Origin of the sequence: Actinomadura verrucosospora (assembly GCF_039540335.1) — a bacterium.
GTDB lineage: Bacteria > Actinomycetota > Actinomycetes > Streptosporangiales > Streptosporangiaceae > Spirillospora > Spirillospora verrucosospora.
The window spans coordinates 1-92429 of the sequence record NZ_BAABEV010000038.1 but is presented as its reverse complement, the minus strand read 5'-3'; the positions used below and the strand labels follow the sequence as shown (position 1 = coordinate 92429).

Genomic DNA, 92429 nt, shown 5'->3' with positions numbered 1-92429 from the left:
GACGCAGACCGCGTCGTTGTGGATGCGGACGGGCAGGCCGTGGACCACGGCCGCCCGGCGGGCGGCGGCCCGGCCCGCGGCGGCGGGCGCGGCGGCCGACAGCACGGCCGCCGGGATCCCCACCGCGTCCGGGACCGGCCGGTCGTCCCCGAACAGCGCCCACTCGGGGACGTGCGCCGCCGCGGACGGGGCCAGCGTCGCCGCGTAGTTGACGGCCACGAAGAAGCCGGTGCCGAGCGCGGCCACCGCGGTCAGCGCGCCGGTGGTCGCGAGCAGCCGCGCCGACCAGGACGGATGGAGCCGTGACGGCGCCTTCGCCAGCGCGGCGCTCAGCGTCAGCATGATGGCGAGGGGCAGGAAGGTGAACCAGTTCACCCGCCGGCCTCCGGAGGGTCGAGGAACTCGCGCAGCTTGCGCGCCTCCTCGGCGCTGAGCGACCGCGCGAACCGGTTCAGCACGTTCCCCGGGTCGCTGGCGTGCCGCAGGTGGTCGCGCATGCGCCCCGCCACCAGCTCGGACTCGTCGACGGCGAGCCGGTACCGGTAGTGCCGGCCCGCCCGGGCGCGCGTGACCAGCTTCTTGTCGTGCAGCCGGTGCAGGATGGTGTTCACCGTCGTGTAGGCGGGATCACCGTCCAGCCGCTCCACCAGCTCGGCGGTGCTGGCCGCCCCGCCGAGCCCGGCCAGCGCGGCGAGCACCTCCGCCTCCAGACGTCCGAGCGGCCTGCGCGTCACCGTCCTCAGCCCTCCTTACGCAGCACGTCCGGCTCAAGATAGACGAGCCGGGCGATCGGGACCGCCGCGCGGATGCGGGCCTCGGCGTCGTTGATCGCGTCGGCGACCTCCCGCGCGTCGTCCCGCAGATCCACGGCGATCTTCGCGGCCACGAGCAGCTCGTCCGGCCCGAGGTGCATGGTGCGCATGTGGATCACCGCGGGGACGTCGCTGCCCTCCACGATCGCCCGCCTGATCAGCCGCAGGTGCTCCGGCGTCGCGGACTCCCCGACGAGCAGGCTCTTGACCTCCGTGGCCAGCACGATCGCGATGGCCGCGAGCAGCACGCCGATCGCGGCGGTGCCGATCCCGTCCCAGACGCCGTCGCCGGTGACCAGGGTCAGGCCGACGCCCGCGAGGGCGAACACCAGCCCGACCAGCGCGCCGGTGTCCTCCAGCAGGATCACCGGCAGCTCCGGCGACTTGGACCGGCGGACGAACTGCACCCAGCCCGCCCGTCCGCGGCTGCGGTTCGACTCCCGGACGGCGGTGCGCAGCGCCGCCCCCTCCAGCGCGATCGCCACCAGCAGGACGGCGATCGGCACCCACTGCCACTCCTCGATCGGGTGCGGATCGCTGATCTTGTGCCATGCCTCGTACAGCGCGAACAGCCCGCCCAGGCTGAACAGGACGATCGCCACCAGGAACGCGTAGATGTAGCGCTCGCGCCCGTATCCGAACGGGTGCTCCTCGGTCGCGTCCCGCTGCGCGCGCTTCCCGCCGATCAGCAGCAGCGCCTGGTTGCTGGAGTCGGCCACCGAGTGGATCGCCTCCGCCAGCATGGACGACGAGCCCGTCAGCGCGAACGCCACGAACTTGGTGACCGCGATCCCGAGGTTCGCGGCCAGCGCGGTGATGACGGCCCTGGTACTGCCTTCGGCGCTCACGAACTCCCCTGTCGTGCGGTCTGCAACCACACTTGTAGCAGAAAGGCGGAGGCCCGGGAGAACCGGTCCCCCGATTTGCGATCATTGACGGCGGCAGGGGGGAGTCCTGCCGTACGCCGCGGTGTCCGGCAGGATCCGGGTGGACGAGACTGCGGCCGATCGGAAGGGCTGGGGGCATGGACGAGTTCGATGTCGTGGTGGTGGGGGCCGGGCCGACGGGTGAGAACCTGGCCGAGCGGGCGCACGCCGGCGGGCTCAGCGTGGCGGTCGTGGAGAGCGAACTGGTGGGCGGTGAGTGCTCGTACTGGGCCTGCATGCCCAGCAAGGCGCTGCTGCGCCCGGCCGCCGCGCTGGCGGACGCGCGGCGGCTGGCCGGCGCCCGCCAGGCGGTGACCGGGCCGCTGGACGCCGAAGCGGTCCTCAGGCGCCGGGACGAGTTCACCTCGCACTGGAAGGACGACGGCCAGGTCGAGTGGCTGGAGGGCGCCGGGCTCGTCCTGGTGCGCGGCCGCGGGCGGCTGGACGGGCCCAGGCGCGTCGCGGTGCAGACCCCGGGCGGCGGGCGGCGGGTCCTGACCGCCCGCCACGCCGTCGCGGTGTGCACCGGCACCCGCGCGGCCCTGCCCGGCCTGCCGGGCCTGGCCGAGGCGCGCCCCTGGACCAGCCGCGAGGCGACGTCCTCCGAGCGGGTGCCGCCGCGGCTGGCCGTGATCGGCGGCGGCGTGGTGGCCTGCGAGATGGCCACCGCCTGGCGGGCGCTCGGCAGCGAGGTGGTGCAGCTCGTGCGCGGGTCGCGCCTGCTGCCGCGCATGGAGCCGTTCACCGGCGAGGCCGTGGCCGAGGGCCTGCGCGCGGCCGGCGTGGACCTGCGCTTCGGAACGTCGGTCACCGGTGTCCGCCGCGACGGACCGGTGACGCTCACCCTGGACGGCGGCGACACCGTCACCGCCGACGAGGTCCTGTTCGCCACCGGCCGCACGCCCGCCACCGACGACCTCGGGCTGGACACGGTCGGGCTCACCCCGGGCCGGCCGATCCAGGTCGACTCCACCGGGCTGGCGGTCGGCGTGCCCGGCGAGTGGCTGTACGCCGCCGGGGACGTCAACGGCCGCGCGCTGCTGACCCACCAGGGCAAGTACCAGGGCCGGATCTTCGGCACGGTCATCGCCGACCGCGCCGCCGGGCGCCCCCTCGACACCGCCGCCTGGGGACGCAGCGTCGCGACCGCCGACGAGCGGGCGGTCCCGCAGGTCGTCTTCACCGACCCCGAGGTCGCGGCCGTCGGCCCCACCCTGGAGGAGGCGACGCGGGAGGGGCGCCGGGTGCGGGCGGTCGACTACGAGCTCGGCAACGTCTCCGGGGCCTCGCTGTACGCCGACGGCTACCAGGGCCGCGCCCGCGCGCTGGTCGACCTGGACAGCGAGACGCTCCTCGGCGTCACCTTCGTCGGGGCGGGGGTGGCCGAACTGCTCCACTCCGCCACCATCGCGGTCACCGCCGAGGTCCCCCTCTCCCGCCTCTGGCACGCCGTCCCCTCGTACCCCACCATCAGCGAGGTCTGGCTCCGCCTCCTGGAGACCTACCGCGGCTGACCGGCGGCGGGGGCGCTCTCGGACAGGCGGCCGTCGGTCATGGAGTACACGCGGTCGGCGGCGGCGAGCCTGGCCAGATCGTGGGTGACCATGACCGTGGCCAGCCCCCGGTCGCGGGTGAGGCGGTCGAGCAGCTCGACGACCTGCTCGCCGCGGACGTGGTCCAGGGCGCTGGTGGGCTCGTCCACGAGCAGCACCTCCGGGCCGTTCATCAGGGCGCGGGCGATGTTGACCCGCTGGCGCTCGCCGCCCGACATCTGGTGCGGCCGCTTGTGCTCCAGCCCCGCGAGGTCGACGGCGGCCAGCAGGTCGCGGGCCCGGCCGGCGGCCCGCCGCGGCGACCGGCCGGCCATGTGCGCCATCACCGTCAGCTGGTCGAGGGCCGTCAGCGAGGCCGGCAGGTTGGGCTGCTGGAAGACGATGCCGATGTGGTCGCGGCGCAGCCGGGTCCGTTCGGCGGGGCGCAGCCCGGCGGTCTCCCGGCCCGCCACGGCCACCGTCCCGGAGTCGGGGGACACGAGCGTCGCGGCCACGGCCAGCAGGCTCGACTTGCCGGATCCGGAGGGGCCGACGACCGCGGCGAACTCGCCGGGCCCGACCGCCAGGCTCACCCGGTCGAGCGCGGTCAGGGTGCGGTCGCCGTCGGGATAGGTCAGGACGACGTCGGCGAGGGCCAGGCTCATCGTGCGGCTCCCAGCGCGGTCAGCGGATCGACGGAGGTGATCTTGCGGATGGCCAGCGCGGCGCCGGCCGCGCCGAGCACGACCAGCACCGCGACGGGCAGGACGGTGGTGGCGGCCGAGACCACGAACGGGACGCCGTCCCCGATCGCGAGGCCCGCCAGCCCGCCGGCGGCGCCGCCGAGCCCGGCCCCGGCCAGCAGGACCAGCACGGCCTGGGCGAGCGCGTCACGCAGCAGGTAGCCGGTGCTCGCGCCGAGCGCCTTGAGCACGGCCACGTCGCCGCGGCGCTGGATCGTCCAGACCGTGAAGAACGCGCCGATGACCAGGGCCGAGATCGCGAAAAGGAACCCCCGCATGAGCTGCAGCGACCCGTTCTCGGAGGAGAACGACGGGATCGCGGACTTCGCGTCCCCCTGGGCGATCGTGGTGGTGCCGAGCCGCCGGTCGGCCGCGTCCAGGTCGGGACGCCCCGTCTCGCGCAGCAGCAGGACGGTCGCGGCAGGGCCGCCGCCCGACGGCTCCAGGGCGCGCCAGTCCTCGATCCCGAGCCAGGCGACCGGCGTGTGGCTGTAGGACGACGCGGCGCCCGTCCCGGCCACGGTGAGCCGGTGCCCGAGGACGTCGACCCTGGCGCCGGCCGCCAGTCCGGTGCTGTCGGCCAGTTCCGCCGACAGCACGATCTGCCCGGACGCGGGCGGGTGCGCCCGGTCGCCGGGAGCGACGCCGAAGAGCGCGGCCGGTGCTCCGCGCGCCCCGGACGGGCCGAAGGTCATCCGGCCCATCGAGACGCCGAGCGGCTCGGCCCGCACCCCCGCGACGTCCTGCCAGGCCCGCGCCGTCGCGTCGCTGATCCGGCTCCCCGCGAAGGACGTCTCCCCGCCGAACACGACATGGTCGGCGGGGAGGTCCTCGATGGCCGAGGCGCTGTCGCGCGCCAGGCCGGCCGTCAGGCCGGACAGCAGGGTCACCAGCAGCGTGATGAGCAGCACGACCGACCCCATGAGCGCGAACCGCCCCTTGGCGAACCGCAGGTCTCGCAGCGCCACGAACACGTGGGCCCCCGTTCCCGTCATCATCCGAACCGACGTTTCCCAGCGTGCGCCGCGGGCCCGTCCCGGCGCATCGTGCGGCGGGACGGGCGGAGCGCCTTCTTCCGGACACCGGGACATCAACCATTCGATCGATGCGGCCCGGGCGCCCCGTCGCCTACTGTGAGTGAGAAATGCCGAACGATCTGTTCTCGCCCGCGATGCGGTTGCTCGGCTGGGCCGTGCACGGCACCTTCCTGGTGCTGCTCGCGATCGCCCTGGTCCGCACGCTGCACGACGCGCGGGCGGGAATCGCCGCGGGCGGCCTCGCCCTCGGGGTCCTCTACGCCGCCGGGGTGGTCTGGGCCCGGCACGAACGGCGCCCTCGCCCGCTCCCGGCGCGGCTGTGGCTCGCGCTTCTCACCGCGGCCTGGGCGGGGCTGGCCCTGTCCTCCCCCGACTTCGTCTGGCTGGCCTTCCCGCTGTTCTTCCTCTACCTGCACCTGCTGCCGCTGCCCGCCGCGCTGCCCGGTGTGGCGCTGCTGACCGCCGCGGCGATCGGGGCCGTGGCCTGGCACGGCGGCGGGGTCACGCTGGCGGAGGTTCTGGGCCCGAGCGTCGGCGCCTCCGTCGCCACCCTCATGGCCCTGGCCTACCGGGCGCTCTACCGGGAGAGCGAGCAGCGCCGCCTGCTCATCGAGGACCTGGTCAGGACCCGCGAGAGGCTGCTGCGCGCGGAGGCCGACGCGGCGCGGCTCACCGAGCGCGAGCGCCTGGCCCGGGAGATCCACGACACGCTCGCCCAGGGGATGTCCAGCATCATCCTGCTGCTGCGCGCCGCCCGCCGCGACCTCGACAGCGACCGCGACGCCGCGGTGGGGCGGCTGGCGGAGGCCGAGCAGGCCGCCGCGGAGAACCTGGAGGAGGCCCGCAACTTCGTGCGCGCGCTGGCCCCGCCCGCCCTGCAGCGGTCCTCCCTGCCGGACGCGCTGCGCCGCATCACCGAGTCGGCGGACGCCCGGTCGACCGCCCGGATACGTTTCCAGGTCTCCGGGTCCCCCGCCGATCTCCCGGTCGACCACGAGGTCGCGCTGCTGCGCATCGCCCAGGGCGCTCTCGGAAACGCCGCCGGCCACTCCGGCGCCGAGAACGTCGGGGTCACCCTGACCTATCTTGACGACATGGTGGTGCTGGACGTCTTCGACGACGGCCGCGGCTTCGATCCCGCGGCGGCCGGCGGGCGCCCGCCGGAGAGCGGGGCGGGCACCGGCTACGGGCTGCGGGCGATGCGCGACCGCGCCCGGGCGCTGGGCGGCGCGCTCACCGTAGAGTCGGCTCCGCGGGAGGGGACGGCCGTGGTGGCGACCCTGCCGCTGCCCGGCGGCGGGGAGCGGCGGTGAGCGGGCCGATCCGCATCCTGCTGGTGGACGACCATCCCGTGGTGCGCTCCGGGATCCGCGCCATGCTCGCCGACCAGCCCGGCTTCGCGCTGGTCGGGGAGGCGGCGACGGGGCGGGAGGGCGTCGAGGAGGCGCGCCGGCTCCGCCCCGACGTCGTGCTGATGGACCTGCAGCTCGGCGCCGGGATGCACGGCAGCGAGGCCACCCGCGAGATCACCGCCGCGGGGGCGGGCGCGCCGCGCGTCCTCGTGCTGACCACGTTCGACACCGACTCCGACATCCTCGCCGCCATCGAGGCCGGCGCCACCGGCTACCTGCTCAAGGACGCGCCCCCCGACCGGCTGTTCACCGCGATCCGGTCGGCCGCCGCCGGGGACAGCGCGCTCGCGCCGAGCGTCGCCTCGCGCCTCCTCGGCCGGATGCGCTCGCCCACCGCGACGCCGACCGCGCGCGAGCTGGAGGTGCTGCGTCTGGTCGCCGAGGGCCTCTCGAACCGGCAGATCAGCAAGCGGCTGTTCCTCAGCGAGACCACGATCAAGACGCATCTGGTGCACCTCTACGCCAAGCTCGGCGTCGACTCCCGCACGGCCGCGGTCGCCGCCGCCTCCCGTCGCGGCCTGATCCGCCCACCCTGACCCGGCGTCGATCGGGTCCGGCCGTCCCGTCCGGGACGGCCGGACGCGAGCGGCGGCCTCCCCTACCGGACGGGCCGGTAGGTGATCGAGACCGAGCCGGACGGGAACGCGCGGGACGCCGCGCGCTCGAAGGAGACCGGAGCGTCGAAGAGCCGGCCGCCGGAGCCGGCGGCGATCGGGTCGATCACGAGGCGGAGCTCGTCCAGCAGACCGCGGGCGAGCAGGCCGCGCACCAGGGTCGGGCTGCCGGTGACGAGGAGCGTGCCGTCCAGCCCCGCCACCTCGTCGAGTCCGGGGAGCGGCTCGGAGTTCGCCCACTCCAGCGGGGCGTCCGACGAGGTGACGACGTACTTCCGGAAGGCGTTCATGCGCTCGGCCATCGCACCGTCGGCCGTCGGCCAGTAGGCGGCGTGGTCCTCGTAGGTGCGGCGGCCGACGAGGAGGGCGTCCGCCTCGTCCATGCCCGCCATCACGGCCCGGTCCACCTCGTCGTCATGGTGAGGGCCGTGCCACGTCTCCGGGCCTTCGACGACTCCGTCGAGCGTGCTGAACAACTCCGCGACGATCCTTCTCATGAGACCGCTCCTTCGAGGACGGGGTCCGGCGCCGGGGCTTCGGCGGGACCGGGGACGGGCAGGTGCCGGAGCGTCCGCGCGACGAGAACGGCCACGGCGGCCAGCAGGACCGCGCAGACCAGCGCGATCACGTGGAGTTCGGTGGTGAAGGCCGCGCGCGCCTCGGCGACGCCGGAGCCGCGCGCGACGGCGTGGGCGAGGCCTTCCCGGGCGGCGGGCGGCAGGCCGGGCGCGGCCCGGTACACGATCGTGCCGACACTGCCGAGCAGGGCGACGCCGAGGGCGGTGCCGAGCTCGTTGCCGGTCTGCGAGAGCCCGGCCGCCGACCCGGCCCGCTCGGGCGGCAGCGAGCCGAGGACGATGGCGGTGCCGACGCTGACGAGGGGGCCGCTGCCCAGGCAGGTGACGGCGAACGCGGCGGCCAGCGCCGTCGCGTCCGGCGCCGCGGCCACGCCCAGGAACCCCGCGACCGCGACGGCCATCCCGCCCGGCAGCAGCAGCCCCGGCCGGACCCGGCGGCCGAGCAGCGGCGCGGCCTGGAAGGACGCCAGCGCCGCGAGCATCCCGGGCAGCATCACCGCCCCCGTCTCCAGCGGCGACAGGCCGTCCACCAGCTGGAAGCGCTGCGCGATGAACGTCATGGCGCCGCCGGACGCCAGGGGGAAGACGGTCAGCGCCGCCATGACGACCGCGAAGACCCGGCCGCGGAACAGCGAGACGTCCAGCAGCGGGTCGGGCAGGCGCCGCTGGCGGCGGACGAACAGCGCCCCCGCGGCGATCCCGGCGGCCAGCGCGGCGGCGGGCAGCGGGCGCGGCCCGTGCGCGGCCAGCTCCTTGACCCCGTAGACGGCGGGCAGGATCGTCGCCAGCGACAGCGCGACGCTCGCCGCGTCGAGCCGTCCGGCCGAGGGGTCGCGGTGCTCGGGCAGCAGGAACGGGCCGGCCAGCAGCAGCGGGACCATCGCGGGCACGCCGAGCAGCAGCACAGAGCCCCACCAGAAGTGGTCGAGCAGCAGCCCGCCCGCCAGGGGCCCGGCGATCGCGCCGAGCGTGAAGCAGCCCGCCCACACGCCGATCGCGCTCGCCCGCTGCCGGGGATCGGCGAACATCGTCGTGATCATGCCGAGGGTGCAGGGGGTGAGCGCGGCCCCGGCGACGCCGAGCACCGCGCGCGCCGCGATCAGCGCCGCCGTGCGCGCGGCGATCGCGGCCGCGCAGGAGGCGGCCCCGAACGCGGCGGCGCCGGCCAGCAGCAGCCGGCGGCGGCCGATCCGGTCGCCGAGCGCGCCCATCGCGACCAGGAACCCGGCGACCATGAACCCGTACACGTCCATGATCCACAGCTGCTCGGTGCCGCTCGCGCCGAGGGCGACGCTCAGCTCCGGCAGCGCCATGATCATGACGAACATGTCCACCGAGACCAGCAGCGCCGGCAGGGCGAGGACGGCCAGCGCGATCCACTCGCGGCGTCCGGCGCGGGGCGGGGTCATCGGACGCTCCTCTCCTCGACGGGGACGCCCGCGGCCCGCAGGCGCCCGGCGTAGGCGCGCCCGTCGTCGTCCGGGCCGGTGACGACGGTGGCGGCGGCGACCCCGGCCAGGTCGGGCGCGAACCCCGCGGGCAGCCGCGGGCGCACGAGGATCTGCCGCTCCAGCGGCGGCCAGCCCTCGTCGCGGGCCAGCAGGGCGAGCCGGGCGGCGATCGCCGCCCCGCCGCCCTGCCCCGCGACGACCAGGCGCGCGGGCGCGGCGCCGAGTTCGGCGGCGTGGTCGGCGGCCCAGCCGAGCGCGGCCGCCGCGTCGTCCAGCGCACCGGGCCGGGCGGCGTCGAGTTCCGGAGAGAGGGCGACGGCGTGCGGGCCGAGGTCGCCCGGCGTCCCGTCGAAGTGCAGCAGCAGGCGCGTGTCGTCCGTACCGGACCAGCGCACGCCGGCCCGCAGCGGGCCGGACGCGCCGCGCAGGTGGATGTCCACCCGTTTCGTCGTGGTCATGGGTCGACCGTGGCAGCGCGGCCCCTCCGGAGGGAAAGGCCGTTCGCGCATGACGGTCGTGCATGATCGGCATCACCACCGGGGGCGCGGTGCGGCGACAATGGCCGCATGCCGGACGACACCCCGCCGCGCGTGCTCAGGCTGCCCCAGGCGCCGGACGCGATCGAGCTGCGCCATCTCCGCGCGTTCGTCGCCGTCGCCGAGGAGCTGAACTTCGGCCGCGCCGCCGCGCGCCTGTACCTGTCGCAACCCGCGCTGAGCCGCCAGATCAAGGGCCTGGAGCGGCTGGTCGGGTGCGACCTGCTGAACCGCTCGACGCACCGGGTGGAGCTGACCCTCGCCGGAGAGGCCCTGCTCGACCGCGCGAGGACCCTGCTGTCGGGCGTGGACGACGCGATCGCGACGACCCGCTCGATCGGCGGCGAGGCGTCCGGCCGCGCGGGCAGGCTGTGGCGGCCGATCGCCGACCACAACCGCGCGGGCGGCGACCTCGGTCAGATGGGCGTCGAGTACGAGACCCTGCTCGCCGAGTTCGAGCCGCCGCCGGAGGTCGCGGTCAGGCCGGTGAAGGCGGGCGGAGTCCCGGCCCTGCGGCTGGCGCCGCCGGACGCCTCACCGTCGCGCGTCCTCTACCTGCACGGGGGCGGCTTCGTGATGGGCTCGGCGTACGGGTACCGGCCCCTGGCGGGGGCGCTCGCGGTGGCGGCCGGGTGCGAGGTGGTCGTCCCGGACTACCGGCTCGCGCCGGACTTCCCCTTCCCTGCCGCCCTGGACGACGCGGCGGGCGCCTACCTCTGGCTGCTCGAAGCGGCGCCGCCGGAGCGGGTCGTGATCGCCGCCGACTCCTCGGGGGCGAGCCTGGCCCTGTCCCTGCTGCTCGCGCTGAAGGACAAGGGTCTTCCCCTGCCCGGCGGCGCCGCCCTGTTCTGCCCGTGGATCGACCTGGCGCACACCGTCCTGGAGGAGGAGCCGGCCGGCCCCCAGCTCGTGGTGACCGGCCGGATGATGCGCCAGTGCGTCGACCACTACCTCGCGGGCCGCTCCCTGGACGATCCGCTGCTGAGCCCGCTGGCCTCCCCCGGCCGCCTGAGGGGCCTGCCGCCCCTGCTGCTCCAGGCGGGCACGGGCGACCACCTGGTCGGCGACGCCCGCCGCCTGGCGGAGGAGGCGAGCGAGCAGGACGTGGACGCGCGGCTGGAGCTCTACCCGGTGGCCACCCACGGCTTCCACCTGTTCTGGACGTTCCTCCCGGAGGCGGCCCGCGCCCTGGACCAGGCGGGACGCTTCGTCCGCGACGTGACCGCCGCGTCCGCCCGGCACCGCACCGGTTCCTGAGGCAGAGGCGCCTCCGGCACGGAGGCGGGCGGGGCGCGGCGCCGCCCGCCTCCGTGACCGGCGGTCCTCACTGCTTCAGCAGGGACCTCATCTTGGCGATCTCGGCGGTCTGCGAGGAGATGATGGTCGCCGCCATCTGCTTGGCCGGGGGGAACTGCCCGGAGGACTGCTCGGCCTTGGCCATCGCCACGGCGCCCTCGTGATGCTGGATCATCATCGTGAGGAACGCCCTGTCGAACGCCGCGCCCTTGGCCGCCTCCAGTTCCTTCATGTCCTTCTCGCTCATCATGCCGTCCATGCCGTCCGTGCCGCCGTGGTGCATGCCGCCCATGCCGGTCGTGCCAGGCGAGGGGACGGGGGCGCCCCAGGCCTTCAGCCACGCGCCGAGCTGCTGGATCTCCGGTCCCTGCGCCTTCTTGATGTCGGCGGCCAGGGTCTTCACCTCCGCCGACGAGGCGCGGGTGGCGGCGAGGTCGGCCATCTCGATCGCCTGCCGGTGGTGCGGGATCATCATCTGCGCGAACATGACGTCCTGGCCGTTGTGCGGTCCGGCCTGCGCGCCGCCGGCAGGTGCCGAGTGGGCGGGCATGGAGTGGGCGGGCATCGAGTGGCCCGTCGAGCCGCCGTCGTCGCCGTCGCCGCACGCCGCCAGGGCGATCGCCAGGGCCGGGACGGTGATGAGCGCGAACGCTCGCTTCATGGTGGTGAGCCTTCCGTGTCGAGTGCTGTGATCGGTGGTCGGCGGCGGCGCCCGTTTCCGGGCGCCGCTGGACCTGTCACAGCCTCAGCACGCTCAACCTGTGCAGGGAGGGTCTCGGCGGGGGCCGTCCGACCAGGAGGATCCGCACCCGCGGCGGCCGCGACACGGCCATCGGCGGCGACCTCCGCAGGCGCAGCGCCAGGAGGGCCGCGACGAGGGCGAGTGCGAGCAGGGTCAGCATGGCCAGGCAGACCTGGCCGCCGGGGTGGTCGGGGTGGCGGTCGGAGTGATGGCCGCCGGGCCGGTCGCCCCGGGGCGGACGGTGCCCCGCCATCGCTTCGGCGGCGGGGGCGGCGTGCCCGGCGGCCATGGACGTCAGCGGAACGCCGCCCATCTCCGCCGGGCTCGCCGTGGACTGGAAGCCGTGCATCGCCAGCAGCCCGAGGAGCACGAGCAGGCCGGACGCCAGCCGGAGGACGTCCGGGCGCACGGAGCGCCTCGGCCGTCCCACCGGCCGTTCCGCGTGCGCGCCGTCCCGTGCGGGGAGGCCGCCGACGTGCGTGCTCATCTCGCGGACCAGGGTAGCGAAGGGTGATCGGCGGTCACCGGCGGGTCACCGCTTCGAGGGGTCAGGCGACACGGACCCCGCCCGCGAACGGGCGGCCGGCGATGGGGGCGATCTTGACGACGTCGCCGGTCTGCGGCGCGTGGACCATGTTGCCGTTGCCGATGTACATGCCCATGTGGTGCAGGTCGCTGTGGAAGAACACCAGGTCGCCGGGCTTGAGCTGGCTCATGCTCACGTGGGTCCCGGCGTTGTACTGGCTGCCGGTGTAGTGGCCGAGCGTGATGCCGACCTGCGCGTAGGCGTAGAGGGTCAGCCCGGAGCAGTCGAAGCCCTTGATGTTGGCGCCCTGCGCGGTGCCGTAGCTCGGGCCGGACGCGTTGCCGCCGCCCCAGGAGTAGGGCACGCCCTGCTGGGCGAGGGCGGCCCGGACGGCCGTCATGGCCTTGGCCGAGGCCCCGCCGGAGTTGAGGTTGGGGATGGAGGCGGGACCCGTGCCCGCGGTCCTGAAGGTGCCGAGCTGCTTCTCGACCTTCTTGAGCTTGATCTGGAGTTCCCGGCGCTTCTTCCTCGCCTCGCCGGTGAGCGCGCGCACCTGGGCGGCGCGCTGCTCGGCGGCCTTGCGGGACCGGTCGGCGCCCTGCATCACCTGGAGCATCTGGGTGATGCGGACGTCGTTCTGCTTGGCGAAGTAGTTGAGGGTGGCCGACTGGTCCAGGACGGCCTGCGGGTCGGACGACGAGGCGAACGTGATGGCCGGGTCCGCCGGGCCGTTCTTGTAGCTGTCCGCGGCGATCTTCGCCATGCGTTCGCGCGCTTCGTCCAGCGCCTTCTGCTGGCGCAGGGCGCTGCTCTTGGCGAGCTTCGCGGCGTGCTCGGCCTGCTTGAGGCGTTCGCGCAGGCCGTTGTACTGCTCGCTGAGCTTCTCGGCCTCGTCGGCGAGCTTCTCCTGCTGCGCGGTCAGTTGCTTGCGCGTCGGCTTCGGCTCGGCGTGGGCGGGCGCGGGCGCGAGAAGCCCGGCGGACAGCGCGAGGGCGGCCGTCCATGCCGTGACGTCGCCGAGCCGGCGGGTGCGGATCCTGCGGCGGGCTGTCGTTCGGGGGCCGGCAGCTCGTCGCTGCATGCGGTGTCCTCTCCTGTACCGCCTACCGGGTCAGCTGACGGGTTCGGGCCGGAGTCGCCCTACCGTCCCGCGGGACGGACTCACCCCTGAAGATCGGGTCCCCGGTTCCCCGGACGGAGACGTCCGCGGGATTCGGCGCGGTCGCCGGCCGTCCCCGGCGGGGACGTCGGACCGTGACCTCCTACGGAGCGTAGGAGGTTTACGGTCGGTTCGCCACCGAAGCGGCAGATTTCCCCAAATGCCACATTCCGCCTCAGCAGGCCGCGGCGAGCTCCACGACCGCCGCGGCCCCGGCCAGGAGCGGCGCGGCGACCGCCGCCACCGCGAACAGGCCCGCCGCGAGCCGGACGGCGCGCCGCGGCCTCGCCGGGGCGCCCTCCAGCCGCAGCACCCGCTCCATCAGCGCACCGGCGGCCGGCGTGCCCGCCGCGCCGAGCGCCCCCGCGCCGGCGGGCGCCGCCGAGAGCCGGCACAACGCGTCGACCAGCGGCTTCCTGCCGTGGACGCGGACCGCGGCGTCGTCCGCGGCCATCTCCAGCAGCAGCGGCAGCCGCGCCTTCGCGCGCCGGACGGTCGGCAGCCACGGCAGCATGGCGTGGACCAGGTCCAGGGCCAGCAGGAAGACATGGTGGCGCTGGCGCAGGTGCGCGCGCTCGTGCGCCAGGACGGCCCCGAGCTCCTCGGCGCTGAGCGCCCGCTGGGCCCCGGTGCTGACCACGATCGCGCGGTGCCGGGACGGCAGCGAGTACGCCACGGGCACGGGGTGGTCGAGGACGAGGACGTCCGGATGGCGGCGGTCCTCCCGGGCGACCAGCCGCAGCATCTCCCGGTGCCGCCGGCGGTGGCGCACGGCCCGGCCGAGCCTCGGCAGGCCGCGGGCGAGCACGGCGGCGCAGGCCGCGGCGAGGACGGCGGTCGCGACGGCCGCGGCGGCGGTGGCGAGACGGCCGTGATGGGGCAGGCAGTCGCGCAGCCGGGACAGCAGTCCGTGCCCCGGACCCGGCGGCGCGAGCAGCCCCGCCGCCGCGATCCCCGCCGCGGCGATGAACGTCCCCGCGAGGGCGGCCGTCCAGCAGGCGATGGCCGTCCCCGGGCCGACGGCGGAGCGCCTGAGGAGGTCCAGAACGGGCCCCGCGGCGCATCCCAGCAGGACCACCGAGACGACGAGCCCGACCACCAGCGGGATCACGGGATCACGCGTCCTCGCCGGCGGTCCGCCGCCGCAGGGCGTCCAGGAGGTGCCGGGCGTCCTCCGGCGGGACGCTCTCGGCGAACCTCGCCAGGATGGCGCCGTGGTCGGAGGCCTCGCTCAGGGCGTCCAGCATCAGCTCGACCGCGTACTCCTCCCGCGGCCGCGTGGGGCTGTAGCGGAAGGCCGTGCCCTCCTGCGTACGCCGGAGGAGGCCCTTCTGCGCCAGGCGTTCGGCCACGGTCTGCACGGTGTTGTAGGCCAGTGCCCTGTCCGCGTCCTCGTTCAGCTCGGCCAGCAGCTCACGGACCCGCAGCGGGCGGGGCGCCGCCCAGAGCACGTCCATGATGGAGCGTTCGAGCGATCCTCCGAGTGCGGACACGCGGTCACCTCCGTACCGCCCCCATTGTGCCGGACGTCTCCTGGGGGCCGGCCTCCTGGAGCGGGGTCTCTCCAGCGTGGGCGGGTTCCCGGCGGCCCGGCATCCACCAGTTGGCCCTGCCGCACAGCTCCATCACCGCGGGGACGAGGACCATCCGGACGACGGTGGCGTCGACGAGCACGGCGACGGCCATGCCGAGGCCGATCTGCTTGACCGACACGTCGGGGCCGAGCAGGGACGTCGAGAAGACGGCGATCATGATGGCGGCCGCGGCGGTGATGACCTTGGCGGTGCGCGCCAGCCCCCGGGTGACGGCCGTCCGGGTGTCGCCGGTGCGCTCGTACTCCTCCCGGATCCGCGAGATCAGGAAGACCTCGTAGTCCATGGACAGGCCGAACAGCAGCGGGAACATCATCATCGGCACCCAGGTCGTGATCGGCATGGTGGTGGGGAAGCCGAGGGCCTTCCCGAGCCAGCCCCACTGGACGACCGCGACCAGCACGCCGTAGGCCGCGCCGATCGACAGCAGGTTCATCACCGCGGCCTGCAGCGCGATCGTGACCGACCGGACCAGCGCGACCAGCAGCACGAGCGACAGCGCGACGACGACCGCGATCATCAGGGGCAGGCGGGAGCCGACCTCCTCGGCGATGTCGATCGCGCCGGCGTTCGGGCCGCCGACCTGGACGCCGGCGCCGCCGGGCGCCGCGGGCAGGACGTCGTCGCGCAGCCGGTGCACCAGGTCGGCGGTGGCCTCGTCCTGGGCGCCGCTCTTCGGGAAGGCCATGAACGTGGCCGCGCGCCCGTCCTCGCTGATCCGGGGCGGCGTGACGGAGGCGATGCCCTCGGTCCGTCCGACCGCGTCGACGACGGGGCGCAGATCGGCGTCCGGGGATCCGATCCGCGCGGCGAAGATCAAGGGCGCGCCGTAGCCGGGCCCGAAGCCCTCGGACAGGATCGTGTACGAGGTGTGGCTGCTCCGGTCGTGCGGCTGGACGCTGGCGTCGGGCAGGCTCAGCCGCATCGACAGCACGGGGGCGGCGAGCACGAGCAGGCCCGTCCCGGCGAGGACCGCCGCGACCAGCGGCCTGCGCTGCACCACGCCTGCCCAGCGTTCGGCGGGGGGACGGCGCTCGCCGGGGCGCGGGCGCGGCGCGCGGCGCGGCAGCCGCAGCGAGTCGATCCGGCGGCCGGTGAAGCCGAGGAGCGCGGGCAGCAGGGTCACCGCGGCGATCATCGTGACCAGCACGGTCACCGACGCGGCGACGGCCACGCCCGTCATCAGCCGCTGCCCCATGACGACCAGTCCGAGCAGCGCGATCACCACGGTCGTGCCGGCGAACAGCACGGCGTGCCCGGCGGTGGCGATGGCCGTGGCCGTGGCGCCTTCGGGGTCGTCCCCGTCCCGCAGGGCCTCCCGGTAGCGGGTCACGATGAACAGCGCGTAGTCGATGCCGATGCCGAGGCCGACCAGCACGGCGACGAGCACGGTGAAGTCGGGCGCGGGGACGAGGTGCCCCACCAGCTTGATCAGGGCCATTCCGCCGAGGATGGCCGTCAGCGCCGTCGCGATCGGCAGGCCCATCGCGACCAGCGACCCGAAGGAGATGAACAGGATCACCGCGGCGGTCAGCAGGCCCACGCCTTCGGCCGGGCCCTGCTGGGGCGTCTCGGCCTTCTCCGCCCGCTCGCCGCCCAGCCCGAGGAGCAGGCCGTCGCCGGAGGCGTCCTTGACCGCCTCCACCAGGGGCTTGATGTCGGTCTTCTTGGCCGCCTCCTCGGTCAGCGGGATCGTCGTCCGGGCGATGCGGCGGTCGCGCGTCACCAGGTTCGGGTCCTGGTAGGGGGAGGTCACCGGCCCGGTCACGGGCGAGGCGTCCAGGACGGCGACGACCTTCTCGATCCGCCGCCGGGCGGCGGGGTCGTCGATCCCCCGGTCCGCCTTGATCGCCAGGGTCAGGGTGTCGCCCCGCCGCTCGGGGAAGTGCCTCTCGATCAGCTTCTGCGCCTTGGCCGATCCGGAGTCTCCGCCGGAGAAGTCGTTGTCGGGCGCGGCGCCGAAGCCGAAGCCGGCGAACGCCACGGCGACCACGCCGACGAGCCAGGCCAGGAGCACCAGGCGGCGGCGCCGGTGGCAGAAGCGGGCCAGCGCCGCGAGGGCGCCGTCCGGTCGCGGGTCTGCGGAATGCTCGCTCATGGCGGCGATCGTCGCGCCGGCGGGGCGCCCGCCGCGTCTGCCGGACGACGGCGGCGTCTACGCAGTCGGGCGTACGCCGCTCCGCGGGCCGCTCCACCTGGCGGAGGAGCAGGTCGCGCGCCTGAGCGCAGGAGCGTTCGCGCACCACGACAGTAGGATTCCGGCATGGAACGCCGTACCGGGACGTTCTCCCTGCGCGCGGTGACGCACGACACGCTGCTCGCGCTCCTCGTCACCGTGATGCAGGTCCAGGGAACGCTCGGCCGCATCGCCGCCGAAGGGGCGACGCGGCCGCTCGCCGACCTGGGGAACCTCGGATACGCGCTGCTGGTCGTGAGCGGGCTGGCCGTGGCCCTGCGCCGGCGGTGGCCGGCGCCGGTCTTCGCGGTCACCGCGCTCGCCAGCCTCGTGTACTACGGGCTCGACTTCCCGGACGGGCCCGGCTGGCTCGCGCTCTTCGTCTCCCTCTACACCCTCGCGGCCTACGGCGACGGACGCCGGTCACTGGTGATCGCCGGTTCGGGGATCGGCGTGCTGGCCGCCGTATGGCTGTACACGGCGCACGACATCGAACCGCGCGCCGCCATCGGCTGGGTGTTCTTCCGCATCGGCGCGTCGGTCATGAGCGCGGCCCTCGGCGAGTCCGTCCGGTCCCGCCGGGTCATCGCGGCCGAGGCCGAGAAGCGCGCGGAACTGGCCGAACGGACCCGCGAGGAGGAGGCCCGGGCGCGCGTGGACGCGGAGCGCCTCCGGATCGCCCGCGAGGTCCACGACACCGTCGCCCACGCGGTGGCCATCATCAACGTGCAGTCCGGGGTCACCGCGCACGTGCTCGACAAGCGTCCGGAGCAGGCGCGCGAAGCGCTGCGGACCATCGAGCAGACCAGCTCGCGGGCGCTGCGGGAGATGCGCGCCGTCCTCGGCGTCCTGCGCGAGGACGGCGACGGGCGCGCACCGCAGCCCGGCCTGGAGCAGATCGGTGAGCTCACCGCGAAGGCGCGCGAGGCGGGACTCGACGTCACGCTGGAGGCGTCCCCTCCCGCGACGCCGCTGCCGAGCGCGGTGGGAGGCGCCGCCTACCGGATCCTCCAGGAGTCGGTCACCAATGTGATCCGCCATGTCGGCCCCACCCGCGTGACGGTCGCGCTGACCTCCGGGACCGACGCCCTGGAGATCCGCGTGACCGACGAGGGCCGGACCGGGAACGGCACCGCGGGCGGCGCGGCCGCCCCGGACGGCCCTGGCCACGGGATCCTGGGGATGCGCGAGCGCTGCCGGCTGCTCGGCGGCGAGCTCGACGCCGGCCCCACTCCGGGCGGCGGGTTCGAGGTGACGGCCCGGCTCCCCCTCGCCCCGACCGGGCCGCTGCGGGAGGCGGCGCCGTGAGCGCGCCGGCCACGGAGCCGATCAGGGTGCTGCTCGCCGACGACGAGGGGCTGGTGCGGTCGGGGTTCAGGCTGCTCATCGACGTCGAGGACGACATCGCCGTGGTCGCGGAGGCGACCGACGGCGCCCGGGCGGTCGAGCTGGCCCAGGCCACCCGCCCCGACGTCGTCCTCATGGACATCCGCATGCCGAGGCTGGACGGCATCCAGGCCACGGCGCGGATCACCGCGACGCGCGGGCTGGAGGACGTCCGGATCCTCATCCTCACCACCTACGACACCGAGGCCTACGTCTTCGAGGCGCTGCAGGCCGGCGCCAGCGGCTTCCTGCTCAAGGACGCCGGACCGGCGGAGCTCCTGCACGCCATCCGGGTGGTCGCCGCCGGCGAGGCCCTGCTCGCGCCGCGCATCACCAGGCGTCTCATCAGCAAGTTCACCGCGTGGCACACGGCGTCCGCGGACGCCCTGGACCGGCTCGCCCCGCTCACCGAGCGCGAGCGGGAGGTGCTGGCCCTGATCGGACGGGGGCTGAGCAACCAGGAGATCGGCGCCGAGCTGTTCATCAGCCCGGCGACCGCGCGCACCCACGTCAGCCGCACGATGACGAAGCTCGGAGCGCGCGACCGCGCCCAGCTGGTCGTCATCGCCTACCGGACGGGCCTGGTCACCCCCGACGCGTGACCGGGAGCCCCCTCGCCCGCCCTCATCTCGGCGACCGCGGTGACCTCCATCGCGGTCAGCCCGCGGGGTCGCCGAGACGGCGGACGATGCGGACGAGTGCGGCGCGCTGGCCGTCCGGGTCGTCGTCGAGGTCGGGCATCAGCATCCGCCGGAGCTGCGGGGTGGCGAACCACCAGCCGGCCAGGACGATGACGGAGTACAGCAGCTCCCGGGCCGCCAGCCGGGCGTCCAGGCGTCCCGACTCCTGCGCCCGCGCCAGCGCGGCGATCTTCCCGGCGTAGTGGGCGGTCCGCTCGGCCTCGGCCGCCACCGGCTCGCCCTCGGTGGTGTGCAGGCCCTCCCAGTGGAGCAGCCGGACGAAGTGCGGGTGCGCGCGGTGGTAGTCGAAGACCTGCCCGGCGTACTCGCCCAGGTCGGAGGCCGCCTTCGCGTCCAGCGGCACGGCCTCGGCCAGGCGCTCCAGTTCCGTGGTCAGCACGATCGCGAACATCTGCCGCTTGTTGCCGAAGTAGGAGTAGATCCGTTCCTTGTTCACCCCGGCCGTCGCGGCGATCCGGTCCATGCGGGCCGCCTCGGGCCCGTGGGCGGCGAACTCGCCGACCGCGGCGTCCAGGATGAGCCGCTTGGTCCTCGCGGTGTCCCATGCCATGCCCGGAGCCTACCGCAGATTCCAACTAGCGAGTTGGAATCTGCGGCCGGGCGTGGTTAACTCCAACTCGCAAGTTGGATTTACCGGACCACCAGGAGACGCCATGCCATCCGTCCGCACCCCCGCCCCCGCCGTCGCGGCCCCCTCGATCCACCTGCGCGCCCTGTTCACCTGGCTGGCCGTGTACCTCATGATCATGGCCACGCAGATGCTGCTGGGCCCCCTGCTCGGATCGCTCTCGCTGCCGCTCCGGACTCTCGTGGTGACCGGCGTGGTCGTGCCCACCGTCGTGTACGCGCTCGTGCCCGCGATCCTGCGCGCCTACGGCGCGCTGCGCCGCCGCGGCTCCCGCGCCTAGCGGCGTGAGGAGGACGACACCCGGCCGAGGTCGCCCGATCCGTCCGTTCCCGTGTGGGAGTATCCCCACCAGATGGGTCCATGGTCGATGGTGCGCTGGGTGCGCGCGGCGGGCTTCGCCGCCGCGTGCGCCGGGCTGGCCGCGCTCGGGCACCTGGCCGGCGGCGGCGGCTTCGACCGGGCGGCGACGCTGGCCGGGTTCCTGCTCGTGCTCGGCCCCGCGCTGGCGCTGACCGGCCGGGAGCGGACCTTCGCGTCGATCGTGCCCGCCACCGCCGCTTCGCAGGTCGTCCTGCACGTCCTGCTCATGCGCGCCGCCGGGCATCCGCTGGTGGCGGCCCGGCCGGACGCCGCCGCCATGGACGGCGGCGCGGAGCCGATGGCCCACGGCGGCGGTCCCGGTCTGGCGATGCTGCTCATGCACGCGGTGAGCGTGCTGGTCACGTCCGCCTGGCTGGAGTGGGGCGAGGCGCGGCTGTGCGCGCTCGTCCGGGTCCTGGCCGGCTGGGTCCTGCGACCGCTGGTGTTCCTGCTCGCGGTCGCGGCCGGACGATCCCCCGGCCTTCCGCGCCCCGTGCCGCGCGGCCGCTCCGATGAGCGGGCTCCGGCCCGGGACGCCCTCCGGTACGCCGTGGCCCGTCGCGGGCCTCCCGGGACGACCACCGCCCTGGGCGCCACCGCGTGAACCACTGATCTCCCACCGCTCTCAGGGCGACGCATGTCGCCGGGCCCGGCACGACGCCGCCCGGATGTCCTCCGCATCCCTCCCGAGGAGCCGCCGACGGCTCCCGCTGGAAAGAGAGCACGCCCATGAACCGTCCCCTCCTTTCGCGTGCCCTCGCGGCGGCGATGTCCGCCGCGCTGGTGGCGGCGCCGGCCGCCGCCTGCGGCGGCTCCCCCGCCGGCCCCGGCCCGGACGCTGCGTCCGCGACCGGACCGGCGCGCAGGACGTCCTATCCCCTGTCGTTCGACAACTGCGGGACCAGGGTCGCCTTCGCGCGGCCGCCGCGGCGGGTGCTGATCCTCAACGGCACCTCGGTCGGCGAGGTGGAGAGCTTCCTGATGCTCGGCCTGGAGAAGAGCGTCCTCGCCAACGCCCAGACCTACGGCGTGTCCGACGACCCGTCCATGATCGGCCGGATCCGGGCGCTGCCGACCGGCGGGCTGACGATGAACAGGAACTTCGACGTCCCCGCCGAGCAGGTGCTGAGGCTCAAGCCCGACCTCGTGGTCTCCACCTGGTCGGGAGGCTTCGACGCCAAGCGCGGATTCGCCACCCGGGAGCAGCTGGCCGCCGCGGGGATCCCGTCGCTGGTCAACCCGGTCAACTGCGCCAACGGCAAGCCGGACGCCACCGAGGCGGAGAAGCGGGCGTACCGGGCGCAGTCGATCAACTCCTCGCTGGAGTTCCTGGCGCTGCTCGGCCGGATCTTCGACGTCCAGCAGCGCGCCCTGACGGTGATCTCCGGGCTGCGGGCCCGTGTCGAGGCCGTGCGCGCGCGGACGGCCGGCCGGCCCGCCAAGAGGGTCGTCATCGCCTACCCGGGCATGTCCATGATGAACGCCAACGGCCTGCCCGCCGTGATGACCGGAGGCGTCTACGACGACGTCATCCGGGCGGCCGGAGGGGTCAACGCGTTCTCCGGGCGCGGTGAGGACGCCACCCGCACCCTCAACAAGGAGCAACTCGCCACCGCGCGGGTGGACGTCCTGGTGGTCGGGCTGTTCACCCCGGAGGAGAAGGGCGACGCCGAGGCCGCGAAGCTGTTCGCCGCCTACCCGCAGTGGAACGCCTCCAAGACCCGGACGTACACGGTCGTCTCCGACAGCGTCTACCTCGGCCCCCTCAACGCCCTGGGCGTCGAGAAGATCGCCAAGGTGATCGGCGATGCCTGACATCCTCACCCGCGAGGCTCCGGCCCGGGCGCGCGGGCCGCATCTCGTCTCCGGCGCCGGCACCGGCGTCCTGCTGGCCGCGCTCGGCGCCGCCCTGGTCGCGTCCATGGTGCTCGGCATCTCGGTGGGCTCGGTGAACCTTCCGTTCGGGACGGTGTGGAGCGTTCTGTGGGCCCACCTGTCCGGGCGCGGCGACAGCGCCGACCCGCTGCTCGGCCAGGTCGTCTGGGACATCCGCACGCCCCGCGTGCTGCTGGCGGCGCTGTCGGGCGCCGGCCTGTCCGTCGCGGGCGCGGCGCTCCAGGCCCTGGTCCGCAACCCGCTCGCCGACCCCTACGTCCTCGGCGTCTCCTCCGCGGCCTCCCTCGGGGCCGTGCTCGTGCCCGCGCTCGGCGGCACCGCCCTCGGCGGCGCGACCGGCGCGCTGGGCGTGACCGGCGCCGCCTTCGCCGCCGCCCTGCTGTCGGCGCTGCTGGTGTACGCGCTGGCGCAGCGGGCGGGGCGGCTGCTCGACTCGTGGCTGGTCCTGACCGGCGTCGCCGTCGGGTACCTGTGCACCGCCGCGACGACGTTCGTCCAGCTCCAGCTCAACCCGACCGAACTGCAGGGGATGATGTTCTGGCTGATGGGCAGCGTGGCCGGCGCCACCTGGACCGACCTCGGCCTCCCCGCCGCGCTCATCGCGGCCTGCCTGGCCTGCCTGATGCTCCGGGCCCGGCCGCTCAACGCGCTCCTGGCCGGGGAGGACGCCGCGACGGGGATGGGCGTCCCGGTCGCGGCGCTGCGCGTCACGCTGCTGCTGATCGGCTCGCTGCTCGCCGCCACGGTGGTGAGCGTCGTGGGCGGCATCGGGTTCGTCGGCCTGATGGTCCCGCACATGGCCCGGTTCGCGGTCGGCTCCGACCACCGCCGCGTCCTGCCCGTGGCGCTGCTGGGCGGTGCGGTGTTCATGGTGCTGGTGGATCTGGCCGCCCGGATCGCCGACCGTCCCAACGAGCTGCCGGTCGGGGTCTTCACCACGGGGCTCGGGGTCCCCTTCTTCCTGTTCCTGCTGCGCCGCCGCGCCACCGGAGGCACCCATGCGCCTTGATCTGGAAGGGGTGAGCGTCCGGATCGACGCCCGTCCCATCGTCACCGGCGTGTGCCTGAGCGCGGGGCCGGGCGAGTTCGTGGCGCTGGTCGGCCCGAACGGCAGCGGCAAGTCCACCCTGCTCAGGACGGTGTACCGGTCGCTGCGCCCGTCCGGGGGCGTCGTCCGTCTCGGCGGCGAGGACCTGTGGCGGATGTCGCCCCGGCGGGCCGCGCGGCGCCGTGCCGTCCTGCCGCAGCACGGCGGGGCCGGGGGCGACTTCTCCGTCGCGGAGGCCGTCGCCGTCGGCCGGACCGCCCACCAGGGGCCCCTCGACCGCGAGACCCGCGCCGACCGCGCGGCGATCACGGACGCGCTGAGGCGGGTCGGCATGGACCGGGCCGCCGACCGGCTCGTGTCGACCCTCTCCGGAGGAGAACGGCAGCGCGTGCTGCTGGCCAGGGCCCTCGCGCAGGAGGCCCCGCTGCTGATCCTGGACGAGCCCACCAACCATCTCGACGCCGGCGCGCAGTTCGCCCTGCTCGACCTGATCCGCTCACTCGGGCTCACGCTGCTGGCGGCCCTCCACGACCTGGACCACGCCGCCGCCTACGCCGACCAGGTCGTCGTCCTGCGCGACGGCGCGGTCGCCGGGCACGGTCCGCCCCTCCAGGTGCTGACACCCGAGTTCATCCAGGACGTCTTCGGAGTGCGCGCCCACATCGGCCCGCACCCCATCACGGGCCGTCCCCACATCGCCCTGGCCTCGCCCGGGCCCGTGGAGGTGAGCGACGCGGGCGCGTGACGTCACGGCCGGCGGGGTCGCAGGGCCGAGTCGGCAGGCCGGCGCGGTACCGGCCGAGGGTGGAAGGCCCGCCGCCGGAGGTCGTCTCGTCCGGCGGCGGGCCGGTCCCGGGCCCTCAGCCGACGGCGAGGGTCAGGATCGGGGCGCCGCTCGGCCGGGCCGAGCCGCCGGCGGGCTCGACCGTCACGCCGATGCGCCGGGCGCCGCCGAGTCCGGTGGCGATCACCGGGCGGTCCGACTCCGCCGGGTTCATCGTCCCGGCCGAGCGCGGAGCGGCCGGGCCGAGCCACCACATCTGGTACGTCCTGGCCGACGGCAGGGGCGGCATCCGGTTCGTGGTGACGACGGCCTTGCCGAGCGAGCGCGACGAGACGACCGTGACGGTGGCGGCGTCCGGCGTCCGGACGGTGGAGGTGCGCGCGTCCGGCGCGCTCATCACCGCGGCGACCTGCCGGTTCAGGGACTGCTCGCGTTCCGCGGACCGCTGGACCCGCCATGCCGCGCCGGCGCCCGCCAGCGCCAGCACCAGCACCAGGCAGGCCGCGGCGGCCAGCCAGACCGGCCCGCGCGCCCGGGGGGACGGCAGGCGCCGGGCGAGCGGCGGCGACTGCCGGGTCCGGGCGATCTCCGCCATGACCCGTCCGCGCAGCTCGTCCGGCGGGCGGCGCGCGGCCGCCAGCGCCAGCCGGGCCGCGGTCTCGCGGAATCCGGCGGCCTCGTCGGCGCAGGCCGCGCAGCCCCGCAGGTGGCGCTCGAACCGGCGCCGCTCGGTGTCGGCGAGGGCGTCCAGCGCGTAGGCGCCGGCGAGGCGGTGCGTGTCGAGGTCGTGGGTCATGGCTGCACTCCCAGGCAGTCACGCAACCGGATGAGTCCGTCGCGCATCCGGGTCTTGACGGCGGCGAGGCCGACGCCGAGCAGTTCGGAGACCTCGCGGTAGGTGTAGCCGCCGTAGTAGGCGAGCGTGATCGACTCACGCTGGGTCCCCGTCAGGCCCCGCATGCAGCGGCGCACCTGCTGGTGCTCCAGCCGGACCCCGACCTCCTCGGCGACCTCGTCGTACTCGCGCGCCGGCGCGCCGGCGCGCTCCTCGCGGTCCCGGTCGGCCTGGCTGGAGCGGACCCGGTCAACGGCGCGGCGGTGCGCCACGGTCAGCGCCCACGACGTCGCGCTGCCGCGTTCCGGACGGTAGTGCGAGGCCTTGCGCCACAGCTCGACCAGCACGTCCTGGGCGATCTCCTCCGCCTGCGCGGGATCGCGGACGACCCGCAGCGCCAGCCCGTAGACGGGCCCGGACAGGCGTTCGTACACGTCCCCGAACGCTTCCCGGTCGCCGCGGGCGACGCGGCCGAGCAGCTCGGCCAGGTCCGGCGGCTCCACGCCGACCGCCCCCGCCGGGCGCGGTCCGATGCCCGCTTCGCTCATCTCCACACTGATGATTCGATGCGGACGGCCTGCCGGATGGGTCCGGATCTCGAAAAAATCGCGACCCATCCACCTGCCGTCCGGCCCCGAACACCGGTCGTGACAGACGAACGAGCGACCGGGCCCCTGCGGTGGGCCGCCGCCGGGCTGAGCGGCCTGGCGGCCGCCGCGGCCGCGATGGGCGTCGCGGAGCTGACGGCCGGCGCGCTCGGACGGGTGTCGTCCTCGCCGCTGCTCGCGGTCGGCGCGGGCTTCGTCGACCTCACCCCGGGGTGGCTCAAGGACTTCGCGATCCGCCGTTTCGGCGGCGACGACAAAACGGTCCTGCTGGTCGGGCTCGGCATCGGAGTCGTCGCGGCGGCCCTGGCCATCGGGGCGCTGAGCCGGCGCCGGCTCGCGTGGGCCCTGATCGGGCTCGGCGCGTTCGGGGCCGTCGGGGCCGTCGCGGCGCTGACCCGGCCGGTCGCCGGGCCCGCCGACGCGGCGCCGTCCGCCGTCGGCGCGCTGGCGGGCATGGCCGCGCTGACCGCGCTGGTCCGCGCCGCCCGCCCCGAGGACACCGGCCCCGGAACGGAGGTGGATCGGCGGCGCGTGCTGCTGACCGGGGCCGGAGTGATCGGCGTCGCCGCGGCCGGCGGTGCTTGTGGGCGGGCACTGCTGCGCCGCGGCGACGTCACCTCCGTCCGGGCCGGCCTGCGGCTGCCGCGTCCGGCGAGCGCGGCGCGTCCGGTGCCCCCGGGCGCGCAGGTGCGGGCGGCGGGGATGACGCCGTTCCAAACGGCCGTCCGGGACTTCTACCGCGTCGACACCGCGCTCACCCTGCCCCAGGTCGACCCGCGCGACTGGACGCTGCGCATCCACGGCATGGTCGGCCGCCCCGTCGAGATGTCGTTCGACGACCTGCTGCGTGAGGCACTGATCGAACGCGACATCACCCTGGCGTGCGTATCCAACCAGGTCGGCGGCGACCTCGCGGGCAACGCGCGCTGGCTGGGCGCCCCGCTCGCGCCGCTGCTGCGCAGGGCGGGAATCCACTCCGGCGCCGACCAGATCCTGTCCCGCTCGGCCGACGGCATGACGCTGTCCACCCCGATCGAGACGATCCTCGACGGCCGGGACGCGATGCTCGCCGTCGGCATGAACGGCGAGCCGCTGCCGATCGCCCACGGCTTCCCCGCGCGCATGGTCGTCCCGGGCCTCTACGGCTATGTCTCGGCCACCAAGTGGGTGGTCGACCTCAAGGTCACGCGCTTCGCGACCGACCGCGCGTACTGGACGGAGCGCGGCTACGCCGAGAACGCGCCGGTCAAGACGTTCTCCCGGATCGACGTGCCGAGGCCGCTCGCCGCCGTGAAGGCGGGACGCGTCGCCGTCGCGGGCACCGCGTGGGCGCAGCACCGCGGCGTCGACGCCGTCGAATGGCAGGTCGACGACGGCCCCTGGCGGGAGGCGCGGCTCGCGCCCGTCCCCGGCCTGGACACATGGCGGCAGTGGGTCGCCGACTGGGACGCCGCTCCCGGCTCCCACACGCTCCGCTGCCGCGCCACCGACGGGACCGGCCGCACGCAGCCCGGGCACCGCGCCCCGCCGTCCCCGGACGGCGCCACCGGATGGCATTCGGTGGTGGTCACCGTGACCTGAGCCCGTCCGCATCCGAGCCAGTGAAAGTCACCGACGAGAAGTCACCGACAAGAGGAGTTCCCCATGTACCGCAACCGCATCGTCGCCGGCGTCCTCGCGGCGACCGCCCTCGCCACCGGCGCGGCGGCCTGCTCCGGCGACGACAAGGGCGACGCCGCCGCCGCTCCGGCCGGATCGTCCGCGCCGGCCGCCTCGCCGAGCGGCGCGCCGTCCGCCGGCGGGCCGTTCGGGCCCGCGTGCTCGGCCGTCCCGGCGTCCGGCAAGGGCAGCTTCCAGGGCATGGCCGCCGACCCCGTCGCGACCGCCGCGTCCAACAACCCGGTGCTGTCCACGCTGGTCGGCGCCGTGAAGAAGGCCGGCCTGGTGGACACGCTCAACTCGTCGAAGAACATCACCGTGTTCGCGCCCACCAACGACGCGTTCAAGAAGATTCCGAAGGAGACGCTCGACAAGGTCCTGTCGGACAAGAAGACGCTGACGGGCATCCTCACCTACCACGTGGTCGGCCAGCAGGTCGCGCCGGACGGGCTGGGGGCGGGCGACTTCAAGACGCTGAACGGCGCCATGCTCAAGAGCAGCGGCTCGGGCGACTCCTACACCGTCGGCGACGACGCCAAGGTCGTCTGCGGCAACGTCCAGACCGCCAACGCGACCGTCTACATCATCGACAGCGTCCTGATGCCGCCCAAGTGATCCCCCGGCCGCAGAGCCCCCGGGCAATGCCCGGGGGCTCTGCCATGCCAGGCGCGGGCAGCGCCTTTACAGACGGGTTTCGGTACCCGGAGCGACAGGGATATATCTCGGTCGAGATATGCGGCGCGCTCGCCGGCCGGCCCCTTTCAGGAGGCGTCCTGGCGCGCGTTGGGCACCAGCGGCGAGGGCCGCGCGCCGCCCTGACCGTCGACGATCCTGGCCAGCGCGTGCCGCAGCGTCGGGCTGATCAGCATGTGCGCGTCGAGGCCCGTGCGTTGCAGGATCCGCTGGCACACCGGGCTCGGACGGCTGAGGACCAGCCGGCCCTGCCGGGCCGTGACGGTCTTCCACACGCCCACCAGCGCCCCCAGTCCGGAGGAATCGCAGAACCTCACGTCCTGGAGGTCCAGGACGATCCGCCCCACACCCTCCGAGTGAGAAAGGACATGTTCCCGGAAGGCATCGGCCGTCAGGTAATCGATTTCACCTTCCACGCTGAAGAGAATGCAGGTGTCGCGGTTCTCGACGCGCATTCGGAGTCGGTCTTGAGAGTCGTGCCACAGCCGAAGCGACGTATCATTTCCGTCGTGCACCGCGTCCATCACCAGACTCAACCTCCCGTTGGGCCGAGGCTACCCCGGAACGCGGAGAGCATTCATGAGGCGCCGGTCACGGGCCTCCGATCATGCCGCTGAGCTGGTCGTCCTCCCGCCGAACAGGGTCCGCGGACAAGATGGAACGAATCTTTGCCTTCCGGCAACTGTCTTGTTGCGGTTAGGGTGGTGGCGAGGACAAGATCCTCGTTTGGCGGCTCAGCTGAGGAAGGAAGTGGTCCCGCCGCAGGCTGCGACGTGATGGAACTGACTCAAGGCATCGACGGCACTCGGCGCGTTCTCGACCCCGCGCTGGGGCCCGGCCCGTACCCCGCGCTCGCGGTGAATCCGAGCGGTACCGTCACGCGGCTCAACGACGCGGCGCGCCTGCTGCTCGGCATGATCCCGGGCGCCGTCCTGGACGACGCGGCACCGGCCTGGCTGGCCGAGGCCCACCACGCACTGGCCATCGATCCCCTCCCCGAGATGACCGCGGCCGAACTGTCGCACCCCGGCGCCCCTCGGCCGGTCGCGCACGGTCCGATCGGCGACCGCGCCTACGAGGCCCACGGCGTGCCCGACGAGGTCCACGACGATCCCGGCACTCCGCCGGGCCCCCCGGCCGGGACGGTCTGGTGGCTGTTCGACGTCACCGAGCACCGGCGCCTGGAACGGGAACTCGCCGACGAGCGCGAACGCACCGCCTTCCTGGCGGAGGCGTCCGGCCAGCTGCTGGCGTCGCTGAACCTGGAACGCTGCATGGAGGTGACGGTCCAGCTGGCGGCGCGGCACCTCGCCGACGCCGCGCTGGTGATCGCGCCCGCTTCCGGACGCGCCTACCCCGTCTCCTACTGCGGCCCCGACGGCCAGGTGGACCATCAGGAGCTCGTGGTGGACCCCTCGGAGGTCCCCGGCCTCGCGGAGGCGATGCAGGGCTTCCCGCCGATGCCGTCCCGCTGGCTCGACCCGATGGGCGCGCCTCCCTGGATCCTCCGCGCCGACCTCGGCGGTCTCGGCGCGATGGTGGTGACCGCGCTTCCGGGGCACGGCGTGCCCGCGGGGGCGCTGGTGCTGCTCCGGCGCGGCGGGCAGCGCGCCTTCTCCGAGGGCGAGGAGTTGATCGCGCGCCTGTTCGCGGCCCGCGCCGGCGCGGCGATGTCGGCCGCCCGCGTGTACGCCGAGCAGGCGTCCATCACCGAGACGCTGATGCGCGAGCTGCTGCCGCCGCGCACCCAGCACCTCGACGAGGTGGAGCTGGCGGCCCGCTACCGGCCGTCCGGCGCCGGAGAGCGCGTCGGAGGGGACTTCTACGACCTGCACCCGGCGGCCGAGAGCTCCGACGCGGAGCAGGAGTCGATGGTCGTGCTGGGCGACGTGTGCGGCAAGGGCCTGGAGGCCGCCGTGCTCACCGGCAAGATCCGCAACACGCTGCAGGCGCTGCTCCCGCTGGCCGACGACCACAGGCGCGTGCTGGAGCTGCTGAACGGGACGCTGCTGAGCAGCGAGTCCACCCGCTTCGTGACCCTCGTGCTGGCCTCGATCCGGCGGGAGGGCAGTCACGTGCGGCTGCGCCTCACGAGCGCGGGCCACACCCGCCCGCTGATCGTGCGGGCCGGCGGCCAGGTCGAGACCCCCGACACCGGCGGGTCGCTGATCGGCGTGCTGGACAAGATCTCCTCCAGGTCCGCCACCGTGCTGCTGGAGCCGGGCGACACGTGCCTGCTCTACACCGACGGCATCACCGAGGCCTTCGGCGGCCCGCTGGGCGACGAGATGTTCGGCGACGAGCGACTGCGCGCCGAGCTCGCCCGCTGCGGCGGCATGCCCCCGGAGGCCCTCGTGGAACGGGTGCACATGCTCGCCGCGGAATGGGTGGGCGGCGGCAAGCACGACGACATGGCCGTGGTCGCCATCACCGCTCCCCGGCGCTTCCACCTGAGCGCCGTAGGAGGGCAGGGCCCGGGGAGGTTCACCGCGTGACCGCGACCGCACGGACTCCCGCGGCTCCCCCCGGATCCGACGGGTGGGCGGACGGACTCTGGGACGCCGTCATCGCCGGCGACGAATACGCCGCCGCCGACGCCGTCACGACCGCGCTCGACCGGGGAACGGACGCCGAGACCATCCTCCTGGAGATCATCGCGCCGCTCCAGGCCCGGGTGGGCCGGGAGTGGGCGGCGAACCGGCTCACCGTCGCCCAGGAGCACACCGCGACGGCGATCAACGAGCGGACGATCGCGGCGCTGGCGCACCATCCGGCCGTCCGCGAGTCGCCGGCGCGCCGCGGCGAGGGGTCGCGCGGCCGGGTGGCGGTCGCGTGCATCGACGGCGAGTGGCACGCGCTGCCCGCGCGGATCCTGGCCGAGGTGCTGCGGCTGCGCGGCTGGCGGGTCGACTACCTCGGCGCCCAGGTGCCGACCGCGCATCTGATCGCCCACGTGCACCGGACGAACCCGGCCGTGGTGGCGCTGTCGTCCTCGATCGCCACGCGGCTGCCGTCCGCGCACGCCGCCATCACCGCGTGCCAGGCGACCGGCACCCCCGTCCTGGTGGGCGGCGCCGCGTACGGGCCGGACGGCCGGTACGCCGCACTGCTCGGCGCCGACGGCTGGGCCGCCGACGCCCGCTCCGCGGCCGACCGGCTGGCGGAGGGGCCGCTGCGCAAGCCGCCGCCCGTCCACCAGGTCATCGACGACCTGCCGCACCTGGCCGACCAGGAGTACACGCAGATCAGCCGGACCGCGCGCGGGCTCGTGCGGCACGTGATGACCGAGCTGCCGAAACGCTTCCCGGCGATGGCGGACTACACCGACCAGCAGCTCCGCCACACCGCCGAGGACATCGCCCACATCGTCGACTTCCTCGGCACCGCCCTCTACGTGGACGACCCGGACCTGTTCACCGGATTCATCGGCTGGACGGCGGGCATCCTCTCCGCGCGCGGCGTGCCCGCCCGGAGCCTCCTGCCGGGTCTGGAGCTGCTGGCCGAGCAGCTCGTCGACTACCCCCGGGCCGCCGACCTGCTCTCCCGCGCCTGCGACACCCTCCAGCACCCCCCGCCGACCACCGACGATGCCGCCGCCGAAGGAAGGAATGCTTGACTTCCTCCTCTGCCTATGGGCGGGAGGTTCCAGCGATCGCCCGCTGGGTTTCCTGCTTCGCCGACGACCGCCTCGTCCGGGAGGCGTCCCGTTGAGGTCTTACACCGTCTCCACAGGCGGTCACCGCCAGCCCGGCGGCCAGGATGTTGCGCGCGGCGTTCACGTCGCGGTCATGCACGGCTCCGCACTCGCACGTCCATTCGCGGACGTCCAGCGGCAGCTTCGCGCGCACCGTGCCGCAGGTTCCGCACAACTTGGAGGAGGGGAACCAGCGGTCGACCACGACCAGGTCGCGGCCGTACCAGGCGCACTTGTACTCCAGCATCGTGCGGAGCGCCGCCCACGCCGTATCCGAGATGGCGCGGGCGAGTCTGCGGTTCTTGAGCAGGTTGGCGACGGTGAGGTCCTCGATCACGACCGTTTGGTTCTCACGGACGAGACGAGTCGACAGTTTGTGCAGGAAGTCGCGGCGCCGATCGGCGATCCGCGCGTGCACGCGGGCGACCTTGCGGCGGGCCTTGTCCCGGTTCGCCGAACCCGGGGCCTTTCGCGACAGCTCCCGCTGCGCCTTGGCCAGGCGGGCGCGGTCGCGCCGCTCGTGCCGGGGGTTGGCGATCTTCTCCCCGGTCGACAGGGTCACCAGCGAAGTGATCCCGGCGTCGATCCCGACCGCCGCGTCCGTGGCGGGGGCGGAGGCGACGGAGTCCTGGCACAGCAGGGACACGAACCAGCGCCCGGCACTGTCGCGCGACACCGTCACCGTGGACGGCTCCACACCCTCGGGCAGCGGACGCGACCAGCGGATGTCCAGCGGCGCGGACATCTTCGCCAGGGTAAGGCGCCCGTCGCGCCAGGTGAAGGCGCTGCGGGTGTACTCGGCCGACGCACGCGACCGCTTGCGCGACTTGAAGCGCGGATAGGCGGCCCGCTTGGCGAAAAAGTTGGCGAACGCCGTCTGAAGATGGCGCAGCGCCTGCTGGAGCGGGACGCACGACACCTCCGCCAGGAAGGCGAACTCCGCCGTCTTCTTCCACTGTGTCAACGCGGCCGACGACTGCACATAGGAGATTCGGCGCCGCTCGCCATGCCAGGCCCGGGTGCGCTCCTCCAGCGCCATGTTGTACACCAGCCGCACACACCCGAACGTGCGCGACAACTCAGCCGCCTGCTCACCGGTGGGATAGAAGCGGTACTTGAACGCCCGCCTGACCTGGCGCGCCATGCACCACGTTCTAGCAGCCGCGGAGCCCGCCGACCCCGCGGACACCGAAACGTCCTAGCTTTCCAACCCTGCTCCCTAGGAGTCCGTTTTCTCCCTGGCCTGAAGGCCGGGGCATCCACGGAGGAACCCTGATGACCGCCTTTGTTCCCGATACTCCGCTGCGCGTGGTCGCCACCCTTTCCGGGGCGCGCTCGCTGCGGATCGAGATTGAGGGTGATCTGGACTTTCACACCGCCGACAGGCTGGTGGCCACCGTCCGGACGCAGATGGAGGACAACCCGGACGTCCGCGAGCTGGAGCTCGCCTGCGGCGGGATGGGCATGTGCGACTCGGCCGGCCTGGCCGCACTGCTGATGGTGCACCGCCGGACGTCCGCGGCCGGCGTCCACCTCGCGCTGACCGGCCGGAGCGCGCAGCTCGACCGGCTCCTGGACATCACGGGGACGCTGGACCACCTCACCGGCGCTTCGGCCGAGACCGTCAAGAACGAGGACCAGGAACTGCCCCAGCGGTGACCGCGGGGGCGTGCGGGGGCCGGACGCCGTCCACGAGTGCGTCGCCGGTGGCCGTCCGGTAGTAGAGGACGGAGCGGCCGGCGCGGCGGCGGTCGACCAGGCGGGCGTCGAAGAGGACCCGGAGGTGGCGGCCGACCGAGCCGAGCCCCTGGCCGGTCAGCGCCACGAGCTGCGTGGTGCTCAGCGGCGTGGCGAGGAGGACGAGGACGCGGGCGCGTCCCGGGCCGAGGAGGCGTTCGAGCGCTTCGGGGACGGCGGCCTCGCCCGCGCCGGCCAGCGGGGCCGAGCAGGGGTAGACGATCGCGTACCGGTCGGGGTCCGGCTCCTGCCAGGCCACCCATCCCGTCCGGGGCGTGACCGGGACGAAGAGCAGCCGGGCACCGGAGATGTCGCGCGGCGGGAAGTCGAGGGCGTCGATCTGGAGGCGGCCGTCGCCGAGCCAGCGCATCCCGGGGCGCATGTCGTCCAGGGCCGCGGCCCATCCGCCCTGGCCCAGCTGCCCGGCGCGCGCGACGGCGTCGGCCTCGACGACGCGGCGGCGGCGCTCCCAGTCCGGCTCAACGGCGTGCGTCCACACCCACTCCAGCAGGCCGGCGATCCGCTGGGGCGCGTCGGGGCGGCGCAGCGCGGCGGGCAGCGGGCCGCCGGACGAGACCTCCAGGTCGGCGTAGGCCCGCTCGGGCGGAGTCCGGCGGACGGTGTCGAGCTCCTCCTCGAACGACGGCGAGCCCACGCCCGGGTGCGGCGGCGTCAGGAAGTCGGCGCTCCACCTGGTCCTGGCGCCGAGGGCGGCGTCCAGCAGCGCGGCGGTGACCGGTTCGCGCCGCAGCATCCGGCGGTAGGCGGGCAGGTGGGCGTCGAGCCAGGACCGCTCCCCCGGATGCGCGGCGGCGCCCTTCTCCAGGAGCTTCACGCAGGCGGTGGTCTCCGCCAGGGCGGAGATGACGAAGCGGCCGCTCGCGAGGGTGTCCGCGTTGACCTGCCACAGGCTCACGTTTCGCCTCCTCGCGAAACTCTACCGGCCCTCCGGCGGCGGCCCTGAACCTGGCGGGCATGCGCACGTATCGGGATCTCTTCCGCGCCCCGGAGTACACGCCGCTCCTCACGTCGTTCACGGTCCAGGAGTCCGCGCAGACGGTCAGCGGCCTGGCGCTCGGCACGCTGGTGTACGAGTCGACCCGCTCGCCGCTGCTGTCGGCGCTGAGCATGTTCGGCGGCTCGTTCGCCCAGATGGCGGGCGCGCTGACGCTGCTGTCGGCCGCCGACCGCCTGCCGCCGAGGACCGCGCTCGCCTGCATGGCCCTGCTGTTCGGCGCGGGGACGGCCGTTCTGGCGGTTCCCGGCCTTCCGCCGGCGGCGCTCCTCGCCGTCGTGGCGGGGCTCGGGCTGGTCGCCTCGCTGCGGAGCGGCGTCTGCTACGGCCTCCTGAGCGAGATCCTGCCGGACGAGGGGTACCTCCTCGGGCGCTCCGTGCTGAACATGGCGGCGGGGACGACGCAGATCGGCGGCTTCGCGGTCGGCGGCGTCCTCGTGGTCGCGCTCTCGCCCCGGGGCGCCCTGCTCACCGGCGCCGCGCTCTACCTTCTCACCGCCGTGGTGGCGGTCACCGGCCTGGGCCGCCGGCCGCCCCGGGCCGCCGGGCATCCGAGCCCCGGCGAGACGTGGCGGACCACGGCGCGGCTGCTCTCCTCGGGGCCGCGCCGGTACGCCTACCTCGCGATGTGGGTGCCGAACGGCCTGATCGTCGGCTGCGAGGCCCTCTTCGTCCCCTACTCGCCGCGGCACGCGGGGCTGCTGCTCGCCGCGGCGGCCGTCGGCATGCTGGTGGGCGACACCGCCGCGGGCCGGTTCGTCCCCCGCCGCCTGCGCGAGCGGCTGAGCCCGCCCCTGCTGCTCCTGCTGGCGGGCCCCTACCTGCTGTTCGCCGTCGACCCGCCGCTCCCGGTCGGCGCGGCCGCCGTCCTGCTGGCCTCCGTCGGGTACGGGTCGACGCTGCTGCTGCAGGAGCGCCTCATGGCGCTGACCCCGGTCCGCATGCACGGGCACGCCCTGGGGCTGCACTCGTCCGGGATGCTCACCATGCAGGGCGCCGGGGCGGCGCTGGCGGGCGGCGCCGCCCAGGCGACCTCGCCCGCCGCCGCCATGGCGATCATGGCCGCCGCGTCGGTGGCCGTCACCCTCGCCCTGGCCCCGGGGCTCCGCCCACACGGGATCTCCACACGATCCGCACACGGCGGACGCCACCGCGGCGGCGGGGAGGCGTCCAATGAGACATGCGCGTGAAGATGATCCTCCCGGCCCTGACCGAGGCGACCTCGCCCTTCTTCCGTCCGATCAAGTACTCGCTGTTCCCGCCGCTCGGGCTGGCCACGCTCGCCGGGTACCTCGACCCGGACGACGAGGTGACGGTGACCGACGAGCACGTGCAGAAGGTCGACACCTCCGACGAGCCCGACCTCGTGGTGATCCAGGTCTACATCACCTCCGCGCGGCGGGCCTACGAGCTCGCCGACCTCTACCGCGCCCGGGGCGTCCACGTGTGCCTGGGCGGGCTGCACGTCACCTCGCTCCCGGACGAGGCCGCCCGGCACGCCGACACGATCTTCTGCGGGCCCGGCGAGGACACCTGGCCCCGCTTCCTCGCCGACCTGCGCGCTGGCCGCCCGGCGGCACGCTACGACTCCACCGAGCGGACGCTCGCGGCGCTGCCGCCCATCCGCCGCGACCTCATCGCCCGCGAGCGCTACCTCGTCCCGAACTCGATCGTGGTGTCGCGCGGCTGCCCGCACGTGTGCGACTTCTGCTACAAGGAGGCGTTCTTCGAGGGCGGCAAGTCGTTCTACACCCAGACGGTCGACGCGGCGCTCGCCGAGATCGACCGGCTGCCGGGGCGGCACCTGTACTTCCTGGACGACCACCTGTTCGGCAACGCCCGGTTCGCGTCCGCGCTGTTCGACGGGATGCGCGGCATGGGACGGCTCTGGCAGGCGGCCGGGACGGTGAAGGCGGTGCTCAACCCCGGGCTGCTGGAGAAGGCCGTCGAGTCGGGGCTGCGGAGCCTGTTCGTCGGCTTCGAGACCGTCAACGCCGGGAACCTCACCGAGCAGCGCAAGTGGCAGAACATCGACCGCGACTACGGCGCGGTGGTCCGCCGGCTGCGCGACAACGGCGTGATGGTCAACGGCAGTTTCGTGTTCGGGATGGACGAGGACGACCCGTCGGTGTTCGACCGCACCGTCGAGTGGGCGATCGGCCAGGGGATCGAGACGGCCACCTTCCACATCCTGACCCCCTATCCGGGCACCCGCCTCTACGACCGGATGGCCAAGGCCGACCGCCTCCTGCACTCCGACTGGGACCGGTACGACACCCGCACAGTCGTCTTCAAGCCCGCCAAGATGACCGCGCAGCAGCTTGAGGACGGCTACTGGCGCGCCTACCGCGACTTCTACCGCTGGGGTTCGATCCTGCGCGGCGCCTCCACCAAGCCGACGCTGCGCGGCAGGACCCGGCACGTCGCCTACGCCGGAGGTTGGAAGAAGTTCGAGCCCGCGTGGGACCTGGTCATCCGCGCGAAGAGGGCGGGCCGCGCGCTGCCGCTGCTGGAGGCGATCCTGTCGGGCTTCGGCAGCCGGCCGGCCCGCTCCGGGCCTCGCCGGGAACCGGAGCCGGTTTCCGTATCCTGATCCTTTCGCGCGTGCGGCGGGGGCGACCGGTTTTGCAGGTTTCCTACAACTACAGCGGCGCAGCGTGCGTTGTCGGCGGCATGGCGCCTTCGCCCTCTGGGCGGAAAGGTGAGTGTGTCCGGGTGCGCCGCGTCCCGGCGCCGCACGTCGTCCAACAACGCGCATCGCCAGACAGCGCGCATCGCCAGACAGCGCGCACCGTCTAACAGGAGGGCTCGGTCGGGTGTTCAGTCGTGTCGCCATCGTGAACCGGGGTGAGGCCGCCATGCGGCTCATCCACGCCGTACGGGACATCGCCGCGGAGAGCGGGACGCGGATCGAGACCGTCGCCCTGTACACCGATGTCGACCGGACGGCCACCTTCGTCCGCGAGGCCGACCTGGCCTACGACCTCGGCCCCGCGTCCGCCCGGCCGTACCTGGACCTGGAGGTCCTGGAGCGCGCGCTGGTGGAGACCGGCGCCGACGCCGCGTGGGTCGGCTGGGGCTTCGTCGCGGAGGACCCGGCGTTCGCGGAGCTGTGCGACCGGATCGGGGTGGCGTTCGTCGGGCCGAGCGCGGAGGCCATGCGCCGGCTCGGCGACAAGATCGGCGCGAAGCTGATCGCCGAGGAGGTCGGCGTGCCGGTCGCGCCGTGGAGCCGCGGCGCGGTCGAGACCCTGGACGAGGCGATCGCGGCGGCGGAGCGCATCGGCTACCCGCTGATGCTGAAGGCGACCGCGGGCGGCGGCGGCCGCGGCATCCGAGTGATCACCAGCGCGGCCGAGCTGGCGGACGCCTACGAGCGCACCAGCCAGGAGGCGGCGCGGGCCTTCGGCAGCGGCGTCGTGTTCCTGGAGCGCCTCGTCACCGGTGCCCGGCACGTCGAGGTCCAGGTGATCGCCGACGGCGAGAGCGCGTGGGCGCTCGGCGTGCGCGACTGCTCGGTGCAGCGCCGCAACCAGAAGATCATCGAGGAGTCGGCGTCGCCGGTGCTCGGCGCCGAGCAGACCGCCGAGCTGAAGGCGTCGGCCGAGCGGCTCGCCGTCGCGGTCGGGTACCGCGGCGCGGCGACCGTCGAGTTCCTGTACCACCCCGGCGACCGGATGTTCGCGTTCCTGGAGGTCAACACCCGCCTCCAGGTCGAGCACCCGATCACCGAGTCCACCACCGGGTTCGACCTGGTCAAGGCGCAGCTGCACGTGGCCTCCGGCGGACGGCTCGACGGCGCTCCGCCGGTGGAGCGCGGGCACGCGGTCGAGGCGCGGCTGAACGCCGAGGACCCCGACCGCGACTTCGCCCCCTCGCCGGGCCGCATCGTCCGGCTGGACCTGCCCGCCGGGCCGGGCATCCGGGTGGACACCGGCGTCAGCGAGGGCGACACGATCCCCGCCGACTTCGACTCGATGATCGCCAAGATCATCGCCTACGGCCGCGACCGCGACGAGGCGCTCGGCCGGCTGCGCCGCGCGATGACCCAGACCACGGTGATCATCGAGGGCGGCGCGACGAACAAGAGCTTCGTGCTCGACCTGCTCGACCGGCCCGAAGTGATCGACGCGAGCGCCGACACCGGCTGGATCGACCGCGTCCGCGCCGAGGGCGGCCTCGTCACCCACCGGCACTCCGCCGTCGCGCTCGCCGCCGCCGCCATCGAGGCCTACGAGGAGGCGGAGGGCGCCGAGCGGCGGCGGCTGCTGTCGACGGCGTCCGGCGGGCGCCCGCAGGCGCGGCACGAGAGCGGCCGGCCGCTGGACCTCAAGCTGCGCGGCGCCGGCTACCGGGTGCGGGTGGCCCGGGTCGGCGCGGACCGGTTCCGCGTCGCCGTCGAGGCGGGCGGCGAGGTCCGCACCGCCGACGTCGAGCTCGAACGCTTCGACCGGCACCTCGGCCAGATCACCGTCAACGGCTCCCGGTACCGCCTGCTCACCGGCACCCACGGCCCGGTCCACTTCGTCGAGGTGGACGGGGTGGCGCACCGGGTCAGCCGCGACGAGGGCGGCGTCGTCCGCTCGCCCGCGCCGGCGCTGGTCGTCGCCACGCCCCTGGAGGTCGGCGCCGAGGTCGAGGCGGGCGCGCCGGTGCTGGTCCTGGAGAGCATGAAGATGGAGACGGTGCTGCGGGCGCCGTTCAAGGCGCGGCTGAAGGAGTGCGTCGTCTCCGTCGGCAGCCAGGTGGAGACGGGGGCGCCGCTGCTGCGGCTGGAGCCGCTCGCCGACGAGGCCGAGGCCGCGGACGTCGCGGCGACCGGCGCCGTCGAGCTCGATCTGCCCGCCGCGCCGGGCGCCGTCCCGGCGCGCGAGCGCGCGGCCCGCGGCCAGGAGGACCTGCGCAGCCTGCTGCTCGGCTTCGACGTCGACCCGCACGACGAGCGCCGGGCCCTGGACGGCTACCTCGCCGCGCGCCGCGCCGCCGCCGCCGACGGGCACCGGCCGGTGGCCGAGGAGCTCGGGCTCATCGACGTGTTCGCCGACCTCGCCGAGCTGAGCCGCAACCGCCCGGCGGGCGGCGACGGCACCGACGGCGGCCACGTGCACAGCGCCCGCGAGTACTTCCACACCTACCTGCAGAGCCTGGACGTCGAGCGGGCCGGGCTGCCTCAGGCGTTCCAGGCCAAGCTCGCCAAGGCGCTCGGCCACTACGGCGTCACCGACCTGGAGCGCACCCCCGAGCTCGAGGCGGCGGTGTTCCGGATCTTCCTGGCGCAGCAGCGGGCGGCCGCCGACGCCTCGGTCGTCGCGACGCTGCTGCGCGAGTGGCTCGGCGAGCCCCCGCCGGACGAGACGCTGCGCGAGGCCGCCGGCCTGGCGCTGGAGCGGCTGGTGGCCGCGACGCAGGTCCGGTTCCCCGTGGTGTACGACCTCGCGTGCGGCGTGGTGTTCGCCTGGTTCGCCCAGCCGCTGCTGCGCCGCAACCGCGCCGCCGTCTACGCCCGCGTCCGCCGCAACCTGCGGCACCTGGACGCGCACCCGGACGCGCCGGAGCGCGAGGAGCTCATCGCCGAGATGGTGCGCAGCACCGAGCCGCTGGTGCGGCTGCTCGGCCAGCGGCTCGTGCGCGGCAACGGCGACAACGCGGTGATGCTGGAGGTGCTCACCCGGCGGTACTACGGGAACAAGGGCCTCACGGGCCTGCACACCCGGGAGGCGGGCGGCTGCTCGTTCGTGGTCGCCGAGCACGCGGGCTCGCGCCTGGTCTCCTCGGCGGTGCGCTTCGACGCGCTCGGCGCCGCGCTGCGCGGGCTCGCGGAGCTGGCGGACGGCGGCGAGGACGTCGACGCCGACATCTACCTGTCCTGGGAGCGGCAGCCCGAGGACTTCGACGCGATGGCCGCCGCGCTGCAGGAGGTCGTCAACGCGCACCCGCTGCCGCCGCGGATCCGCAGGATCACCGCGACGGTCGCGGGCAGCAGCGGCGCGGTGATGCACCACCACTTCACGTTCCGCCCGGCGGAGGAGGGCCGTCCCCCCACAGGGGGCATGGCCGAGGAGCGGCTGATCCGCGGCCTGCACCCGTTCATCGCGCAGCGGATGCAGATGGAGCGACTGCACAAGTTCGACCTGACCCGGCTGCCGTCCTCGGACGAGGAGGTCTACCTCTTCCAGTGCGTGGCGCGCGACAACCCGTCCGACGACCGGCTCGTCGCGTTCGCGCAGGTGCGCGACCTGACCGCGCTGCGCGACGGCGACGGGAAGCTGCGCTCCCTGCCGACGGCCGAGTACACCCTCGCCACCTGCCTGGACTCGATCCGCAGGGCGCAGGCGCGGCGGCCGTCCAAGAAGCGGTTCCCCACCAACCGCATCGTGATCTACGTCTGGCCGACGAGCGACCTCACCCGCGCCGAGCTGCAGCGGCTGGCAGGCCGCATGCTGCCGGCGGCGGCGGGGGCCGGGCTGGAGGAGGTCCTGCTCATCGCGCGGCAGCGCGATCCGCGGACGGGCGAGCCGGTCAAGATCGCCGTCCGGGTCGCCTTCGACGCCACGGGCGGCACCCGGCTGACCGTCGGCGCGCCGTCGGACGCGCCGGTCGAGCCGCTCGACGGCTACCGGCAGAAGGTGCTGCGGGCGAGCAGCCGCAACACCGTGTACCCGTACGAGCTGACCGGCCTGCTCGGCGACTTCGTCGAGCACGACCTCGACGACGCGAACGTCCTGGTCCCGGTGGACCGGCCGAAGGGGCGCAACACCGCGGCGATCGTCGCGGGCGTCGTCTCGAAGCGGACCCGGCGGCACCCGCAGGGCGTCACCCGGGTCGTGCTGCTCGGCGACCCGACCAAGTCGCTCGGGGCGCTGTCGGAGGCCGAGTGCCGCCGCGTGATCGCCGCGCTGGATCTGGCCGAGCGGATGCGGGTGCCGCTGGAGTGGTACGCGCTGTCCTCGGGCGCCCGGATCTCCATGGAGTCGGGCACGGAGAACATGGACTGGGTGGCCGCGGCGCTCAAGCGGATCGTCGAGTTCACCCAGGACGGCGGCGAGATCAACGTCGTCGTCGCGGGCATCAACGTCGGCGCCCAGCCGTACTGGAACGCCGAGGCGACGATGCTCATGCACACCAAGGGCGTGCTGATCATGACGCCGGACTCGGCGATGGTGCTCACCGGCAAGCAGGCGCTCGACTTCTCCGGCGGCGTCTCGGCCGAGGACAACTTCGGCATCGGCGGCTACGACCGGGTGATGGGCCCGAACGGGCAGGCGCAGTACTGGGCGCCGAACCTCGTCGCCGCGCGGGACATCCTGATGTCGCACTACGACCACACCTACGTCGCGCCCGGTGAGCCGGGGCCGCGCAATGCCGGCACGACCGACCCCGTCGACCGGGACGTCTCCGCCTTCCCGCACGTCCTGGAGGGCAGCGAGTTCACCACGGTCGGCGAGATCTTCTCCGCCGAGGCGAACCCGGACCGCAAGAAGCCGTTCGACATCCGGACCGTGATGCGGGCGCTGTCCGACCAGGACCACCCGGTGCTCGAGCGCTGGGCGGGCATGGCCGACGCCGAGACCGCGGTGGTGCAGGACGTGCACCTCGGCGGCATGCCGGTGTGCCTGCTCGGCATCGAGTCGCAGTCGGTGCCGCGGCGCGGCTTCCCGCCCACCGACGGCCCGGACGCCTACACCGCCGGCACGCTGTTCCCGAAGTCGTCCAAGAAGGCCGCGCGGGCGATCAACGCGGCCAGCGGCAACCGGCCGCTGGTGGTGCTGGCGAACCTGTCGGGCTTCGACGGCTCGCCGGAGTCGATGCGGCAGCTCCAGCTGGAGTACGGGGCCGAGATCGGCCGGGCGATCGTCAACTTCCGCGGCCCGATCGTGTTCTGCGTGATCTCCCGGTACCACGGCGGCGCGTTCGTGGTGTTCTCCAAGGCGCTGAACCCGAACATGACCGTGCTCGCGCTGGAGGGCTCGTTCGCGTCGGTGCTCGGCGGCGCCCCGGCCGCCGCGGTGGTGTTCGCCGCCGACGTCAACGCCCGGACGGCCGCCGACCCGCGGGTGCGGGACCTGGAGGGCCGCGTCGCGGCGTCCTCGGGGCCGGGCCGCGCCGCGCTGACGGCGGAGCTGGACGAGCTGCGCGCGACGGTCCGCACCGAGAAGCTCGGCGAGGTGGCCGCCGAGTTCGACCGCGTGCACGACATCCGGCGCGCGGTGGAGGTCGGCTCGGTCGACGCCGTCATCCGCGCCGCCGAGATGCGCCCGCGGATCATCGAGGCGATCGAGGCCCGTCTGAAGTGACCCTCGGGGGCGCGGGGGCCGTGCCCCCGCGCCCCGGCGGCGTGCCCGGCGCCGGGGCTAGAAGAGCCAGCCGCCGGCGTGCGCCTCGTCGAGGATCTCGTCGGCCTCGCGGGTGTCGAGCATCTCCAGCCCGCGGACCGCCCAGAAACGCAGCGACTCGTCGGGGCTCTCCAGCTGGGCGCGGAACACCTCCAGGGCCTCTGGCGCGCGGGCCTCGGCGATCAGTTCGAGCAGCCAGCACCGCAGGCCGGGGTCGTCGCGCTCCGCCGCGAACTCCGCGATCAGCTCGCCGACGTAGGCGTCGGCGTGCTCGCGCAGGAAGTCGAACGCGTCCTCCCGGACCCGCGGCTCCCTCGTCCGCATCTGCTGCATGGCCTGATCGAAACGCCGCCGCGACATGCGCCGACCCTACGGCCGCTCCCTGACAAAACGAACACCGGCGCCCCCGCGGTGCATAGGGGGCGCCGGGTCAGCGGAGGCCCCTCCAGAGGTCGGACAGGAGGCCGGACAGGTTCTGGATCGTGTCGCCGTGGCGCTCGGCGAGGGCCTGCTCGTGCGCGCGTGCCAGCGCCTCCAGCCGCTCCAGCTTGGCGCGGCCCAGGTCGGAGACGTGCACCGACACACGGCGGCGGTCCCGGGTGGAGTGGGACCGGTACAGGTAGGCCGAGTCGACCAGGGCGTCCACGAGCCGGGTCAGGGTGGGGTGCGGGATCTCGACGATGAGCGCCAGCTCGCCCATCGAGACGTCGTCGGACGCGGCGAGGGCGCGCAGCACCCGCCACTGCTCGACCGTCGCGCCCTCCTCGTCCAGGCGGGCGCCGAGGCCGCGGGCCAGGGCCCGCTGCGTGCGGGTGAGCAGGTCGACGAGTTCGGTCTCCGCCGTGCGCGCCGCCGCGCCGTGCCGCTCGACCACCCGGTGCCTCCCTCGCCAGCCGCCCGTGGGAAGAGCATACTTGGCCTGGTCATGAGGGGTTCGGCGATCATGCGCGCGGTGGTGCGGGACGGCACGGGGTTGCTGGTCACCGGGCCGGATCCCGCCGTGCTGCGGCTCGGGCTGCTGCTGCCGCTGTCGGGGCCCCTCGGCCTGACCGGGCCGTCCGGGCTGAGCGCCGCGTGCCTGGCCGCGACCGAGGTCAACGCCTCCGGCGGGGCGGCCGGACGACCCGTCGAGCTGGTGCCGGTGGACGCCGGGCGGGCTCCGGGCGCGGTGGCGGGCGAGGCCCGTTTCCTCGCCGACGCCGGGCTCGTCCAGGCGTTCGTGGGGTTCCACACGAGCGACGTGCACCGCGGCCTGGAGGCGGCGCTCGCCGGGCGGGCGCCGTACGTGTTCACGCCGCCGCACGAGGGCGGGCCGCGGCGGCAGGGCGTGGTCCTGCTCGGCGACTCGCCGGACCGGCAGCTCGGCTCCGCGCTGCGCTGGCTGAGCGCGCGGCTTCGGCTGCGGCGCTGGGCGCTGCTGGGCAGCGACTACATCTGGCCGCGGGCGGTCCACCGGGCGGCGGCGCGGCAGGTCCGGGCGGCGGGCGGCGAGGTGGTGCTGGACCGGCTCGTGCCCTTCCCGTGGGCGGAGGGCGACGACCCGGAGGCGCGCTTCGAGGAGGTCGTGCACGCGCTGGCGCGGACGGGCACGGAGGCGGTCCTGCTCAGCCTGGTCGGCCGCGACCTGGCCGTGTTCAACCGGGTGTTCACCGCCTCGCGGCTGTCCGCCGGGGTGGTCCGGCTGTCGGGGGCGCTGGAGGAGAACGTCCTGCTCGCCACCGGCGGCGACGACACCGGGGAGCTGTACTCGGCGATGCGGTCGTTCGCCGGGCAGGGGGACGAGCGGCAGCTCGCGCTCGCCGAGCGGTACCGGACGGTGTTCGGCGAGGCGGCCCCCGTCCTGGACGCCTACGCGGAGGGCTGCTACGACGGCGTCCACCTGCTGGCGGCGCTGGCCGCCGCGGGCATGCTGACCGCGCGGCAGGGGCGGTCGGCGTCGGCGCGGCTGCTGGCGGGCGCCGACCCCGTCGCGCGGCGCGCCTGGTCGGCGGCGCCGCTCGGCCCGCCGCGCCCCGAGGGCTACCTGGCCAGGGCGGACGGGCTGGACCTCACCGTCGTCACCCGCCTCTAAGATCTTTGCGGATCAAATCTTTTCATTTGAAAAGATTGCCTCTAGGGTTCGCTGAGCGGGAACGACCCGCGTCCTCGCCCGAGGAGGGACCATGGCCGTCGACCCCACGCCGCCGGAGGGCATCGAGCGCTACGGGTACACCCAGGAGCTGCGGCGCTCCCTCACGTTCCGGGACCTCGTGGTCTACGGGCTGATCTTCATGGTGCCGATCGCGCCGTTCGGCATCTTCGGCAGCGTCTTCGAGGGCTCGGGCGGCATGGTCGCGCTCGCCTACGCCATCGGGATGCTGGCCATGCTGTTCACCGCCGGCTCGTACGCGCAGATGTCGCGGGCGTTCCCGATGGCCGGGTCCGTCTACACCTACGCCGGACGGGGCATCGCGGCGCCGGTCGGGTTCCTGTCCGGCTGGATGATCCTGCTCGACTACGTGCTGGTGCCGGCCCTGCTGTACCTGATCGCCAGCGTGGCGATGAACTCGCTGGTGCCCGGCGTCCCGGTGTGGCTGTGGCTCATCGTGTTCGTCGTGCTCAACACGGCCGTCAACTTCTTCGGCATCGAGATGACCGCGCGCATCAACCGGATCATGCTGGTCGCCGAGCTGGTCATCCTGGCGGTCTTCCTGGTGGTGGGCCTGGTGGCGCTCGCCCAGGGCAAGGGCCACGGCGGCGGAAGCCTCAGCCCGATCTACAACGGCTCGACGTTCTCGTGGGGGCTGGTGTTCGGCGCCGTGTCGATCGCGGTCCTGAGCTTCCTCGGCTTCGACGGCATCTCCACGCTGGCCGAGGAGAACCGCGAGTCGGCCCGCGCCATCGGACGGTCCATGGTGGCCGCGCTGCTGCTGGTCGGCGTGCTGTTCATCGTCCAGACGTGGGTGGCCTCGCTGCTGGTCACCGACCCGGACAAGCTCGTCAACGAGGGCGACCCGGACGGCACCGCGTTCTACGACGCCGCGCGGGTCGCGGGCGGCGCGTGGCTGGCCAAGCTGACCGCGCTGGCCACCGCGATCGCGTGGGGCTTCGCCAACTCGCTGGTCGCGCAGGCCGCGACATCCCGGCTGCTGTACGCCATGGCGCGGGACCGGCAGCTGCCGAGGTTCCTCGCCAGGGTCCATCCCCGGCGGCAGGTCCCGGTCAACGCGACCCTGCTGGTCGCGGCCGTCTCGCTGGGCCTCGGCCTCTACATGGAGCAGCGCGAGGACGGCATCACCCTGCTCAGCTCGCTCGTCAACTTCGGCGCCATGACGGCCTTCCTGGTGCTGCACGTCTCGGTCGTCGTCCACTACGTCGTCCGGTCGGGCAGCCGGGACTGGTGGCGCCACCTGATCGCGCCGGCGATCGGCTTCGGCATCCTCGCCTACGTGGTGGTCAACGCGAAGGTCGCCGCGCAGGAGCTGGGCTTCCTGTGGCTCGGCGTCGGGCTGGTGCTGCTGGTCGGGCTGCTGGTCACCCACCGCCGTCCGGCCCTGGCCGGCATCGCAGAGGAGGAGAACGAGAAGTGACGTTCGACGTGGTCTCCATGACGGGAACCGAGCCCGGCTTCGCGTTCGGCGGACGGGAGGCGGCGCTCACGGTCGCGCCCGGCACCGTCGTGGAGCTGACGACCGAGGACTGCTTCGGCGGCGCCGTCCGGGGAGTGGACGACCTGCCGAGCCGGGTGTGCTCCTTCCCCTACCTCAACCCCGTCACCGGCCCCATCGCCGTCGCGGGCGCCGAGCCCGGCGACGCGGTCGCGGTGCACTTCGCGGACATCCGCCCCGCCCGCGACTGGGCGGTCTCGTCCACGTTCCCGCACTTCGGGGCGCTGACCGCGACGCACACCACGGCGATGCTGCACCAGGCCCTGCCGGAACGGGTGTGGATCTACGACGTGGACGCCGCCCGCGGGATCTGCCGCTTCCGCGCCCGCGAGAGCGACCTGGAGATCGAGCTGCCGCTCGACCCCATGCACGGCACCGTGGGCGTGGCCCCGGCCGCCGGCGAGGTGATCATGAGCATCACCCCGGGCGCGCACGGCGGCAACATGGACACCCCGGAGATGCGCGCGGGCACCACCGCGTACTTCCCGGTCAACGTGCCGGGCGGCCTGATCTCCATCGGCGACGGCCACTGCCGCCAGGGCGAGGGCGAGGTCTGCGGCACCGCCGTGGAGGCGGCGATGGACACCGTCGTGGTCGTGGACCTGATCAAGGGCGCCGCACCGGCCTGGCCGCGCCTGGAGGACGACCTCCACCTGATGTCCACCGGGTCGGCCCGCCCTCTGGAGGACGCGTTCCGGATCAGCCAGCACGACCTGGTCACCTGGACGTCCTCGCTGCTCGGCCTGGACGAGCTGGACGCCTACCAGCTGGTCAGCCAGGCGGCGCTCGCCCCGGCGGGCAACGTCGTCGACACCAACTACACGATGCTCGCGAAGATGCCCAAGACCGCGCTGCCGGGCGTCTCCGCCTACGACGGCGTCCACGCGCGCCTGCGCGACACCGCCGAAAGCTACCTCTCCCAGCGCTGACGACGCCGGCGCTCCGCCTCCCACTCCATCACTCTCCGCGTTCATATAATTCCGATGCGTTGCGACGTTCGGGGGCGGAGCGCGGCCGCGCGCTCCGCGGGGAGGGGTGTGCGTCTTGAGGACGAGCTGGAAAGTGGCGGGCGTGGCCGTCGGGACGGCCGCCGCGGCGGTCGTGTCCGCGGGATGGTCCGTGGGGACGGCGGCAGGCGGCGGCCGGTGGAAGCTGGTCGCGCAGGAGCGGTTCGACCGGCCGCTGCGCGTCGACGGGGCGCCGTGGCGGCTCGACCCGCAGGGGCCGCGCAGCCCGTGGGCGGTCGACGCGTTCGACGACGACGGGGCGGCCTGGAAGAAGATCAGCGGGCCGCTGTTCGAGCGGCAGATGAAGACCCTCAACGTGTTCCGCAAGCGCGTCGCCTTCGGGCAGCGGGGGTGGCTGACCGCGGAGGTCGCCGCGGTCGACAAGGACCGCGACGGGCGTCCCGACTCCCGTCCGGGGCTGTCGGCCGTGACGCTGCCGGGCGGGCACCGCGTCGCGCGGATCTCCGAGCCGAGCTGGGACGCGGGCGTCCTGATCCGGCCGACCCGCCCGCTGCCCCGGTACTACCGGGTGGAGATGACGCTGCGGGGCATCCGGTTCGGCGGCAAGCGGGGCGGCACGTTCGACTACGACGGCAGGCACAACGGGTACACCAGGGAGCCGTGCAAGACCCGGTACCCGTGGACGTTCCAGGGCGCGCTGCCGGGGAAGTCCCGGTGCCAGTACCCCGACGTGACGCGGGAGAACGGGTTCTACTACCTGACGATCCTCGACCACGCGAACCCGGCGCCGCACGGCAACCCCGGCATCCACTTCCGGCGCAAGGCCATCATGGACGGCTACTACAGCGACGACGCCCGCTGGAAGAACGCCGCGACCTGCGACCCGAAGACCCGCACGATGTACCGGACGTTCGACGGCACCTTCAACGGCGTCAACGCGCTGTTCCCGCGCGGCGACCTGTTCCGCGAGACCGCCAACAACAACATCAGCAACGAGTACTACGCCAAGACCGCGTGCGGGGAGGCGTCCATGGACCGGCGGTACGGGCCGGGCGGCCGGTTCGAGGGGCACCTCACCAGCGCCGAGCTGCGGCCGGAGCTGATGCCGAAGGCCGCCTACCGGTTCGCGATCGAGCGCGACCGCACCGGGTACACGCTGGAGATGAGCGGCCCGTTCCTGCACACCGGGCAGACCACGCTGCGCGTCCACCACGACTTCGTGGAGAACGGGCGCCCGATCTGGCACTACAACCAGACGCCGGACGAGTACGACGGCCGGTTCGACCGCAGGCTCGTCCACAGGGGCCCGGCCGGGACGTACACGACCGAGCACAGCTGGCCCAAGGGCTCGGCCTACCCCGACTCCTTCATCATCGGCGACCCGCACCTCAACTACTACGAGGGCGAGGCGTACGTCGACGACGTCCGCCTCTACGTCCCAGAGCACCAGGGGTGAACGCCGGCGGGGCGCGTTCCGCCGGCGGCGGGACGCGCCCCGCCCCTGGTCAGAGGCGTTCGCCGGTCAGCAGCGGCCGATCCAGGAGCACTCCAGCTGCGGGGCGTTCCCGGAGGTGCGGAACGTCCGGACGGCGGAGGGGTCTCCCCCGGCCAGCCGGATCGCGACCTTGTCCTCGATGTCCTTGGGCGCCGCGCCCTGGTAGCCGTTCAGCACGACCGAGAAGACGAGCCGCCGCCCGGACGGGTCGGTGACGTAGCCCGAGAGCGCGGAGGCGCCGGTCAGCGTCCCCGTCTTGGCGTGCACGTTGCCCGCGGCCGGCGTGTTCCGCATCCGCGACCGCAGGGTGCCGCCGTCGAGCCGGTCCGGGTCGCCGGCGACCGGCAGCGCCCGGTACCAGGTGCTGAACCAGGGCGCGCTCTGCGCCTTCTTCAGGATGGTGCTGACGTCCTGCGCGGTCGTGCGGTTCTCGCGCGACAGCCCCGATCCGTCGGCCATGTCCAGCCGTGCGGTGGGGACGCCCTGGCCGCGGGCGTACCTCTCGACCACGGGCAGGCCCGCCGTCCAGCTCCCCTCGCCCGCCTTCTCCCGGCCGATCGCCTTGACCAGGGTCTCGGCGACCATGTTGTTGCTGAGCTTGAGGAACGGCACCATCAGCCGCGACAGCGGCATCGAGGAGCGGGCGGCGAGCGCGGCGGCGCCCTTCGGGGTCCGGCCGCGCTCGGTGGCGCCCTCGACCTCGACGCCGTGCGCCCGCAGCGCGCTCCGGAAGACGTCCGCCGCGTACAGACTGGGGTTCTCGACCGTGCGCAGGGTGGTGTAGGCCGCGCCGCCCGCGGGGTGGGAGCCACTCACCACGATGGTATCGCTGCCGTTGGCCCGGTTCACCGCCAGCGTGGACGGCGACCCGGGAGCGCCCGTGACCGCCCTGTTGTCGATCTTGACGGTACGGGTCGCCGGGGCCAGCCCGACCTCGACCGGCGCGCCCTCGGCGGCGCCCGGCCGCACCGACACCTCGACCGATCCGGCGTCGAAGTCGTCGTCCGGAGCGACGGTCAGCGCGGACGTCTGCGCGGCGTAGTAGTACTGCAGGTCGGTGGGGTCCCAGTGGGAGGGCGTGCGGACGGCGTCGAACCAGGAGTCGTCCGCGACGAGGCCTCCCTCGACGCGCCGGATCCCCCGCGCCGCCACCTGGGCGGCGAGCCGGTCGTAGTCGGCGGCCCGCGTCGTCGGGTCGCCGGTGCCCTTGAGGTAGAGGTCGCCCTTGACGGACGATCCGGACACCGCCCGCGCGTACACGCCGGTGCGGAACCGGTACCCGGGCCCCAGCAGCGACAGCGCCGCTCCCGACGTGTAGAGCTTCATGTTCGAGGCGGGCATCACCTGTGCCGTCGCGCCCCGCGAGTAGCGGACGGCGCCCGTACGGGCGTCGCGCACCACGGCGCCGACGGTGGCGCCCTCCAGGCGGCTGTCGGCGAGGATGGCGTCGAGGTCCTTGCCCAGATCTCCCTTGGCGGCGGTGCCCGCCTTGACTGTGCCTGCCTTGACTGTGCCTGCCTCGGCGGTGGCGAGCGCCGCGGGGTGCATGGCGGGAGCGGCGAGCAGGGACGTCCCGGCGACCAGGACGGACGTGATTCGCACCAGTGGTCCACGCATGGGGTGTGAGCGTAAGGCACCGGCCGGACCATCGCAGCGGAACGACACGACCCCGCTCAGTCCGCCGCGTAGACGAGGGAAAGCTCCCTGGAGAAGTACTCGGGCAGGCCGTTCCACGGGTTCGCTCCCGTCCGGTCGGTGATGTACACGACGCCTGCGTTGCAGCGTCCGGCCCGCGCGAGCGCGCGTGGGAGAACCGGCCGCGGCGCCGCGTAGACCAGATGGCAGAACCGCTCGGCGGGCATCCGCGTCGCCCACTCGGGTGCACGGACGTGCCGGTACGTCGACCACGGGCCCTCGAAGGTGACGAGCAGGTCGGCGAGCCTCGCGTACGCCTCGTCGGGGTACGCGCCGTGGTTGAGGACGACGTGCTCCGCGCCCCGCGCCCGGACGCCCGCCACGATGCGCCGATACCGCAGCACGTGCTCGGGCCCGGCCGGCACCTGGTCGAGGAACACCGCCCGGACGCCGTACCACCGGCGGTACCGCCGCACCTCCTCCTCGATCTCGGCGGGCGGGCGGCGCCCGTACGCGGTGTCCACGTACCCGGCGAGCCGCACCCCGGCGGCGGACGTGCGGTGTGCGACGTCCGCGAACCCGCCGTCCCGTGCCGTGCCCGCGCCGCTGTCGACGTTGAGCACGACGGCGCCGAGGCGAGGGTCGGCGAGGTCGGTCCAGTCGACGGCGCCGGGAGGGAAGTACGCCGGCACGGCCACCGACGAAGCAAGCCCCACTCCGCTCATGCCGTGCTCCCTGTGGGGGGACGACCCCCCACACCCCCCGCATCGCTCCGCTCATCCGTGCTCCCTGTGGGGGGACGACCCCCCACACCCCCCGGTTCGCTCCGCTCCTTTAGGAGGTGGTCCGTCCAGAGGTCGCGCAGTGACGTCGTCAGGTCGGTGGCCGGGGTCCAGCCGAGCGCCCGCCCGGCGGCGCCGATGTCGGCGCGCTGCCAGGCCACGCCCGCCGACCGGTCCGAGCCCGCGGCGGACTCCAGCACCCGGCTCCGCGCGCCGGTGACGCGGAGCAGCAGCGCCGCCATGTCCCGCAGCGGCGTGGCCCGCCCGCTGCCGACGTTCAGCACGGCGGGCAGCGCGCCGGGGGCGCGGACGGCGGCGACCACCGCGTCGGCGACATCGCGCACGTCCACGAGGTCGCGGCTCGCGTCGAGCGGCCCCACCCGCACGTCCTCGCCGGCGCCCGCCGTCCGGCGCAGTGCGGCGGCGAGCCGCCCGGCCAGCGTGGTGCCGGGCGCGCCGGGCCCGACCGGGTTGAACACCCGCAGGACGACCGCGTCGAGCCCGGCGGCGCGGACGAGCTCCGTCCCGGCCAGCTTCGTGACCCCGTACGGGCCGAGCGGGCGCGGCGGCGCGAGCTCCGAGACGGGCGTGCCCTGCTCGACGTGCCCGTACTCGGCGGCCGAGCCGAGGTGCACGAGCCGGACGGGCCCCGGCGCCGCCGCCACCCCCGCGAGGAGGTTCGCGACGGCGACGACGTTGCCCCGGACGAGTTCCGCGGGGGACCCGTGCGTGACCCCGGCGCAGTTGACGACCACGTCCGGCGCGACGCGCCGGACGGCCGCCGCCACGTCGCCGGGGCCGGCGGTCAGGTCCAGCGGCAGGCCGCCGAGCCCCGGTGACCGTCCGGCCGCGACGACGTCGAATCCGGCGGCGGCCGCCCGCGCCCGGAGGTGCCGGCCGACGAACCCCGTCGCGCCGACCAGCAGGATCCGGCTCATGACCGCCGGGAGGCCGGGACGCGGCCCTCCAGCAGTTGCGGGCGCAGCGCGGGGAACTCGGCGTTGGCCCGGTCGTAGTCGGCGGGCCGGCCGATGTCGAGCCAGTACCCGTCGAACCGGTACGCGCGCGGATGGCGCCCGGCCGCCAGCAGGTCGAGGACGAGCTCGTCGAAGCCGAGCGGGAACCCCGGCTCGTACGCGGCGAGCGCGGCGGCGGACACCCCGTACACGCCCATGCTGACCTGGTAGTCGAGCGTGGGCTTCTCGGCGAACTCGACGACCCGCCCGTCGACGGCGGTGAGGACGCCGAAGTCGATGTCGACCTTCCGCGCGTACGTGGCGACGGTCAGCGGGGGCCGGGCGGCCCGGTGCTCGTCCAGCAGCCCGGCGAAGTCGAGGTCGGTGAGGACGTCGCCGTTGGTCACCAGGAACTCGGCGGGGAGCCGGTCCCGCATGGTCAGCAGCGGGCCGATGGTGCCGAGCGGCGCCTCCTCGGAGGCGTAGTCGACGCGCAGCCCCCACCGGCTCCCGTCACCGACGTAGGACCGGATGAGGTGCCCGAGGTGCCCGATGGCCAGCGTCACGGTGGCGAACCCCTGCCGGGACAGCTGGTGCAGCAGGATCTCCAGGATGGAGTACTCGTCGCCGATGGGGACGAGCGGCTTCGGAAGGGTCGTCGTGTACGGGCGCAGCCGCACTCCCTTGCCGCCCGCGAGGATGACGGCGTGCATGATGGTGCCTCACTAGAGGGTGTAGGTACTAGATGGTGTAGGTGGACGTCCGGTAGCGCGCCAGGTTGGCGGGGTCGAGGAACCACTCGACGGTCTGCTTGAGGCCCTCTTCGAGGGTGTGCCGGTGCCGCCAGCCGGTGACGCGGCGCAGCCGTCCGCTGTCGCAGACGAGCCGCATGACCTCCGACGCCGCGGGGCGCTCGCGGTCGGCGGCGCACCGGAACTCGGGGTCGGCGCCCATCAGGCCGGCGATGGTCCGGGCGAGCCGCCCCATCGAGATCTCCACGCCGGTGCCGGAGTTGAACGTGCCGCCGACGACGTCCCCGGCGGGCGCCGTGCCGAGCGCGACGAACGCCTCGGCGGTGTCGCGGACGAACGTGAAGTCGCGGGTGGGTTCGAGCGCCCCGACCTGGACCGCGCCGGTCCCGGCGGCGATCTGGCCGACGACGGTGGGGATGAACGCGCGCGCCGACTGGCGGGGCCCGAAGGTGTTGAACGGGCGCAGCGTCACCGCGGGCAGGCCGAACGAGGCGTGGTAGCTCTCCACCAGCTTGTCCGCCGCGATCTTCGTGGCCGCGTACGGGGACTGCGCCTGGAGGGGGTGCGACTCGTCGATGGGGACGCGCCGCGCCGTCCCGTACGTCTCGCTGGTGGAGGTGTGGACGAGCCGCGGCGTCTCCTCGTCCCGCACGGCCTCCAGGACGTTCAGGGTCCCGGTGACGTTGGCGTCGACGTACGAGCGGGGCGCCCGGTAGGAGTACGGGATCGCGATCAGCGCGGCCAGGTGGTAGACGGCCTCCGCGTCCCGGACCAGGCCGCGCACCGACGCCGGGTCCCGGACGTCGCCCGGCACCACGTCCACCTGCTCCATCACGTCGGGCGCGACGTCGTCGAGCCATCCCCAGGACGCGAACGAGTTGTACTGCACCATGGCCCGGACGCGATGCCCGCGTTCCACGAGCGCTTCGACCAGGTGGGAGCCGATGAACCCGTCGGCTCCCGTCACGGCGACCGTGTTCTGCATCGTTGTCTGCCCTTCATCGATGGGAGGTCGCGCGGGCCAGGACGCGGCCCGCGTGGATCGTGAGGAGGACGAGCAGCCCGCACGCGGCGGCGAGCTGGACCGTGGCGGGGGCGGCGTCCGGCAGGGCCGTGGCCGCCGCGGCCTCGGCGGCCAGGGCGCACGCGTATCCGGCGAGGGCGGCGCCGATGCGGCCGCAGGCCTGCAGGACGAGGGCCGTGAAGAACGCGCAGCCGAGCGCGGCGAACCCGCCGAGCGTCCGCGCCGTGACGGCCGTGGCGGGCAGGCGGGCGATGACCGCGGCGGCGGCGGTGATCGTCAGCAGCGCCGCCAGGTACTGGACGAGCGCCCGGGCCAGGACGGTGCGGGCGGCGCGCGTGAACCCGGCCATCCCGGTGTGCGACCGCAGGAGGTCGTGGACGCGCCGGCGGTAGGCGTACAGGACCCATTCGGCGCAGCCCATCGACAGCGAGAGCGACAGCACCGCCACCGTCGTGGTCCCCGACGGGACGGGACGGCCCGCCAGAGCGCACAGCAGCGTGTACGTCAGCAGCCCGCCGGTCAGCACGCCGAAGAGGGCGAACGGCAGCGCCGCCCTGAGGTCCGCGCGCGTCACCTTTGCACGTCCGGCGCCGCGCGTGCAGAGGAGCGCGAGCACCGCCGTGGCCGCGAGCGACACCGCCCACGCGCCCCAGGCGGCGGGGGGCGGCCCGTGCCCGGCGAGGTGGAGCGCCGCCGCGGCGACGCCGGGGAGCAGCGCCAGGAGGAGCCACACCTCGGCGCCGCTGACCTGCACGGCCGTGGCGGACAGCAGGTAGGCCGACAGCCCGGCGGACAGCGCCGTGGCCATCGTGCCCGCTCCCGTCAGGACGCCCCCGCCCACCGTGGCCGGGACGACGACCAGCGTCCCGCCGGCAAGCCCGTAGCGCAGGACGCCGGACGCCGCCGCCCGGCCCGCGAGCCCCAGCCGGACGTACCCGAGGTAGGCCGTCCCCTGGCTGAACGCCCAGGACAGCAGCAGCGAGAACACCAGGAGGAGGCCCGCGCCCGTCCCGTCCAGCACCTGGGAAGCGGAGACGTAGCAGAGCCCGGGGAGGCCGAACAGCACGCCGCGCAGCAGGTGGCGCAGCGGCTCGGGCCTCCACGGCGCCTCGGCGTTCTCCGGCGGCGGCGGGCGGCGCGGCGTCCGGGCGTACAGATCCTCGGCGAGCGCGAACACGTCCGGATGGCCGTAGGCCTTGGCGGCCTCGTCGTTGACGCCCTCCGCCTCCAGCCCGGCCGTGACCTCCAGCGCGTCGACGGCGCCCGCGCAGAGGTCGGCCATGCGCTCGCGCAGGCCCTCCACCGAGGCGCTCACGCGAGCCTCGCCTCGGCCGCCGGGCGGTTCGCGCCGCCGGGAGCGCGCAGCCCCGCGTAGATGTCCCGGAACGCGTCGATCGCGCGGTCCACGGTGAACAGCTCCAGCGCCCGCTCCCGCGCGGCCCGGCCGAGCCGCCGCCGCGCCATCTCGTCCCCGAGCAGCCGCAGGCACGCGTCCGCCATCTGGCGCGGCGCGCGCGGGGGGACGACCAGCCCGGTGTCGGCGACCGCCTCCCGCACCCCGCCGACGTCGGTCGCCACGGTCGCGCGGCCGCAGGTCATCGCCTCGATCAGCGTGTAGGGGAAGCCCTCGGAGATGCTCGACAGGACGACCACCGTGCCCGCCGCGTAGGCGTCGCGGATGTCGTCGACCCGCCCCTCGAACGTGGCCCGCCCGGCGATGCCGAGGTCGGCGACGAGCTCCTCGCAGCGGGCCCGGTACCGCTCCCCGCCGGACGGGGTGCCGCCGAACATCCGCAGCCGTGCCTCCGGCAGCTCCTCCCGCACCAGCGCGAACGCCCGTATCAGCGTCTCCAGGTCCTTGATCGGGTCGACGCGCCCCGCCCAGCTGAGGACGGGGCCGGCGGGTTCGGCACCGGCGGCCGGGAAGCTCGCCGGGTCCACGCCGTTGTAGACCGTCTCCATGTTCCCGGGGTCGGCGCCGCACCTCACCTCCCACCGCTGGTTGTAGAGGTTGGCGGGGGTGAGCAGGTCGGCCGAGCGGTAACCCGCGGCGCACAGCAGGCGCATGAAGCCGAGCACCACCGCCTTCACCGGCCACGCGAACGGCGACCGCCGCATCCCGATATAGCGTTCCCGCAGGTAGATGCCGTGTTCGGTGAGGCACAGCGGGGTTCCGTGGGTCCATTTGGCGGCGAGGGCGGGCAGCACGGGGACGCCGTTGGACACCGCGTGCGTGACGTCGGCGCGCGGCGGCGGGACGGTCAGCGGACGCAGCAGGTGCTCCAGCAGGTCGATCGCCGTGAGCGCGTCGTGGACGGTGGGCCGGACGCCGATCCGGTCGAACTCGTCGGCGCGGGCCGTCCAGGCGTCCATGAGCCAGCGGACGGGCCCCTCGGTGCGCATCGCCGCACCGAGGTCGCTCGTCCGCCCGAACTCGAACAGCCCGCGCAGGAGGTGGGGGAAGACCTCCGCGTCCCGGGAGGGCGCGAGGACCGCGTCCAGGAAGGGGCGCAGGAGCCGCTCGAACCGGCGGGCCTCGCCGCGGGACGGGGGCCGCCCTCCGGACGGCCCCCACATCGGGACGGACTCGGCGGTCACATGGCCGGGAAGGTCCCAGACCACCGGCTCCGACCCGGTGGTCGTGAGCGCCCGGACATGGAACGAGTGCTCCGGCATGCCCCGGACGAGCTGGTCGCACCAGACGCTCACGCCACCGTAGTTGTGCGGATACGTTCCCTCCGTCACCAGGGTGATCTCCAACGTCAGGCTCCGGGCGGGGTGAGGGTGACGTCCCCGGCCCGGTGGTCCGAGCGCTCGCCCGCGTAGGCCCGGCCGAACGGCTCGCCGCCCTCCCGGGTGCCCTCCGGCATGGTGACCGGCACGTCGAGACCGCCCGGCGCCTTGATCGTGACCTTGCCGTCCTGGAGGTAGGCGGTGACGCCGCCGCCCCTGAGCGCGGCGCGCCACGCGTCCTGCCGGCGCAGTTCCGCGCCCGCCGCCGCCATCGGGACGTTCGTCACCGGGGTGTCGTCGGCGAACACCGCGCGGTAGTCGGCGAGGACCCGGTCGAGCAGCGTGTACAGGATGCGGCCCTCGGTGAGGTTCGACTGGTGCGCGTAGTGCGGGCGCGGGTCGTTGCCGAGGACGTGCGACAGCGTGATCCGCGCGTCGGTCGGGACGATGTGGGACGTGAACCCGGTGGCGGGGTCGAGCGGCGCGATGCACGTCGCCGTGTCGGGGTGGTCCTCGCACAGGCCGCTGCCGCCGTCGGCCCGGCGCGTGTAGAGGTAGTTGTACTCGTCGACCTCCTCGGCCTCCGTCGCGACGTTGAAGAAGACGCTGAGCGGATGGCGCGGGACGGTCCGCACGCCCCCGAGCTCCCGCTGCCCGCTCTCGCGTGAGGCGTCGCCCGCCGTCCACTCGACGCCGGCCGCGGCCAGCGCGGGCCCGAGGTTCGGGTTGTCGTCGGGCTGCTGCGGCAGGATGCGCAGGCCCGAGTGCTCGCCGGTGACCAGTTCGCGGGTGTCGAGGGCGATGCCGCGGGCGGTCGCCCAGTCGATGTTCCTGGTGACCTCCTGCTCGATGTCGTCGGCGCCGACGTAGAGGGTCTCGCCGGTCTCCGGGTCCTTCAGGCACGTCCACGGCCGGAACCGCAGGTCCTGCCGGCAGCCGAGGTAGGTGTGGCCGAAGGTGTGGTTCAGCCAGCGGAACCTGCCGCGGGCGGCGACGAAGGCGTCGGCGAGCGGGTCGCCTCCCTTCTCGCGTATCTCGTCGTCGCTGCCGTCGCCGTTGAACGCCAGGTCGAGCGCGAACCCGCGGCGCGTCTGCCACTGGTCGGCGAACGCGACGTCCTCGGGCTTCATCCGGATCTCTTCGGTGAACGTCGGGCCCTCGCAGTCCTCGTGCGGAGTGCAGTCGTCCTCGGTGCTCCACCGCGCGTCGGGCAGGAACACGTCGTCGACGTGGACGCCGAAGTAGTTGCGGCTGTAGCCGAGGTGGACGCCCTTGGTCAGCCAGGTGACGATGCCGTGGCCGATCGTCCGGGACTGCCACTGGTCGCTGTTGGCGCTGAAGGTCAGCACCAGCTCGCTGCGCCCGTCGTGGGTGTAGACGCCGCCGAGCGCGCCCGTCCTGCCCTGGACGGTTCCGGTGAGGAACGTCTGGAAGGACGCCCCGGTCGCGGGATCGTCCGGCAGGGGCGTCGCCAGGAAGCCGTAGCTCTCGCCGACGTCGGCAGCGTTGTCGTCGAACCGGACGGGCCCGCGCAGGTACCGGAACGCGTCGCCGCGCCCGGCGCCGGTGACCTCGGCCGTGGTCCCGTCCAGGGTGCCGGCGTAGCCGGGGGCGTTCATCCCGACCGTGGCGGACGGGTAGACGTAGGAGTCGAGCTGGCGGATCCCGAACCGCTTCTCGTAGTCGGCGAGCACCGTCATCTCGGCGGCGTTGGAGAACGGCGCCGCGTTGGGCAGCACGACGGCCTGGTACTTGGCGCGCGGCGCCCCGTCGACGGTGTCGGACAGGAACGCCTCGTCGATCACCGGCCGGCCGGAGTCGCGCAGGTCGACGGTCGTGTGGGGGACGCCCTCGGTCGTCAACCGGTCCGCGACGGCCGACACCGAGCCGCTTCCGTCGGTGACGACGAGCACCCGCAGGTCGACGCGGGGCCCGGCGGCGGAGGCCGCGGGCTGCGGGCAGAGGGTCAGGGCGGCCGCTGCCAGCGCCCCGGCGAGGACGCTGAGAGCGGGGCGGCGCGGGAGGCTCACCGGGCCTCCCGGAGCACGCGACGGCGACGACTGAATTTCAACACCGTTCACATCCCGAATAGAAAGGCGATTGAGTTCTTTCGAACCGGACGCCCAGAGCATGCGGGACCGCAACAGGCAAGTAAAGGCGGGGGCCGGTCCCGTCTTCAATCGGGACCGGTCCTAGGACTCCGCAGGACCTGCGGCGATCGGTTTGTCGCCGCCCTTGAACGGTTTTAGGGAACGTCCGTCCCGCCGCCGGCGGACGCCGGGCGCAATTCCCGCCAGCGGGCGATGGCGTGCTCGCGGCCGGCCGCGCCGAGGCGTTTGTAGATCTGGTGCGCGTGGTTCTTCACGGTCTTCTCCGCGATGACCAGGCGGCGGGCGATCTGCCGGTTGGTCAGCCCGGCGGCGATCAGGTCCAGGATCTCGGCCTCGCGGGCCGTCAGCCCGGGATCCGGCCGGACCTGCGGGCGGCGCGTCCCGTCGTGCAGCCAGCGCACGAGCGCGGTCACCACCGGCGGGGACAGCGACGACTGCCCGCGCCCGGCCGCGACCAGGACGTCCGCGAGCTCCGCCGGCTCGAAGTGGCCGTAGGTGAGGCAGCCGTGCGCCCCCGCGGCGAGGACCCGCACGAGGACGTGCGGGTCCTGCGACGCGGTCGCCACGACGATCCGGGCACCGGGCCCGGCCCGGGCCAGCCGTCCGACGGTGCCCGGGTGCGGCGGCGAGGCGTCCAGCAGGACCACGTGGGGCGCGTGGTCGCGGACGGCGGCGGGGGCGCGGTCCACGGGGGCGCCCCCGGCGACGACCACGTGCGGCACCGCTTCCAGCAGCGACGCGAATCCGATCCGGGAGACCGGATTGTCACTGACAATCAGCACCCGAACCGATTTCGATTCGGGCTCCGGACCGGGAGTGGACATACACCGAGAATAGAGGATCCCATTGACTGGTTCATTGACCGCGGGAGAACGGCGACCCCTATTCGAATATCGCGAGAAACATTCGCCACCGGCCGCTCACCACATCGCGTCGAGCAGTTCCGCGACCGCGTCGGCGTCCGGCGTGCGCGGGTTGGGATAGGGGTCGGCGGCCACGCGCCGGGCCATCTCGGGGAGCCGTTCGCGGGGGACGCCCAGGGCGGACAGGCGGGTCGGGCCCCGGTGCTCCCGGGCCAGCGCGGCGACGACCGCGACCGGGTCCGGCCCGGCCACCCGCGCCAGCCGGGCCGAGGCGGCGGGCGCCGACGGCAGGTTGAACGCCATGACGTGCGCCAGCAGCATCGTGTGCAGTTCGGCGTGCGGGAGGCCGAACGCGCCGCCGAGGACGTGCGCGAGCTGGTGGTGCAGCCCCATCCGGGTGCGCGCCAGGCAGATCCCGGCCAGCCACGCGGCCGACTGGAGACGCGCGCGCCCCTCCGGCCCCGCCGGGTCGTCCAGCACGTCGGGCAGCGCGCCCAGGATGCCGGCGACGGCCTCGGTCGCCAGCGCGTCCGTGACCATCGTGGCGTCCGGCGCCCACAGGGCCTCGACGGCATGGGCGAGCGCGTTCATCGCGCTGGTCCGGGTCAGCCCGGACGGCATGCCCAGGGTGAGGCGGGGGTCGTAGACGACCGTCCCGGGCGCCAGCGTCGGAGCGCGGCGCGTGGTCTTCACGCCGTCCTCGGTCTCCCCCAGCACGGGCGTCATCTCCGAGCCCGCGTACGTGGTCGGCACCGCGACCTGCGGCATCCCCGTCCGCGCCGACACCGCCTTGGCCAGGCCGATCGCGGAGCCGCCGCCGACCGCGACCACGCAGTCCGCGCCCGCGGCCGCCTCCAGGGCGCGCGCCGTCACGGCGACCGGGGTGTGCGGGGCCGGACGGTCGAAGCGCGCCGCGAGCCCGGCCCCGAGCGCTCCGGCGATCCGGTCGGCGGGCCCGGCGGCGGACGGCGCCGCGACCAGCAGCACCCTTCCGGCCCCGATCCGCGCGACCTCGTCCGCGACGAGATCGCTCGCGCCCGGCCCGATCAGGACGCGGGACGGCAGCGTCTCGTGGACGACGACCTCGTCCGCACCGCTCATGCCGGCCGGCCCAGCAAAAGGATCATGTTCACTCTCTCCTGTGGCGCTAGGGACTTCTCTACCGCGTGACCTCTCTCTTACTCAGCGCCACGGCCTCCGCTTACGACACACGCCCCCGCGGCGCCGCCCCGGGCGGTTCGCTCAGCCCGCGTCCTCGGCGATCCGGCGGAGCAGCTCCACGAGGCGGTCCCGCTGGTCTCCGCCGACCCGGCCGAAGAGCCGCTCGCCGACGTCGGCGGCGGCGCGCCGCCCGCGCTCCAGCGTGCGCGTCCCGTCCGGGGTCAGGCTGATGGAGTGCGCCCGGCGGTCCTGCGGGGCGCGCTCGCGCCGGACCAGGCCGCCCGCCTCCAGCTCGTCGACGACGCGCACCATCGTGGACTTGTCGATGCCGGTGAGGTCGATGAGGCGCCGCTGGCTGGACGGCCCGTACATCTCCAGGGCGAGCAGCATGCAGAACGCCCGCACGTCGACGCCGAGGGGGCGCAGCTCGTCGTTCATGCTCGCCCGGCTCCGGTTGTGCGCGGTGGCCAGCAGCATGCCGAGGCCCACGTGCCGGACGGCCGGGTCGCCGTCCTCGGACAGGATGCGTTCGAGCAGGTCGTCGAGCATCGCTCCAGTTTAGAGCCTTCTGATATAGTCTTAGATGAGACTTTCTTATGAGAGAGAGTTTGGGTGGGCGGCCCGTCGAACGAGCGAAGGAGACCCGCATGCCCGAGACGACCCGCCGCCGCGCCCTGCAGGTGACCGGCCTGGCGATGGCCGCGGCCGCCGTTCCGGCAGGTGAGGCGGCCGCCGCCGGCCCCGGCCGGTCGCGCGGCAGGATCGACACCCACCACCACGCCGTCCCGCGCAGGATGCGGGAATGGGCGATCGAGCAGGGCCTTCTCCCGCCGACCGGCGGACCGTCCTGGGCCCGCTGGACGCTGCCGAGCACCCTGCGGACGATGAACGCCAACGGCATCGCCGCCGGGGTGGCGTCCGCGCCGGTGCCCGCCGAGGCGTTCACGGACCGGAGGCTCGCCGTCTCGGGCGTCCAGGTGTGCAACGAGTCGCTGGCCGAGCTGGTGCGCGAGCACCCCACCAGGTTCGGCTTCTTCGCCAACGCGGCGATGCTCCACCCCGACCTGGCCGTGCGGCAGATCGCCCACGCCCTCGACGACCTCGGCGCGGACGGGGTCCTCCTCAACACCTCGGCCGCCGGGCACTACCTCGGCGACCCGATGTTCGACCCGCTGTGGGCCGAGCTCGACCGGCGCCGCGCGGTCGTGTTCGCCCACCCCGTCGCGCCCAGGGGCCTGGCCGAGGCTCCGGGCGTCGGGGACTGGCTCGCCGACTACCTGCTCGACACCACCCGCACCGCGCTCAGCCTGATCGCCGCCGGAACCCTCGACCGGTACCCGCGGGTGTCGGTCATCCTGTCCCACGGCGGCGGGTTCCTGCCGTACATGGCGGGACGGGCCGAGCGCTCGGCCCGGGAGGACGGCGGCCCGCTCCCGGCGCGGATGCGCCCGGCGCTCCGCCGCTTCCACTACGACACGGCCCTGCCGGTCTCCCCCTACGCCACGCCGTCCCTGATCGCGGCCGTCGGCGCCGACCGCGTCCTGTTCGGCACCGACTGGCCCGCGAACTCGGCCCGCGAGGTCGCGCTGAACACCCGTGACCTCGACCGCGACCCGGTGCTGGACGACCGCGCCCACCGCGCCGTCGACCGGGCGAACGCGCTCCGCCTGCTCCCCCGGCTGGCCGAGCGCCTCAGGTGATGCGGACGGGGAGGGTGCGGGGGCCGCGGACCTGGCCGGCGGCCCAGGTGACCGCCGCCGGGTCGGCCAGGGTGAAGGACGGGACGCGCTCCAGCCAGACTTCGAGGGCCGTGCGCAGCTCCATCCGGGCCAGGTGCGAGCCGACGCAGCGGTGGATGCCGAGGCCGAAGGCGGCGTGCCGGTTGACCTCGCGGTCGATGACGATCTCGTCCGCCCGGTCGAACTGGGCCGGGTCCCGGTTGGCGGCGGGGAAGGACAGCAGGATCCAGTCGTCGGCCTTCATCTCGACGCCGCGCCAGGTCATGTCCTCCCGCACCAGCCTCGCCATCGTCACGGGCGCGAAGGCGCGCAGGAACTCCTCCATCGCGGTCGGCACGAGCGACGGGTCGGCGGCGAGGCGCTCGCGGTCCGCGGGCGTCCTCGCCAGGTGCCACAGCGAGGCGCCGATCGCGCTCCAGGTGGTGTCGATCCCCGCGATGAGCAGCAGCGCCATCGTCCCCGAGACGTGGGACGGTTCGAGCCTGCGCCCGTACAGCTCGGCCTCGACGAGGTAGGTGGTGAGGTCGTCCCGGGGGTTCGCGACGTGGTCGCGGATCTGCTCCAGCAGGTAGTCGAACAGCTTGTCCATGCGCGCGATGCGCTCGTCCGGAGGGAGGTTGACCCCTTCGAGGGTGTTCTCGACGAACTCCCGGAACCGGGGCCCGTCCTCGGGCGGGAAGCCGAGCATGTCGGCGATGACCCGGATCGGGATGTGCTGGGCGTACTCGTGGGCGGCGTCCACGACGTCGCGGCCCTCGAAGGAGTCGATGAGCTCGTGGCAGTACGCCCTGGTCGCGGGCTCCAGCCGCGCCACCGCGGACCTCGTGAACGCGGGGAGCAGCAGCCGGCGCGCGTCGTGGTGGAACGGCGGGTCGGAGGAGATCGGCGGCGTGACGCCGATCGGCGCCGCCTCGCGCGGCGGCCGGAAGTTGCTCATGACGACCGAGCGGGAGGTGAAGCGCTCGGTGTCGTAGGCGATCGCCGCGACGTCCTCGTAGCGGGTCGGCAGCCAGCCGCCGCCGAACCGCTCGGTCCGCGCGACCGGGCAGCGCCGCCGCAGGTCGTCCTGGATCGGGTACGGGTCGGCGGCCCACTCCGGTTCCAGGTGGGAGAAGTCGGTCGCCCAGTCGGAGACCGGGCCCGTGACGACCTCGTTCCGGGTGCCGAGCGGGCGGCCCTCCCGCTGCTCCCTGAAGTCCTTGTCGAAGCGGTCGTCCGCGGTCATCTCACTCCTCCCCGAGGACGTCGATCGCCCGCTCGGGGCAGTTCGCGACCGCCAGGCGGGCCTCGTGCTCCCCGCCCTCGGGGACGGCGCCGTCGCCGAGGACCGTGCCGTAGCCCTCGTCGTCCTCGCCGAACAGGCCGGGGGCCAGGTCGTAGCACCGGCCGTGGCCCTGGCAGCGCTCCGGGTCGATCCGCACCTTCATCGTGTTCCTCCCGTGTGGGACGGCGGCGGGGACGGGCGGCGCGAGCGCGCCCACGATCCGCGCGAGCAGCGAGGCCCACTCCTCGTCACCGACGGCGTGCATGTCCGGCGGGATGAGCGCGCTCCCCATCCCGATCACCAGGCAGAGGTGGGCGAGCGCGTTCGGCGACAGCGCCGGGTCCATCTCCTCCCCCGCCTGGGCGATGCGCATGAGGCCGGCGAGCCAGTCGGCGCGCTCGCCGACGTAGTCGCGCAGGGGGCCGGCGACCTCCCCGTCCCGGCGGGCCGCGACGAGGGCCTCCACGACGAGGTGGGCGCGGGCGTCGCGGCGCTTCGGAAGCCACCGCCCGATGGCGAGCAGCAGCTCGACGACCGGGCGGTCGGGCTCCGCGTCGAACAGGTCGGCCAGCAGCCGCCGCCCGTGCGCGCGCAGCGCGGCCACCAGCAGCTCGGCCTTCGAGTCGAAGTGCGCGTACAGGGCGCCGTTGCTGACGCCGGCGGCGCGCGCGATGTCGGCGACGCGCGTCCCGTCGTAGCCCCGCCGCGCGAACTCGTCGGCGGCGGCGCTGAGCAGCCGCTCCCGCGTCTCCGCGCGAGTGACGCCCGCGATGCGCCCCATACCGATATTGAACGAGCGTTCAATTCGCGGGTCAAGGGCCTTGGCGAACCGGGGCGTACCGGACACGTTCCCTTGACCCGGGTCCGGTGCGCCTCCGCGGCTCGTGACGCGTCTCACCAGGTACGGCGAGCGACAGCCGCGTCACCGCACGGCGGCCGAGGACGCGTCCGCGTGCTCCCCCCTGCCCGCGGTGAGGAACCCGGCCAGCGCCGCGAGCGCGGCGACGGCCTCACCGGCGAAGCTGATCGTCTTGTCGGCGTACCACTGCGGGTCGTACATCCGCGGGATCGGGCCGATCTGCCCGAAGTCGACGAAGTAGTACAGCAGCACGGCGCCGGCCGCGCTCGCCGCGACGACGAACGCGATCGCGTACGTCCACCTGCGGGCCCAGGCGAGCACGAGCAGGGCCGCGACGGCCGCCGCGATCGCCTGGCCGTAGAACAGGTCGTCTCCCGGGATGACGTCGCTCGGGGTGTTCGGCCCGGGGGCCATGTCGGGCGCGAAGCGCCAGTGCACGACGGCGTCGGCCGCGAGTCCGGCGGCCACGAGTACACGAAGAAGGATGCCCATGCCCTTTGCACGGGCGCGCACGGCCGGCGGATCAACCCGGCGGAACATTCGCCGTGGCCGGGCCTGGCCGCGGCGGGCCGCCCGCCCGGCACGTCACTCGGGGAAGCTCTCCGTGCGGCGCGCCCTGACCCGCCGCCAGCTCCACAACAGCAGCCCGAAGAGGATGAAGCCGGACAGGATGAGCCCCGAGCCCGTGCTCCATCCGCTGAGCGGCAGCTCGTCCACGAGCCCCCAGGCCACGCCCGCGCCGAACAGCGCGAGGCCGGTGAGGATGGAGCCCGTCAGGCGCCACCAGGACGTCACGCTCTCCTCGGCGGCCTGGATCGCCCGCTCCCGGACGGGCTCGACGTAGCGGTTCACCGCGGGGAACTCCCGGGAGAGGATGAGCAGGCCCGCGAGCACCAGCAGCAGCCCGGGGCCGGGCAGCACGAGCAGCGCGACACCGGCCAGCAGCACGGCGCCGCCGGCGATGATCACCACCCCCTGCCGGGTGGACCTCCCGTATCCCATGCCCCTCCTCGTCCCCGCGCCCGCCGGGCCCGTTCCCGGGCCCCCGCCCCGCCCGCGGCGTCCGGTGAGGGCCGCCGCACGGCGTAACCGCCGGTCTACCCGCCTCAGCGGATCTTGCGCGCGGCGCGCCCGGCGAAATCCGCGGGCCCGGTCCCGCGGCGCCCGCCCGTGACGCCCCGGCCGCGCGCGGTGACTCCGAGGGTTCTGTCGTGATTCGTTAGGTATGCTCCACGAGCCCCTCCCAGGATCAGAGATCTTTCATGACACAGACACCCGAGGCGTCCGTCGTGGCGGTTCCAGACTCCGCCGAGGCGGCGGTCCCCGGCTCCGCGCCGGCGGCCGCGTCCCCCGCCGAGCGCCCGCAGGACAAGCCGCGGTCAGCGGGCGGTCCGGCTCCCCGAGGACGCGACCCGCACCTGGACAACGCCAAGTACCTGGCGATCCTGCTCGTCGCGGGCGGGCACGCGCTGTCGGGCCTGCGGGACGTCCCGCTGGCCGCGGCGCTCTGGAACTTCATCTACCTGTTCCACATGCCGCTGTTCCTCATGATCAGCGGATACCTGTCCAAGCGGTTCACCCTCACCGACGACAAGGCCGTGCGGCTGGTCGGCTCGACCATCGCGCCGTACCTGATCTTCCAGTGCGCCTACAGCCTGTTCGCCTGGGGCGTCGACGGGCGGCCGTTCCAGTTCGACGCGCTGGACCCCTACTACCTGACCTGGTTCCTGCTGGCGCTGTTCGTCTGGCGGCTGCTCACCCCGGTGTGGCGGCGGCTCAGGTTCCCGCTCGCCACGGCCGTGCTCGTCGCCCTCCTCACCTACATGGCCGACATCGGGAACACGCTCGACCTGTACCGGATCCTCGGGCTGGCGCCGTTCTACGTCCTCGGGCTGACGCTGTCGCCCGAGGTGATCCAGATCGTCCGGCGGCCGTGGGCGCGGATCACGGGCGCCGCGCTCCTGGCCGCCGCGCTCGCGGGCGCGTACCTCACCCAGGACCGCATGAACGCGCGCTGGCTGAACTGGGACACCTCCAACGGCGACCTCGGCGTGGACGAGCTCACCGGCACCGTGATGCGCGCCGGGCTGATGCTCACCGGGACGGTGCTGATCCTGGCCTTCCTGGCGGTCACCCCGTCCCGCCGCACCTGGTACAGCGACCTCGGCTCCGCCACCATCTACGGCTACCTGCTGCACGGCTTCGTGATGCGGCTGTTCACGTTCGAGGGCTGGCACAAGCTCGCCTGGTTCGACACGATCCCCGGCGTGCTGTCGGCCCTTCTCGCCGGCTTCGTCATCGTCACGGTGCTGAGCACCTCCCCGGTGCGCCGGGTGACCCGCTGGGCCGTCGAACCCGACATGAGGCCCCTCTTCGGCAAGTGAGACCGATCTCGCGCGCGGGCGCCCCAGGCCGCGACGATCATGGTCAGGGACGCCGCAGGCCCCGTCACGCAAGGGTTACAGGAAGCTGGAAGGTCGATGAATTCGCCTCAAAGTTCCACAGACCGGGTACAGTAAGGCGGCAGTTCCCCCCTGTGCGGATCACCAGCCCTGCGAAAGCCGCGCCGCCCGCACCCCCAGGTCCCACGGGTGACTGCATCACGTTCGGTTTTCGGCCGCCGTTCCGGCTGCCATGAAGGAGAAGGACGGTCGCATTGGTCATGGCGCCGCAGGGTGAGCATCGCGTCGTCGCCGTCATCCTGGCGGGTGGCAGCGGACAGCGGATGGGTCTCAGCACTCCCAAGCAGCTCCTCAAGATCGCCGGGAAGACGATCCTCGAACACACGCTGGGCGTGTTCGAGGAGGCCCCCGACGTCGACGAGATCATCGTCCTGATGAACCCCGGCTTCCTCCAGGACGCCGCGGACTGCGTGCGGAAGGCCGGCTGCACCAAGGTCAAGGCCGTGCTTCCGGGCGGCACGTCCCGGAACGCCACCACGCAACTCGCCCTGGACGCCCTCGCCGACCACCCGGCCGAGACGACCAGCGTGCTGTTCCACGACGCGGTGCGCCCGCTGCTGTCGCAGCGCATCATCCGCGACTGCGTGGCCGCGCTGCGCGAGCACCGGGCGGTGGACGTCGCCATCCCGTCCGCCGACACGATCATCCAGGTCGACGAGGACGTCATCGTGGACGTCCCGCGCCGGGCGAACCTGCGCCGCGGGCAGACCCCGCAGGGCTTCCGCCTCGCCACCATCCGCGACGCCTACGAGAAGGCGTGGCGGGACGAGGACTTCGAGGCGACCGACGACTGCACCGTGGTGCTGCGCTACCTGCCCGGCACCCCGATCTACGTCGTCCCCGGCGACGAGCACAACATGAAGGTCACCGAGCCGGTCGACATGTTCGTCGCGGACAAGCTGTTCCAGCTCGCCTCCTCCGACGCCCCCGACCTCACCGAGGCCGAGTACGCCGAGGCGCTCGGCGGCAAGACGATGGTCGTGTTCGGCGCCAGCCAGGGCATCGGCGCCGCCATCGCGGAACTGGCCCAGCGGTTCGGCGCCCGCGTCTTCGGCTACAGCCGCGGCGCCACCCGCACGTACGTCGAGCGTCCCGACGACGTCGCCGGCGCGCTCGCGCAGGCCTACTCGGCGACCGGCCGCGTCGACTTCGTCGTCAACACGGCGGGCATCCTGCGGATCGGCCGGCTCGACGCGATCGACCCCGACGCGATCGAGGAGGCGCTGCGCGTCAACTACCTCGCGCCGATCCACATCGCGCGGGCGTCGTTCCCCTACCTGGCCAAGACCGGCGGGCAGCTGCTGCTCTACACCTCCAGCTCCTACACCCGCGGGCGGGCCGACTACAGCCTGTACTCCTCCGCCAAGGCCGCCACGGTGAACCTCACCCAGGCGCTGGCGGACGAGTGGTCCGGCGACAAGGTGCGGATCAACTGCATCAACCCCGAGCGGACCAGCACCCCCATGCGGACCGCGGCGTTCGGCCAGGAGCCCCCGCACACGCTGCTGAGCGCCGACCAGGTGGCCCGCACCTCCCTCAACGTCCTGCTCTCCGGCCTCACCGGGCAGGTCATCGACGTGCGCCGTGAAGACCCCCTCAGCGGCGGCCGCTCCGGCTGACCGCCGCTCCCCCGCACGCGCCCGCTCGGCCCGGCGGGCGCGGTCCCCCTTCCCCTCTCCCCCCACTGCGCCACCCCTCGGGCGCTGACAAGACGGAGGTGTGCCGTGCGGCGTCTCGTCTCCCGGTACTCGGCTCTCACGCGGTACTCGTCTGTGCTGTGGCTGCCCCTCACACTCGGCCTGCTGATCGGGGCGGCCACGGCCGGGTCGCCCTGGGCGTTCCTCGGCGCCGCCGTGCTCTGCTACGCGGCCGAGTACGCCGTCGGCCGGACGCTGCCGGACGCGGCCAGGCCGCTGCGCTGGGGCCAGATGAGCCCGGGCGCGCGGGTGCTGGTCCGGCAGGGGGCCCTGGTGCTGCTGCTGGTCCAGTCGGGCGACGCCGGCCGGCCGACCGTCGTCCTGGCGGCCGTCGGCCTCCTGCTGGTCGACTGGCTCCGGGCCGCGACCCTCGCCGGCGCGGTCGCCTCGCGCCGCGTCAACCGGCTGCCCTTCGCGACCCGCGGCCTCGGCCAGGGCGAGCCGGCGCTGCCCGCCCCCATCGCGCCCCGGCATGCCCGGCTCACCCTCCTCCTGGAGGGCCAGGCCGACCTCCTGCCGCTGCTGTTCGGAACCGTCGGGCTCCTGGTCGGCCTCCCGGCCCTGGTGGCCGCCGGGCTCCTCGGCACCGCGGCCGTCGCCGTCGCCGTCGCCGCCGCGCAGCTGCCGCGGCTGCGCCGGATGCGCGGCCTCCTCAACGCCGAGCGGACGGGCCGCGACGTGCAGCGCCGCGTCGACCGGTACAAGCCCGAGGTCGTCCTGTACTTCACCGGGCCGCCCACGACCGTCTACCAGGCCAACATGTGGCTCCAGGCGCTGGAGCGGCTGGACCGCAAGGCGATGGTCCTCGTGCGCTCCCCCGAGGTCGTCGGCGCGCTCGCGCCCACCCCGCTCCCCGTCGTGTGCATCACGCGGGCCGAGGACATGATGAACTTCGACCTCGGCACCGTGAAGGTCGCGCTCTACCCGGGCAACACCGGCAAGAACCTCCACCTGCTCCGCGAGGAGCACATCAAGCACGTGTTCGTCGGGCACGGCGACAGCGACAAGGGCCCGAGCTCCAACCCGGTCAGCAAGGTCTTCGACGAGGTGTGGGTGGCCGGCCCGGCGGGCCGCGACCGGTACCACAACTCCGACGCCGGGGTCCGCGACGAGGCCATCGTCGAGGTGGGCCGCCCGCAGCTCGGTGAGATCACCACCGAGCCGTCCGGCGGGCCCGTCCCCACCGTCCTGTACGCGCCCACCTGGGAGGGCTGGGACAACGAGCACGGCTACAGCTCCCTGCTCGGCATGGGCGAGCGGATCGTCCGGACGCTGCTGGAGCAGGGGCCGCGGCTGCGCGTCATCTACCGGCCGCACCCCTACACCGGCCGGCGGCTGGCGGAGGCCGCCGCCGTGCACGCCCGGCTCATCAAGATGATCGAGCAGGCGAACCGGGGCGGCGCGGGCGGCCACCAGGTGGTGACCGGCGCGGACGCCTCCCTCTACGAGTGCTTCAACCGCTCGGACATGCTGATCACCGACATCTCCAGCGTGATCTCCGACTACATCCCGAGCCTGAAGCCCTACGTCGTCACCAACCCCGACGGGATGGACGAGAACCTCTTCAGGACCGAGTTCCCGTCCGCGTCGGCCGCCTACCTGCTGAACCCGGGCTGCGCCGAGCTGGCCGACATCCTCGCCGTCGCGGCGACGCCCGGCCAGGACCCGCTGGCCGCGGAGCGGCGCACGCTCCGCGACTACCTCCTGGGCCCCGAGCACCCGGACGCCATGACGCGGTTCGCCGCCGCCGTCGACGCGCTCGCGCAGGCCGGCCCCCGGTCGACGATGTACACCATTTCCGGCCGAGCGGTCTCGGCGGCCCCCGAGCACGCCTAAAGTGGCCCTCACAGTCGCTTCCCCGAGTGTAGAGGGGCCATGACGCACCCCCTGGTCAGCGTGATCGTCCCGGTGTACCAGTGCCGGGACACGGTGGGCGGGGCACTGGAGTCGGTCTTCGCCCAGTCCCTGCCCGCCGAGCAGGTCGAGGTCATCGCCGTCGACGACGGCTCGACCGACGGCGGCGGCGAGCTGCTGGACGAGCTCGCCCGCGCCCACGACCGGCTGACGGTCGTCCACCAGCCGAACTCCGGCGGCGCGGGCGCGCCGCGCAACCGCGGCCTGGAGCTGGCGACCGGGACGTTCGTGTTCTTCCTGGACGCCGACGACCGGCTGGGCCCGGAGGCGCTGGAGCGCATGACGGCGATGGCCGAGCGCAACGGCACCGACATCGTCCTCGGCAAGCAGGTCGGGACGGGCGGCCGCAAGTCGCCCAAGGTGTTCGACCGCTCCATCGAGCGCACCCACGTGCTCGACCCCGACTGCGACCTGTTCGGGCGGATGTCGATGGCCGCCCTCCAGCTCTTCCGGCGGTCGCTGGTCGAGCGCGCGGGCCTCCGCTTCACCGAGGGCCTGGTGGCCCACGAAGACCAGCTCTTCACCGCGGGCGCCTACCTGAACGCCGACGGCGTCTCCGTCCTCGCCGACTACGACTGCTACTACTGGGCCGCCCGCGAGGACGGCTCCAGCGCGACGCAGGGCGCCGGCGCCCCGCCCGCCGACCTGTACACGGTCATCGGCCAGGCGATGCGGCAGGTCGCCGAGCACACCGAGCCGGGCGAGACGCGGGAGCGGCTGAACCGGCGTTACCTGCGGCTGGAGGTCTTCGGCCGTCTCGACCGCCTGTACCTGGACTCCTCGCCCGACGACCAGAAGGTCACCCTCGCGGGCTGCCGCGAGCTGCTGGAGGAGTGGTACACCCCCGCGCAGCGGGAGCTGGCCCACCCCCTCCACCGGGTGATCGGGCACTGCGTCCTGCACGGCCTCGACGACGAGCTGGTGGAGGTCCTGCGGTTCCGCCGCGGCGGGACGCGGCCCCGCCTCCATCTGGAGGACGGGCGCGCCTACCTGAAGTACCCGTTCTTCCGCGACGCCGCCGTCCGCATCCCCGACGAATGCTTCGCGACGTCCGCGCCCCTGGTGGTCCTGCCCGCCCTGACACGGCTGGCCTGGGGGGACGACGCCCTGCTGGTCGGCGGCACCGTGGTCGTCCGCGACGTCGACGAGGGGACCCCGGTCGTCCGGCTGCTGCTGGAGAACGCCGACGGCGACCGCCGCCCCGTGGAGTGCGAGACCGTTGCCGCGTCCGCGGACGAAGGCGTCGAAGCGTCCTTCACCGCCGCCGTCGGCCCGGAGGCGGCCTCCCTCCCGGACGGCCTCTGGACCCTGCACGTCGAGGTCGCGCTCAGCGGGCACGTGCGGACGGTGCCGCTGGTCAGGCCGCGCGACCTGCCCCTCCCGCGGGCGGCCCTGGCGGGGGCCCGCCTCCTGCGCCCGGCGCAGGCGCGCCGCGGGGAGCCGCTCGCGCTGGAGGCCGGCGCCGCCCTCACGTCCGCCGACTTCGCCGAGGTGGAGGTCGGCTGGGGGCCGGGGAGGCGGGTCCGGGTGCTGGCCGACGCGCCGCCCGTCCTCGGCGACGGCCCCGCGATGCGCGTGGTGCTGCACCACGCCGACGGCGAGACGACGGTCCGCGCGGCGCTGGAGGCCGCGCCGGACGACCCGTCCCGCCTGCGCGCCGACCTCTCCCTCGCGGGCGCGCGTCCCGGCCGCTGGCGGGCCCGCTTCGCGGTCGACGGCGTCGGCGACCCCGTCGCGGTGCGCCTGGCCTCCGAGGACGGCGGCGTCCTCGGTCCGGTGACCGCCTCGCTGGCGCCCCCGCGCCGCGTGCACGTCAGAATGGACCGCAGGACCGCGACCGTGCACGTCACCGCGCCGCTGGCGTCGCTGGCGAAGCGCGCCCGGCGGCTGCTCCCCGGCGGGGGCGCGAAGCCGGAGTGATCCGAGTCCACCCGCTGAACATCCGCATGGAAGGCACCGCATGAGTCACCGCATCCTGCCGAGCGCCCAGGTCGACCCCGGCGCGGAACTCGGCGACGGCACCACCGTGTGGGACCTCGCCCAGATCCGCGAGGGCGCCCGGCTCGGCGAGGGCTGCATCGTGGGCCGCGGCGCCTACGTCGGCGCGGGCGTGCGGATCGGCGACAACGTCAAGCTGCAGAACCACGCGCTCGTCTACGAGCCCGCCGTGCTGGAGGACGGCGTGTTCGTCGGCCCCGCCGTCGTGCTCACCAACGACCGCGAGCCCCGCTCGGTGGACCCGGACGGCAGGCTGAAGCGCGGCGACGACTGGGAGGCGGTCGGCGTCCACGTCGCCGAGGGCGCCTCGCTCGGCGCGCGCAGCGTGTGCGTCGCCCCGGTCCGCGTCGGCCGCTGGGCGATGGTCGCCGCGGGCGCGGTGGTCACCCGCGACGTCCCCGACTTCGCGCTGGTCGCGGGCGTGCCCGCCCGCCGGATCGGCTGGGTCGGCAGGGCGGGCGCCCGGCTGGCCGAGCGTGCCGACGGCACGTGGGAGTGCCCGCGGACCGGTGAGGTCTACGTCGAGGCCCCCGCCGGCGACGGCTCGGACACGACCGTCCTGACCGAGAAGGGCTGAGCCCGGAGGGGCGGCCGGCCGGTCAGGCCTTGGCGTCGAGGTCGCGCACCTGCCGCGTCGTCACGACGAGGTCGGGGTGCAGGCGGGCCAGCCTGCGGCCGAGCGGCACCGACGTCCGGTCCATCACGATGACGCGGACGAGGCCGCCCGTGTCGATCTCCCGCAGGACGCGCCGCCGCGCGATGCGGGCCAGCACGTGCGGCCGGACGTGCCGGTAGAACGGCAGGAAGAGCCGCCGGTGGACGGCGCGGGAGGCGCGGCTCCGGGCGCGGTCCAGGCGCGCGCCGAGACGGCCCGCCCGCGCCACCGGCCGGACGGCGATCCGCGGCATCCGGATCACGACCGTGTGCTCCAGCCAGGGCAGCGGGTGCCGGGCCTCCGCCTTGTCGAGCCGGTGCAGGCGCACCCGCTCGTCCAGGTTCGCCCACCCGTCCGGCTCGGCGGTCACCACGTCGACCCGCGCGCCCTCCTCCGCGAAGTGCCCGGCCAGCCCGATGACCCTCTTGTGCTGGCGCTTGGGCGGCACGCTCGGGGCCGGGTCCATGGTCAGCCTGGGGTCCATGGCCAGGACCAGCACCTTCGGGGGCTGCGCGCCGTGCACGTCACCGTCTCCCAACATGGTCACCCGCTCACGCCGCGCCTGCGGGCGGCCAGCTCGGTGAGCCGCCCCACGAGCGGCTCCAGCGTCACGTTCCGTTCGAAGCGGTCGGCGTAGGCGCGGGCCTCGGCCGCCTGCCGCTCGTCCAGTCCCGCCGCAGCCTTCGCGGCCGCCACCATCGACGCGGCGATGTCGGCCGGGGCGAGCCCTCCCGGGTTGAACCACAGCGGGTACCCGCGCAGCAGCTCCTCGGCCGCCGACCCGGGCGTGTGGACCGACACGATGGGACGTCCGGCCGCCATGTACTCGAAAATCTTGCCGGAGGTGACGTAGCGCCCGCCCCCGTTGAGGAAGACCAGCACGTCGGAGTCCTGGTAGACGTCGGCGAGCGCCGTCTTGGACACCGGGCCGCGGTGGTAGACGCCGGGGGCGAGCAGTTCCTCGCCGTCCGCTCCGCCGCCGGCGGCGGCCTCCGCCTGCTCGGCCACCGCCGCCCCGCCCCCGACCTCCTGGGCGCTGACGGCCTCCGCCGCGGCCTCGGCCGCGGCGGCGAAGCGCTTGCGGAGCTTGTTGTCGGTGCCCTGGAAGAACCCGAAGTAGCCGTAGAAGTTGAGGGTGGCGGCCCGCATGTCCGAATGCGCGCGGGCGCGGGAGAACCCCTCGATCAGCTCCTCGATGGGCTGCTTGTCGGTGACCGTGCCGATGAAGGAGAAGCGGGGCGCGTGCCCGCCCGTCGTCGCGCGGGCCGCCGGGGGCGGCGCGGCGCTCTGCGGGAGCGTGTCGGCGTCCCACCCGTTCAGGACGGTCATCATGCGGTCCGCCGCGCGCGGGTAGCGCTCGGCGTGCCAGGCGCGCTGGGCGTCGTTGACGTACAGCGAGTTCGCCGCGGACCGCAGCACCCGCCGCTCCCAGCGCCAGGCGGGATGCCCGTCCTCGAACATCGGCTCCTCGCTGAACTGGTCGAGGGTCCAGGAGTCGCGGTAGTCGATGATGTAGGGGGTGCGGGTCAGCTTGTGGAACAGCCACGCCGCGGCGAACGAGGAGTACGGGTTCCCCGTCGCGAGGACCACGTCGAACCTGCGCCGCGCGTGCATCCGCAGCGCGCGGCGGACGGAGTCGCGCCCCCAGGACGCGTAGTGCTCAGGGAAGACGTGCTTCTGCCCCCACGTGTACAGCGACTGGGCCAGCTGGGGGAACGCCCCCCGGAACCGGCTGTACTCGCGCAGGTCCGTCTGCCAGACGAACCGGTTCAGGTCGGGGCGCACCAGCGTGATCCGCGGGTCGACGGTCTCCGTCAGCTTGTCGTCGACCGAGCCGATCGTGTCGTAGAGGAACGGGAGCGGCGCCGCGAAGACCGTGACGTCCCAGCCCAGCTCGGTCAGCCGGTTGGCGGTCGCCCGGGGCCGGTACACGCCGCTCGCGCGGGACGGCGGGAAGTAGAAGGCGAGGTACAGGAGGCGTGGGCGGCGTTCGGTCATTGAGTCATCCTCTGGCGTAGCCTGCCGGGTGCCTTTCATGGGCGACGGAGTAGGAGAGCGTCGCTCCGGCGCCCGTGATCGTGTCCGCGAGCTCGGACACGGTCACCAGCGACTGCGGATCGGCGATGACGACGAGGTCGATGGAGCGGCCGCGGAGCAGCTCGCGGTCGACCGTCCGGCGGCGCACCGCGTCGGCGTCGCGCCGGTACAGGCGGGCGAGCCGCCGGTCGACGGGCCGCGCGACGCGCCTGCGGTAAGCGGAGTCGATCCGCTTCCCCAGCCCCCGCAGCGGCCCGGGAAAGCACACCCGCAGCAGCAGCGCCGGGATCCGGTACAGCGGGATCCGCACCGCGGCGGGACGGTAGCGCCGTTCGAGCGCGGACAGCTCGACGGCGTCGACGCCGTCCGGGAGCGGGTCCTTCGCCCAGGTCGAGGCCTTGCGCACCAGCACGACGGCGCTGCCGCCGTCCGCGAGGACCTGGGCCGCCTCCCGGACGACCGCGGGCCGGCGGGAGGCGCCGAGCGCCACGAACAGCACGTTCACGCTTCTTCTCCCCCGTCGGCGGCCCCGTCGTCCGCGGCACGGTCGGCGGCGCCCTCGGGCCCGCCGTCCGCGCCCGCCTCCGGGAACCAGTGCCGGTAGTGCGCTTCGGCCACCGTACGGTAGCCGAAGCGTCCGTCCAGGATCTCCCGGGCCTTCGGCAGGTCGAGACCGTCCGGGAAGCGGTCGCGCAGGCGGCGGTACCCGTTGACGATCGAGCTCGCGTTCTCCTCGACGTCGATCATCTCCCCCGCGGCGGCTTCGATGCCGGCCAGGGTCCGCTCCGGTCCGCCGCAGCGGGTGACGAGCACCGGCAGCCCGGCCGCCACCGCCTCGATGATCGTCACGCCGAAGGTCTCCCAGCGGGCGGGGTGGACGAGCAGGTCGTGCTCGCGCATGAGCCGCGCGGCCTCGTCGGGGGCGACCGCGCCGAGGAACGACACCGCGTGGTCCACGCCCAGCTCGGCGGCCCGTTCCTGAAGCTGCCGGGCGAGCACGCCGGGCCCGGCCACGGTCAGCGTCAGCGCGGGGTCCTCGGCGAGGCACTCGGCGAACGCCTCCAGCAGCCAGCCCACGCCCTTGCGCTCGACCAGGGTGCCGACGTACAGCCAGCGCCGCAGCTCGGTCACGGGACGCTCGCGCGGCTCCCCGAACGAGATCGGGTTGGAGATCATCTCGATCTTGTGGGCGAGCGCCGGGAACGCCTCGGCGAGGGTGTCCCGCAGCACGTCGGTGACCACGAGGAAGCCGGTGCAGCGCTCCAGGACCCGCTCGTACATCTCCCGCGAGTCGGGCTGCTCCAGGACCTTGTCCAGGAAGGACGCGTGCTCGGTGACGAACACCCGCGCGTCGGGGCGGGCGTTCTCCAGCGCCGTCCAGCCGCCGCGCAGCCCCACGTGCGCGTGGACGACGGGCGCCGGGATCGGCTCGCCGCCCAGTGCCTCGCGCAGCCACCGGGCGTGCTGCACGGCGAGTTCGGCGAAGGTGTAGTCGGGCACCGTCGGCACCGGGACGCGCACCAGCCGCGAGCCCGCGACGTCGGGCGCGGGGTGCAGCGCGACCGGCAGGAGGCGGCGGTGCGCCTCGCGCGCCGCCTCGACCTCCTCCGCCGGCTGCCGCATCAGCCACGCCTCGGTGTGGTAGACGGTGACGTCGCCGCAGCCCGGGGCCGTCGCCGCCACCATCGACTGGACGAAGGCGCCGGCCCACTCCTGCTTCGGGTTCGGATACCAGGGGGTGACGACGGCCACGTCCCGGTCGCCGCTCCTGTCCGCCGCCACCGTCAGTCCTGGGCGCCGATGAGGTGGCCGTCGGACCCGGCCGCGGGCGCGCCCGGGGCCGGTTTGGCGGCGGACGGCAGCAGCCTGGCGTAGACGCCGTCCAGCACCTCGGCCTGCGCCTCCCACGTCCACTCGTGCAGCAGGTCGGGCCGGTCGTCGTACACCGCCCGGTACCGCCCCGGGTCGCCGAGGACGGCCTCGACCGCCCGCACGTAGTCGTCGAGGTCCTCGGCGTGGAAGACCTCGCCCTGCCCGGTGGACTTCACCATGTCGCCCATCGCCTGCACGTCGCTCACGATGATCGGCAGCCGCGCGTGCGAGTACTCGAAGAACTTCGTGATCAGCGCGATCTCGTGGTTGGGCCAGTGGTGGATCGGGATCACACCGATGTCGGCCGCCGCCAGGAACGGGACGACCTGGTCGAACGGCACGTACGGCAGCGTGTGGACGCGGTCGGCGACGCCGAGTTCGGCGGCGCGGGCGACCAGGCCGCGGACGTAGTCGGACCGCGCCGAGGAGACGATCAGGGCGACGTGCAGCCGGGGCAGCCGCGGCAGCGCGTCGATCATGATGTCCAGGCCGCGCTGCACGGAGGCGCTGCCGCTGTAGACCGCGATCGGGGTGTCGGGGCCGACGCCGCACATCTCCCGCATGTCGGGGACGGGGTCGGAGGTGCTGGGCTCGCCCTCGGTGATCGGCGCGTTGAGCACGACGGTCGGCCGCTCGCGCAGGCCGTGGCCCTCCATCAGCCGGTCGCCGAGCGCCGCCGAGACGGTCACCACGGCGTCGGCGTCGCCCGCGTACTCGCGCTCGTGCGCGATCATGGCGGGCAGCCAGCGCGGCCCGGCGCCCCACGGCCGGATGCCCGGCAGGAACTCGTGCGCGTCCCAGACGAGCTTCACTGTCCGGCCCTTCGCGCGGGCCCGCCGGACCGAGCGCGCCGCGACGCCGAGCATGCGGAAGTCGTTGGCGTGGATGATGTCGGGTTCGAGCTTGTCGATGACCTTGCCGTAGGTGCTGTCCCAGTCCCACAGGTTGCGGTCGAGGACGCGCCAGGCCCGGTCGCCGAGGACCTTCAGCCAGAAGTTGATCGCGAGCCGCTCCATTGGCGCGCGCGGGTTGGCGCGGGCCGCGGTGAGCGACTCCGTCTGCCGGACCCGCAGCGCGACCCACCGCGACTGCGCCTTCGCCGTGACCCGCCGCGCCATCAGCCACGCCTTGCGCGCCGGACCCCGGGACCCGCGGTCGAGGCGCGCGGCGGCGAGGTCGGCCCGCCGGGACTGCACGAGCCGCCGCCGGTAGTCCGCCACCTTCGGGTGCCCGTACGCGAGCGGACGGCGCAGCGTGGCGCGCAGGACGCCGTGCCGGTTGCGGATCAGCACGTGCTGGATCGGCAGCAGGCGGACGCGGGCTTCGCCGATCTTCCAGGAGCGGCGCTTCTTGGCCCCGGTGCAGCCGAGCAGGTGCACCTCCCAGCCCGCCTCGGACATCGACTTCGCGGCCTTCTGCACCCGGGAGTCGCGCACGACATCGTTGTCGACGAGCATGACGACGCGGCCGCGCGACGACGCGCCGGGAACCGTCCCGTCTTCGATTTGCATTCGATTCTCCAGTTGCGGTCGGCCGGGGCGCTTGCGCGGTCCGGCCCGAGCGGTCAGCGAGGCGGCTAGGAACCGGTCCGGGCGTCCGGGGCGCCGATGACGACGCGGTGCACGCCGGGCCAGCGGGAGGCGTCGGTGACGCGGCGGCCGTCGACCAGGGCCTTGACCCCGGGCAGGTCGTCCGCGCCGAGTTCGCGGTAGGCGGCGTGGTCGGCCTGCACGATCGCGGCCGTGACCGACTCGCCTCGGTGGGGCGGCAGGCCCAGGGCCTCCAGCTCCTCGTCGGTGTACATCGGGTCGGACACGTACGGGACGGCGCCCCGCCGCCGCAGCGCCTCCACCGTGGGGAAGACGCCGGAGAACGCCGTCTCCTTGACGCCGCCCCGGTACGCCGCGCCCAGGACGAGGACGCCGGCGCCGGTCAGGTCGCCGTAGGCGTCCGCGAGGAGGCCGACGGCGTACTCGGGCATCCGCGTGTTGGCCTCGCGGGCGGCGCGGACGACGGTCGCGTCCGGGTCGTTCCACAGGTACATCCGCGGATACACCGGGATGCAGTGGCCGCCGACGGCGATGCCCGGCTTGTGGATGTGGCTGTAGGGCTGGGTGTTGCAGGCCTCGATGACCTTCATGACGTCCACGCCCGCCGCGTCGGCGTAGCGGGCGAACTGGTTGGCGAGGCCGATGTTGACGTCCCGGTAGGTGGTCTCGGCGAGCTTGGCGAGCTCCGCCGCCTCCGCGGAGCCGAGGTCCCAGACGCCGTTCGGGCGGTCGAGGTCGGGCCGCTCGTCGAAGTCGAGGACCTGCTCGTAGAACTCCACGCCGTGCCGGGCGGACGCCTCGTCGACGCCGCCGACGAGCTTGGGGTAGCGGCGCAGGTCGGCGAACACCCGTCCGGTCAGCACGCGCTCCGGGCTGAACACCAGGTGGAAGCCGTCGCCCGCGGTGAGGCCGGAGCCCTCCGCCAGCATCGGGGCCCAGCGGTCCCGGGTGGTGCCGACGGGCAGCGTCGTCTCGTAGCTGACGAGCGTGCCGGGTCGCAGGCCCTGCGCGATGGAGCGCGTCGCGGCGTCCATCCAGCCGAAGTCCGGGACGCCCTCCGCGTCCACGAACAGGGGCACGACCACGACGACCGCCTCGGACTCGGCGACCGCCGCCGCCGTGTCGGTCGTCGCCGTGAGCAGCCCGGCCCGCACCGCCTCGCCGAGGTGGACGTCCAGCTCCGCCTCGCCGGGGAACGGCTCGCGCCCGGCGTTGACCTCGGCCACGACGCGTTCGTCCACGTCGGCGCCGATCACGCGGTGGCCCTTGCGGGCGAACTGCACCGCGAGCGGAAGCCCGATCTTGCCGAGCGCGACCACGCAGATCCGCATGTGCTACCTACCTCCAAGGGACGTCACGCGCCGGACCCGCTGGGCGACGGCCTGGGCCGGACGTACCGGACGTGTCTCGATCATCGTGCCGTGCCGGTCGTCGCCGGTGACCCCCAGCCGGTAGGGCCGGGCGCGGTGCCAGAAGAGCTCGCCGCGCGGGCCGGGCACCACGGACGCCCCCGGCGGCACGGCGAGGTCGTGCGTCTCCCCGGCCGCCCGCACGACGAGCCGCAGCGCGTGCCGGCCTCCGCCGGACGCCGCCGTGAGCGCCGCCGGAATCCGGGCGGTGACGTGCAGGCCGTCCTCGCGCGCCTCGCGGGTGGTGTACTCGTCGAGGTCGAGGGCCTTCCCGCCGCCGCGGGGGGCCAGCGCGAGCCGGGCGGTCGCGGGGTCGGCGGCCTCGGGGCCGGTGAGCGGGGTCCGGACGGTGATCTCCACCGTGTCGCGGTCGCGCCGCACGGCGACCGTCCGCGCCTCCTGGGAGAGCCGCTTGCGCATCCCCTTGGTGATCTCGAACAGGTCGTCCGGCAGTCCGAGGCGGGGGTCCTCGAAGCCCTGGTAGGCGAGGTAGGTGCGGCCGTCCTTGAGCGCGATCAGGTAGGAGCGCTCGGCGACGCCGTCCCGGATCGCCTCGCACAGCAGGTCGACCTCGCCGAGCTGCGCCAGCCGGAGCCGGGCGCGGCGGACGATGGGCAGCGTGTAGAGGACCTCGTCGGTCACGTACCGCTCGACGAGACTCCCGACGCGGGCGGCGACGTCCTCCTGCGTCGCGCGGTCGAGTTCGAGGAACCCCTCCCGCGTCGGCATCGTCAGCTCCCAGCGGGCGTGCCGCCTGAGGATCGCGTCCCGCTTCGGACCGGGCTCGATCAGGTCGGCGACGACGCCGAACAGGCTCTCCGCGCATTCGAGCCGGGTGTGGACCTGGACGGCGCCCTGCGTGATGTTGCCGCCGTCGTCGCGCAGCACCGCGTAGTAGCAGGTGTAGTCGGCGAGGACGGAGATCCGCCGGGCGCGCACGCACGCCTCCAGGGTGAACGGCTGGTCGCTGCCGATCCGCATGTGCTCGTGGAACCGCAGCTTGTGCCGCTCCACCAGCTCGCGGCTGAACAGCTTGCAGTTCGACAGCACCCACGGCAGCACCGAGTCGTACAGGTCGATCTCGGGGCGGTTCTCGGCGAAGAGCTCGGGCCGCCGGACGGCCCGCCCGTTGACGCCCTCCATCTTCCCGACGAGGACGTCCGAGCCCCACTCGTCGGCCGCCGCGACCATGCGCTCCAGCGCCTCGGGGCCCAGGTAGTCGTCGGCGCCGACGAAGTAGACGTAGCGGCCGGTCGCGTGGTCGAGCGCGCGGTTGCTGGGGGCCGCCGGGCCGCCGGAGTTCGGCTGGCGCAGCACCCTGATGACGTCGGGGTACTGCTCGGCGAAACGGTCCAGCTCGGCGCCGCTGCCGTCGGTGGAGCCGTCGTCGACCGCGACGACCTCCATGCGGTCGGGGCCGATGCTCTGCCCGACCAGCGAGTTCAGGCAGTCGGTCAGGTACGGCATCGTGTTGTAGACCGCGACCACGACGGTGACGTCGGGAACCCCGGCACTCACGTCAGACGGCACCGAGGGCCTCCTCGGGGTGCAGCGTCACCGTCTCGCCGAGGCGGGCGGACTTCAGGACGGCGGCCGACACCCGGACCGTCCGCAGGCCCTGCCGCAGGGTGACGACGTCGCCCGGGGCGGCGCCGCCGGGGCCCGCGAGGACCGCGTCGCGGAACCGCTCGTGCTCGACCAGCAGCGGCTCGCGCTTGGGGATCGCGTATCGGATCATGTCGCCCTCGGAGACGCCGCGGAACGCGCGCAGCGCCTCCCACTCGGTGTTCACCTCGCCGTTGGCGTAGAACGTGAGGTCGGCGGTGAGCGTGTCGGCGATGAAGCAGCCGCGCTCGCCGGTGACGACGGTGGTGCGCTCCTTGAGCGGGCTCAGCCAGTTCACCAGGTGGTTGACCATGGAGCCATCGGCCAGGCGCCCGACGGCGGCGACCATGTCCTCGTGCGGGCGGCCGCTGCGCGCCACGGTGTGCGCGGTCACCGACACGTAGTCCTGGCCGGTCACCCACCCGGTCAGGTCGATGTCGTGGGTCGCGAGGTCCTTGACGACGCCGACGTCGGCGATCCGGTGCGGGAACGGGCCCTGGCGGCGCGTGACGACCTGGAACACCTCGCCCAGCTCGCCCGCCTCCAGCCGGGTCCGCATGCTCTGCAGCGCCGGGTTGTAGCGCTCGATGTGGCCGACCCCGGCCACGAGACCGCGCGACTCGAACGCCTCCACGAGCCGTTCGGCGGCCTCCACCGAGTCGGCGAGCGGCTTCTCGATCAGCGCGCCGACGCCGCCCTCGGCGAGCGCGAGCCCGATCTCCTCGTGCAGCGCCGTCGGGCAGGCGACCACCGCGTAGTCGACGCCGGCGTCCAGCAGGTCCTGGAGGGAGGCCATCATCGGCACCCCGTGCGGGGCGCCGTCGGGCCGCCCGGCCGGGTCGACGATGCCGACGAGGTCGACGCCGTCCAGCCCGGACAGGACCCGGGCGTGGTTGCGTCCCATCACGCCGAGCCCGATGAGGCCCGCGCGCAGCGGCGCGCTCACGACGCGGCCCCGGCGGTGTTGACCGCGTCGGCCACGCGCGCCAGCTCGTCGTCGGCGAGGGACGGGTGCACCGGCAGCGACAGCACCTCGGCCGCCGCGCGCTCGGTCTCGGGGAGGTCCCAGCGCGGGTCCGGGGCGCCGTCCTTCAGGAACGGCGTGAGCCGGTGGACGGGCGTCGGGTAGTAGACGGCGCTGCCGACCTGCCGCTCTTCGAGGCGCCGCTGGAAGGCGTCCCGGTCGCCGGAGACGCGGACGGTGTACTGGTGGTAGACGTGCCGCACGCCGGGCGCGACCGGCGGCACCGCGGCGCCGGTGATCTTCGCGTCGAGGAACCGGGCGTTGGCGATGCGGCGCTCGGTCCAGCCGGGCAGCCGCCCGAGCTGCACGCGGCCGATGGCCGCGGCGACGTCGGTGAGCCGCACGTTGGCGCCGACGATCTCGTTGGCGTAGCGCTTCTCCATGCCCTGGTTGCGCAGCAGCCGCAGCGTCCGGGCGGTCTCCGCGTCGGCGGTGGTGATCATGCCGCCCTCCAGGGCGTGCATGTTCTTGGTCGGGTAGAAGCTGAAGCAGCCGATCGTGCCCAGCGCGCCCACCGGGGCGCCGCCGTGGGAGGCGCCGTGCGCCTGGCAGGCGTCCTCGACGACGGCGAGGCCGTGCCGCTCGGCGATCGCGCCGACGCGGTCCATCGCCGCCGGGTGCCCGTACAGGTGCACCGGCATGATGGCGGCGGTGCGGGGGCCGACCGCCGCGGCGACGGCGGCCGGGTCGACGCAGAACGAGCCCGGCTCGATGTCGACGAAGACGGGCTCGGCGCCGACGAGGCGGACGACGTTGGCCGTGGCCGCGAACGTGAACGAGGGGACGATCACCTCGTCACCGGGGCCGATGCCGAGCGCCATCATGCTCAGGTGCAGCGCCGAGGTCCCGGAGTTGACGGCGACGCAGTGGCGGCCCGCCACGAGCGCGGAGAACTCCTCCTCGAACGCGGCGACCTCGGGGCCCTGGACGACCCGGCCGCTGCGGAGCACGCGGACGGCCGCCTCGATCTCCGCCTCCCCGATCACGGGGCTCGCCGCGGGGACGGGCCTTTCCGATTCCACGGGCATGCACAGGCTCCTTAGGGCGAGACGATGAGCAAGGGCTTCCTCGCGGGGACAGATCGCGACCGGACAAAGATGCGCACTCTCGGCGGAAGCCTCGTCTGACGGACGGATTCTAGCCAAGTCAGACAGTGGCGAGGACGTTTGCCGATCTATCCCCCTCGGAGACCTCCCATGAAGACGCCCGTCCAAAACCGCTGCCGGTCCGGCTCGGCTCCGAACAGGTAGGTGGCCTTCAGCTTGGGCGGCAGCAGCGGCGCCAGCCGGGCGGCGGCCTCCGCGTGCTCGCGGAGCTGCGACAGCTCGGCGTTGGCGAAGACCCGGTGCACGATGTCGGTCGCGTCCGAGCCCTCGTCCCCGGCCGCGCGGAGCCGCTCCGCCCAGACGTCCAGGTCGGCGGCGAGTTCGCGCAGGCCGGTCACCTGCCGGCGGGCGAGCCGCGCCTCGAGCGCGGTGAGCGGCACGGGCGCGTAGTCGCCGTCGCCCAGGTACATCTTGCCGATGTCCAGGGGCAGGCCGGTGCCGTGCAGGCGGATCAGGCGCTCCAGCGTGCGCTTGGTCATCCACTGGCGCCCCTCGTCGTCGATGTCGTTCTTCCACCACTCCAGGACGGTTTCGGCCACCGCGCCGTAACGGGAAATAAGCCATTCGTTCGCCGGAATGTCATCCGGCTCGATTTCCAGCGAGACGGTGAAGCGGGACGCCTGCGCGATGGTGTTGCGTGACACGAGCAGCTTGCGGCCCAGGTAGTACGGAGGATTCTGCAAGGCGATCTGGGCGCGGAGGCCCGTGATGCGCCGCCCGGCCAGGGACCACTCCTGCGTGACCTCCATGAGGCGGGCGAAAGTGGCCTTGTCCTTGGGGCGGTTGTACTCGTCCCAGACGATGGCCTTGTCACCGGGCTCCAGGAACGGGCCCGACAGAAGGTTGTCGAGCGTCCCGTCCAGGGTCGGGACGGGCGCACACAGGTCCTCCACGCTGGTGACGGGCAGCGAGAAGTAGAGCGGGTCCGTGCCGAGCTCGTCCCGGACCACCTCCTTCACCACCTCCGTCTTGCCGCAGCCGGGCGGTCCCTGCACGAGCACGGCCCAGCGCCGCTCGATCGCCGTGCGGACGACGCGGCGGACGGCGTCCGGGACGTGCGCCGGGTCCGGGACGTCCGCCCCGGCGCGGCGCAGCTCGGCGGCGACGCGGCCGAGGATCTCGGGGGCCTGGTCGGTTCCCCGCTTCTTGTCCGAGGCGACGAGCCGCAGGCGGCGCCCGTCCACGAGGGGCAGGCCCCAGGCGAGCGGCAGCCCGGCGAGCGCGCAGTCGAGGACGTGCTCCAGCGTGCGCGGCGACAGCAGCCGGCGCAGCTCGGCGGGCAGCGACGCCCACACCCGGAACACGCCGGTGAGGTCGACGCCGCGGAACCTGCGCGACAGCGCGGCCCGCCACGCGGTGTCGGCGGCGGTGACCCGCAGCGTCGCCATCCGGTCGAGGACGGCCGGGTCCGTGCGGAGCGCGGCGGTCTCGGCGAGCGTCTCGTTGTCGGTCAGGAACACCCCGACGCAGCCGAGCGCGCGCAGGTCGTGCTCGCCGAGCGTCCAGTTGCAGGCGATCTGCATGAGCTGCGACTGGATCGTCGCGCCCGCCTGGAGCGAGTCGTCGATGAGCAGCACGAACGGCTTCCCCGGTTTGAGCTGCCGCATGATGAGCTGCCGCAGCACCAGCTCCCCGTCCTGCCGGACGGGCGCGTTGACGAGCAGGTCGTCGGGGGTGAGGTTCGCGGCCGGGACGTACACGAGCGCGGTGTCCTCGCGCCGCCGGACGTGGTGGAAGAACGTGGAGGTCTTGCCGATGCCGTGCTCGCCGAACACCTGACCGGTGATCCCGAGGTCGATCATCGTGTCGATGAAGCGGGCCAGCCGCGGCCCGTCCGGCATGCTCATGCGATCAAGTACAGCGGACCGGGGATGCCCGGATCACCCGATTTACGACGGAGCCCGTCCCCCTCCCCCCGGCCGCGCCGCCGCGCCCGGCCGCGGCCCTCGCTTCGTCCTACCGGCCCGCTATCGTTCCCGCGTCCAGATGACCCGCGAAGCAGGGGAGCGCGCCATTCACGAGGAAAGGCCGTGACCGGCGACCTCGGCTCCGCGGGTCGCCATCCGGTCGGAGGGGCCGCGGCCCGCCCGGGCCACCGGCCCCGGCGAGAGCGCCGTCCGCTGGACCTGCGCCGGCTCCTGGCGGAGGAGGACGCGGACCATGAGATCGTCGAGCAGGCCCGCCGGCGCAAGGAGTCCGTGCTGCTGGGCTTCGGCGCCGGGCAGAGCGTGGTGGCGTCCTGGCTGTACGCCAAGTGCCATCACCACATCCCGACCACCGCGATCCCCACCGCCGCCGTGATGGCCACCGGCGACGGAAGCTGCGCCCTGCTCTACAACCCGTACTTCTTCATGGAGCTGGACTACGACGGCGTCAGGTTCGTGCTGTTCCACGAGGCCCGGCATCTGATGCACCGGCACCTCTACGTGGACGAGGACCTGCGTTCCGATCCGGTGTTCACGACGGCCGCCGAAGTGTCCATCAACCATGTCGCCCTGCGCCGGTTGGGACGGTCCGCCCTGCCCACGGTTCCCGCGGGCACGGCATCCGGCGGCGAGGAGCGGGAGCCGGTCGGCGTCGACCCCGACCTGGTCTACGGGGCGTACCGGGAAGACCTGCGCCGGCAGGGACTGGCCCCGCTCCCCTACGACGAGTTCAGCCACACCGACCTCACGGTGTACGGCGAGTTGCGCCGGATGAAGGCGCTCACCGAACCCGTCACGGCGTACTGCGTCCACCTGACCGGCGACGGCCCCGGCGGCTCTGGCGAGGCGCACGACGGCGACCGGGCGGAGCGGCGGGTGGTCCCGTTGGACGCCGAGACCGTGGAGCGGCTCGGCGACGACGTCCTGCGCGAGGTGATGCGGGCCGCGCTGCGCGGGAATCCGGCGGCGCGCGGCGAACTCCTCGACCTGGCCGGCCGCACGACGGACGGCAGGGAGCGGCTGGAGCGGCTGTGGGGGAGCCTGGGCCTGGACAGGCTGCGCGGCGTCACCCCGAGGACCCGCCGGGTCGACTGGTGGCAGCGGTGGCTGGCCGACGTGCTCGCCTCGAAGCTGGGCGAGAGCGAACGGCTGGTCTACCCGAAGAAGCACGGCGCGGTCATGCTGGCCCTCGGCCACCCCCCGATGCTGGCCCGGCGGGGGCCGGTGCGGACGAAGGTGGTGCTCATCGCCTTCGACACGTCGGGCTCGATGCCCGACCACGTGGTCGACTGGCTGACCACCCTGGTCGGCCGCACCGACGGGGTGGAGAGCCACTGGCTCGCCTTCGACGGGGTCGTGACCCCGTTCGTCCCCGGCGAGCGGGTGGCGGGCGGAGGCGGCACCGATTTCCAGAACGTCGTCGACTACGCCGAGGGCCGGCTGGAGGTCGACGGCAGGCGGTTCGAGACCGAACCCGACGCGGTCATCATGGTGACCGACGGTCGCGCGCCGCACGTCACCCCGGCCGCCCCCGACCGCTGGATCTGGTTGATCACCGACGGCGGCGACGACTGGCCGGACCACCACCACCCTCCGATGGCCTGCCACCGGGTCACGTCCGGGCGATGAGCGAGGAGAGCCGAACAGTGACCGCCGCCGGGCGGCGGTGGAGACCCACCGCCACCTATCCCGACCCGCCGGAGCACGGCCCCGCGACGAGGCTGGAGAAGTTCATCGACGCGATGATCTCGACCGAGCAGACCGGGCAGATCTTCGGCGAGCACGGCATCGGCAAGACCTCCACGTTCGTCTCGTACGTGCCGAAGCGCTTTCCCGGCACCGCCCTGGTCGTCGTGCCCGCGGCCAACTTCTCCCCCGATGACCTGCTGGTGAACGCCCCGGTGCGCGACGACCGCAGCGGGGAGCTGGCGCTGCGCCAGCTCGTCATGCGGCAGCTCGTCCCGGGCAAACCTTTCGTGCTGCTCATCGACGACTCGTTGCAGGCCGGCAACGCGGTGCAGTCCCAGTTGATGCAGATCGCCTGCGACTGGAGCCTGGGCGAGTACGACCTGCGCGAGCTCGGCTGCGTCGGGGTGTTCCTGACCGACAACGAGTCGTTGGCGGAGACCACCGGCCGCCGGTCCGACCCGGCGATCCTCGACCGGATGGTCACCATCCGGCTGACCGCGAACGACACCGCGTGGCGGCAGGCGCTGGCCGAGCGGTATCCCGGCTGGGATCTGCGTGAGGTGTTCCGCGACTGGGCCGGGCTCAGCCCGGAGCTGCGCCACCTGCTCTCGCCGCGCACCCTGCAGCATGTCCTGGACTGCGCCCGCGCCGGCTTCCCGCTCGCCTGGGGTCTGCCGATCCAGAACGGCGCCCGGCTGGCGCTGGCGGAGGAGGGCCGGGACGGGCGGCCGGGCCGGGACCGCACGGCGGAGGTGCTCGACGGCATCGCCGCGGCGGTCGGGGCGGCCAACCCCGCCACCGTCGCCGACCCGGTCCGCCGCATCCTGCGGGCCGCGATCGCCAACCGCTGGGCGGTGCTCCTGCAGGGCCCGCCGGGATGCGGCAAGACGCAGATCACCAAGCAGATCGCCCGGGAGGAGACCGGCCACGAGCCCGTCTACTTCTCGCTGCCGGTCACCAGCGTCGAGGACCTGTGCGTGCCGGTGCCCACCCCGGACGGGTCGCTGGAGGCCATGCTCGCCCGGTCGCTGCTCGACCCGAGGCCCAAGGTGCTGATCTGGGACGAGTACAACCGGCCGAAGGACAAGGCGGCCTTCGCCAGGCTCATGGAGATCACTCAGGAGTGGACCCTCGCCGGCCGCCGGATCCCCGGCCTGCGGGCGCAGGTGGCGTTGCAGAACCCTCCCTACCACCTGGGCCGCAAGTTGATGGTGGCCGCCAACAACGTGGCCCAGGCCAGCCGGTTCACGATCAGCTACGAGGTCCACCCGGACGATATCCCGGCCAACGAGTGGCTGATCTCGACCTACGGGGAGACGGCCGAGACGGTCCTGGAGTGGTGGAAGCACGACATCGACGACGAGGGCCGGGACTGGATCACCAAGCGCACCATGGAGCGGCTGATCAAGCTGCACCGGGCGGAGATGCCGCTGCAGCCGGCCCTGATGTACCTCGGCGACGGCGAGTACGCCCCGGTGCCGCTGTCCGGGCTGGAGGCCCGCCTGGCGGACCGCCGGCCGATCGGCCTGGTGGAGATCGCCGAGAACTGCTCCGACTGGGAGGCCCGGCTGGCGAAGGCGGCCGAGACGTCGCAGGAGGGCACCGACGACACCGATCTGGTCCACCAGGTGTTCTCCAACGCCGAGGTGTCGCAGTTGGAGAGGCATCTCGACGTGGTGGCCCGGCTGCTGCCGTACCTGCCGCCGAAGCTGCGGGCCGCCTACCTGGTCGGGCAGACCCGGGAGCGGCAGCGCTTCTGGGTGGCGGCCCTGGCGCGGATGGCCCAGCTGTCCGCGAACGGCCGCGTCCGGTGACCGCCCAGGCGGTCACCGGACGCGGCGCCTACACCGTCGAGAGGTCGCGACGAGCGTCCTCGCCGTCCTCGTCATCCTCTTCGGCGCATCCGCAGCCGCACTCCTCGCAGTCGTCGTCGCACAGGCACTCGTCCTCGTCGCAACCGCAGTCACAGTCACAGCCGCACTCGCATTCGCACTCGTACTCGTACTCGTAGCCGAGCTCGTCCTCGTCGAACGGACGGATCATCGGCACGGAGACGGTGGACTGCTCGTGCTTCACCATCCAGGTGTTGCGGAAGAAGTCGAACTTGAGGTGGTAGGTGTCGGCGGAGTCGGCGAACAGGATCGGCGGGACGAGGAAGTGCGCCACGCCGACCTCGGCCGCGGAGGCGATGAAGTCCTTGGCGTCCGGGAAGCGGGGGCCGCCCTGGCAGGCGGCGAAGTTCACCGGCGCCGGCGCTTCCTTGCCGAGAACGTGGATGCGGTTGCCCTCGACGACGAACATGTCCGGGTCGAGATGGACGTCCTCGCCGAGCATCAGGACGGGCGCGGGCATGACGTCGGCCTTCGCGGAGTCCTGTGCGCGCGTGTAGTGCTTGATGATCTCGGCGTTGCGCGCGCTCTCGAAATAGGGGCCGATCACGCTGCCGCTGCAGATCAGGCAAGCGCAGTCGGGCAGGTCCTCGCTGCAGGGCGCCTCCGGATCCGGGAACAGCATGGACTTGTCGAACGGCACGACCGCCGGACCACCGCGCCTGTCCCCGAGGAAGGCCGGGATCCAGTCCGTGCCGTCGGCCTCGATCACCTCCGCGTCGCACAGGGTGCGGAAGGCCCTGTCGCCGAGCTTGCAGTTGAAGTAGTCGAGCAGCGTGATGGCGGCGCACTCGGCGAGCGTCGTCTCGTCGCTCTTCGCGAACCAGAAGTCATAGCCGTTCGCGACGAAGTGCACACCGCGGAACCGCTTGTGGACGAAGGGCTCGCGGCCGGCGCCGGCGGTCAGGCCGTTCCAGTGCGCGGCGGCGACCTGGTTGTAGTAGGCGTCGGCATGGCGGGCGAGTTCCGGTGCGAAGACGCTCTCGCCGGTCAGGTAGCAGGCCTTGCTGAACAGCGCGCCGATCTCGGGATCGTGCGCGACGTCCGGATCGGTGAAGACGAGCTCGGTGCGCAGGAAGACCTTGCGGCCGTCGCGGTAGGGCGCGCCCTCGTGCTCGTACCGCTGGTCGAAGATCACGCAGGTGAAGGGATCGATCGTCCCGATCGCGGCGCCGCCTTCGAGGGCGAGGGCGGGATCGGCCGAACCGCCGGTGAGGTACAGCAGCACCGTGTAGCGGGAGACGTGCCGGCGCGAGGCGTCGTAGTAGGGGGTGTCCAGGTGCCGGTGGAAGCCGGCGTCGCCCGGCTCGAAACGGTTGCAGCGGAACACCGGGTTCACGTGCGAGAAGCCGTCGAGGGCCGACCGCGGCATCGCCCTGGTCACCGCGCCGGTGAGGGCCTCGGCCAGCAGCGCCGAGTGGAAGATGAACCGGTCGCCGCCCCGCGAGCCCGCGTTGAGCGGCGGCACGTACAGGTCCAGTGAGTCGAGCTGCTCCAGGCAGGCCCGGGCGGCGCCGGGGAGCCGCAGCGAGAACGCCTGAACGCCCTCGGCGACCTCGTCGCGCTCGGCCAGCTCGAACTCCAGCGGGACGTCCGCGAACCGGTGGTCGAGCGGGAGGATGTTCTCGAACGTGCGGAACGAGAACTCGCGGGGATCGACGAAGACCGCGGCGAGGTACGGCGCGTTCTCGCTCGGCCGTGCGAACAGATCCCGCACACCGGCGTCGATGCGTTCGGCGTCGACGAAGCGCACCGCCTTGAACCTCGCCGTCGGATGCCAGCCGACCGCCAGCCCGTCGATCGTCGTCACGGGCTCGGTGTCGGTCGCGTCGACCAGGGCGCGGTAGCGGTCGGCCTCTTCGGCGGGGGCCCGGCCGTTCGACAGGGCGAAGAAGCCGTCGCGGAGCTCGATGCTCACACGTTCCTCCAGTAGCTGCGCAGTCCGGGCGGGAGGTGGGGGGCGTCCGCGAGCATCTTCGCCCCGGCCTCTCCGACGTCGTCGCGGTACAGCAGCAACCTCTTCAGCGAGCCGACGAAGGGCGCGGCGAGAAGGGCCCGCACCCCCTCCGCGCCGATCTCGTTGTATCGCAGGTCGAGCTCGGCCAGTCCGGCGAGAGGATGCAGCGCGCGCAGCCCCTCGGCGGAGAGCAGGTTCCGCTGGAGGTGCAGGCGGCGGACGCCGGCGAAGCCCTGGGACGCCGCGAGGGCGGCCAGGCCGGCGTCCCCGACGCGGCAGTACCGCAGGTCGAGGATCTCGGTTCGCCCGCTCCCCGCCGAGGGGCCGAAGCCGCCCGCGCCGGACGCCTCGAAGCGGAAGTACGTCGAGACGGCGAGGGCCTCGGCACCGGGGGCGCCGATGCGCAGGTACGACAGATCGAGTTCGACGAGCCGGCCGAGGTCGAGCGTCGCGAGGGCGCCGGTGTCGATGGACGGCGCCGGCACCGGCAGCGCGGCTTCGGACGGGTCCCCCCATTCGTAGTCGTCCCGCTCCTGGGTCTCGGAGGGCGCGATTCGAAGCGCGGTCACGAAGGGGGCCTGCATGACCTGCTCGATCGTCACGGGCGCGCTGTCGGACCATTCGACGGCGACCTTCGTGGCGAACCCGTACCGGCGCTCCAGGACGGTCGCGCCCTCCGGCAGCGCCGCGTCCCAGCTCCGCTGGTGCTCGTCCACGACGGCGGCGATCTCACGGTCCAGAGCTTCGCGATCGGCCGGGCGGGTGCGGTCGCGGCGCTGCTGGAGCTCGATGAGCGTCCCCCGGGCGTCGCCCCGCTCCCGCAGCCGGGCGCCGTAGAGGCGCCAGGAGGCGAGGTCGCCGGGGTCGTCCCGAAGCGTCTGCTCAAGATCGGCAGCCTTCATTGGACGGACGCTAACAGCGGGGAGCGACAGACTTCTCACGGTTCGGGCGCGACGGGGCCGTTTTGTGATCTTGATGGGCGATGTCGCGGGGCGGGAGTCCGCGGGTCTTTAATGGCGCGCATGCGCGACGACGATGTGCGGACCTGCCTGCGCGTCCTGGCGGAACTGGCGGACGCGCCGGACGGCGACCCGGACGTGGCGCGGGCGCGGGCGGCGGGCGGCACGTTCGTGCGGCGGACC

The 92429-nt window shown here is 74.0% G+C and carries 79 protein-coding genes, 1 pseudogene and 1 riboswitch; of the genes and pseudogenes, 31 read left to right on the top strand and 49 right to left on the bottom strand.

The window, feature by feature from the left end:
- The 3 genes and pseudogenes from ABD944_RS31755 to ABD944_RS31745 form a co-directional block, all read right to left on the bottom strand.
- A pseudogene (locus tag ABD944_RS31755) lies at positions 1–375 on the bottom strand (M56 family metallopeptidase); the annotation flags it as partial.
- Entirely contained in the window at positions 372–734 is a 363-nt protein-coding gene (locus tag ABD944_RS31750; RefSeq protein ID WP_345182972.1) for a BlaI/MecI/CopY family transcriptional regulator, read from the bottom strand. The pseudogene ABD944_RS31755 and the gene ABD944_RS31750, both read right to left, overlap by 4 nt.
- Before the next feature lie 5 nt (positions 735–739).
- On the bottom strand, positions 740–1660 hold the full coding sequence (locus ABD944_RS31745; RefSeq protein ID WP_345182971.1) for a cation diffusion facilitator family transporter: 921 nt from the start codon (positions 1658–1660) through the stop codon (positions 740–742).
- Between the two features lie 176 nt (positions 1661–1836).
- Between ABD944_RS31745 and ABD944_RS31740 the strand changes: the two genes are divergently transcribed.
- Positions 1837–3252, top strand: a complete 1416-nt coding sequence (locus ABD944_RS31740) for a dihydrolipoyl dehydrogenase family protein (protein ID WP_345182970.1) — start codon at positions 1837–1839, stop codon at positions 3250–3252.
- On the opposite strand, the gene ABD944_RS31735 is transcribed toward ABD944_RS31740, so the two are convergent.
- Both ABD944_RS31735 and ABD944_RS31730 read right to left on the bottom strand, forming a co-directional pair.
- Entirely contained in the window at positions 3240–3935 is a 696-nt protein-coding gene (locus tag ABD944_RS31735) for an ABC transporter ATP-binding protein (protein ID WP_345182968.1), read from the bottom strand. The genes ABD944_RS31740 and ABD944_RS31735 overlap by 13 nt on opposite strands.
- Positions 3932–4987, bottom strand: coding sequence for an FtsX-like permease family protein (locus ABD944_RS31730; protein WP_345182973.1), 1056 nt, complete (start codon positions 4985–4987; stop codon positions 3932–3934). Before ABD944_RS31730 ends, ABD944_RS31735 begins: the two co-directional genes overlap by 4 nt.
- 170 nt (positions 4988–5157) lie before the next feature.
- Here ABD944_RS31730 and ABD944_RS31725 point away from each other — a divergent pair, with 170 nt between their 5' ends.
- Positions 5158–6363: a sensor histidine kinase gene (locus ABD944_RS31725; RefSeq protein ID WP_345182967.1), complete on the top strand. Its 1206-nt coding sequence runs from the start codon at positions 5158–5160 to the stop codon at positions 6361–6363.
- Positions 6360–6998 (top strand): response regulator, encoded by a 639-nt coding sequence (locus tag ABD944_RS31720; protein WP_345182966.1) that lies wholly within the window; start codon positions 6360–6362, stop codon positions 6996–6998. Before ABD944_RS31725 ends, ABD944_RS31720 begins: the two co-directional genes overlap by 4 nt.
- Before the next feature lie 62 nt (positions 6999–7060).
- On the opposite strand, the gene ABD944_RS31715 is transcribed toward ABD944_RS31720, so the two are convergent.
- The 3 genes from ABD944_RS31715 to ABD944_RS31705 are packed head-to-tail and all read right to left on the bottom strand — an operon-like array spanning position 7061 to position 9563.
- A complete protein-coding gene (locus ABD944_RS31715; RefSeq protein WP_345182965.1) occupies positions 7061–7573 on the bottom strand; it encodes a dihydrofolate reductase family protein in 513 nt (170 codons plus the stop codon).
- Complete coding sequence (locus tag ABD944_RS31710; RefSeq protein ID WP_345182964.1) at positions 7570–9063, bottom strand: MFS transporter; 1494 nt, start codon at positions 9061–9063, stop codon at positions 7570–7572. Before ABD944_RS31710 ends, ABD944_RS31715 begins: the two co-directional genes overlap by 4 nt.
- Entirely contained in the window at positions 9060–9563 is a 504-nt protein-coding gene (locus ABD944_RS31705; protein ID WP_345182963.1) for an alpha/beta hydrolase fold domain-containing protein, read from the bottom strand. The genes ABD944_RS31710 and ABD944_RS31705 overlap by 4 nt, the downstream gene beginning before the upstream one ends.
- A 108-nt stretch (positions 9564–9671) precedes the next feature.
- On the opposite strand from ABD944_RS31705, the gene ABD944_RS31700 reads away from it, so the two are divergent.
- Positions 9672–10898 (top strand): alpha/beta hydrolase fold domain-containing protein, encoded by a 1227-nt coding sequence (locus tag ABD944_RS31700; protein WP_345182962.1) that lies wholly within the window; start codon positions 9672–9674, stop codon positions 10896–10898.
- A 67-nt stretch (positions 10899–10965) separates the two neighbouring features.
- On the opposite strand, the gene ABD944_RS31695 is transcribed toward ABD944_RS31700, so the two are convergent.
- From ABD944_RS31695 to ABD944_RS31670, 6 genes are all read right to left on the bottom strand, one after another.
- Positions 10966–11598 (bottom strand): DUF305 domain-containing protein, encoded by a 633-nt coding sequence (locus ABD944_RS31695; protein WP_345182961.1) that lies wholly within the window; start codon positions 11596–11598, stop codon positions 10966–10968.
- Between the two features lie 76 nt (positions 11599–11674).
- Positions 11675–12166: a DUF6153 family protein gene (locus tag ABD944_RS31690; protein WP_345182960.1), complete on the bottom strand. Its 492-nt coding sequence runs from the start codon at positions 12164–12166 to the stop codon at positions 11675–11677.
- Positions 12167–12227: 61 nt separating this feature from the next.
- A complete protein-coding gene (locus ABD944_RS31685; RefSeq protein WP_345182958.1) occupies positions 12228–13286 on the bottom strand; it encodes an NlpC/P60 family protein in 1059 nt (352 codons plus the stop codon).
- 3 nt (positions 13287–13289) lie between these two features.
- A riboswitch (cyclic di-AMP (ydaO/yuaA leader) is annotated at positions 13290–13434 on the bottom strand.
- A gap of 105 nt (positions 13435–13539) precedes the next feature.
- A complete protein-coding gene (locus tag ABD944_RS31680; RefSeq protein WP_345182957.1) occupies positions 13540–14475 on the bottom strand; it encodes a M56 family metallopeptidase in 936 nt (311 codons plus the stop codon).
- A gap of 4 nt (positions 14476–14479) precedes the next feature.
- Positions 14480–14857: a BlaI/MecI/CopY family transcriptional regulator gene (locus ABD944_RS31675; RefSeq protein ID WP_345182956.1), complete on the bottom strand. Its 378-nt coding sequence runs from the start codon at positions 14855–14857 to the stop codon at positions 14480–14482.
- A 4-nt stretch (positions 14858–14861) separates the two neighbouring features.
- Positions 14862–17054, bottom strand: coding sequence for an MMPL family transporter (locus ABD944_RS31670; RefSeq protein WP_345182955.1), 2193 nt, complete (start codon positions 17052–17054; stop codon positions 14862–14864).
- A 165-nt stretch (positions 17055–17219) separates the two neighbouring features.
- Between ABD944_RS31670 and ABD944_RS31665 the strand changes: the two genes are divergently transcribed.
- Together ABD944_RS31665 and ABD944_RS31660 are read left to right on the top strand one after the other, a co-directional pair.
- Positions 17220–18440 carry a sensor histidine kinase gene (locus tag ABD944_RS31665; protein ID WP_345182953.1) on the top strand — a complete coding sequence of 407 codons (1221 nt, stop codon included), beginning with the start codon at positions 17220–17222 and terminating at the stop codon, positions 18438–18440.
- Positions 18437–19120 (top strand): response regulator, encoded by a 684-nt coding sequence (locus ABD944_RS31660; protein WP_345182952.1) that lies wholly within the window; start codon positions 18437–18439, stop codon positions 19118–19120. The genes ABD944_RS31665 and ABD944_RS31660 overlap by 4 nt, the downstream gene beginning before the upstream one ends.
- Positions 19121–19175: 55 nt before the next feature.
- Here the strand turns inward: ABD944_RS31660 and ABD944_RS31655 are convergent, their stop codons facing one another.
- Positions 19176–19769: a TetR/AcrR family transcriptional regulator gene (locus ABD944_RS31655; RefSeq protein WP_345182951.1), complete on the bottom strand. Its 594-nt coding sequence runs from the start codon at positions 19767–19769 to the stop codon at positions 19176–19178.
- Positions 19770–19872: 103 nt separating this feature from the next.
- On the opposite strand from ABD944_RS31655, the gene ABD944_RS31650 reads away from it, so the two are divergent.
- The 5 genes from ABD944_RS31650 to ABD944_RS31630 all read left to right on the top strand — a co-directional run bounded on the left by ABD944_RS31650 (position 19873) and on the right by ABD944_RS31630 (position 23896).
- On the top strand, positions 19873–20127 hold the full coding sequence (locus tag ABD944_RS31650) for a hypothetical protein (RefSeq protein ID WP_345182950.1): 255 nt from the start codon (positions 19873–19875) through the stop codon (positions 20125–20127).
- 72 nt (positions 20128–20199) lie between these two features.
- Positions 20200–20811, top strand: coding sequence for a hypothetical protein (locus ABD944_RS31645; RefSeq protein WP_345182949.1), 612 nt, complete (start codon positions 20200–20202; stop codon positions 20809–20811).
- A 125-nt stretch (positions 20812–20936) separates the two neighbouring features.
- Positions 20937–22022 carry an ABC transporter substrate-binding protein gene (locus ABD944_RS31640; protein WP_345182947.1) on the top strand — a complete coding sequence of 362 codons (1086 nt, stop codon included), beginning with the start codon at positions 20937–20939 and terminating at the stop codon, positions 22020–22022.
- A complete protein-coding gene (locus tag ABD944_RS31635; RefSeq protein ID WP_345182946.1) occupies positions 22015–23112 on the top strand; it encodes a FecCD family ABC transporter permease in 1098 nt (365 codons plus the stop codon). Before ABD944_RS31640 ends, ABD944_RS31635 begins: the two co-directional genes overlap by 8 nt.
- On the top strand, positions 23102–23896 hold the full coding sequence (locus ABD944_RS31630) for an ABC transporter ATP-binding protein (protein ID WP_345182945.1): 795 nt from the start codon (positions 23102–23104) through the stop codon (positions 23894–23896). Before ABD944_RS31635 ends, ABD944_RS31630 begins: the two co-directional genes overlap by 11 nt.
- 115 nt (positions 23897–24011) lie before the next feature.
- Here the strand turns inward: ABD944_RS31630 and ABD944_RS31625 are convergent, their stop codons facing one another.
- Both ABD944_RS31625 and sigK read right to left on the bottom strand, forming a co-directional pair.
- The gene (locus ABD944_RS31625) at positions 24012–24731 is read right to left on the bottom strand and encodes an anti-sigma factor (RefSeq protein WP_345182943.1); all 720 of its coding nucleotides are present in this window, start codon (positions 24729–24731) and stop codon (positions 24012–24014) included.
- Positions 24728–25318: an ECF RNA polymerase sigma factor SigK gene (gene sigK, locus ABD944_RS31620; RefSeq protein ID WP_345182942.1), complete on the bottom strand. Its 591-nt coding sequence runs from the start codon at positions 25316–25318 to the stop codon at positions 24728–24730. Before sigK ends, ABD944_RS31625 begins: the two co-directional genes overlap by 4 nt.
- Before the next feature lie 99 nt (positions 25319–25417).
- Here sigK and ABD944_RS31615 point away from each other — a divergent pair, with 99 nt between their 5' ends.
- Both ABD944_RS31615 and ABD944_RS31610 read left to right on the top strand, forming a co-directional pair.
- Positions 25418–26959: a molybdopterin-dependent oxidoreductase gene (locus tag ABD944_RS31615; protein WP_345182941.1), complete on the top strand. Its 1542-nt coding sequence runs from the start codon at positions 25418–25420 to the stop codon at positions 26957–26959.
- Between the two features lie 63 nt (positions 26960–27022).
- A complete protein-coding gene (locus ABD944_RS31610) occupies positions 27023–27652 on the top strand; it encodes a fasciclin domain-containing protein (protein ID WP_345182940.1) in 630 nt (209 codons plus the stop codon).
- A 146-nt stretch (positions 27653–27798) separates the two neighbouring features.
- Here the strand turns inward: ABD944_RS31610 and ABD944_RS31605 are convergent, their stop codons facing one another.
- Complete coding sequence (locus tag ABD944_RS31605) at positions 27799–28254, bottom strand: STAS domain-containing protein (protein WP_345182938.1); 456 nt, start codon at positions 28252–28254, stop codon at positions 27799–27801.
- 252 nt (positions 28255–28506) lie between these two features.
- On the opposite strand from ABD944_RS31605, the gene ABD944_RS31600 reads away from it, so the two are divergent.
- Positions 28507–30225, top strand: a complete 1719-nt coding sequence (locus tag ABD944_RS31600; RefSeq protein WP_345182937.1) for a PP2C family protein-serine/threonine phosphatase — start codon at positions 28507–28509, stop codon at positions 30223–30225.
- Positions 30222–31346: a cobalamin B12-binding domain-containing protein gene (locus ABD944_RS31595; RefSeq protein ID WP_345182936.1), complete on the top strand. Its 1125-nt coding sequence runs from the start codon at positions 30222–30224 to the stop codon at positions 31344–31346. Before ABD944_RS31600 ends, ABD944_RS31595 begins: the two co-directional genes overlap by 4 nt.
- Positions 31347–31359: 13 nt before the next feature.
- Here the strand turns inward: ABD944_RS31595 and ABD944_RS31590 are convergent, their stop codons facing one another.
- Positions 31360–32568 carry an RNA-guided endonuclease InsQ/TnpB family protein gene (locus tag ABD944_RS31590; protein ID WP_345182934.1) on the bottom strand — a complete coding sequence of 403 codons (1209 nt, stop codon included), beginning with the start codon at positions 32566–32568 and terminating at the stop codon, positions 31360–31362.
- A 131-nt stretch (positions 32569–32699) separates the two neighbouring features.
- On the opposite strand from ABD944_RS31590, the gene ABD944_RS31585 reads away from it, so the two are divergent.
- Positions 32700–33083, top strand: a complete 384-nt coding sequence (locus tag ABD944_RS31585; protein ID WP_345182933.1) for an STAS domain-containing protein — start codon at positions 32700–32702, stop codon at positions 33081–33083.
- Here ABD944_RS31585 and ABD944_RS31580 read toward each other — a convergent pair.
- Positions 33049–34077, bottom strand: coding sequence for an ArsR/SmtB family transcription factor (locus ABD944_RS31580; RefSeq protein WP_345182931.1), 1029 nt, complete (start codon positions 34075–34077; stop codon positions 33049–33051). The two genes, ABD944_RS31585 and ABD944_RS31580, sit on opposite strands and share 35 nt — an antisense overlap.
- Before the next feature lie 59 nt (positions 34078–34136).
- On the opposite strand from ABD944_RS31580, the gene ABD944_RS31575 reads away from it, so the two are divergent.
- The 3 genes from ABD944_RS31575 to ABD944_RS31565 all read left to right on the top strand — a co-directional run bounded on the left by ABD944_RS31575 (position 34137) and on the right by ABD944_RS31565 (position 42470).
- The gene (locus tag ABD944_RS31575) at positions 34137–35366 is read left to right on the top strand and encodes an MFS transporter (RefSeq protein ID WP_345182930.1); all 1230 of its coding nucleotides are present in this window, start codon (positions 34137–34139) and stop codon (positions 35364–35366) included.
- On the top strand, positions 35357–36769 hold the full coding sequence (locus ABD944_RS31570; protein ID WP_345182929.1) for a B12-binding domain-containing radical SAM protein: 1413 nt from the start codon (positions 35357–35359) through the stop codon (positions 36767–36769). The genes ABD944_RS31575 and ABD944_RS31570 overlap by 10 nt, the downstream gene beginning before the upstream one ends.
- A 223-nt stretch (positions 36770–36992) precedes the next feature.
- Positions 36993–42470: an ATP-binding protein gene (locus ABD944_RS31565; RefSeq protein ID WP_345182928.1), complete on the top strand. Its 5478-nt coding sequence runs from the start codon at positions 36993–36995 to the stop codon at positions 42468–42470.
- Between the two features lie 57 nt (positions 42471–42527).
- Here the strand turns inward: ABD944_RS31565 and ABD944_RS31560 are convergent, their stop codons facing one another.
- Positions 42528–42869: a HEAT repeat domain-containing protein gene (locus tag ABD944_RS31560; protein ID WP_345182926.1), complete on the bottom strand. Its 342-nt coding sequence runs from the start codon at positions 42867–42869 to the stop codon at positions 42528–42530.
- 70 nt (positions 42870–42939) lie between these two features.
- Positions 42940–43383 (bottom strand): MarR family winged helix-turn-helix transcriptional regulator, encoded by a 444-nt coding sequence (locus ABD944_RS31555; protein WP_345182925.1) that lies wholly within the window; start codon positions 43381–43383, stop codon positions 42940–42942.
- 51 nt (positions 43384–43434) lie between these two features.
- Here ABD944_RS31555 and ABD944_RS31550 point away from each other — a divergent pair, with 51 nt between their 5' ends.
- From ABD944_RS31550 to ABD944_RS31535, 4 genes are all read left to right on the top strand, one after another.
- On the top strand, positions 43435–44580 hold the full coding sequence (locus ABD944_RS31550; protein WP_345182924.1) for an ABC transporter substrate-binding protein: 1146 nt from the start codon (positions 43435–43437) through the stop codon (positions 44578–44580).
- A gap of 91 nt (positions 44581–44671) precedes the next feature.
- Positions 44672–46078, top strand: a complete 1407-nt coding sequence (locus ABD944_RS31545; protein ID WP_345182923.1) for an APC family permease — start codon at positions 44672–44674, stop codon at positions 46076–46078.
- Positions 46075–47085: an acetamidase/formamidase family protein gene (locus tag ABD944_RS31540; protein ID WP_345182922.1), complete on the top strand. Its 1011-nt coding sequence runs from the start codon at positions 46075–46077 to the stop codon at positions 47083–47085. The genes ABD944_RS31545 and ABD944_RS31540 overlap by 4 nt, the downstream gene beginning before the upstream one ends.
- Before the next feature lie 142 nt (positions 47086–47227).
- A complete protein-coding gene (locus tag ABD944_RS31535; protein WP_345182920.1) occupies positions 47228–48580 on the top strand; it encodes a hypothetical protein in 1353 nt (450 codons plus the stop codon).
- A gap of 66 nt (positions 48581–48646) precedes the next feature.
- Here ABD944_RS31535 and dacB read toward each other — a convergent pair whose 3' ends face one another.
- The 11 genes from dacB to ABD944_RS31480 all read right to left on the bottom strand — a co-directional run bounded on the left by dacB (position 48647) and on the right by ABD944_RS31480 (position 61185).
- A complete protein-coding gene (dacB, locus tag ABD944_RS31530; RefSeq protein WP_345182919.1) occupies positions 48647–50236 on the bottom strand; it encodes a D-alanyl-D-alanine carboxypeptidase/D-alanyl-D-alanine endopeptidase in 1590 nt (529 codons plus the stop codon).
- 56 nt (positions 50237–50292) lie between these two features.
- The gene (locus ABD944_RS31525) at positions 50293–50979 is read right to left on the bottom strand and encodes a spherulation-specific family 4 protein (RefSeq protein ID WP_345182918.1); all 687 of its coding nucleotides are present in this window, start codon (positions 50977–50979) and stop codon (positions 50293–50295) included.
- Positions 50976–51974 (bottom strand): NAD-dependent epimerase/dehydratase family protein, encoded by a 999-nt coding sequence (locus tag ABD944_RS31520; RefSeq protein ID WP_345182917.1) that lies wholly within the window; start codon positions 51972–51974, stop codon positions 50976–50978. The genes ABD944_RS31525 and ABD944_RS31520 overlap by 4 nt, the downstream gene beginning before the upstream one ends.
- A complete protein-coding gene (locus ABD944_RS31515; RefSeq protein WP_345182915.1) occupies positions 51971–52705 on the bottom strand; it encodes a nucleotidyltransferase family protein in 735 nt (244 codons plus the stop codon). Before ABD944_RS31515 ends, ABD944_RS31520 begins: the two co-directional genes overlap by 4 nt.
- Positions 52706–52733: 28 nt before the next feature.
- Positions 52734–53729, bottom strand: a complete 996-nt coding sequence (locus ABD944_RS31510) for an SDR family NAD(P)-dependent oxidoreductase (RefSeq protein ID WP_345182914.1) — start codon at positions 53727–53729, stop codon at positions 52734–52736.
- A 13-nt stretch (positions 53730–53742) separates the two neighbouring features.
- Positions 53743–55083, bottom strand: coding sequence for a hypothetical protein (locus tag ABD944_RS31505; protein ID WP_345182912.1), 1341 nt, complete (start codon positions 55081–55083; stop codon positions 53743–53745).
- On the bottom strand, positions 55080–56513 hold the full coding sequence (gene pelF, locus ABD944_RS31500; protein ID WP_345182911.1) for a GT4 family glycosyltransferase PelF: 1434 nt from the start codon (positions 56511–56513) through the stop codon (positions 55080–55082). Before pelF ends, ABD944_RS31505 begins: the two co-directional genes overlap by 4 nt.
- A 17-nt stretch (positions 56514–56530) precedes the next feature.
- Positions 56531–58531 carry a hypothetical protein gene (locus ABD944_RS31495; RefSeq protein WP_345182910.1) on the bottom strand — a complete coding sequence of 667 codons (2001 nt, stop codon included), beginning with the start codon at positions 58529–58531 and terminating at the stop codon, positions 56531–56533.
- Positions 58532–58746: 215 nt separating this feature from the next.
- Complete coding sequence (locus ABD944_RS31490; RefSeq protein WP_345182908.1) at positions 58747–59394, bottom strand: LuxR C-terminal-related transcriptional regulator; 648 nt, start codon at positions 59392–59394, stop codon at positions 58747–58749.
- 138 nt (positions 59395–59532) lie between these two features.
- Complete coding sequence (locus ABD944_RS31485; RefSeq protein WP_345182907.1) at positions 59533–60576, bottom strand: maleylacetate reductase; 1044 nt, start codon at positions 60574–60576, stop codon at positions 59533–59535.
- A gap of 141 nt (positions 60577–60717) precedes the next feature.
- Positions 60718–61185 (bottom strand): MarR family winged helix-turn-helix transcriptional regulator, encoded by a 468-nt coding sequence (locus ABD944_RS31480; RefSeq protein ID WP_345182906.1) that lies wholly within the window; start codon positions 61183–61185, stop codon positions 60718–60720.
- A gap of 98 nt (positions 61186–61283) precedes the next feature.
- Here ABD944_RS31480 and ABD944_RS31475 point away from each other — a divergent pair, with 98 nt between their 5' ends.
- Entirely contained in the window at positions 61284–62336 is a 1053-nt protein-coding gene (locus ABD944_RS31475) for an amidohydrolase family protein (protein WP_345182905.1), read from the top strand.
- Here ABD944_RS31475 and ABD944_RS31470 read toward each other — a convergent pair.
- The 4 genes from ABD944_RS31470 to ABD944_RS31455 form a co-directional block, all read right to left on the bottom strand.
- Positions 62329–63600 (bottom strand): cytochrome P450, encoded by a 1272-nt coding sequence (locus ABD944_RS31470; protein WP_345182904.1) that lies wholly within the window; start codon positions 63598–63600, stop codon positions 62329–62331. The two genes, ABD944_RS31475 and ABD944_RS31470, sit on opposite strands and share 8 nt — an antisense overlap.
- 1 nt (position 63601) lies before the next feature.
- On the bottom strand, positions 63602–64420 hold the full coding sequence (locus ABD944_RS31465) for a TetR family transcriptional regulator (protein ID WP_345182903.1): 819 nt from the start codon (positions 64418–64420) through the stop codon (positions 63602–63604).
- Positions 64421–64561: 141 nt separating this feature from the next.
- Positions 64562–64966, bottom strand: a complete 405-nt coding sequence (locus tag ABD944_RS31460; protein ID WP_345182902.1) for a hypothetical protein — start codon at positions 64964–64966, stop codon at positions 64562–64564.
- 117 nt (positions 64967–65083) lie between these two features.
- Entirely contained in the window at positions 65084–65500 is a 417-nt protein-coding gene (locus ABD944_RS31455; RefSeq protein ID WP_345182901.1) for a PGPGW domain-containing protein, read from the bottom strand.
- Between the two features lie 260 nt (positions 65501–65760).
- Between ABD944_RS31455 and ABD944_RS31450 the strand changes: the two genes are divergently transcribed.
- From ABD944_RS31450 to ABD944_RS31430, 5 genes are all read left to right on the top strand, one after another.
- Complete coding sequence (locus tag ABD944_RS31450; protein ID WP_345182900.1) at positions 65761–66882, top strand: acyltransferase family protein; 1122 nt, start codon at positions 65761–65763, stop codon at positions 66880–66882.
- A gap of 278 nt (positions 66883–67160) precedes the next feature.
- The gene (locus ABD944_RS31445; protein WP_345182899.1) at positions 67161–68579 is read left to right on the top strand and encodes an SDR family NAD(P)-dependent oxidoreductase; all 1419 of its coding nucleotides are present in this window, start codon (positions 67161–67163) and stop codon (positions 68577–68579) included.
- Between the two features lie 105 nt (positions 68580–68684).
- Positions 68685–70493, top strand: coding sequence for a CDP-glycerol glycerophosphotransferase family protein (locus tag ABD944_RS31440; protein WP_345182898.1), 1809 nt, complete (start codon positions 68685–68687; stop codon positions 70491–70493).
- Between the two features lie 39 nt (positions 70494–70532).
- Positions 70533–72491, top strand: a complete 1959-nt coding sequence (locus tag ABD944_RS31435; protein ID WP_345182896.1) for a glycosyltransferase — start codon at positions 70533–70535, stop codon at positions 72489–72491.
- A 40-nt stretch (positions 72492–72531) separates the two neighbouring features.
- On the top strand, positions 72532–73146 hold the full coding sequence (locus ABD944_RS31430) for an acyltransferase (RefSeq protein WP_345182895.1): 615 nt from the start codon (positions 72532–72534) through the stop codon (positions 73144–73146).
- 22 nt (positions 73147–73168) lie between these two features.
- Here ABD944_RS31430 and ABD944_RS31425 read toward each other — a convergent pair whose 3' ends face one another.
- The 10 genes from ABD944_RS31425 to ABD944_RS31380 all read right to left on the bottom strand — a co-directional run bounded on the left by ABD944_RS31425 (position 73169) and on the right by ABD944_RS31380 (position 85674).
- On the bottom strand, positions 73169–73771 hold the full coding sequence (locus ABD944_RS31425; protein WP_345182894.1) for a hypothetical protein: 603 nt from the start codon (positions 73769–73771) through the stop codon (positions 73169–73171).
- On the bottom strand, positions 73768–75222 hold the full coding sequence (locus ABD944_RS31420) for a glycosyltransferase (protein ID WP_345182893.1): 1455 nt from the start codon (positions 75220–75222) through the stop codon (positions 73768–73770). The genes ABD944_RS31425 and ABD944_RS31420 overlap by 4 nt, the downstream gene beginning before the upstream one ends.
- 4 nt (positions 75223–75226) lie before the next feature.
- The gene (locus ABD944_RS31415) at positions 75227–75766 is read right to left on the bottom strand and encodes a hypothetical protein (protein ID WP_345182892.1); all 540 of its coding nucleotides are present in this window, start codon (positions 75764–75766) and stop codon (positions 75227–75229) included.
- Positions 75763–77043 (bottom strand): glycosyltransferase, encoded by a 1281-nt coding sequence (locus ABD944_RS31410; protein ID WP_345182890.1) that lies wholly within the window; start codon positions 77041–77043, stop codon positions 75763–75765. Before ABD944_RS31410 ends, ABD944_RS31415 begins: the two co-directional genes overlap by 4 nt.
- A gap of 2 nt (positions 77044–77045) precedes the next feature.
- The gene (locus ABD944_RS31405; RefSeq protein ID WP_345182889.1) at positions 77046–78644 is read right to left on the bottom strand and encodes a glycosyltransferase family 4 protein; all 1599 of its coding nucleotides are present in this window, start codon (positions 78642–78644) and stop codon (positions 77046–77048) included.
- 65 nt (positions 78645–78709) lie between these two features.
- Positions 78710–80014: a nucleotide sugar dehydrogenase gene (locus tag ABD944_RS31400; protein WP_345182888.1), complete on the bottom strand. Its 1305-nt coding sequence runs from the start codon at positions 80012–80014 to the stop codon at positions 78710–78712.
- Positions 80015–80017: 3 nt separating this feature from the next.
- A complete protein-coding gene (locus tag ABD944_RS31395; RefSeq protein ID WP_345182887.1) occupies positions 80018–81622 on the bottom strand; it encodes a glycosyltransferase family 2 protein in 1605 nt (534 codons plus the stop codon).
- Entirely contained in the window at positions 81612–82643 is a 1032-nt protein-coding gene (locus ABD944_RS31390; protein WP_345182885.1) for a Gfo/Idh/MocA family protein, read from the bottom strand. The genes ABD944_RS31395 and ABD944_RS31390 overlap by 11 nt, the downstream gene beginning before the upstream one ends.
- Complete coding sequence (locus ABD944_RS31385) at positions 82640–83749, bottom strand: DegT/DnrJ/EryC1/StrS family aminotransferase (RefSeq protein ID WP_345182884.1); 1110 nt, start codon at positions 83747–83749, stop codon at positions 82640–82642. The genes ABD944_RS31390 and ABD944_RS31385 overlap by 4 nt, the downstream gene beginning before the upstream one ends.
- A gap of 146 nt (positions 83750–83895) precedes the next feature.
- Entirely contained in the window at positions 83896–85674 is a 1779-nt protein-coding gene (locus tag ABD944_RS31380) for an ATP-binding protein (protein WP_345182883.1), read from the bottom strand.
- A 183-nt stretch (positions 85675–85857) separates the two neighbouring features.
- Here ABD944_RS31380 and ABD944_RS31375 point away from each other — a divergent pair, with 183 nt between their 5' ends.
- Together ABD944_RS31375 and ABD944_RS31370 are read left to right on the top strand one after the other, a co-directional pair.
- The gene (locus tag ABD944_RS31375) at positions 85858–87381 is read left to right on the top strand and encodes a DUF2201 family putative metallopeptidase (protein ID WP_345182882.1); all 1524 of its coding nucleotides are present in this window, start codon (positions 85858–85860) and stop codon (positions 87379–87381) included.
- Positions 87378–89255, top strand: a complete 1878-nt coding sequence (locus ABD944_RS31370) for an ATP-binding protein (protein WP_345182881.1) — start codon at positions 87378–87380, stop codon at positions 89253–89255. The genes ABD944_RS31375 and ABD944_RS31370 overlap by 4 nt, the downstream gene beginning before the upstream one ends.
- A 28-nt stretch (positions 89256–89283) precedes the next feature.
- On the opposite strand, the gene ABD944_RS31365 is transcribed toward ABD944_RS31370, so the two are convergent.
- Together ABD944_RS31365 and ABD944_RS31360 are read right to left on the bottom strand one after the other, a co-directional pair.
- Positions 89284–91248, bottom strand: a complete 1965-nt coding sequence (locus ABD944_RS31365; protein ID WP_345182880.1) for a hypothetical protein — start codon at positions 91246–91248, stop codon at positions 89284–89286.
- Entirely contained in the window at positions 91245–92189 is a 945-nt protein-coding gene (locus ABD944_RS31360) for a leucine-rich repeat domain-containing protein (RefSeq protein WP_345182879.1), read from the bottom strand. Before ABD944_RS31360 ends, ABD944_RS31365 begins: the two co-directional genes overlap by 4 nt.
- Positions 92190–92429: the final 240 nt, after the last annotated feature.

Coding starts and splice junctions, on each gene's coding strand:
- ABD944_RS31510 (WP_345182914.1), bottom strand. CDS start 53,729: ATGCAGAACACGGTCGCCGTGACGGGAGCCGACGGGTTCATCGGCTCC.
- ABD944_RS31465 (WP_345182903.1), bottom strand. CDS start 64,420: ATGGGGCGCATCGCGGGCGTCACTCGCGCGGAGACGCGGGAGCGGCTG.
- ABD944_RS31685 (WP_345182958.1), bottom strand. CDS start 13,286: ATGCAGCGACGAGCTGCCGGCCCCCGAACGACAGCCCGCCGCAGGATC.
- ABD944_RS31670 (WP_345182955.1), bottom strand. CDS start 17,054: ATGAGCGAGCATTCCGCAGACCCGCGACCGGACGGCGCCCTCGCGGCG.
- ABD944_RS31635 (WP_345182946.1), top strand. CDS start 22,015: ATGCCTGACATCCTCACCCGCGAGGCTCCGGCCCGGGCGCGCGGGCCG.
- ABD944_RS31630 (WP_345182945.1), top strand. CDS start 23,102: ATGCGCCTTGATCTGGAAGGGGTGAGCGTCCGGATCGACGCCCGTCCC.
- sigK (WP_345182942.1), bottom strand. CDS start 25,318: ATGAGCGAAGCGGGCATCGGACCGCGCCCGGCGGGGGCGGTCGGCGTG.
- ABD944_RS31480 (WP_345182906.1), bottom strand. CDS start 61,185: ATGCTCGACGACCTGCTCGAACGCATCCTGTCCGAGGACGGCGACCCG.
- ABD944_RS31445 (WP_345182899.1), top strand. CDS start 67,161: ATGGCGCCGCAGGGTGAGCATCGCGTCGTCGCCGTCATCCTGGCGGGT.
- ABD944_RS31625 (WP_345182943.1), bottom strand. CDS start 24,731: ATGACCCACGACCTCGACACGCACCGCCTCGCCGGCGCCTACGCGCTG.
- ABD944_RS31515 (WP_345182915.1), bottom strand. CDS start 52,705: ATGCACGCCGTCATCCTCGCGGGCGGCAAGGGAGTGCGGCTGCGCCCG.
- ABD944_RS31655 (WP_345182951.1), bottom strand. CDS start 19,769: ATGGCATGGGACACCGCGAGGACCAAGCGGCTCATCCTGGACGCCGCG.
- ABD944_RS31430 (WP_345182895.1), top strand. CDS start 72,532: ATGAGTCACCGCATCCTGCCGAGCGCCCAGGTCGACCCCGGCGCGGAA.
- ABD944_RS31545 (WP_345182923.1), top strand. CDS start 44,672: ATGGCCGTCGACCCCACGCCGCCGGAGGGCATCGAGCGCTACGGGTAC.
- ABD944_RS31570 (WP_345182929.1), top strand. CDS start 35,357: ATGCGCGTGAAGATGATCCTCCCGGCCCTGACCGAGGCGACCTCGCCC.
- ABD944_RS31470 (WP_345182904.1), bottom strand. CDS start 63,600: ATGACCGCGGACGACCGCTTCGACAAGGACTTCAGGGAGCAGCGGGAG.
- ABD944_RS31385 (WP_345182884.1), bottom strand. CDS start 83,749: ATGCCCGTGGAATCGGAAAGGCCCGTCCCCGCGGCGAGCCCCGTGATC.
- ABD944_RS31665 (WP_345182953.1), top strand. CDS start 17,220: ATGGAACGCCGTACCGGGACGTTCTCCCTGCGCGCGGTGACGCACGAC.
- ABD944_RS31550 (WP_345182924.1), top strand. CDS start 43,435: ATGAGGGGTTCGGCGATCATGCGCGCGGTGGTGCGGGACGGCACGGGG.
- ABD944_RS31600 (WP_345182937.1), top strand. CDS start 28,507: ATGGAACTGACTCAAGGCATCGACGGCACTCGGCGCGTTCTCGACCCC.
- ABD944_RS31690 (WP_345182960.1), bottom strand. CDS start 12,166: ATGAGCACGCACGTCGGCGGCCTCCCCGCACGGGACGGCGCGCACGCG.
- ABD944_RS31400 (WP_345182888.1), bottom strand. CDS start 80,014: ATGCGGATCTGCGTGGTCGCGCTCGGCAAGATCGGGCTTCCGCTCGCG.
- ABD944_RS31575 (WP_345182930.1), top strand. CDS start 34,137: ATGCGCACGTATCGGGATCTCTTCCGCGCCCCGGAGTACACGCCGCTC.
- ABD944_RS31560 (WP_345182926.1), bottom strand. CDS start 42,869: ATGTCGCGGCGGCGTTTCGATCAGGCCATGCAGCAGATGCGGACGAGG.
- ABD944_RS31740 (WP_345182970.1), top strand. CDS start 1,837: ATGGACGAGTTCGATGTCGTGGTGGTGGGGGCCGGGCCGACGGGTGAG.
- ABD944_RS31645 (WP_345182949.1), top strand. CDS start 20,200: ATGGGTCCATGGTCGATGGTGCGCTGGGTGCGCGCGGCGGGCTTCGCC.
- ABD944_RS31650 (WP_345182950.1), top strand. CDS start 19,873: ATGCCATCCGTCCGCACCCCCGCCCCCGCCGTCGCGGCCCCCTCGATC.
- ABD944_RS31475 (WP_345182905.1), top strand. CDS start 61,284: ATGCCCGAGACGACCCGCCGCCGCGCCCTGCAGGTGACCGGCCTGGCG.
- ABD944_RS31610 (WP_345182940.1), top strand. CDS start 27,023: ATGTACCGCAACCGCATCGTCGCCGGCGTCCTCGCGGCGACCGCCCTC.
- ABD944_RS31485 (WP_345182907.1), bottom strand. CDS start 60,576: ATGAGCGGTGCGGACGAGGTCGTCGTCCACGAGACGCTGCCGTCCCGC.
- ABD944_RS31450 (WP_345182900.1), top strand. CDS start 65,761: ATGACACAGACACCCGAGGCGTCCGTCGTGGCGGTTCCAGACTCCGCC.
- ABD944_RS31405 (WP_345182889.1), bottom strand. CDS start 78,644: ATGCAAATCGAAGACGGGACGGTTCCCGGCGCGTCGTCGCGCGGCCGC.
- ABD944_RS31455 (WP_345182901.1), bottom strand. CDS start 65,500: ATGGGATACGGGAGGTCCACCCGGCAGGGGGTGGTGATCATCGCCGGC.
- ABD944_RS31710 (WP_345182964.1), bottom strand. CDS start 9,063: ATGACCCCGCCCCGCGCCGGACGCCGCGAGTGGATCGCGCTGGCCGTC.
- ABD944_RS31735 (WP_345182968.1), bottom strand. CDS start 3,935: ATGAGCCTGGCCCTCGCCGACGTCGTCCTGACCTATCCCGACGGCGAC.
- ABD944_RS31370 (WP_345182881.1), top strand. CDS start 87,378: ATGAGCGAGGAGAGCCGAACAGTGACCGCCGCCGGGCGGCGGTGGAGA.
- ABD944_RS31585 (WP_345182933.1), top strand. CDS start 32,700: ATGACCGCCTTTGTTCCCGATACTCCGCTGCGCGTGGTCGCCACCCTT.
- ABD944_RS31640 (WP_345182947.1), top strand. CDS start 20,937: ATGAACCGTCCCCTCCTTTCGCGTGCCCTCGCGGCGGCGATGTCCGCC.
- ABD944_RS31525 (WP_345182918.1), bottom strand. CDS start 50,979: ATGAGCGGAGTGGGGCTTGCTTCGTCGGTGGCCGTGCCGGCGTACTTC.
- ABD944_RS31695 (WP_345182961.1), bottom strand. CDS start 11,598: ATGAAGCGAGCGTTCGCGCTCATCACCGTCCCGGCCCTGGCGATCGCC.
- ABD944_RS31590 (WP_345182934.1), bottom strand. CDS start 32,568: ATGGCGCGCCAGGTCAGGCGGGCGTTCAAGTACCGCTTCTATCCCACC.
- ABD944_RS31605 (WP_345182938.1), bottom strand. CDS start 28,254: ATGGACGCGGTGCACGACGGAAATGATACGTCGCTTCGGCTGTGGCAC.
- ABD944_RS31420 (WP_345182893.1), bottom strand. CDS start 75,222: ATGACCGAACGCCGCCCACGCCTCCTGTACCTCGCCTTCTACTTCCCG.
- dacB (WP_345182919.1), bottom strand. CDS start 50,236: ATGCGTGGACCACTGGTGCGAATCACGTCCGTCCTGGTCGCCGGGACG.
- ABD944_RS31715 (WP_345182965.1), bottom strand. CDS start 7,573: ATGAGAAGGATCGTCGCGGAGTTGTTCAGCACGCTCGACGGAGTCGTC.
- ABD944_RS31380 (WP_345182883.1), bottom strand. CDS start 85,674: ATGAGCATGCCGGACGGGCCGCGGCTGGCCCGCTTCATCGACACGATG.
- ABD944_RS31435 (WP_345182896.1), top strand. CDS start 70,533: ATGACGCACCCCCTGGTCAGCGTGATCGTCCCGGTGTACCAGTGCCGG.
- ABD944_RS31360 (WP_345182879.1), bottom strand. CDS start 92,189: ATGAAGGCTGCCGATCTTGAGCAGACGCTTCGGGACGACCCCGGCGAC.
- ABD944_RS31725 (WP_345182967.1), top strand. CDS start 5,158: ATGCCGAACGATCTGTTCTCGCCCGCGATGCGGTTGCTCGGCTGGGCC.
- ABD944_RS31520 (WP_345182917.1), bottom strand. CDS start 51,974: ATGAGCCGGATCCTGCTGGTCGGCGCGACGGGGTTCGTCGGCCGGCAC.
- ABD944_RS31700 (WP_345182962.1), top strand. CDS start 9,672: ATGCCGGACGACACCCCGCCGCGCGTGCTCAGGCTGCCCCAGGCGCCG.
- ABD944_RS31705 (WP_345182963.1), bottom strand. CDS start 9,563: ATGACCACGACGAAACGGGTGGACATCCACCTGCGCGGCGCGTCCGGC.